The 115,343-nt window shown below is 34.2% G+C and carries 114 protein-coding genes, 1 pseudogene and 1 riboswitch (1 of these 116 running past the window's edge); of the genes and pseudogenes, 81 read left to right on the top strand and 34 right to left on the bottom strand.

Going from position 1 to position 115,343, the window contains the following annotated elements; all coding sequences use genetic code 11:
- Window positions 1-252 precede the first annotated feature (252 nt).
- Window positions 253-2,628 (bottom strand): phosphoketolase family protein, encoded by a 2,376-nt coding sequence (locus tag ACVQ8P_RS04935; RefSeq protein ID WP_462297905.1) that lies wholly within the window; start codon window positions 2,626-2,628, stop codon window positions 253-255.
- Between the two features lie 144 nt (window positions 2,629-2,772).
- Entirely contained in the window at window positions 2,773-3,495 is a 723-nt protein-coding gene (locus ACVQ8P_RS04940; RefSeq protein WP_462297906.1) for a GntR family transcriptional regulator, read from the bottom strand.
- Between the two features lie 172 nt (window positions 3,496-3,667).
- Here ACVQ8P_RS04940 and ACVQ8P_RS04945 point away from each other — a divergent pair, with 172 nt between their 5' ends.
- From ACVQ8P_RS04945 to ACVQ8P_RS04960, 4 genes are all read left to right on the top strand, one after another.
- Complete coding sequence (locus ACVQ8P_RS04945) at window positions 3,668-4,744, top strand: AI-2E family transporter (protein WP_462297908.1); 1,077 nt, start codon at window positions 3,668-3,670, stop codon at window positions 4,742-4,744.
- A complete protein-coding gene (locus tag ACVQ8P_RS04950) occupies window positions 4,728-5,933 on the top strand; it encodes a MalY/PatB family protein (RefSeq protein ID WP_462297910.1) in 1,206 nt (401 codons plus the stop codon). The genes ACVQ8P_RS04945 and ACVQ8P_RS04950 overlap by 17 nt, the downstream gene beginning before the upstream one ends.
- Window positions 5,934-6,004: 71 nt before the next feature.
- Entirely contained in the window at window positions 6,005-6,691 is a 687-nt protein-coding gene (locus ACVQ8P_RS04955; RefSeq protein WP_462297911.1) for a 2,3-diphosphoglycerate-dependent phosphoglycerate mutase, read from the top strand.
- Window positions 6,692-6,909: 218 nt separating this feature from the next.
- Window positions 6,910-8,106, top strand: a complete 1,197-nt coding sequence (locus tag ACVQ8P_RS04960) for a serine hydrolase domain-containing protein (protein ID WP_462297913.1) — start codon at window positions 6,910-6,912, stop codon at window positions 8,104-8,106.
- Between the two features lie 280 nt (window positions 8,107-8,386).
- Here ACVQ8P_RS04960 and ACVQ8P_RS04965 read toward each other — a convergent pair whose 3' ends face one another.
- Both ACVQ8P_RS04965 and ACVQ8P_RS04970 read right to left on the bottom strand, forming a co-directional pair.
- Window positions 8,387-8,905 (bottom strand): GNAT family N-acetyltransferase, encoded by a 519-nt coding sequence (locus ACVQ8P_RS04965; protein WP_462297915.1) that lies wholly within the window; start codon window positions 8,903-8,905, stop codon window positions 8,387-8,389.
- A gap of 16 nt (window positions 8,906-8,921) precedes the next feature.
- A complete protein-coding gene (locus ACVQ8P_RS04970) occupies window positions 8,922-9,374 on the bottom strand; it encodes a MarR family winged helix-turn-helix transcriptional regulator (protein WP_462297917.1) in 453 nt (150 codons plus the stop codon).
- Window positions 9,375-9,651: 277 nt separating this feature from the next.
- On the opposite strand from ACVQ8P_RS04970, the gene ACVQ8P_RS04975 reads away from it, so the two are divergent.
- Together ACVQ8P_RS04975 and ACVQ8P_RS04980 are read left to right on the top strand one after the other, a co-directional pair.
- A complete protein-coding gene (locus ACVQ8P_RS04975; RefSeq protein WP_462297919.1) occupies window positions 9,652-10,653 on the top strand; it encodes an agmatine deiminase family protein in 1,002 nt (333 codons plus the stop codon).
- A 125-nt stretch (window positions 10,654-10,778) separates the two neighbouring features.
- Window positions 10,779-12,014, top strand: coding sequence for an MFS transporter (locus ACVQ8P_RS04980; protein ID WP_462297921.1), 1,236 nt, complete (start codon window positions 10,779-10,781; stop codon window positions 12,012-12,014).
- Between the two features lie 66 nt (window positions 12,015-12,080).
- On the opposite strand, the gene ACVQ8P_RS04985 is transcribed toward ACVQ8P_RS04980, so the two are convergent.
- On the bottom strand, window positions 12,081-12,962 hold the full coding sequence (locus ACVQ8P_RS04985; protein ID WP_462297923.1) for a polysaccharide deacetylase family protein: 882 nt from the start codon (window positions 12,960-12,962) through the stop codon (window positions 12,081-12,083).
- A gap of 286 nt (window positions 12,963-13,248) precedes the next feature.
- Between ACVQ8P_RS04985 and rbsK (ACVQ8P_RS04990) the strand changes: the two genes are divergently transcribed.
- The 3 genes from rbsK (ACVQ8P_RS04990) to ACVQ8P_RS05000 are packed head-to-tail and all read left to right on the top strand — an operon-like array spanning window position 13,249 to window position 15,580.
- Complete coding sequence (rbsK, locus tag ACVQ8P_RS04990) at window positions 13,249-14,184, top strand: ribokinase (RefSeq protein WP_462297924.1); 936 nt, start codon at window positions 13,249-13,251, stop codon at window positions 14,182-14,184.
- Window positions 14,185-14,211: 27 nt separating this feature from the next.
- The gene (rbsD, locus tag ACVQ8P_RS04995) at window positions 14,212-14,634 is read left to right on the top strand and encodes a D-ribose pyranase (RefSeq protein WP_462297926.1); all 423 of its coding nucleotides are present in this window, start codon (window positions 14,212-14,214) and stop codon (window positions 14,632-14,634) included.
- Between the two features lie 31 nt (window positions 14,635-14,665).
- Entirely contained in the window at window positions 14,666-15,580 is a 915-nt protein-coding gene (locus ACVQ8P_RS05000) for a GRP family sugar transporter (RefSeq protein ID WP_462297928.1), read from the top strand.
- A gap of 174 nt (window positions 15,581-15,754) precedes the next feature.
- On the opposite strand, the gene ACVQ8P_RS05005 is transcribed toward ACVQ8P_RS05000, so the two are convergent.
- Complete coding sequence (locus ACVQ8P_RS05005) at window positions 15,755-16,120, bottom strand: DUF805 domain-containing protein (RefSeq protein WP_462297930.1); 366 nt, start codon at window positions 16,118-16,120, stop codon at window positions 15,755-15,757.
- A gap of 308 nt (window positions 16,121-16,428) precedes the next feature.
- Here ACVQ8P_RS05005 and ACVQ8P_RS05010 point away from each other — a divergent pair, with 308 nt between their 5' ends.
- Window positions 16,429-18,243 carry a glycerophosphoryl diester phosphodiesterase membrane domain-containing protein gene (locus ACVQ8P_RS05010; RefSeq protein WP_462297932.1) on the top strand — a complete coding sequence of 605 codons (1,815 nt, stop codon included), beginning with the start codon at window positions 16,429-16,431 and terminating at the stop codon, window positions 18,241-18,243.
- A gap of 296 nt (window positions 18,244-18,539) precedes the next feature.
- Here the strand turns inward: ACVQ8P_RS05010 and ACVQ8P_RS05015 are convergent, their stop codons facing one another.
- Window positions 18,540-18,758 (bottom strand): hypothetical protein, encoded by a 219-nt coding sequence (locus ACVQ8P_RS05015; RefSeq protein WP_462297934.1) that lies wholly within the window; start codon window positions 18,756-18,758, stop codon window positions 18,540-18,542.
- 376 nt (window positions 18,759-19,134) lie between these two features.
- Between ACVQ8P_RS05015 and ACVQ8P_RS05020 the strand changes: the two genes are divergently transcribed.
- From ACVQ8P_RS05020 to ACVQ8P_RS05040, 5 genes are all read left to right on the top strand, one after another.
- Window positions 19,135-20,553 carry a glycoside hydrolase family 1 protein gene (locus ACVQ8P_RS05020; protein ID WP_462297936.1) on the top strand — a complete coding sequence of 473 codons (1,419 nt, stop codon included), beginning with the start codon at window positions 19,135-19,137 and terminating at the stop codon, window positions 20,551-20,553.
- A 16-nt stretch (window positions 20,554-20,569) separates the two neighbouring features.
- Entirely contained in the window at window positions 20,570-21,406 is an 837-nt protein-coding gene (locus tag ACVQ8P_RS05025; RefSeq protein ID WP_462297938.1) for a PRD domain-containing protein, read from the top strand.
- Window positions 21,407-21,409: 3 nt separating this feature from the next.
- A complete protein-coding gene (locus tag ACVQ8P_RS05030; RefSeq protein WP_462297940.1) occupies window positions 21,410-23,239 on the top strand; it encodes a beta-glucoside-specific PTS transporter subunit IIABC in 1,830 nt (609 codons plus the stop codon).
- 288 nt (window positions 23,240-23,527) lie between these two features.
- Window positions 23,528-24,412: a fructokinase ScrK gene (gene scrK / locus ACVQ8P_RS05035; protein ID WP_462297942.1), complete on the top strand. Its 885-nt coding sequence runs from the start codon at window positions 23,528-23,530 to the stop codon at window positions 24,410-24,412.
- 15 nt (window positions 24,413-24,427) lie between these two features.
- Window positions 24,428-25,231, top strand: coding sequence for a Cof-type HAD-IIB family hydrolase (locus ACVQ8P_RS05040; protein WP_462297943.1), 804 nt, complete (start codon window positions 24,428-24,430; stop codon window positions 25,229-25,231).
- Between the two features lie 58 nt (window positions 25,232-25,289).
- Here the strand turns inward: ACVQ8P_RS05040 and ACVQ8P_RS05045 are convergent, their stop codons facing one another.
- Window positions 25,290-25,691 carry a pyridoxamine 5'-phosphate oxidase family protein gene (locus ACVQ8P_RS05045; RefSeq protein ID WP_462297944.1) on the bottom strand — a complete coding sequence of 134 codons (402 nt, stop codon included), beginning with the start codon at window positions 25,689-25,691 and terminating at the stop codon, window positions 25,290-25,292.
- Between the two features lie 197 nt (window positions 25,692-25,888).
- Between ACVQ8P_RS05045 and ACVQ8P_RS05050 the strand changes: the two genes are divergently transcribed.
- The 8 genes from ACVQ8P_RS05050 (at window position 25,889) to ACVQ8P_RS05085 (ending at window position 33,988) form a co-directional block, all read left to right on the top strand.
- Window positions 25,889-26,440 (top strand): PadR family transcriptional regulator, encoded by a 552-nt coding sequence (locus tag ACVQ8P_RS05050; RefSeq protein ID WP_462297945.1) that lies wholly within the window; start codon window positions 25,889-25,891, stop codon window positions 26,438-26,440.
- Complete coding sequence (locus tag ACVQ8P_RS05055) at window positions 26,437-27,996, top strand: MFS transporter (RefSeq protein ID WP_462297946.1); 1,560 nt, start codon at window positions 26,437-26,439, stop codon at window positions 27,994-27,996. The genes ACVQ8P_RS05050 and ACVQ8P_RS05055 overlap by 4 nt, the downstream gene beginning before the upstream one ends.
- 79 nt (window positions 27,997-28,075) lie before the next feature.
- Window positions 28,076-28,819, top strand: a complete 744-nt coding sequence (locus tag ACVQ8P_RS05060; RefSeq protein WP_462297948.1) for an SDR family oxidoreductase — start codon at window positions 28,076-28,078, stop codon at window positions 28,817-28,819.
- A gap of 307 nt (window positions 28,820-29,126) precedes the next feature.
- Window positions 29,127-30,584 (top strand): histidine-histamine antiporter, encoded by a 1,458-nt coding sequence (gene hdcC / locus ACVQ8P_RS05065; RefSeq protein WP_462297950.1) that lies wholly within the window; start codon window positions 29,127-29,129, stop codon window positions 30,582-30,584.
- Between the two features lie 158 nt (window positions 30,585-30,742).
- Entirely contained in the window at window positions 30,743-31,693 is a 951-nt protein-coding gene (gene hdcA, locus ACVQ8P_RS05070; RefSeq protein ID WP_462297952.1) for a histidine decarboxylase, pyruvoyl type, read from the top strand.
- A gap of 93 nt (window positions 31,694-31,786) precedes the next feature.
- The gene (gene hdcB, locus ACVQ8P_RS05075) at window positions 31,787-32,290 is read left to right on the top strand and encodes a histidine decarboxylase maturation protein HdcB (protein WP_462298083.1); all 504 of its coding nucleotides are present in this window, start codon (window positions 31,787-31,789) and stop codon (window positions 32,288-32,290) included.
- 176 nt (window positions 32,291-32,466) lie between these two features.
- A complete protein-coding gene (hisS, locus tag ACVQ8P_RS05080) occupies window positions 32,467-33,777 on the top strand; it encodes a histidine--tRNA ligase (RefSeq protein ID WP_462297953.1) in 1,311 nt (436 codons plus the stop codon).
- A gap of 34 nt (window positions 33,778-33,811) precedes the next feature.
- Window positions 33,812-33,988 (top strand): bifunctional hydroxymethylpyrimidine kinase/phosphomethylpyrimidine kinase, encoded by a 177-nt coding sequence (locus ACVQ8P_RS05085; RefSeq protein ID WP_462297955.1) that lies wholly within the window; start codon window positions 33,812-33,814, stop codon window positions 33,986-33,988.
- A 130-nt stretch (window positions 33,989-34,118) separates the two neighbouring features.
- Here ACVQ8P_RS05085 and ACVQ8P_RS05090 read toward each other — a convergent pair whose 3' ends face one another.
- From ACVQ8P_RS05090 to ACVQ8P_RS05105, 4 genes are all read right to left on the bottom strand, one after another.
- Window positions 34,119-34,487, bottom strand: a complete 369-nt coding sequence (locus tag ACVQ8P_RS05090) for a phosphatase PAP2 family protein (protein WP_462298084.1) — start codon at window positions 34,485-34,487, stop codon at window positions 34,119-34,121.
- A gap of 15 nt (window positions 34,488-34,502) precedes the next feature.
- Entirely contained in the window at window positions 34,503-34,754 is a 252-nt protein-coding gene (locus tag ACVQ8P_RS05095; protein WP_462297957.1) for a hypothetical protein, read from the bottom strand.
- 199 nt (window positions 34,755-34,953) lie between these two features.
- Window positions 34,954-35,364, bottom strand: coding sequence for a peptide deformylase (locus ACVQ8P_RS05100; protein ID WP_462297958.1), 411 nt, complete (start codon window positions 35,362-35,364; stop codon window positions 34,954-34,956).
- Entirely contained in the window at window positions 35,361-36,236 is an 876-nt protein-coding gene (locus tag ACVQ8P_RS05105) for a LysR family transcriptional regulator (protein WP_462297959.1), read from the bottom strand. The genes ACVQ8P_RS05100 and ACVQ8P_RS05105 overlap by 4 nt, the downstream gene beginning before the upstream one ends.
- A 118-nt stretch (window positions 36,237-36,354) precedes the next feature.
- Here ACVQ8P_RS05105 and ACVQ8P_RS05110 point away from each other — a divergent pair, with 118 nt between their 5' ends.
- From ACVQ8P_RS05110 to rbsK (ACVQ8P_RS05120), 3 genes are all read left to right on the top strand, one after another.
- Window positions 36,355-37,089: an SDR family oxidoreductase gene (locus ACVQ8P_RS05110; RefSeq protein ID WP_462297960.1), complete on the top strand. Its 735-nt coding sequence runs from the start codon at window positions 36,355-36,357 to the stop codon at window positions 37,087-37,089.
- 1 nt (window position 37,090) lies between these two features.
- Window positions 37,091-37,654 carry a sugar O-acetyltransferase gene (locus ACVQ8P_RS05115; protein ID WP_462297962.1) on the top strand — a complete coding sequence of 188 codons (564 nt, stop codon included), beginning with the start codon at window positions 37,091-37,093 and terminating at the stop codon, window positions 37,652-37,654.
- A 193-nt stretch (window positions 37,655-37,847) separates the two neighbouring features.
- Window positions 37,848-38,759, top strand: a complete 912-nt coding sequence (rbsK, locus tag ACVQ8P_RS05120) for a ribokinase (RefSeq protein ID WP_462297964.1) — start codon at window positions 37,848-37,850, stop codon at window positions 38,757-38,759.
- Between the two features lie 76 nt (window positions 38,760-38,835).
- Here the strand turns inward: rbsK (ACVQ8P_RS05120) and ACVQ8P_RS05125 are convergent, their stop codons facing one another.
- Window positions 38,836-40,686 carry an FAD/NAD(P)-binding protein gene (locus tag ACVQ8P_RS05125; RefSeq protein WP_462297966.1) on the bottom strand — a complete coding sequence of 617 codons (1,851 nt, stop codon included), beginning with the start codon at window positions 40,684-40,686 and terminating at the stop codon, window positions 38,836-38,838.
- Window positions 40,687-40,854: 168 nt separating this feature from the next.
- Here ACVQ8P_RS05125 and ACVQ8P_RS05130 point away from each other — a divergent pair, with 168 nt between their 5' ends.
- Together ACVQ8P_RS05130 and ACVQ8P_RS05135 are read left to right on the top strand one after the other, a co-directional pair.
- A complete protein-coding gene (locus tag ACVQ8P_RS05130; protein WP_462297968.1) occupies window positions 40,855-41,526 on the top strand; it encodes a YoaK family protein in 672 nt (223 codons plus the stop codon).
- 18 nt (window positions 41,527-41,544) lie between these two features.
- The gene (locus tag ACVQ8P_RS05135; RefSeq protein ID WP_462297970.1) at window positions 41,545-42,138 is read left to right on the top strand and encodes a YdeI/OmpD-associated family protein; all 594 of its coding nucleotides are present in this window, start codon (window positions 41,545-41,547) and stop codon (window positions 42,136-42,138) included.
- 51 nt (window positions 42,139-42,189) lie between these two features.
- Here ACVQ8P_RS05135 and ACVQ8P_RS05140 read toward each other — a convergent pair whose 3' ends face one another.
- Complete coding sequence (locus ACVQ8P_RS05140; protein ID WP_462298085.1) at window positions 42,190-43,596, bottom strand: glycoside-pentoside-hexuronide (GPH):cation symporter; 1,407 nt, start codon at window positions 43,594-43,596, stop codon at window positions 42,190-42,192.
- A 38-nt stretch (window positions 43,597-43,634) separates the two neighbouring features.
- Window positions 43,635-43,874, bottom strand: coding sequence for a hypothetical protein (locus ACVQ8P_RS05145; RefSeq protein ID WP_462297972.1), 240 nt, complete (start codon window positions 43,872-43,874; stop codon window positions 43,635-43,637).
- Window positions 43,875-44,163: 289 nt separating this feature from the next.
- On the opposite strand from ACVQ8P_RS05145, the gene ACVQ8P_RS05150 reads away from it, so the two are divergent.
- From ACVQ8P_RS05150 to ACVQ8P_RS05160, 3 genes are read left to right on the top strand one after another with little or no spacing between them, the layout of a single operon-like run.
- A complete protein-coding gene (locus ACVQ8P_RS05150; RefSeq protein WP_462297973.1) occupies window positions 44,164-46,014 on the top strand; it encodes a BglG family transcription antiterminator in 1,851 nt (616 codons plus the stop codon).
- 1 nt (window position 46,015) lies between these two features.
- A complete protein-coding gene (locus tag ACVQ8P_RS05155; RefSeq protein WP_462297974.1) occupies window positions 46,016-46,888 on the top strand; it encodes a ketose-bisphosphate aldolase in 873 nt (290 codons plus the stop codon).
- A 44-nt stretch (window positions 46,889-46,932) separates the two neighbouring features.
- Window positions 46,933-48,882 carry a PTS fructose transporter subunit IIABC gene (locus ACVQ8P_RS05160; RefSeq protein WP_462297975.1) on the top strand — a complete coding sequence of 650 codons (1,950 nt, stop codon included), beginning with the start codon at window positions 46,933-46,935 and terminating at the stop codon, window positions 48,880-48,882.
- Between the two features lie 80 nt (window positions 48,883-48,962).
- On the opposite strand, the gene ACVQ8P_RS05165 is transcribed toward ACVQ8P_RS05160, so the two are convergent.
- On the bottom strand, window positions 48,963-49,547 hold the full coding sequence (locus ACVQ8P_RS05165) for a TetR/AcrR family transcriptional regulator (RefSeq protein ID WP_462297977.1): 585 nt from the start codon (window positions 49,545-49,547) through the stop codon (window positions 48,963-48,965).
- Window positions 49,548-49,777: 230 nt separating this feature from the next.
- Between ACVQ8P_RS05165 and ACVQ8P_RS05170 the strand changes: the two genes are divergently transcribed.
- On the top strand, window positions 49,778-50,932 hold the full coding sequence (locus ACVQ8P_RS05170; protein WP_462297978.1) for a YhgE/Pip domain-containing protein: 1,155 nt from the start codon (window positions 49,778-49,780) through the stop codon (window positions 50,930-50,932).
- Between the two features lie 74 nt (window positions 50,933-51,006).
- On the opposite strand, the gene ACVQ8P_RS05175 is transcribed toward ACVQ8P_RS05170, so the two are convergent.
- Complete coding sequence (locus tag ACVQ8P_RS05175) at window positions 51,007-51,711, bottom strand: GntR family transcriptional regulator (RefSeq protein WP_462297979.1); 705 nt, start codon at window positions 51,709-51,711, stop codon at window positions 51,007-51,009.
- A 196-nt stretch (window positions 51,712-51,907) separates the two neighbouring features.
- Here ACVQ8P_RS05175 and ACVQ8P_RS05180 point away from each other — a divergent pair, with 196 nt between their 5' ends.
- From ACVQ8P_RS05180 to ACVQ8P_RS05235, 12 genes are all read left to right on the top strand, one after another.
- Entirely contained in the window at window positions 51,908-53,827 is a 1,920-nt protein-coding gene (locus ACVQ8P_RS05180; protein WP_462297981.1) for a beta-glucoside-specific PTS transporter subunit IIABC, read from the top strand.
- Window positions 53,828-53,829: 2 nt separating this feature from the next.
- Window positions 53,830-55,269: a 6-phospho-beta-glucosidase gene (locus ACVQ8P_RS05185; protein WP_462297983.1), complete on the top strand. Its 1,440-nt coding sequence runs from the start codon at window positions 53,830-53,832 to the stop codon at window positions 55,267-55,269.
- A 211-nt stretch (window positions 55,270-55,480) separates the two neighbouring features.
- The gene (locus tag ACVQ8P_RS05190; RefSeq protein ID WP_462297985.1) at window positions 55,481-56,362 is read left to right on the top strand and encodes a sulfite exporter TauE/SafE family protein; all 882 of its coding nucleotides are present in this window, start codon (window positions 55,481-55,483) and stop codon (window positions 56,360-56,362) included.
- 74 nt (window positions 56,363-56,436) lie between these two features.
- The gene (locus ACVQ8P_RS05195) at window positions 56,437-56,763 is read left to right on the top strand and encodes a thioredoxin family protein (RefSeq protein WP_462297986.1); all 327 of its coding nucleotides are present in this window, start codon (window positions 56,437-56,439) and stop codon (window positions 56,761-56,763) included.
- Window positions 56,764-56,971: 208 nt separating this feature from the next.
- Window positions 56,972-57,331, top strand: coding sequence for a hypothetical protein (locus ACVQ8P_RS05200; RefSeq protein WP_462297988.1), 360 nt, complete (start codon window positions 56,972-56,974; stop codon window positions 57,329-57,331).
- A complete protein-coding gene (locus ACVQ8P_RS05205) occupies window positions 57,331-58,116 on the top strand; it encodes an alpha/beta hydrolase (RefSeq protein ID WP_462297990.1) in 786 nt (261 codons plus the stop codon). The genes ACVQ8P_RS05200 and ACVQ8P_RS05205 overlap by 1 nt, the downstream gene beginning before the upstream one ends.
- Window positions 58,117-58,358: 242 nt before the next feature.
- The gene (locus ACVQ8P_RS05210) at window positions 58,359-59,723 is read left to right on the top strand and encodes an MFS transporter (protein ID WP_462297991.1); all 1,365 of its coding nucleotides are present in this window, start codon (window positions 58,359-58,361) and stop codon (window positions 59,721-59,723) included.
- Window positions 59,724-59,831: 108 nt separating this feature from the next.
- Window positions 59,832-60,812 carry a LacI family DNA-binding transcriptional regulator gene (locus tag ACVQ8P_RS05215; protein ID WP_462297993.1) on the top strand — a complete coding sequence of 327 codons (981 nt, stop codon included), beginning with the start codon at window positions 59,832-59,834 and terminating at the stop codon, window positions 60,810-60,812.
- A 63-nt stretch (window positions 60,813-60,875) separates the two neighbouring features.
- Entirely contained in the window at window positions 60,876-62,288 is a 1,413-nt protein-coding gene (locus ACVQ8P_RS05220) for a glycoside hydrolase family 32 protein (protein ID WP_462297994.1), read from the top strand.
- Window positions 62,288-63,160 carry a fructokinase ScrK gene (gene scrK, locus ACVQ8P_RS05225; protein ID WP_462297996.1) on the top strand — a complete coding sequence of 291 codons (873 nt, stop codon included), beginning with the start codon at window positions 62,288-62,290 and terminating at the stop codon, window positions 63,158-63,160. The genes ACVQ8P_RS05220 and scrK (ACVQ8P_RS05225) overlap by 1 nt, the downstream gene beginning before the upstream one ends.
- A 35-nt stretch (window positions 63,161-63,195) precedes the next feature.
- A complete protein-coding gene (locus tag ACVQ8P_RS05230; RefSeq protein ID WP_462297997.1) occupies window positions 63,196-64,542 on the top strand; it encodes a NosD domain-containing protein in 1,347 nt (448 codons plus the stop codon).
- Between the two features lie 244 nt (window positions 64,543-64,786).
- Window positions 64,787-66,097 carry an ammonium transporter gene (locus tag ACVQ8P_RS05235; RefSeq protein WP_462297999.1) on the top strand — a complete coding sequence of 437 codons (1,311 nt, stop codon included), beginning with the start codon at window positions 64,787-64,789 and terminating at the stop codon, window positions 66,095-66,097.
- A gap of 116 nt (window positions 66,098-66,213) precedes the next feature.
- Here ACVQ8P_RS05235 and ACVQ8P_RS05240 read toward each other — a convergent pair whose 3' ends face one another.
- On the bottom strand, window positions 66,214-66,354 hold the full coding sequence (locus tag ACVQ8P_RS05240) for a hypothetical protein (protein WP_462298000.1): 141 nt from the start codon (window positions 66,352-66,354) through the stop codon (window positions 66,214-66,216).
- Between the two features lie 270 nt (window positions 66,355-66,624).
- Here ACVQ8P_RS05240 and ACVQ8P_RS05245 point away from each other — a divergent pair, with 270 nt between their 5' ends.
- The 7 genes from ACVQ8P_RS05245 (at window position 66,625) to ACVQ8P_RS05275 (ending at window position 74,029) form a co-directional block, all read left to right on the top strand.
- Window positions 66,625-67,833 carry a PTS sugar transporter subunit IIC gene (locus ACVQ8P_RS05245; RefSeq protein WP_462298002.1) on the top strand — a complete coding sequence of 403 codons (1,209 nt, stop codon included), beginning with the start codon at window positions 66,625-66,627 and terminating at the stop codon, window positions 67,831-67,833.
- Window positions 67,834-68,023: 190 nt separating this feature from the next.
- Complete coding sequence (gnd, locus tag ACVQ8P_RS05250) at window positions 68,024-68,932, top strand: phosphogluconate dehydrogenase (NAD(+)-dependent, decarboxylating) (protein WP_462298003.1); 909 nt, start codon at window positions 68,024-68,026, stop codon at window positions 68,930-68,932.
- 175 nt (window positions 68,933-69,107) lie between these two features.
- A complete protein-coding gene (locus ACVQ8P_RS05255) occupies window positions 69,108-69,254 on the top strand; it encodes a hypothetical protein (protein ID WP_169787607.1) in 147 nt (48 codons plus the stop codon).
- 133 nt (window positions 69,255-69,387) lie between these two features.
- A complete protein-coding gene (gene codA, locus ACVQ8P_RS05260) occupies window positions 69,388-70,626 on the top strand; it encodes a cytosine deaminase (RefSeq protein ID WP_462298004.1) in 1,239 nt (412 codons plus the stop codon).
- Window positions 70,627-70,689: 63 nt separating this feature from the next.
- Window positions 70,690-71,325: a TetR/AcrR family transcriptional regulator gene (locus ACVQ8P_RS05265; RefSeq protein WP_462298006.1), complete on the top strand. Its 636-nt coding sequence runs from the start codon at window positions 70,690-70,692 to the stop codon at window positions 71,323-71,325.
- Between the two features lie 196 nt (window positions 71,326-71,521).
- A complete protein-coding gene (locus ACVQ8P_RS05270) occupies window positions 71,522-72,943 on the top strand; it encodes an MDR family MFS transporter (protein ID WP_462298007.1) in 1,422 nt (473 codons plus the stop codon).
- A gap of 165 nt (window positions 72,944-73,108) precedes the next feature.
- Window positions 73,109-74,029, top strand: coding sequence for an aldo/keto reductase (locus ACVQ8P_RS05275; protein ID WP_462298008.1), 921 nt, complete (start codon window positions 73,109-73,111; stop codon window positions 74,027-74,029).
- Between the two features lie 59 nt (window positions 74,030-74,088).
- Here ACVQ8P_RS05275 and ACVQ8P_RS05280 read toward each other — a convergent pair whose 3' ends face one another.
- The 6 genes from ACVQ8P_RS05280 to ACVQ8P_RS05305 form a co-directional block, all read right to left on the bottom strand.
- Window positions 74,089-74,343 carry a hypothetical protein gene (locus tag ACVQ8P_RS05280; RefSeq protein WP_462298009.1) on the bottom strand — a complete coding sequence of 85 codons (255 nt, stop codon included), beginning with the start codon at window positions 74,341-74,343 and terminating at the stop codon, window positions 74,089-74,091.
- A 4-nt stretch (window positions 74,344-74,347) separates the two neighbouring features.
- Window positions 74,348-75,613 carry an oligosaccharide MFS transporter gene (locus ACVQ8P_RS05285; RefSeq protein WP_462298011.1) on the bottom strand — a complete coding sequence of 422 codons (1,266 nt, stop codon included), beginning with the start codon at window positions 75,611-75,613 and terminating at the stop codon, window positions 74,348-74,350.
- A 15-nt stretch (window positions 75,614-75,628) separates the two neighbouring features.
- On the bottom strand, window positions 75,629-76,588 hold the full coding sequence (locus ACVQ8P_RS05290) for a glycoside hydrolase family 43 protein (protein ID WP_462298086.1): 960 nt from the start codon (window positions 76,586-76,588) through the stop codon (window positions 75,629-75,631).
- A 374-nt stretch (window positions 76,589-76,962) separates the two neighbouring features.
- Window positions 76,963-77,931, bottom strand: a complete 969-nt coding sequence (locus ACVQ8P_RS05295) for a glycoside hydrolase family 43 protein (protein ID WP_462298012.1) — start codon at window positions 77,929-77,931, stop codon at window positions 76,963-76,965.
- Window positions 77,932-77,951: 20 nt separating this feature from the next.
- Window positions 77,952-79,193, bottom strand: coding sequence for an oligosaccharide MFS transporter (locus ACVQ8P_RS05300; protein WP_462298013.1), 1,242 nt, complete (start codon window positions 79,191-79,193; stop codon window positions 77,952-77,954).
- A 27-nt stretch (window positions 79,194-79,220) separates the two neighbouring features.
- Window positions 79,221-80,672, bottom strand: a complete 1,452-nt coding sequence (locus ACVQ8P_RS05305) for an alpha-N-arabinofuranosidase (RefSeq protein WP_462298015.1) — start codon at window positions 80,670-80,672, stop codon at window positions 79,221-79,223.
- Between the two features lie 207 nt (window positions 80,673-80,879).
- On the opposite strand from ACVQ8P_RS05305, the gene ACVQ8P_RS05310 reads away from it, so the two are divergent.
- The 8 genes from ACVQ8P_RS05310 to purR all read left to right on the top strand — a co-directional run bounded on the left by ACVQ8P_RS05310 (window position 80,880) and on the right by purR (window position 89,740).
- Window positions 80,880-81,965 (top strand): substrate-binding domain-containing protein, encoded by a 1,086-nt coding sequence (locus tag ACVQ8P_RS05310; RefSeq protein WP_462298017.1) that lies wholly within the window; start codon window positions 80,880-80,882, stop codon window positions 81,963-81,965.
- 252 nt (window positions 81,966-82,217) lie between these two features.
- The gene (locus tag ACVQ8P_RS05315; protein ID WP_462298019.1) at window positions 82,218-83,834 is read left to right on the top strand and encodes a xylulokinase; all 1,617 of its coding nucleotides are present in this window, start codon (window positions 82,218-82,220) and stop codon (window positions 83,832-83,834) included.
- A gap of 4 nt (window positions 83,835-83,838) precedes the next feature.
- The gene (locus ACVQ8P_RS05320; RefSeq protein WP_462298021.1) at window positions 83,839-84,540 is read left to right on the top strand and encodes an L-ribulose-5-phosphate 4-epimerase; all 702 of its coding nucleotides are present in this window, start codon (window positions 83,839-83,841) and stop codon (window positions 84,538-84,540) included.
- 43 nt (window positions 84,541-84,583) lie between these two features.
- Window positions 84,584-86,011 carry an L-arabinose isomerase gene (gene araA, locus ACVQ8P_RS05325; protein ID WP_462298022.1) on the top strand — a complete coding sequence of 476 codons (1,428 nt, stop codon included), beginning with the start codon at window positions 84,584-84,586 and terminating at the stop codon, window positions 86,009-86,011.
- 198 nt (window positions 86,012-86,209) lie between these two features.
- Window positions 86,210-87,235, top strand: coding sequence for a metal ABC transporter substrate-binding protein (locus ACVQ8P_RS05330; RefSeq protein WP_462298024.1), 1,026 nt, complete (start codon window positions 86,210-86,212; stop codon window positions 87,233-87,235).
- 9 nt (window positions 87,236-87,244) lie between these two features.
- The gene (locus ACVQ8P_RS05335) at window positions 87,245-87,937 is read left to right on the top strand and encodes a metal ABC transporter ATP-binding protein (protein ID WP_462298025.1); all 693 of its coding nucleotides are present in this window, start codon (window positions 87,245-87,247) and stop codon (window positions 87,935-87,937) included.
- A complete protein-coding gene (locus ACVQ8P_RS05340) occupies window positions 87,898-88,725 on the top strand; it encodes a metal ABC transporter permease (protein WP_462298026.1) in 828 nt (275 codons plus the stop codon). The genes ACVQ8P_RS05335 and ACVQ8P_RS05340 overlap by 40 nt, the downstream gene beginning before the upstream one ends.
- 184 nt (window positions 88,726-88,909) lie before the next feature.
- The gene (gene purR / locus ACVQ8P_RS05345) at window positions 88,910-89,740 is read left to right on the top strand and encodes a pur operon repressor (protein WP_462298029.1); all 831 of its coding nucleotides are present in this window, start codon (window positions 88,910-88,912) and stop codon (window positions 89,738-89,740) included.
- 255 nt (window positions 89,741-89,995) lie between these two features.
- Here purR and ACVQ8P_RS05350 read toward each other — a convergent pair whose 3' ends face one another.
- The 3 genes from ACVQ8P_RS05350 to ACVQ8P_RS05360 all read right to left on the bottom strand — a co-directional run bounded on the left by ACVQ8P_RS05350 (window position 89,996) and on the right by ACVQ8P_RS05360 (window position 91,179).
- Window positions 89,996-90,526 carry a PedC/BrcD family bacteriocin maturation disulfide isomerase gene (locus tag ACVQ8P_RS05350; protein WP_462298030.1) on the bottom strand — a complete coding sequence of 177 codons (531 nt, stop codon included), beginning with the start codon at window positions 90,524-90,526 and terminating at the stop codon, window positions 89,996-89,998.
- Window positions 90,527-90,578: 52 nt separating this feature from the next.
- Entirely contained in the window at window positions 90,579-90,941 is a 363-nt protein-coding gene (locus tag ACVQ8P_RS05355) for a bacteriocin immunity protein (RefSeq protein WP_462298031.1), read from the bottom strand.
- Between the two features lie 70 nt (window positions 90,942-91,011).
- A complete protein-coding gene (locus tag ACVQ8P_RS05360; RefSeq protein WP_462298033.1) occupies window positions 91,012-91,179 on the bottom strand; it encodes a leucocin A/sakacin P family class II bacteriocin in 168 nt (55 codons plus the stop codon).
- A 207-nt stretch (window positions 91,180-91,386) separates the two neighbouring features.
- On the opposite strand from ACVQ8P_RS05360, the gene ACVQ8P_RS05365 reads away from it, so the two are divergent.
- The 8 genes from ACVQ8P_RS05365 (at window position 91,387) to ACVQ8P_RS05400 (ending at window position 100,345) form a co-directional block, all read left to right on the top strand.
- Entirely contained in the window at window positions 91,387-91,527 is a 141-nt protein-coding gene (locus tag ACVQ8P_RS05365) for an EntF family bacteriocin induction factor (RefSeq protein WP_462298035.1), read from the top strand.
- A gap of 56 nt (window positions 91,528-91,583) precedes the next feature.
- Window positions 91,584-92,873 carry a sensor histidine kinase gene (locus ACVQ8P_RS05370; RefSeq protein ID WP_462298037.1) on the top strand — a complete coding sequence of 430 codons (1,290 nt, stop codon included), beginning with the start codon at window positions 91,584-91,586 and terminating at the stop codon, window positions 92,871-92,873.
- A gap of 13 nt (window positions 92,874-92,886) precedes the next feature.
- Window positions 92,887-93,630 (top strand): response regulator transcription factor, encoded by a 744-nt coding sequence (locus ACVQ8P_RS05375; RefSeq protein ID WP_462298039.1) that lies wholly within the window; start codon window positions 92,887-92,889, stop codon window positions 93,628-93,630.
- Between the two features lie 36 nt (window positions 93,631-93,666).
- Window positions 93,667-95,832, top strand: coding sequence for a peptide cleavage/export ABC transporter (locus tag ACVQ8P_RS05380; protein ID WP_462298041.1), 2,166 nt, complete (start codon window positions 93,667-93,669; stop codon window positions 95,830-95,832).
- A 247-nt stretch (window positions 95,833-96,079) separates the two neighbouring features.
- Window positions 96,080-97,471, top strand: coding sequence for a bifunctional UDP-N-acetylglucosamine diphosphorylase/glucosamine-1-phosphate N-acetyltransferase GlmU (gene glmU / locus ACVQ8P_RS05385; protein WP_462298043.1), 1,392 nt, complete (start codon window positions 96,080-96,082; stop codon window positions 97,469-97,471).
- 90 nt (window positions 97,472-97,561) lie between these two features.
- Entirely contained in the window at window positions 97,562-98,539 is a 978-nt protein-coding gene (locus ACVQ8P_RS05390) for a ribose-phosphate diphosphokinase (RefSeq protein ID WP_462298044.1), read from the top strand.
- Between the two features lie 172 nt (window positions 98,540-98,711).
- Window positions 98,712-98,915 carry a hypothetical protein gene (locus ACVQ8P_RS05395; protein ID WP_462298046.1) on the top strand — a complete coding sequence of 68 codons (204 nt, stop codon included), beginning with the start codon at window positions 98,712-98,714 and terminating at the stop codon, window positions 98,913-98,915.
- A gap of 248 nt (window positions 98,916-99,163) precedes the next feature.
- Window positions 99,164-100,345: a class I SAM-dependent methyltransferase gene (locus ACVQ8P_RS05400; protein ID WP_462298088.1), complete on the top strand. Its 1,182-nt coding sequence runs from the start codon at window positions 99,164-99,166 to the stop codon at window positions 100,343-100,345.
- A 129-nt stretch (window positions 100,346-100,474) separates the two neighbouring features.
- Here ACVQ8P_RS05400 and metK read toward each other — a convergent pair whose 3' ends face one another.
- A complete protein-coding gene (gene metK / locus ACVQ8P_RS05405; RefSeq protein WP_462298047.1) occupies window positions 100,475-101,662 on the bottom strand; it encodes a methionine adenosyltransferase in 1,188 nt (395 codons plus the stop codon).
- A riboswitch (SMK box riboswitch) is annotated at window positions 101,660-101,774 on the bottom strand. It overlaps the preceding gene by 3 nt.
- A gap of 324 nt (window positions 101,775-102,098) precedes the next feature.
- On the opposite strand from metK, the gene ACVQ8P_RS05410 reads away from it, so the two are divergent.
- Complete coding sequence (locus tag ACVQ8P_RS05410) at window positions 102,099-102,278, top strand: hypothetical protein (RefSeq protein ID WP_462298048.1); 180 nt, start codon at window positions 102,099-102,101, stop codon at window positions 102,276-102,278.
- Between the two features lies 1 nt (window position 102,279).
- The gene (locus ACVQ8P_RS05415; protein ID WP_462298049.1) at window positions 102,280-102,480 is read left to right on the top strand and encodes a hypothetical protein; all 201 of its coding nucleotides are present in this window, start codon (window positions 102,280-102,282) and stop codon (window positions 102,478-102,480) included.
- Between the two features lie 300 nt (window positions 102,481-102,780).
- On the opposite strand, the gene mscL is transcribed toward ACVQ8P_RS05415, so the two are convergent.
- Window positions 102,781-103,227, bottom strand: a complete 447-nt coding sequence (mscL, locus tag ACVQ8P_RS05420; protein WP_462298051.1) for a large conductance mechanosensitive channel protein MscL — start codon at window positions 103,225-103,227, stop codon at window positions 102,781-102,783.
- 386 nt (window positions 103,228-103,613) lie between these two features.
- Between mscL and ACVQ8P_RS05425 the strand changes: the two genes are divergently transcribed.
- From ACVQ8P_RS05425 to ACVQ8P_RS05445, 5 genes are all read left to right on the top strand, one after another.
- Window positions 103,614-103,970, top strand: coding sequence for a DUF3899 domain-containing protein (locus tag ACVQ8P_RS05425; RefSeq protein WP_462298052.1), 357 nt, complete (start codon window positions 103,614-103,616; stop codon window positions 103,968-103,970).
- Between the two features lie 130 nt (window positions 103,971-104,100).
- Window positions 104,101-104,370 carry a hypothetical protein gene (locus ACVQ8P_RS05430; RefSeq protein WP_462298054.1) on the top strand — a complete coding sequence of 90 codons (270 nt, stop codon included), beginning with the start codon at window positions 104,101-104,103 and terminating at the stop codon, window positions 104,368-104,370.
- Window positions 104,371-104,611: 241 nt separating this feature from the next.
- Complete coding sequence (locus tag ACVQ8P_RS05435) at window positions 104,612-105,043, top strand: hypothetical protein (protein WP_462298056.1); 432 nt, start codon at window positions 104,612-104,614, stop codon at window positions 105,041-105,043.
- A 25-nt stretch (window positions 105,044-105,068) separates the two neighbouring features.
- The gene (locus ACVQ8P_RS05440; protein WP_462298058.1) at window positions 105,069-105,227 is read left to right on the top strand and encodes a hypothetical protein; all 159 of its coding nucleotides are present in this window, start codon (window positions 105,069-105,071) and stop codon (window positions 105,225-105,227) included.
- 297 nt (window positions 105,228-105,524) lie between these two features.
- Entirely contained in the window at window positions 105,525-105,980 is a 456-nt protein-coding gene (locus ACVQ8P_RS05445) for a DUF5626 family protein (protein WP_462298060.1), read from the top strand.
- Here ACVQ8P_RS05445 and ACVQ8P_RS05450 read toward each other — a convergent pair.
- Complete coding sequence (locus tag ACVQ8P_RS05450) at window positions 105,977-106,438, bottom strand: helix-turn-helix domain-containing protein (RefSeq protein WP_462298061.1); 462 nt, start codon at window positions 106,436-106,438, stop codon at window positions 105,977-105,979. The two genes, ACVQ8P_RS05445 and ACVQ8P_RS05450, sit on opposite strands and share 4 nt — an antisense overlap.
- Before the next feature lie 205 nt (window positions 106,439-106,643).
- Here ACVQ8P_RS05450 and ACVQ8P_RS05455 point away from each other — a divergent pair, with 205 nt between their 5' ends.
- The 5 genes from ACVQ8P_RS05455 to ACVQ8P_RS05475 all read left to right on the top strand — a co-directional run bounded on the left by ACVQ8P_RS05455 (window position 106,644) and on the right by ACVQ8P_RS05475 (window position 108,795).
- Complete coding sequence (locus tag ACVQ8P_RS05455; protein ID WP_462298063.1) at window positions 106,644-106,802, top strand: hypothetical protein; 159 nt, start codon at window positions 106,644-106,646, stop codon at window positions 106,800-106,802.
- Window positions 106,803-106,888: 86 nt separating this feature from the next.
- Entirely contained in the window at window positions 106,889-107,194 is a 306-nt protein-coding gene (locus ACVQ8P_RS05460) for a hypothetical protein (protein WP_462298064.1), read from the top strand.
- Window positions 107,195-107,240: 46 nt separating this feature from the next.
- The gene (locus ACVQ8P_RS05465; protein ID WP_462298066.1) at window positions 107,241-107,648 is read left to right on the top strand and encodes a hypothetical protein; all 408 of its coding nucleotides are present in this window, start codon (window positions 107,241-107,243) and stop codon (window positions 107,646-107,648) included.
- A 133-nt stretch (window positions 107,649-107,781) separates the two neighbouring features.
- On the top strand, window positions 107,782-108,510 hold the full coding sequence (locus tag ACVQ8P_RS05470) for a hypothetical protein (RefSeq protein ID WP_462298067.1): 729 nt from the start codon (window positions 107,782-107,784) through the stop codon (window positions 108,508-108,510).
- Window positions 108,511-108,549: 39 nt separating this feature from the next.
- On the top strand, window positions 108,550-108,795 hold the full coding sequence (locus ACVQ8P_RS05475; protein ID WP_462298069.1) for a hypothetical protein: 246 nt from the start codon (window positions 108,550-108,552) through the stop codon (window positions 108,793-108,795).
- 62 nt (window positions 108,796-108,857) lie between these two features.
- Here the strand turns inward: ACVQ8P_RS05475 and ACVQ8P_RS05480 are convergent, their stop codons facing one another.
- Both ACVQ8P_RS05480 and ACVQ8P_RS05485 read right to left on the bottom strand, forming a co-directional pair.
- Window positions 108,858-110,798 (bottom strand): glycoside hydrolase family 127 protein, encoded by a 1,941-nt coding sequence (locus ACVQ8P_RS05480; RefSeq protein WP_462298071.1) that lies wholly within the window; start codon window positions 110,796-110,798, stop codon window positions 108,858-108,860.
- Window positions 110,799-110,821: 23 nt separating this feature from the next.
- The gene (locus ACVQ8P_RS05485; RefSeq protein WP_462298072.1) at window positions 110,822-112,198 is read right to left on the bottom strand and encodes an MFS transporter; all 1,377 of its coding nucleotides are present in this window, start codon (window positions 112,196-112,198) and stop codon (window positions 110,822-110,824) included.
- Window positions 112,199-112,326: 128 nt separating this feature from the next.
- Between ACVQ8P_RS05485 and ACVQ8P_RS05490 the strand changes: the two genes are divergently transcribed.
- Window positions 112,327-113,280, top strand: a complete 954-nt coding sequence (locus ACVQ8P_RS05490) for a helix-turn-helix transcriptional regulator (protein WP_462298074.1) — start codon at window positions 112,327-112,329, stop codon at window positions 113,278-113,280.
- Between the two features lie 34 nt (window positions 113,281-113,314).
- A pseudogene (locus ACVQ8P_RS05495) lies at window positions 113,315-113,618 on the top strand (type II toxin-antitoxin system Phd/YefM family antitoxin).
- A 58-nt stretch (window positions 113,619-113,676) separates the two neighbouring features.
- Here ACVQ8P_RS05495 and yidA read toward each other — a convergent pair.
- Both yidA and ACVQ8P_RS05505 read right to left on the bottom strand, forming a co-directional pair.
- Window positions 113,677-114,492 (bottom strand): sugar-phosphatase, encoded by an 816-nt coding sequence (gene yidA / locus ACVQ8P_RS05500; RefSeq protein WP_462298076.1) that lies wholly within the window; start codon window positions 114,490-114,492, stop codon window positions 113,677-113,679.
- On the bottom strand, window positions 114,482-115,343 hold the 3' portion of the coding sequence (locus ACVQ8P_RS05505; RefSeq protein WP_462298077.1) for an HD domain-containing protein. The gene runs 506 nt beyond the window's last position; only the last 862 of its 1,368 coding nucleotides appear in the window; the start codon falls outside the window, past its right edge — the gene reads right to left on this strand; the stop codon is at window positions 114,482-114,484. The genes yidA and ACVQ8P_RS05505 overlap by 11 nt, the downstream gene beginning before the upstream one ends.

Genomic DNA, 115,343 nt, shown 5'->3' on the forward strand with positions numbered 1-115,343 from the left:
GCGGAGATTCCTTCTTTCTTATTAATTCATCTGTGGTGGTTGAACGATAATGGATTTGGATAAACCGTACCCAAAAGTCTTATGGCTTTTGGGTCTTTTTTTGTCATTATACAAAAAAACTGTTATTAGTAATAGAATTAATTTCTATTACCAACAACAGATATTGTAGACCCTCTTATTTTAGGAAGCATGCTTTTTTAGTTTAAAAAAAGAGAAACGCAATTTGCGTTTCTCTTTTCGTTTAATTTTTTATTATCTTAATGATGTCCATTTCCAGTTGTTAACTTCTGGAAGATCATCACCATGTTCGCGAATGTATGCTTCATGTTCTGCAATCTTAGCATCCATTTCTTTAACAAATGCATCGCCCATTTCGCCTAAATGACCAGCTTGTAAGACAGCATCTTTAGCAAGGTTGAAACGGTCCATTTGGTTTAAGACACGCATATCGAATGGTGTTGTGATATCACCGTTTTCACGGTAACCATGGATTGCGATGTTATGGTTGTGACGATCATAGAAGATGTCACGAACCATAGCTTCAAAGCCATGGAATGCGAATACGACTGGTTTATCAGTTGTAAAGTAACCATCAAATTCTTCATCAGAGAAACCACGAGGGTCAATCTTAGGATGACGTAATTTCAAGATATCAACAACGTTGATGAAACGAATCTTCAATTCTGGGAAGGCTGCGTTTAAAAGATCAACAGCAGCTAAAGATTCCAAGTTAGGTTCTGTACCAGCAGCAGCGATAACAATATCAACATCGTCGCCTTTAGCAGTACTTGCCCAATCGATAACTTTTAACCCATTTTCAACAAGTTCTTGAGCTTCATCAGCTGAGTAGAATTGAGGACGAGGATGTTTACTTGAAACAACCAAGTTAATCATTTCTTCACTTTGAAGTGTTGTATTCATAACAGCTAATAAACTGTTAGCATCAGCAGGTGTATATTCACGGATGAATTCAGGTTTCTTATCAGCTAAATGGCCAAGGATACCTGGATCTTGATGAGTATAACCATTATGATCTTGTTGGAATACAGTTGATGTTGCGATAACATTCAATGATGGGTAATGTTTACGCCATGATTGTTCTTTGGCTTTACGTAACCACTTGAAATGTTGCGTTAACATTGAATCAACAACGCGTAAGAATGATTCGTAACTAGCGAAGAAACCGTGACGTCCAGTTAAGACATAACCTTCCATCCAACCTTCAGCTTGATGTTCTGATAATTGAGAATCAAGAACACGGCCTACAGGACTTTGCCATTCATCGTTACCTTCTTTGATTGGTTCTAACCATTGACGGTTAGTAGCTTCAAAGACAGCATTCAAACGGTTTGATTTTGTTTCATCAGGTCCGAAGATACGGAAGTTTTTAGGATTTTCTTCGATAATATCACGAGCGAAGTCACCGAAAACAATCATATCTTGTGCTGTAACAGCACCTGGAGTTGATGTATCAACAGCATTTTTCTTCCAGTCAGGCATAACTAATTTTTGAGGATTAATCCCACCGTTAGTAATAGGGTTCATTGCCATACGTTGGTTGCCTTTAGGTGCCATTGCTTTTAATTCAGGAATTAATTGACCATCTTTTGTAAATAATTCTTCTGGACGGTATGATTTCATCCATTTAACAAGTGCGTCAATATGTTCCATGTGACGTTGGTCTACAGGAATTGGCACTTGGTGAGCACGGAATGAAGCTTCGATTGGTTCGTTATTCCAAACTTCTGGACCAGTCCAGCCTTTTGGTGTACGAACAATCATAACAGGCCATTTAGGCATTGTTGCTTCTTCAGCTGGGTGTTTGCGAGCTTCAGTTTGGATTGCTTTAATTTTTTCGATAGCAAGATCCATTTTTTTAGCCATTTCAGGATGGATGATCTCAGGATCAGTTCCTTCAACGAAAATTGGATCCCAACCCATACCTTCAAAGTATTTTGTTAAATCTTCATCAGATTTACGTGATAAAATTGTAGGATTTGAGATTTTGAAACCATTCATATCAAGGATTGGTAAGACAGCACCATCATTAACTGGGTTAATGAAGACATTTGAGAACCAACTTGTTGCTAATGGGCCAGTTTCTGATTCACCATCACCAATTACTGTAGCAGCAATGACGTCAGGGTTATCAAGAATAGCACCAGCAGCATGAGATAATGAATAACCTAATTCGCCACCTTCATGGATTGATCCTGGTGTTTCAGGAGCAGCATGAGAAGCGACACCACCTGGGAATGAAAATTGTTTGAACAATCTTTGCATACCAGTTAAGTCTTCAGTAATTGTAGGATAGATTTCTGTATAACTACCATCAAGGTAAGCGTTAGAAACCATAACTTGGCCACCATGACCAGGTCCTTCAATATAGAACATGTTTAAGTTGTATTTGTTAATTGCACGGTTTAAATGAGCGTAAATAAAGTTTTGGCCTGAGATTGTTCCCCAATGACCAATAGGGTTAACTTTGAGGTCTTCAGGTACGACTTCAGTTTGTAATAATGGATTTTGTTTTAAATAAAGTTGGCCAACTGAAAGGTAGTTTGCTGCACGCCACCAAGCGTCAACTTTATCTAAATACGATTTAGATGAAAAATCAGTTTCTGTCATAAATACACTCCCTAAGATTTTATTTGCTAAACTAATAGCGCTTTCTATATGTCCATAATAACAAACCTAAAACAGAAGTCAATCATTTAATTCATTGGAACGTACCAATTTTTTTAAAAAGTAAATAAAAAGCCGTCAAATCAGCTATTTAACGGACATAAAAGTATTGAATTTAGAAAATTTATAATGGAATCTCATGCTTGAATATTCAAATGGCGTACCATCATCTAAGAAAAAAATACCATCCATAATGCTGACAGGTTCGGTTGGTTTTAAATGAAGTAGTTCTTGATCATTTTCTGTAGATGGTTCAGCATAAATTGAAAGGGAGGATTTAGTGACGGCTTGATTCTGAGCGTCTTCTAAATAGTTAAAAATTGAGCCTTTAACTATTGCTCGAGATAAATTAGGCACAATTTTAATTGGAATATAACCTGTTTCAATCATAAAAGGGATTTTTTCGAATAAACGAAGTCGGACAATTTTGTAGACAAAATCATCGGTATCTAAGAAAAGGTTCCGCTGTAAGTCTTCTGATGGCGCAATGACTTCGAAGCTTAACACCTTAACTTTTGGACTTTTACCGTTCATTTCAAAGCCATCTGTGACACCCAAGTTAGACCCTTCATAATTGAAGACCGTTTTATTTTTTAAATAAAGAGGGTTGATAAAGGTGCCAGAACCACGTTTTTTAAAAATAATACCGTCACCGGCCATATGACTTAAAGCACGTTTTACTGAACTGCGACTAATAGCATAAGTTTCACTTAAACTACGTTCATCAGGGAGTTTCATGTCAGGAAATTCATTCGCAGCGATTCTTTTTTTAAGTTTACTAATCAGTTGTTTATAAATTAATTCAGCCATAAAATGTTGTTCCTTTCATAGAGTCAATAACCATAGTTAACCATAAGTTTTCAGATTCAACAAGTCGCTGATTTTAAAAAAAGATTAATATTTTAGAATAAAAAAGTAAGAAATACAGACATTCGATTGAATGTTTTGTACAATGAAGACTGTACTTAAAGGAGTGGGTCTAGTGAAGATTTGGCAAAGTTTTATTGAAAATATTAAATTACGTCGTTTTGTTGTTTTGTGTATCATTATGGGGATTATTTTCCTTGCAAAATCGGTCATTAGTATCGTTTTGTTAACCTTTATTTTTACATATTTAGTTGTTCGTTTGATAAATGTTATTCAAAAACATTTGCCGATTAACAGTCGACTGATTGTCATTGCCGTCTATTTGGCAATTCTTGCATTGCTTTATTTAGCGGTTACGAAATACTTACCGATTTTATTTACGCAAACGGCAGCCATGACGCGTTATGTGTTTGCTTTTTACCATAATCCGGGTAAAGATACCAATGTCATGATGGAATGGATTGTTAACTACCTTGGTAAATCTCAAATTGTGCCACAATTAAAGAGTGGTTTTACGCTTGTATTTAAATACGTTACAAGCGTTGGCTTTATGGCAGCAACTTTCTTATTGTCATTAATTTTAAGTTTCTTTTATACGATTGAAAAAGATCAGATGTCTCATTTCTTAAAAAACTTTTTAACAAGCGATTTTGGCTGGTTTTTTCAAGATGTTTATTATTTTGGAGAAAAATTTGTTAAGTCATTTGGTGTCGTTATTGAGGCACAATTCTTTATCGCGACTGTTAATACAGTTATTACCGTAACTGGTTTGTACTTTATGAAGATACCCCAGTTATTGCCTTTGGGTATTCTCATTTTCTTATTAAGTTTAATTCCGGTTGCCGGTGTACTAGTTTCATGTATTCCGTTGAGTTTAGTTGGTTATTCAGTTGGTGGTATTCGAGATGTTGTGTACATTTTAATTATGTTAATGGTGGTTCATCTATTAGAATCGTACGTTTTGAACCCTAAATTCATGTCGAGTCGGACAGAATTACCTATCTTCTTCACCTTTGTGATTTTGCTAGTTAGTGAAGAGTTATTTGGTACATGGGGCTTGATTGTCGGAATTCCTATTTTTACATTCTTCCTGGACATTTTGGGTGTCAAGGCAATTCCTGGAACTAAAAGACGAGGCATTAAAATTAAAGGAATAAGGAAAGGCAAGCAAACTAATGGCAAAGAAAAATAAATTTTTAGCTGAATTCAGAGTGAATAGAAAAAATACCAATTCTGTTAAATGGGACGATTTAACGGAACAATATGGTGACGATAAATTATTGCCATTGTGGGTCGCAGATATGGATTTTAAAGCGCCTAAAGCTGTTACCGATGCTCTTGTGGCACGCGTACAACATGGTGTCTTTGGGTACTCAACAATTCCAGATTCATACTATGACACCTTTTTTGAATGGCAACAATCTCGTTATGGCATTGAGATGCACAAAGAATGGATGCGTTTTGGAACGGGTGTTGTTAATTCATTGTATCAATTAGTTGATTTGATGACGGAACAAGGTGACAGTGTCTTGGTTCAAACACCCGTTTATTACCCCTTTTATAGTGCGATTGAAGACAATAACCGTCGTGTTGTTAGAACCCCTTTAAAACATGAAAATAACCAATATGAAATGGATTTTGAAGCAATTGAACGGGATATTAAAGCCAATCAAGTTAAGTTACTCATTCAATGTTCACCACATAATCCAGTGGGTCGTGTCTGGACAGAGGCTGAGTTAACACGATTACTTGAAATTTGTTGTGAAAATCATGTAATGGTTATTTCAGATGAAATTCATCAAGATTTGATTGTTGGTAATAAACCTTTCGTATCAGCTTTATCAATTGATGAAGGCCGTTACCGGGATAATATGATCGTTGTTAATGCGCCATCGAAAACGTTCAATCTAGCTGCCTTACAAAATTCACATATCATTATCCCAAATTCTCAATTGCGGGCTAAATATGACAAATTAGTGCACCATTTGAACAAACCAGAAGGTAGTTTAATGGGTCGTGTCGCCGGTGAGGCCGCTTATCGTTCAGGTGCCGTATGGTTAGATGAAATTCTTAGTATTGTGAGAACAAATTATTTAGAAGTTAGTCATCAATTAACGGCTAAATTTCCGGACATTGGAATTAGCGAATTAGAAGGCACATACTTGATGTGGATTGATCTTTCAGCGTATGTAGAACCGACACGGATGAAGGAATTCATCCAGGATAGTTGCGGCTTAGCTGTCGATTATGGTCAGTGGTTTAGCGATGAAACACCCGGGTTTATTCGGATGAATTTGGCGACTGATTTGGGCACGGTACAAATGGCCGTTGATCAGTTGTTAAAAGGCCTTAAAACTGCGAAATTAAATCGCTTAAATTAGACTGTTAATTTAGGTCATTTCAGTGTAAAATATACCAGTAAACTAAAAATAGAAAAAGAGGATTTTATCTTATGGCAAAATTAGTATTTATTCGTCACGGACAAAGTGAATGGAACTTATCTAACCTTTTCACAGGTTGGGTAGATGTTAACTTGAGCGAACAAGGCGTTGCTGAAGCACAAGCAGCTGGTAAAAAGATTAAAGAAGCTGGAATCGAATTTGATCAAGCTTACACATCTGTTTTAACACGTGCTATCAAAACGTTACATTACGCACTTGAAGGTTCAGACCAATTATGGGTTCCTGAAATCAAATCATGGCGCTTAAATGAACGTCATTATGGTGCATTACAAGGCCAAAACAAAGCCGAAGCAGCAGAAAAATTCGGTGAAGATCAAGTGCTTGTATGGCGTCGTTCATACGATACATTACCTCCACTTTTAAGTGCAACTGACGAAGGTTCAGCAGCTAACGATCGTCGTTATGCTGATTTAGATCCTAAAGCTATCCCAGGTGGCGAAAACTTAAAAGTTACTTTGGAACGTGTTATTCCTTTCTGGGAAGACGAAATCGCTCCTAAATTACTTGAAGGCAAAAACGTTATTGTTGCTGCACATGGTAACTCATTACGTGCCCTTACAAAATACATTGAAAACATCTCTGATGAAGACATCATGGGCGTTGAAATGGCAACTGGCGAACCAGTTGTTTACGATCTTGATGACAAATTAAACATCGTAAGTAAAATCAAACTTTAATATTAAAATGGAAGATTGTCCTTCTGGACAATCTTTTTTTTGCAGAAAAAATGTTGATTTATGACAGCTTTTTATAAAGTATATTTGAAAATATAAGGTGTGTATACTGTAAAAAGGTAAAAAATAAGGATTTAATGTGCGTGGCTAATGTCTGTAAAATGTGAATAATTATAGTTATTATCGTTAAAAAGTGCTTAATTTAATTTTTAATAATTGAAATGAATATAAAAAAGGATTTTGTAATTAAAATGAAAAAAAATATAAATATATTTCTCGCTGGTATTATTTTGGGGTTAATAGTAATGGGGGCAGGCCTTTTAGTTATTTATAGACCAATGATGCTCAAAAAAGAAAATCTTTGGAAAGAATCAGTGATTGAAAAAGTAAATAAAAGAGCAGATAAAAAAATTAAAGCAGAAAAAACAAAGACTGGAAATCCTCCAAAATTAAATAAGGATCTTCAAGTGCTTAATAATAATTTTCAAAATAAAATGAAACAAGCTGATTTTGTTGGTTCATTTTATGGTGTTAAAAATAATGAAGTATTTTCTAATACAGGTATAGGGTACGCTAACCTAGGTAAAAAAATGCCAAATGATAAAGATTGTATGTACGGAATTGCTTCTATTCAAAAAGTAATGACGACAATTTTATTGGGAAAAGCGTTACTTCAGACAAAGCATAATTTGGATGAACCGCTGAGTAACTTTTTACCAGATGTACCAAATGGAAAGAATGTAACCTTGAGGTCAATGATTCAAATGATGTCCGGATATGGTATTCAATCAGCTCCAAAAAAGGAAAATTTGAGTGGCAAAAAGTTGTACAATTATGCAATAAAAAATATAAAGCTCAATGGTGTAGGGACATATGAATATGCACCTGTTAATTACTTATTGTTATCTTTTGTTATTGAAAAATTAACTGGTAAATCTTATGAAAATTATTTTGTAGAAGTAATCAAACAGCCATTAGGGTTATTACATACAGATTTTGAGGAAAATATTATTAACAGTAAAGAACGAGCAATTGGATACAAATCAACCACTGAAGGTAAGTATGGAAAAATATGGGAGCTGAATGCAGTTCAATATAATTATGAAAAAGGAACTGGAAATTTGTTTATGTCGAGTGGAGATCTTTTTAAAGTATTGAGTCAGTATTTAAAAGGGAACATATTACCAGAGTCGATGGTTAAAGAATTGAATATACCAGGGTCTCAATCAACGTATTGCGGAGGATTATATCACACAGGGACATATATTAGAGCACACGGATTGGAAAAAGGGTTTGAACCGACCGTTTTAATTTCTTATGATGGTCAAAATGGAATTGTTTCTTTAGGAAATTTACGATTGAGAAAAAATAGTAACATGAAATTACTATTAACGGTTTATCCTGTTTTATTCAAGTGAAATCAGTGTGTATACCACGATAAGGCGTAGATTCATTTAAATTTTGATTAATAATATTAGGTGCAATTTTTTCTATGTTGTGCTCCCTCTAAGGACTATAGCGTCTCGTATGCTTATGATAAATTGTATTTTTAAGATATCTTTTAAAATCAGTTGAATATTTGGACATAAAAATAACTTCACAATCGTTAGATTTATTAGACGTAGGAGTAAAGCGATAAAGATTTGTTAGATATATTAGTGAACAAAGGATAGGGTTGGGTTGTGATTTTTTGTTTAATTAAAGCTTTTTTTGCATAATAATATCTCGTTGTTGATCAGAACCTAGTTGGAAGAAATGTTCACCAATTTCTTTAAAACCAAGCTTTGTATAAAAATGTCTAGCGGCTTGATTATTTTCCCAGACGCCTAACCAAATAGTATCCTTTTGCTGTTGTTGAGCTGTAATAAGTACCTGATTGATTAGTTCGGTCCCTAATCCGAGTCTTTTAAAATTAGAACTAATATAAATACGTTCAACTTCTAAGGTATTTAAGCCGTAATCTTCAGATTGTGTGCCATCCCAGTTCAATTTTAAATAACCAGCAACTTGATTTTCAACATAAATAAAATAAAAAGCAGTTGTTGGTTGTTGTATTTCGTTGGATAGTTGTTTGGTACCATACGCATTTGTTAGATATTTTTCTAAGTCATCGGGTGTATTGTCTTGTCCAAAGGTATCAGAAAAAGTTTCCCGACTAATGGCTTGTAGCTTGGTAAGTTGATCTAGGTTAATTAATTGAATACGATGGTTTGTCATTATAATGAACTCCTTTTTAGTAGATTCTAGAATTACCTTTTTTGACTTGTTCCCAATCCGCGGCAACGTTGTCACTAACACGTATTAACAGCTCAGCAAGTTGTTGTTGTTCTTTTTCAGATAAGCCGCTCAGTGCAACTTGATTTGAATAATTATTTTCGGCAATAATATGTGAGTAGATGGTTAACGCTCTTTCGGTTGGAAATAGATGTTTAATTTTATTATTTTTAGCATCAGATTGACGGGAAATGAAATTATTTTTTTCTAACTTTTGTAAGGCACGGGCAGTAGTAGCGCGATCCACTTTAATTAATTCACTTAAACGTTCTTGAATAATACCGGGTTGTTCGCAAATACGAACTAAATAAAGATATTGGCCACGGGTTAAGTCGAATGCTTTGAATTCAATATTTGCAATTGAATCAAGTGCTCGAGCGATAACACCGATTGGTCTAAGAATATCTGTCATAAGGGACCTCTTTTCTTAATATGATATTAAATATAAAACATTTTTATTGCAAATGCAACAAAAATAGAGAAATAGGACATTTTAATCTAAACTTGAGACCGTCCTTTTTGACGGTCTTTTTTTGTGGTAGTTATTTGATTATATTTATCATAATTATTATAAAAAAGCTGTGTCAATAGGCAACTAAATGAGTTGTAGCAGACTTATATATTTATTATAAATATATAAAGAAAAGGCGTGATACACTGTAAAAAAATATTAAAAGGGGATCTGATTTATGAAGAAAAATGTAATAAGCTGGATTGGAATTGTGGTCACCTGTGTCATTATTTTAGGAGGGTTAATGATGTGGTTCACAACTAAGCAACAAAAAGTGAAAATGAATAAGGGCGGGGTTATTTTTACGGCGTTACCACTAAAATCGAATCACTACTATCGGCCCCTGTATCCAGAATTAGTTCAGTTTAGTAATCAATTTGCAAATCAGGCTAAAGGACAGGACTCTGTTCGAACTTTGACCAAGGACTCTAAGGTTTCCAAAAGGATTAATACGGATTATGACGACATTTGGTTACGTGATGTGGCCCCAGTAGTGACCAATAAAATGGTTAAATTTCGTTATCAACCGTCTTACTTACCAAAGAAAGATGCAAAGTATCTGGATGAAACGTTTAATCGATTTTTGGATAAAAATAAAATAGAAACGCATTCATCTAAATTAATTGTAGATGGGGGTAATGTCGTTTGGAATAAAAAAAATTCTGTTGTGATGACGAATCGTGTTTTTGAAGATAATAATCAATTGACGAAAAAAGAAGTTATTCAAATGTTAAAGATACAATTAGAGGTTAAAAAAGTTATTATTATTCCAGCAGAAGAAGAGGATCCTTTGGCACATTCTGATGGCATGATTAAGTTTATTAGTCCTAAAAAAATGTTTATTAGTGATTTTCAAAAAGATACGGTATTTCAAGCTAAAGTTCGGAAAGCAATTTTGAAAGAAATGCCGGATGCTGAATTCGTTGAGCTGAAATCAGCTTACACAGAGAAAGGACAGTATGATAAAAAAATATATTCTGCTAAAGGATTATATATTAATATGTTGGAAACCGCGAATGGTATTTATGTCCCACAATTTGGATTGAAGCAGGATCATGAGATGCTAAAGTTTATTCGCAAAAATGTAGATAAACCAGTTATTCCTGTTAAAGTTGGTGACATTTCAACGATGGGTGGTGCCTTGAATTGTTTGACATGGTATTACCCGCCAGTAAAATAATAGAATGAAATCTGAACAATCAATGAATATTAGGATTAACTTGTAATGTAAATGTATTAGGGCTAGAATTTAGAAGATATAAAATAAAGAGCGACAGTGAGCGCTCATTTTAGGAGGAATTGAATATGCAACAGACAGTAAAGACGAAACAGCACCAAAATCGATTAACCAGTTATCAAGGAAAGGTTGTTGCTTCAGCAACTGCAGGTTTTGGATTAGAGAATATGGATGTCTTGTTCCTGTCCTTTGCATTATCTTCAATTATTACGGAATTTCATTTAAGTGGGCCACAAGCTGGATTGATTTCATCAATTACGAATGTAGGAATGTTACTAGGTGGCGTGTTTTTCGGTATATTAGCAGATCGATTTGGACGTATTAAAACGTTCACCTATACTATTTTTATATTTGCATTTGCGACGGCAGCTATGTTTTTTGCAAGTAATTTAATGGCTATTTATATTTGTCGGTTCTTTGCGGGTATCGGAGCAGGTGGCGAATATGGTATTGGGATGACCATTTTAGCGGAAAGTTTTAAGAAAAAAGAAATGGGTCGTGTCTCAGCATTTGTTGGGGTTGCCGGACAAATTGGGGCTATTCTAGCAGCGGTTTTAGCAGCTTTTATATTACCACAATTTGGTTGGAGAGCTTTATTCTTATTTGGACTAATACCAGTACTGATTACGTTCTTTGTTCGCCGTCATCTAGAGGAGAGTAAAGTATTTGAAACAAGTAAACATGATAGAAAAGGTCAATTTAAAGCTTTGTTTGCGACACGTCAATTAGCACACCAAACATTGGGATTAATGTTTATGGCAATTGTTCAAATAGCCGGTTATTTTGGACTAATGAATTGGCTACCTGCAATTATGCAGAAACAGCTGGGGTTAACAATAGCGGGTTCATCTACGTGGATGATTTCGACAATTATCGGGATGAGTGCTGGTATGTTAACGTTTGGTTGGGTTTTAGATAAATTAGGGGCTCGTTTGGCTTATGGTATTTTCTTATTGGCCTCAGCAGTAAGTGTCTATATTCTAACAATGCCAACAAATACGGCGATGATGCTTTTAGCAGGCGCATTGGTAGGTTATTTTGCTAATGGCATGTTTGCAGGATACGGTGCGGTAGTGAGTCATTTATATCCGACGGAAGTCCGTGCAACAGCTAATAACGTGATTATTAATGTGGGTCGCGCAGTCGGTGGATTTTCATCGGTTGCAATTGGATTTATCTTGGATCACTATAACGTTATGGCGGTAATGATTTTCCTATCATTACTTTATCTTGTAAGTTTTGTCGTGATGATGAGTATCAAAAATTTAAGAAGAAAAGAATATTTAGCTTTCAATCGTGATTAAAAATGAATATAGAAAAGGGTCCAAATCACTGTTTATCTAGCAGTGATTTGGACCCTTTTTTAATAGTTACATACCATGTTCTAAAAGATATTTGTACGTCATATCAGACAAATCGGGTGAAATACGAACCCGATGTAAGGTGAATAGGCCTTGATTTTCATTGGCTAGTCCAGGCAATGTTGTTAGGCCCAGTTTGTAGCCTGCAGATTTTGCAAGTTTTGGTGTTTGATCGTTAAAGCGGCCAACAGGGTAACAAATGATTGTGGTTTTTTGATGGAATTTGTTATTTAACCATTTTTTTGAATTCACAAATTCAAAAGTTTGCTGCGCATCAGTCATTTGATTGAGTTCTTCGTGATGGACAGTGTGGCTTTCAATCGTGATTAAACCGGATCGGCGCATTTCATTCATTTGTGGCAGTGTTAATTTATTTTTATGACCAAAATGACTCGTAATATAATTAATAGTGGCTTTTTGATGATACTTTTTGAGCGTAGGATAAGCACCTTCGTAGTTATCTTTATAACCATCATCAAAGGTAATCCAAACAATTTTAGCGGCAGGTTTTTTATGCGTTTTAAAAACCTCGATAGCTTCAGCAGGCGTTAAAGTGTAATACCCATTTTTATGTAACCATTGCATTTGATGCGCAAATTGTGCTCTAGGGATGCGCAATGAATTACCAACAGAAATACTGTGATACATTAAAATTGGAAACTCAGTTTGTCCTTTAAAAGATTGCCATTTAGAACTATCCACCTTATTTTTTGAGATGACCTTTTTCTGTTTGTTACTCTTTTTTGGAGTAGCGGATTTTACTTTTTTTGATGACTTATTTTGTCGGTTAGGGCTGGCAGGTGTATGTGACCTCTGTGAGAGAGAAAATAATAGACCAATGCTAATGATGATAAATAATAAAATAACCCAAACTTTTTTTTGCTTTAACATAATGAACTCCTTTATTTTAAACGCTGATCACTTATTTAAAGGTTTAATTTAGATAAGTGTCATACGAGTTGAAAATATTCCCATTAATATTATAAAGCATTTTAAAAAATAAATGTAATGATTTTTATGATAATGATAACGTTTTAATAAAAGTATGGAAAGCGGTTGCGAAATAAAAAGAATGTATTATACTGTATTAATTGAAGACGCTTCATAATTTATCGCGGATGAATAAATCAATGAGAAACGTCGGATAAAAATACTAGAGAATTGAAGGATAAAGATAATGGCAAAAATTATTACTGTTTTAGGATCAACTAATATTGATAAGGTTATTTCTGTACCACGTTTTGCAAAAAGCGGGGAAACTTTGCATACTTCGAATCATCAAATTGAAGCGATGGGTGGAAAAGGATTAAACCAAGGCGTTGCTGCTGCGCGTTCTGGTGCAAAGACGAACATGATTACTAAAGTTGGTAAGGAATTTGATACTTCAAAAAATATGAATGTTGAAAATTTAAGTACTGATCATGTAATGGTTTCAGAAACTGAGGAGACAGGACAAGCTTATATTACTGTTTCAGCTGAAACAGGCGATAACATTATTCATATTTATGGTGGGGCTAATGCTGATATGACAGCTTCTGATGTACGTGCACACGCAGCTGCTATTGCTGAATCAGATTTTTTAATTACACAATTAGAAGTACCAATGGAAGCAGTTATTGAAGGTTTCAAGATTGCTCGTGAAAATGGTGTGAAAACGATTTTGAACCCAGCGCCAATGCCTGAAAATGGTGGCTTACCAGCTGAACTATTACAATTAACGGATATTATTACGCCTAATGAGCACGAAACATTCTTATTAACTGGAATAGAAGTAACTGATGAACATTCAATGTTACATAATGCTGCTTATTATTTTGAACGTGGAATTGATACGGTTATTATTACAATTGGTTCAGAAGGCTCTTTCTTTATGCGTAATAATGGTGAAGAAGGAATTGTTCCTGCATTCAAAGTTAATGCTGTTGATACGACTGCTGCTGGAGACACATTTATCGGTGCCACAGCAACACGTTTACATGCTAACTTGGATAATTTAGCTGAAGCAATGCGTTATGGATCAGCTGCTTCATCTGTGACAGTTTCTCGTCCTGGCGCACAACCAAGTATTCCAGCTGAATCTGAAGTTTTGGCTGTTTTGGCTGCTAACAAATAAATTAAATTTTTGAATAGGAGATAAATAATGCGTAAAACAAATCTTTTGAACACAAAATTATCAAATGCTATTTCTGAAATAGGACACACACAATGGTTAACAATTGGTGACTCAGGATTACCAATTAAAGACGATGGTCGTAAAATTGATCTTTCAGTTGTGCGTGGGTTACCCTTGTTCATTGATGTTTTAGCTGCAACACTTTCTGAAATGAAGATTCAAAAGGCTTTCTTAGCTGAAGAAATTAAAACTGAAAACCCTAAACAATATGCTGCTATCAAAGCTTTATTAGATGACGATGTAGAAGTTGTTTTTATTTCACATGATGAATTGAAGTCTATGAGTCGTGATGATAATAATATTGCGACAGTGAGAACGGGTGAAATTACACCATTTTCAAATATCGTTTTGGAATCAAATGTTGATTTTGAAGGCGAAGCAATTAAATAAATTATTAATTTAAGAATAGGAATGATAAAAAATGAACATGTTAGGATTATTATTTTCACTTTTAGCAATTATTGGTTGGAGTACCTACCCAACTCTAGTATCATATTTTGGTGGTAAACCTGTTCAAGGTATTTTTGGAGCAACATGGGGAACGTTGATTGTTGCAATTGTTCTTTCGTTAGTTACAGGAATGCCCATGTTACATGGTTCTAATTTCTGGTTAGCATTTTTCTCAGGGGCAGCTTGGGCTTTTGGAAATGTTTTGACTATTATGGCTTTCGGAATGAAAGATCAAGAAGGAAATGCTTTGGGTTCTGCTAAAGCAATGCCAATTTCAACGGCTTTTCAAATTACAGCAAATGTCGTTTGGGGAGTTGTCATGCTTGGTAACTGGGGCCCAGTTTCATCAAAAACTTATGGATTTATGGCCGTTATCATTATCTTGATTGGTGCTTATTTAACTACTTATCAAGAAAAGAAATCTGCTGGTAATAAAGAATTATTGACAAAGGCAGTTGGTGTCTTATTAATTGCTCAAGTAGGTTACTCTCTCTATGGAATCCTCCCACAGTATACTAAAGGAACTGATGGGATGCATATGTTCTTAGCGCAAGCAATGGGTATGGCGGCCTTTGGATTGATTCTTGGACTTTATGAAGTAATGAAGAATAAGAATAATATCTTTTCACAAAGTATTACGTACAAACAAATTTTTTCAGGCTTCTTTTTTGCGATGGCAGCTTTGGGTTACTTAGTTTCTGCCCAACCTGCAATGCTTGGATTAGCAACTGGATTTGTTCTTTCTCAAGTATCGATTGTTGGTGCAACAATTTCAGGGATTCTTGTAATGCGGACTAAAAAAACAGGTAAGGAATGGTTAGTTATTGCAATTGGGTTGGTATTGATTGTGATTGCTGCTGCCGTAACGGTTTTCTTGAAGAATTAAATTATCATTTGAGTTGAATGGGAAAATTTTATGTTATTACTATATGTTGGTGAAGATGCAATTGAGAAATCTGTTAGTTAATAATAGATTTCTTTTTTTGTATTATCTTATAAAAAAACTGCTGCTAGCGATAGAATTCCTATCACCAACAACAGTTATTTTGGACCTAATAAATTAGCTCCAGCGATTTCCTTTTCCTGGTAAAACCATCAAAATTAAGAACCAGATGGTCCCAATTAATGGGATAATTTGAATGAAGATCCACCAACCCGAACGATCAGTATCATGTAAACGACGAACAGATACTGATAAATTCGCAAGCCATACTAGGAATACGACAATGTTTCTGCCAGTAGCAAAAGCAAGATCATTAAAATTGTAGATATCCGTTATAGGATGCCCCGCCAAAATTGTATAAATATTAACAATTAAAAAGCCTAGAATAGCATTAATAACAGCTGGCCACCAGAAGTCTGATCTATGTGCTGTATCGGAAAAATTAGTGATATTGTTCCAAAAATTTTTATATGATTCAATCATGATAATAATCCCCCTTTTTTAGTAAAGCTTTTAAAGTCATCATTATGGACTTATTAATAGTTAACTATAAAAAATTAAATATTAGTATTTAAATATAGTTTACTATTTTACGTTTTGTAAGTATATTAATATGCTTTACTAATAGTATCATTGGGCATTTTAGATAAGTATAAGAAGCCAGTTGTTAAACTGATTAACATTAATAACTGATTAATATAATAACTATTATAAGAGCTATTATAAATGTTAAAAAATAAGTTTGTGATATTATATAAGGTATCTATTAAATATCTGATTGGAGGATGGTCATGCGTCGAACATTGCATTTTTTAAATCAAAGTTATCGAGTCTTTTTTCGTCACTGGATGTTATATCTTTTTTTAGTAATAGGAACTAATTTTGTTTTAGCACAAATTATTCAGCCAATATTAACGTTCTTGATGGGTAAAATTCTGAGTAGCAACCACGTTGAATATTTAACTTATACCAATCTTGTCTCTGTACTTACACATCAGCCAATACTGCTGATTGAACTGATTCTAGTAGTGTTAATTATTTTAGGAATTGTTTACGTTCAGATGGCTTTCATGATCAGAAGTATTCGATCGATTCGTTATGATTTAAAAATTGGATATAAAGTTCTATTAAAAGAATCTATTCATGACGTTCTTGCGTTACGTCCCATGACTACACTGCTTGTAACTTGGTACTTTGTCTTGGTTTTACCATTTGGAGAAGTTTTATTTAAATCTTCTTTATTGAGTAAAGTAACGATTCCCGACTTTATAATCCAAGATATGTGGACAAGCCCCAAGATATGGGGTCCGATACTAGTCGTTTATGGATTAGCTTTTTTCTTTTCTATACGTTTAATTAGTTTTTTACCAACCTTACTATTTAGTTCAGAAAAAAGAACGGGTCGGCTCATTAAATTAAGTTGGGATGCGTCTCGTGGAAGATTTGTTGTTACCTTAATTAAGGCCTTAACTATTACGATGTCTGTAGCTATTTTAGCTGCAATTAGTCAAACGGGTTTATATTTAATTCAAAATTATGTGGATAACCATTTTCAAAATCAGGCATTGCCAATAGCTGTATTTAATTTATTATTGTTAGAATTTGTTGGACAAATTATTCTTGCTTTGAGTGTTACTTTATTGTTAGGTATTGCTTTGGATATTTTTGAACGCCACCAGCCACAATTAGAGCCTATTCAAAAAAATGATTCTAAAAAGAAACGATTGACATGGCTTCGGAAAATAGGTGTCGTTGTTGTTATTTTATTAATTGCAGGTGCCGCTTCTGCTTATAATTTTGTTTATTTGAAAGGACTTTTAGATGATTATCCAGCCCTTATTTCGCATAGAGGGGTGGATAATGAAAATGGGGTACAAAATACTATACCAGCTTTAGAAAAAACGTCTGCTGAGAAACCTGACTATGTTGAGATGGATATTCAAGAGACAAAAGATCGACAATTTGTCGTGATGCATGACCCTAACTTGAAAGCCTTGGCAGGTGTTAACCGCAATGTTCATGATCTGACATTGGCTGAATTAACAGCACTAACGGTTAGTGAAAATGGTTATTCGGCTAAAATTCCGAGTTTTGATCACTATTTAAAGGCAGCTGAACGATACCATCAAAAATTATTAGTTGAAATTAAGGTGTCTCCACAAGATAGTCCAAATATGACTAAAAATTTTGTGGAAAAATATCAAAAAAGATTACTGGCTAATAAAGATCGTATTCATTCTTTAAGTTATGATGTCGTTTCACAGATAAAAAAACAGGCACCAAAACTCTACACTAGTTTTATAATACCGTACAATATTTCTTTCCCAGAAACGCCAGCAAATGCGTATACAATGGAAGCAACAACTTTAAATGATTCGTTTGTGAGCCAAGCGCATAAGCAAAATCAAGATGTCTATGCTTGGACTGTGAATGATGAAAACGTTATGCAAAGTATGCTATTTATGGGTGTTGATGGGATTATTACGGATGATTTAAGTACGCTTAAACAAGTTGTTCAATCTAATAATGATCATCCAAGTTTTGCAAGTAAACTTTCGTTATTTTCGAACCAATTATCTGGGTTTAGTACGGCAGATGAAAACTAAAGATTAACTGTTGTTTGTGAAGATGAAATTAAGCTTGGATATGCAAAAAAATCGTAGCATAAATAAAATTTAAGTATAAATTAGAATCGTGAGGGACCTCTTTCTTTTGGGCTAGTTAGTCATAAAAGGAAATGAAGGTCCTTTTTTTGTATGGTTATTTTAGCACCATTATTTTTTAATTTTCTCTACTTAACAAAACCATTATTTCACCATTTTTACGATTAGCCCAAGTTCAGGATTAATATAAGTGAATTTTTTTCACGTATAACAATTTTTGTTTTATAATATAAATCTGATTATTCACTATTTACCTTATATTTCATGGAATCTACACGTATAATTGTTACGCCACCTAATAAATTATTATTAAATTCAAATTTAGGTTTAGTATTTAATTTAAAAGTTTGTGTCCATAATTTAGATCCAGTATCCTCTTGTTCAGTTGCATAAATAATAGGTCTTCTTTGTACTGCAACTTTATAAAAATCTGAGCGAACTTGATTATTTGCTTGCATAAATTTACTGCTCATAGCAAAATTTTAATTTTTTTCAAAACAGTTTAAAACAGTAATTGGGTCATATCCACACAGTAAGAAAAGAACAACATTTGATACATCTGAATAATCCTAATGTTGATCCACAAATACCAGTACCAAAAAGTATTATAGATATTTTATAGCAAATTTTTGGTAACGGTTGTTGGTTAATATATAACAAAACTTATAAAAAATATATCACATAAGTTGACAGCGCTTACATTGGATGCTAAAGTATAAATATAATAAAAATAAAAAACGGCTTGTAACTGATTCGATCAGGCAATACCATTCACTTTATAAGTGGAAGGTATTGCCTTTTTTTGTTGGTATTAAGTCCATAGGAGGTTCCAATATGTCAATTTTTCCAAAAGATTTTTTGTGGGGTGGGGCAATTGCTGCTAATCAAACTGAAGGAGCATGGAATGTTTTAGGTAAAGGTGTAGCCATTACAGATACTACTCAACATGGTATTGCTAAAAATATACATGATGAAGAAGTAAAAGAAAATGTTTTTTATGCAAGTCATGATGCAATTGATTTTTATCATCGGTATGAAGAAGACTTGGAGTACATGTCAGAATTAGGATTGAAATGTTTTAGGACGTCTATTGCATGGACAAGAATCTTTCCAACAGGCGAAGAAGCGGAACCTAATGAAGATGGACTAGCATTTTATGATCGTCTTTTTGATAAAATGATTGATTTGGGAATGGAACCAGTAGTTACTATTTCCCATTATGAGACACCACTAGAATTGCATACTAAATATAATGGGTGGGAAAGTAGAAAGCTAATTCCATTATTTGAAAAATATTGTAAGGTATTATTTGAAAGATTTGGATCAAAGGTTAAGTACTGGATGACATTTAATGAAATGAATAATGTTCAAACAATTCCATATGCAGCAGCTGCAATGGATTTATCAGGAAATTATTCGCATCAACTTACTCAAATTTATCAAGCTGCACATAATATGTATGTAGCAAATGCACTAGTAAATAAATTAGCTAAAAAAATAATGCCAAAAGCACATATGGGTATAATGTTATCTCTTAGTCAGGCAGCGGTTTATCCATCTACTCCTAAACCGGAAGATGTCTGGGGTACGTTGCAATTACAACGTAGAACATTTGTGAATGCAGATGTACAGTTAAAGGGTGAATATCCAGGATACGTCAAACGAATTTGGAAAGATTACAATATTAAATTAGATATTACAGATATGGATTTAAAATTAATTAAAGAACATACATCTGAATATTTAGCTTTTAGTTATTATCGTTCTAGTACTTATGAAGATGGCATGAAGATTTATGGAGATACTGGTGGAGTTGTGGGTAAACCTAATCCTTATTTAAAGTCTTCGAGTTGGGGCTGGCCAATTGATCCATTAGGACTACGCTGGATGTGTAATTTAATGCAAGATAGATACGATTGTCCGTTATTTATTGTAGAAAATGGATTAGGTGCCGCAGATGAGATTAGTGCAGATGGGCACATTCATGATAAAGATCGTTCTCAATACTTAATTGATCATTTAAATGCTATCAGTGAAGCAATACAAGATGGATGTAATGTAATAGGTTACACATGGTGGGGGCCTATGGATATAGTTTCTGCTGGAACTGGTGAAATGAATAAACGCTATGGATTTGTTTACGTAGATAAAGATAATGAAGGAAAAGGGACTTATAAAAGAATGAAGAAGGATAGTTTTAAAATTTATCAAAAAATTATTTTAACTAATGGTGAAAGTTTGTTAAATAAGTAGATAGTTGGATAATAATATGAAAATTGTAAAAATATTGAATAATAATGCTGTTGAAGTTATTAACGATGAACAGAATCATGCGATATTAATTGGTCGAGGAATTGGATTTGCTAATAAAAAAAAGAATATAGATTTACAAAATGCTGAGCAAATTTTTGTTTTAACTAATAAAAAATTATTTTCTACTGTAGAAAATCTAATATCAACAGTTTCAACGGATGTATTAGACACTAGTAATATAATTGTTAATTACGGGAAAAATATTTTAAAAAAGGATCTTAATGAAAATATTATTATTACATTAACAGATCATTTGGATTATGCAATAGCTCGAGCAAGAGATGGTTATCATACGCCTAATCCATTAAATATAGATATTAAAAGATTTTATCCTAAGGAATATAAAATAGGTCTTTACGCTTTAAAAATTGTTGAACGGAAGCAATTTACACATTTAAATGAATCAGAGGCCGGATTTATTGCAATGCATTTTGTAGATGCCTCCATGGGGGAGGATAGTCCTACAAACGTTGAAAAATTAACAGAAATAATTAAAGAGGCTCTTAATATAGTTGAAAAAAATATGGAAAAGGTTGTAGATAAAGATTCAATTTCTTATAGTAGATTTGTCCGCCATATTCAGTATATGGCGATTAGAGTATTTGATAATTCTAATTATTCAAATATTGAAAATGATTCAGATCTTCGTGAACTGGTACTAAAAAAGTATGATAAACAGTACGAAATTTCAAAATGTATTCAAAAACGATTAAAAGAAAAATTTAAAATAAATTTAGATGATTCGGAATTGATGTATCTTACTCTGCATATAGTTAGATTATATAATACTTAGGGAGTGGTTATTATTAAACATGAAAAAGAATTAAAACAAATATTACATGGTATCGGTGGAGAAGAAAACATAAAGAGTATGACACACTGTATGACTAGATTGAGGTTTAATTTATATGATAATGATAAGGCAAATTTAGAATTTTTAAGTGACATTGATGATGTTTTAAATACTCAGATTAAAAATGGACAATTACAAGTTGTAATTGGACCAGCAGTTGCTAATTGGTATGATGAACTTATTGCGATGGTTGATTTATCTAAATCAGCTTCAACAAATATGCAAGATGATCCTAGTGAAAAAGGAGGGATTTTTAGTAAAGTATTAGAAATACTTTCAAATATATTTTTACCAATTATACCTGCTATAGCTGCTGCAGGTATGTTAAAGGCTTTATTAGGGATACTTTCAGCCTTTGCTTTTATTTCGACAAAATCTGACACGTATATTATTTTTAATTTAATGGCAGATACTACTTTCTATTTTTTACCATTTTTATTGGCTAATTCAGCTGCAAAATTATTTAAAACGGATACAATTTTGGCCACTGTTTTAGCAGGAGCATTATTGTATCCAACAATGATAAATACGGTTGGTAAAGTAGCTACTTATCATTTTATGGGAATGCCAATACCGATTGTATCGTATGCGTCTTCGGTTATACCAATTATATTATCAGTGTGGTTAATGAGTTATGTTTACCGGTTTATAGATAGATATATGCCAGATATGCTAAAAGTTATATTTGTTCCGACAGTAGTATTACTTATTATGATTCCAATCGAACTAATTTTACTTGGACCTTTAGGTAATTATTTTGGTGAAGCTCTTTCAAGTGTAACTATGCAATTATTTTCATTTTCCGGTTTATTTGCAGGTGCTATCTTGGGTGGATTAAGGCCATTAATGGTTATTACTGGGATGCACCAAGCAATAACACCAGTAATTTTTCAAAATTTTGCGGCAAAAGGATATGATGTATTGATGCCAACAATGTTAATGTCAACATTTGCTCAGGCATCCGGAGTTTTAACTATGATTTTTAAAGTTAAATCAAAAAAAGAGAAGTCTGTTATTTATTCCTCAGGCATATCATCAGTTTTAGGTATTACTGAGCCGGCACTTTATGGTGTAATTATAAAATATAAAAGAGTATTATTCTCTGTTTGTATTGGTGGTGGATTAGGATCGGCTTATGTTTCAGCAATGGGATATCACCTGTTGAGTTTTACACCATCTAATATTTTTAGCTTAGCAGTTTATGCTATGGCGCCAGGTTTTATCAATGTTATTATTGGAGCAGTAATATCAATAGTTTCTACTGCTCTTTTAGTGATGTTCTTACAGCCCGTAACGGCTAACGAGTTAAAAAAGAAAGTTTCAAAAAATGTTGAAATATTTTCACCTCTTAAAGGTAGGTTAGTGTCAATTGAAGAAGTTCCTGATACAACGTTTTCATCCGGTGCAATGGGTGATGGATTTGCAGTAATTCCAGAAGAAGGGATAGTTAGAGCACCATTTGATGGAACTATAATTGTAATTGCGAATACATCACATGCAATTGGAATTAGAAGTACAAATGGTCTTGAAGTTTTAATACATGTAGGTATTGATACGGTAGAGTTAAATGGTAAATATTTTAAGAATTGTGTGACGCAAGGCGAGAAAGTTAAAAAAGGACAGGAGTTAATCAGCTTTAATTTAGAAAAAGTAAAACAGAAGTATGACGTTATTAGCCCAGTAATTATTACTAACGGTCATATTACCGAAAAACAAATGGAGTATAACGTAGATGTTTCTAATGATGTAGGGCTGAGATTAGCTTGTATGTAAATTAGATGTTTTATCAAGAAAATTTAAAATAGTAATTAGTCACTCAAAAGTAATATTTTAGTGATTATATTTATGGAAAGAAGGCTGCTTATTAGGAGAGTCTTTTTTTGTTATTTTAAGGTATGTTTTTTTAACAGAAAAATGCAATCGTTTACACTAATGTGTTTGAATGCTATTCTATTAAAGTATAATAGAATAGCATTCAAGTTTGTCATTTTCAAGATGAAGCTAATTTAGTCGGGGCTGTTTATCAATATCAGTTAAATAATAGATAGGGGAGCGTACATAATGACAAAAGATTTATTTGGGAGTATTGAGGCTGGCGGGACTAAGTTTGTTTGTGCCGTGGGTGATGAAATTAATGGTGTTCAAGAACAAGTGACCTTTCCAACAACGACACCAGTAGAAACCCTTGATCAGACGGTCGCATTTTTTGAAAAATTTCCTGAACTAAAGGCACTGGCAATTGGTTCTTTTGGTCCAATTGAATTGCGTCAAGAATCTGCTAAATATGGTTATGTCACAACAACACCAAAAAAAGGGTGGACGGATACTGATTTTTTAGGTTACTTAAAAAATCGTTTTTCATTTCCAATTGCTTTTACGACGGATGTTAATTCATCAGCCTATGGTGAATATGTGTCAGCAAAGAAAGCAAAACAAAAAGTTGATTCATTGGTTTATTATACGTTTGGAACGGGTGTTGGCGCGGGAGCCATCGTAAATGGTAAAATGTTGGGGACAATTGGTCATCCAGAAATGGGACACGTATTTGTTAAACGCCATCCAGATGATGTTGATTTTGAAGGCGTTTGTCCTTATCATAAAGATTGTTTAGAAGGATTAGCAGCTGGACCAACGTTTGAAGCACGGACAGGGAAAAAGGGCCAATTTATTCCGCTGACTGAACCAGTTTGGGATATCGTTGCGTACTATGTTGCGCAGGCTGCAGTACAACAAACTTTAATTTTGCGTCCAAATAAGATAGTCTTTGGAGGTGGTATTATGAGTGAGGCCTTTTTAATGAAAGTTCGTGAACAATTCAAAGGGTTATTGAACGGATATGTTGATGTTCCTAATTTGGAAGAATACATCACAATGCCTATGAGTGAGGGGAATGGCTCAGCTACGTTAGGTAACTTTGCTTTAGCATTGAAAGAATATAATAAATAGGAGTGTACAGCCACTATGATTAAAATTATCGCATCAGATATGGACGGCACATTATTAAATAATGAAAATAGTATTTCTGAGGGCAATGCAGCAGCTATTAAAAAGGCTCAAGCGTTAGGAGTCACTTTTGTTGTTGCAACCGGACGGAGTTACGATGAAGTCAAACCATTGATTGATGCAGCTGGTATCAGCGCGCCAATGATTAATTTTAATGGGGGTGCGACAACCACTGAGGCAGGGGAACAAATTCATGGTTTTCCAATTGCAAAAGAAGAGGCACAAAGTCTTATTAAGTTCTTGAAAGAAGAACAAGCCTTTTTTAAAGTGATGACATCAAATGGTGTTTATTCAGATGATCCACTTAGATATGATGAAGCGGTTGTAAAGTTACAATTAAGTCCCATTCATTATGTAGATGATTATAGTGAAATTATTACGGATTCAGAGTTAGATTTATTTAAATTTCTTATTCGAAAAACTGACGAATCGGATGATTTATCAGTGATTAAAAGAAAAATTGAAGAAACGACTTCACTTGTTGTAACGTCTTCAGGAGATAATAATCTTGAAGTTAATCATAGCAACGCACAAAAAGGAATTGCGCTGAAACGTTTTGCAGATGATCTGGGTGTGCCAATGTCAGAAGTAATGGCAATTGGGGATAATCTGAATGATATCTCAATGTTGAAGGCTGTAGGTGTCAGTTATGCAATGGAGAATGGCCATCAAGAAAATAAAGATGTTGCCAACCATCGTGCAAAAACGAATGCAGAAGATGGTGTTGGATTAGCTATTTTAGAACAATTAGCTCAGGATTAAAAAAATAAAAGGACTAAATCCCATGTTTTACGGGATTTAGTCCTTTTTCGTATAAAAGTTAATCAGCGATTAAGTCGCCAGCAGTTGGACCAGCATCTAATTTGTAAATGCGTTCAATATCAATCACTACTGCATAATGTGTTTCTGGTAAATGACGTTCTTGTCCGAATGCAACAGCATCATCAAAAATGTCACCAGAATTAATTAAGTGTGCTGTGCCTTCAAAACGAAATCCTTTTAGATTAGGACGATCAACAACGGCAACAGCGGCATGACCATTATCTTGAAGGTTATGTAAGGCTTGTTTTGCCGTTTCTTCATTGTAAATTAAATGAGTATCATCAAAAACACGCATTGATCCTTTAGGACCAACTTGTGGAAGTCCATTTTCGTCTGCGGTTGAGAGAAAATTGAGTTGTTCCGAAATCATTTTCTTCATATCTTCTGTTAATTTTACCATTGTAAGATCTCCTTATTTATTAAATTATTGTACCTTAAACTTAGCATAATAAAAAAATATTGGCAAAGAATCAGTCTTGTAAGCGGATAAATGAATTAAGAGATAAAAAAACTTGCAAATAGGTCTAAAAGTACTATACTTATATAAGTCTAATAGACAGGTCTAAAAGAACGATTGGAGAAAGGATTTAAATTATTATGTATGAATTATTAATTCTATCAGCATTGATGAGTCGAAATATGTCGGGATACAAAATCCGTTTGATATTGGAGAATGCAATGTCGCCAAGAAGAAAAATATCAAATGGTATTTTATATCCTGTTTTGGATAAATTAGAAGTTAAAGGGTATATTGGGTTTGACGAAGATAAAGATTCGCGTGGCACTAAAATCGCACATATTACTGAACTAGGACGCGGCTATTTCCAAGAATTAATGGAAAAACCGGTTGTTCATGATTCGAAATGGGATGATACCTATCGATTTAAAATGCGCGGGATGAATTATATTAGTGCGGTAGATCAAATGACCATTTTACAGGATTATTTTAATGAACTAGATGATGATTTACATGTTTATATTGTTGTTAAACAACATTTAACGGATCTGAGGGAAGCCAATCCAACTGTTGAGGATTATTATCAATGGCAGATACGGTCAACTGATTTTGTAATGGCAGTTCTTGAAACAAAGATGAATTGGATTCAAACACAAATAAATGAGATACAGAAAATGGAGAATAAAAGATGAAAAAAGAAACAAATCGTTGGGTAGCTTTATTCGCTATGAGTTTAGGTATTTTTATGGGACTTCTAGATGTCACAGTAGTGAACGTTGCATTGCCAAGTATGGCCATTGATTTTAAAACCACCTTTAGTAATTTACAATGGATTTTAAATGCTTATACGTTAATGTTCGCAGTCAGTTTATTAATTGTCTCAAAATTAGGGGATATGTTTGGTCGGAAAAAAATATTTATTGTAAGTATGATCATATTTACAATCGCATCAGTTGTGAATGGGCTAGCACAAAATTTGCTTGTTCTAGATATTGGTCGAGCCGTTCAAGCAATAGGTGGCTCAGGCATGATGAGTTTATCAATGGCATTGGTGGCCTCTAACTTTTCAGGACGTGAACGTGGGACCGCACTGGGTATTTTAGGCTCAGTTATTGGTTTTTCAACAGCAATCGGACCTTTAGTTGGTGGATTTTTGGTTGAAAACTTTGGTTGGCCTTCAATTTTCTTTGTTAATTTACCAGTTGGGATTATTGCGGTTTACTTGGTTTTCAGAAATGTAAAAGAAACACCTGCATATGGCGCTGGAGAATCAATTGATTTTATGGGTATGATTCTTTCAGCAACTGGATTGTTCTCTGGTATATATGGGTTAATTCAAAAAGAACAACACATGCATTGGGCATGGACAGATATGCGCGTTATGGGATGGTTAATCGCTTCAATTTTAATTTTAGCAGTCTTCGTTTTTGTGGAATTAAAAGTTAAATCACCGATGATGAATTTAAAATTATTAACGAATCGTCATTTTGTAGGGGTCATTATTCTAGCCTTTACACTCGGTGCGGGTATTTTTGCATTAGCTGCTTACCAAACGAGTTTGATGCAAAATTATATGGGTTACTCGGCTTTCTCTACTGGATTGCATCAATTACCAATGAGTTTATGGTCGCTTGTTATCGGGCCTTTTACGGGTGCTTTGGGATACAAGTTCGGTAAAAAATGGATGATTGCATTTGGATTTATCATTGCCTCACTAGGTTTATTTACGTTTAGCCAAGTGACAACAACTGATTTTACCTATATGCAATTATTGCCTCTTCTTGTTTTAACAGGATTAGGGAATGCAATCATTAATCCAATGATTAATACGGCCGCTATGGATAATATTAATCCTAAAGAAATTGGGATGGCATCTGGTTTACTAAATGTTTTCCGTCAAATCGGTATTACAGTAGGGGTTGTTATCCTTGGGTTAGCACAAACTAAAGCCTATGAATCAAGCCTAGCAACAGGATTCAGTGCCAGCCAGCTACCTAATGCAGCATCGAATGGTATTCATCAAGCCTTAGTCAATGCAGGTGCTTTTTCTGGGCACATGGTTGCATGGAGCCAAAAGATGATTGCGACGCCTTATGCTGATAAGGTTCAAAGTATTGTACTAACGGCATTTGATAAGGGTATGATTCAGGTTGTCTTAACCGCATTAGTTATTATGATTATTGGAATTTTAGCAGCCGTTTTCTTATTAAGAGAGACAAAAAGTGTTGATCAGAAATTGGATAAATAGTTAAAAGGTCCTTTTGATTGACTTAGAGTGCACTTTAACGTGTAAACTGAGTTCATAAATCGAAATGGAGGACAAAAATATGTCATTAGAAAATAAAGTAGTTGTGATTACAGGTGCATCAAGCGGAATCGGTGAAGCAACAGCTAGAATGTTAGCTGAAGGTGGAGCTAAAGTTGTTTTAGGTGCTCGTCGTGAAGAAAAATTAGCTAAAATTGTTAAAGAAATCAAAAGTAACGGTGGTCAGGCGACTTATGCCGTAACTGATGTTACTAAAGCAGAGGATGTTAAAGCGTTAGTGGCTTTAGCTCAATCAGAATTTGGGGCCATTGATGTCATCTTTAATAATGCTGGTATCATGCCTAGTTCACCTTTATCAGCTTTAAAAACGGATGAATGGAATGACATGATTGATATCAATATTAAAGGTGTGTTGAACGGGATTGCTGCCGTCTTGCCCACATTTATTGAACAAAAGCACGGGCATGTGATTACAACATCTTCTGTTGCCGGAATTAAATCATTCCCAGGTTCTGGGGTTTATGGCGCAACTAAATTTGCTGTTCGTAACGTAATGGAAGTTTTACGGACAGAAAGTGCTATGGAAAAAACGAATATCAGAACTTCAACTTTATATCCAGCTGCAATTAATACAGAGTTGTTAAGTACGATTACTGATGAACAAACACTTTCTGGCATGACGTCATTCTACAAACAAGTGGGTATCGATCCAGTCGCAATTGCACGTGTTGTTAAATTTGCAATTGACCAACCTGAGGAAGTTAATGTTAATGAGTTTACTATTTATCCAACTGCACAAGCTTAATTTTAAGTAATTAAAAAAGTACAGAAACATTTAGATGAACCCGTACCCAAAAGTCTTATGGCTTTTGGGTCTTTTTTTGTCATTATACAAAATATCTGTTATTAGTAATAAAATTAAATAGCTGTTACTAATTATTTATATCGATAGAGAACTAAATAATACAAAATATTATCATTTGAAATTATCATTTTATTATAGTTGCATAATAAATCACATTGATTTTTTTTAAAAAAAGGAGTAAAATAAATTTTAAGAAAGCGTTTTCTGTTTGCGTAACTACGTTTAATTTTGAAGGGAAGTCTATTAAATGGATGATAGTCAAAAAAAATCAAAAGCTGGAAAAATGGGTTTTGTAGGTCTTGTAGCATTGTGCGTAAGTGCAATGGTAGGATCAGGCGTATTTGATTTACCAAAAAATATGTCACAAGTTGCGGGAGTAAATGCTCAAGCAATTGCATGGGTCACAACGGCAATTGGTATTTGGTTTATTACTGAAACATTTGTCATTTTAAGTGATGTTAAACCCAACTTAAAGGCCGGACTTTACAAGTACGGCGAGGTTGGATTTGGACCATTTACAGGATTTTTTACGGCATGGGGATATTTTGTTTGTGAGTGTGCTGCAAATGCCGCGTACGCTGTTTTAACAATGAGTACGCTGGACTATTTTTTCCCCGGAACATTTACGGGTGGAAATAATTGGCCTTCGGTCATTGGGGCGTCTATATTAACTTGGGCTTTAACCGCCTTAGTACTACGAGGTGTTGAAGTTTCAAGCTCAATTCAAAAGTTTGCAACAGCTATCATGTTGGCTGTAATTGTTGTATTTTTGGCAACTGTTATTGCTCATTTTAATTTAAACACGTTCACTACGAATGCTAGTGCCACACGCGCCGTTGCTTCTGTGGGAGATAAGCCAATGGGCAGCCTAATGCATCAAGTAATGGCCACAATGATGGTTACTCTATGGTTATTTGGTGGTGTAGAGGGTGCTGTTGTAATGTCCGGGAAAGCACTCAAACCTAAACAGGTTCCGAAGGCTACAATCACGGGATTCGTAATTTGTATTGTTATGTATTCGTTGGTAGGAATGTTGTCATTGGGTGTTTATTCTTATGGTCAGTTATCAAAAATGACCTCACCATCGACTGCGTATATGTTGACCAATCTTTGGCACAATACAATTGGTCGTGATGTAATTACGATTGCGTTATTATTTGCTGTATTTGCAAGTTGGATTTCATGGATTCAAATGTTAGCCGAATTACCGCAACATGCAGCCGCCGAAGAAGGATCATTTCCGAAAGCGTTTGCTCATATTTCAAAACACAATGTTCCTGATTTTTCAATACTAGTAGCGACATGTATTATTCAAATTGTCATTATTATTGCTCATTTTGATTTGAATGCTTACCAGATGTTATTGACCGTTGTCGGAGCAATGACAGTCCCACCATATTTAATTTCAGAAATGTATCTTATGAAGATTAGTCGTAAAACGGGAGAGTTTGATAAAAATGCCAAACATTCTCCAAGAAAAGCACTAATAATCGCGGTATTAGCATTCATGTATACTTTAATTATGGGTATTTCAGCCGGACCAAGATATATTGCTATTGCTTTTATTATTTATGCCATCGGTATTCCGGTATATATGATTGCTCGTAAGCAGCATAAAAAAGTTTTATTTACTAAGGGAGAATTAATTTTTGCCTTAATTATCTTAGTTGTAGGAGTCTACGGAATATACGCGTTGATTGCTTAAATATTCGAAAAAAATAATAGTTCAATTAATAAATTATGAAAAGTTCTTGTAAAATTAAAACAAGGTGTTATGATTAAGTAGCAAACAAAAGTAAACGCTTTCTTTTTAAAAATAAACATTTAATTTTATATCAAATAAATTGTGGAGGTAATATTATTATGACAGAATTAGATACTAAACTTAATTTACTTGGAGTTGACCGAACAGCAATTAGCCCATACAAAAAATGGACACGGGGCTATATGGAACCTGGAAATATTGGAGCTGGATATATATCGGGTTTGAAAGTTGATGCGGGGGTAGTTGATAAAACGGACGATGACGTGTTAGATGGAATCGTGTCTTATGATCGTGCTGAAACAAAAAATGCTTACATCGGACAAATTAATATGACAACGGCGTCAAGTTTTTCTGGAGTTCAGGGGTCATTACTAGGATATGATATCTTACGAAACCCAGAGGTTGATTCGGCAAAACCATTATTTGTTGAAAAACAATGGGATGGAAGTAACTTACCAATATATGATGCCAAACCTTTGCAGGATTCATTAGTCGAATATTTTGGTACTAAAGATGATATGCGACATTATCCAGCACCTGGTTCATTTATGGTTTGTGCAAATAAAGGTGTAACGGCTGAACGTCCAAAAGTTGATGCAGAAATGAAACCCGGCCAAGGATATGGCGTGTGGTCTGCTATTGCAATTTCATTCGCAAAAGATCCAACTAAGTATTCAAGTATGTATGTTGAAGATGCGGGCGTTTGGGAAACACCTAACGAGGATGAACTGATTGAATATCTTAAAGGTCGTCGTAACGCAATCGCTAAATCAATTGCAGCTTGTGGCGAAAATACTTCGGGTGAAAACGGTGGTGCCGTGTTTGAAAGCTCATGGATTGGATTTGCTCACGCAATGATGGAACCGGGACAAGTAGGAAATGCCATTACTGTGGCACCATACTTTGCAATGCCAATTGATTCAATCCCTGGGGGCAGCACATTAACGCCTGATAAAGATATGGATATCATGGAAAATTTAACTATGCCAGAATGGTTACAAAAACAAGGGCACGAATCATTAACAGAAAATAATAAGATTAGTTATTAATTATTTGTCCGTTGGTTCATGCTTATTGTAAAAGAATGCAGGTGATGTATTATCAATAAACTAATTAATTTAATTGATTGGAATATCAGACACATCGATAATTTAATACCAGATAAAGCGTACTCTTTATTTTTATTAGATTACTTAGGAGATATTCACGAAAAAATATCTCAAATTGTTGAAAATAGGGCCGGCAACGTTGACAATAATGGTGCAACAATATTTTTAACCTCAAAAGATTCAATATATATTATTTCTACCACGGACGTGGAAATATATAAAAAATCGAGTGTGAAAGTTTCAAAGTTTATGAAAGGTACTCCGCATGGATCTTTCTTACTGTCATTTGATGATGGAAAGATCTTTAAACCTAATAATATAATTTGTGGGCGAGTATTTGATTTCGTACAAGATGTACAGGCTAGCGTGATTAATGTTGCTAATTATGATTCCACAATACGTGGTGATAGTCCGCAGTTACTTGATCCAGATCATGCTCAAGAAGTTGATAAATTGCGAAAGTGGATGCAGGATGGAAATATTAGTCACTATCAATACGATGACGCTAATCCCGCATACCCTAAGGCCGGAAAATGAAAAGCCTATCGGCTAAAAAGTCCCAGACGTCAGCTTTATTAAAATTGTTATCGCTGGAGGGCATTGAGACTATGACATTAATGCCAATAGGGGCAGAATAGCGTTGTTCTTCCTCAGGGTATTTAAGCGTACCTTGAGGATTTTTTATTTAATTATTTTAATGGAGGGTAATAATTATGAAAATAAATACCAACTATCAAAAAATGAAGGGAACCGTCGATATATTACCGGACCAGGTGGAAACCTGGCAAAAAATTGAAGATATGGCCAGAAAAACATTTAATATATATGGATATAAAGAAATGCGCACGCCATTATTTGAAGCGTATGATGTTTTTGCTCGAAATGTTGGGGATACGTCAGATATTGTTTCAAAGCAGATGTATGATTTTGAAGATAAGGGTGGCAGGCGTTTAGCGCTTCGACCAGAAGGCACGGCGGGAATTGTTAGATCATATGTTGAAAATAAATTGTACGGTCCGGAATTCCCCAAGCCATTTAAAACATATTACATGGGACCAATGTTTAGGTATGAACGTCCGCAATCGGGTCGACAGCGACAATTTACACAAATTGGTTGTGAAGCTTTGAATAGTGAGTCTCCACAAATTGATGTAGAGGTCATATCGGAAGCATTACATTTCTTTCAACAGCTAGGTCTCACTAATTTGAAATTGGTCATTAACACGCTTGGTGATAAAGAGACTAGAAAAAAATATAAAGAAGCACTAGTTGATTACTTAGTGCCATTTTATGATCAATTAAGCGCTGATTCTAGAGAAAGGTTGTACAAGAATCCGCTAAGAGTTCTTGATAGTAAGGATGTTTCTGATCAAAAAATAGTGGAGAATGCACCATCAATTTTAGATAACCTGAGTGAGTATTCATTGGATTATTTTAAAAAAGTTAGAAAACTATTAAAACAATTAGATATTGAATATGAAATTGATGCAAGTATGGTTCGAGGGCTGGACTATTACAACCAGACTATTTTTGAAATTATGTCTAATTCCGCTGTTTTCAATACTGAAGTTAAAGGGAATAGTTATAAGTATGTAACTGTTTGCGGTGGGGGAAGATATAACGGATTAATTTCACAGTTAGGAGGTCCAGATCAAGGCGGCATTGGGTATGGAATTGGTGTGGAACGATTAATTTTATTAGTAAACGAAGAGAATCCCAATTTTGAAACAGTTTCCGGGCCCGATTTATTTTTTGTATCCGCTGATCAACAAGGCGATGACTTGGCGTTTACGATATTGGATTCAATTCGTAAAAAAGGAGTCATTTCTGATAAAAATTTTCAAGACATAAAAGTGGGTTCTCAAATAAAAGAAGCTAACCGCGTAAGTGCAAAATATTATACCGTTTTGGGAAAAAATGAAGTAGAAAACAATAGAATTAAACTAGTAAATATCAAAAATAAAACAGAGGCGATGTTGGATATTTACGCTTTTGAAAAGGAACCAATGAAATATCTGAAATAAGTTTGTAAACATAAGTTGTATTAAAAAATATGATGTGAGTCATTGTTGTACATTTGCTGTTGTAGTAACTGTGGGTCTGGCAAATGGATTGTCGGTAAAAGAATCTGTTTATAAAGCGAAAGAATTTGTAACCGCCGGAATTAAATCTGGATTCGCTTTTAATGAATACGTAGGTCCTTTGTGCCATGCAGCTTATCGTTTAAGTAATTAAATTAAAGTTATTTACAATAGCTAAAAGCACCTCACCTTGGGCGAATTACGTCTAAGGTGAGGTGCTTTTTTCGGATTCAAGCGTTTAATGGAGAAGTAATTATTTATTATTAGAGTGAGTAAATAATTTTTTACTTAGTGGTAAGGTACCATCGTTTAATATAGATGAATTGAAGCAGACTAACCCATGAAATGCCTAAGATTACGGCACCTAAGATATCAGATGGAAAATTCGCTCTTAGATATACTCTTGAAAAAATAATGATAATAAGCCAAACAATGGCTAGTGATTGAGTTATTAGTTTTAAACCTTGGCTCTTAATTTTAGGAATAATAATTATAAAAATCATGATAACTAAAATTGTTGAGCAAATCGCGTGGCCACTGGGGAAGCTAAATCCAGATTCTGCCACCAATCTTTGTGTTGGTCGAGGGCGTTGAATAACTTCTTTGCAATAAATGCAAGTGCGTCCCCGCCAATTAAGACTAATCCCATGAATGAAACATTATAAATGTCATGTTGATAGGTAAAAAATAACATCAAACATACCACTATGCCAATCACAAAAAACGGGACTACCAGTGATTGAAATTAATGAAAAAAATCTAGTTAAACTTGGATTAACGATGCTACTTATTAACGTTTGTAATTTAAAGTCAATGGATATTAACCAGTTAGATTGAATGCTAACTGAAATTGTCAGTCCGATAAATAATAACAAGCCCATAATGCTAGTTACTAACCACTTGCTCTGTCTATTTTCCATACTTACAGTTCATTCCCTTGTCTAAATTATTAAGCATAAATAATTAAACAGTCGATTTATCATTTCTTTATGATCTTAAATTAAACTATATATGAATAAATATCATACTAGCACTGATAAGTTAATGAGTTTTCAATAACGGGCGTTTCTTTAACGATTATTAATATTTTTAAAGGTAATATATGTGGTAAAAATTAACTTAGATGATAATACCGTCACAATGGTCAACTTCATGTTGAATAATTTGTGCCATCCAGCCAGAAAATTTTTGTGTCTGAGGTTGGAATGATTTATCTAAGTAAGAAACGGTGATTGAGTCATAGCGTTGTGCTGGACGTTCGCCGATTAATGATAGACAACCTTCATTAATGGTATAATGGCCTGATTTTTTTGTGATTTTTGGATTGATAAAGGGGACATTTAGAGCACCAAATTGGCAGACGATGATTCGTTTATTGACGCCAATCATGTTGGCAGCCATGCCAACGCAAACCTCTTTGTTAGCTTCCAGCGTGTCTAATAAATCAGTAACAATTGAGCTATCAGCTTTCGTTGCAATTTCGGCTTTTTGTGCGAGAAATGTTTCATCATGCATAATAGATTTTATCATTTTTTCTCCTGTTGAATTAATTTTTCTAAAAACTTCTGTGCCGCATTTGAAAGAATAGTATTCTTTTTCCAAATTAAACTTAAACTCGATTCCAGCTTTGGTTCTAATGGAATAAAGGTTAAATTCGTGCCATTAGTATTGATTATATCAGAGATAGCGAGTGCAGAACCAGTTCCGGATTTTACAAATAGGGATGCGTTAAATAATAAATTATATGTTGCGATAACTTGGTAATTCAAAATGCTGTCACCAAGCCATTCAGATATTTGATGACTGACTAGTGATTGTTGTGATACAAGTAAAGGTTCTCTCTTTATATCGGCAGGTGTGATGGTTTTTTGGTTGGCTAAGGGATTGGCACGGTTAACCAATAGTCCCCAAGTATCTGTTGCAGATATTTTGATAGTGTCATATTTTTGTTTATCGGTCGGGTTAATAACAAATCCAAAATCTAAAGTCCCTGCATCTAATTTTTGCATGATTTCGTCAGCATTTCCGCTGTAAAGGCTCATCTTAATTTCTGGATAAATTTTGTGTAACTCAAATAGAGTATCTGATACTGAGCGCATGGCTTGTGATTCGCCACTACCAATGAATACTTCGCCACTCATCACATCTGGGGTCATTAAATTGGCTGCCGTTTTATCAACTAATTTGATGATTTCCTTTGCATGATTATATAAGTAATCGCCTTTTTCAGTCAGGATGACTTCGCGGTTACCTCGAATAAATAATTGATCACCAATTTCTTCTTCTAAATCTTTGATTTGTCGAGAAAGAGTGGGTTGAGATAAGTGTAATTTTTCAGCTGCCTTTGTAATATTTTTTTCTTGGACAATAGCGATAAAGTAGTTTAAGACACGTAATTCCATATTAGTTTCCTCTATAGGTTAAAAGTATAGTTGGCGATTCATGATAGGTATTAGACATTCTTAGTATAACGGTTATGCTGAAGTCAGTAAATAAAAACGAATTAATGGAGGAAATAACATGTCAGTTAAAGATAAAGTTATTGTGATTATGGGTGCTTCAAGTGGAATTGGTGAAGCAACAGCTAATTTATTAGCTCAGAAAGGGGCTAAATTAGTTTTAGCAGCACGTCGTGAAGATAGATTAAAAGCGATTCAAGAAGCTAACAAAGCAACAGAAATTGTCTATCAAGTAGCAGATGTTACAAATTTTGATGATGTTCAAAAAGTGATTGATTTAGCCCTATCAACGTTTGGTAAAATCGATGTCTTATATAATAATGCTGGGATTATGCCAACAGCACCATTAAGTGAAGGTCGTCGTGATGAATGGAAAAAGATGCTCGATATTAATGTCATGGGTGTTTTAAATGGAATCTCAGCGGTATTACCAATTATGATTGAACAAAAATCAGGTCATATTATTGCGACAGACTCTGTTGCAGGTCATGTTGTTTACCCTGATTCAGCCGTTTACTGTGGTACTAAATTTGCTGTCCGGGCCATTATGGAAGGATTGAGACAGGAACAACGTGTAAATAATATTAAATCAACGATTGTTTCACCAGGTGCGGTTCAAACGGAACTTTACAATACAATTAGTGATAAAAAAGTGGCTAAGGGCTTACATGAAGCGCAACTCGAATGGGGTCTAACGACTGATGATATTGCTCAAGGTGTTGTTTATGCAATTGACACACCAGACCGTGTTTCAGTAAGTGAATTAGTGATTCGTCCAACACAACAAGAGGTTTAAAATGGCTAAAAATATATTTAAACAAGAGTTATCTCAAAAAACGATTCTACCTGAAGATGAAGTCTATGCTGACATTCATAAAGTTTTACATGACAACGAAAAAAATGTTGCCGAATTAAATACTGGCTATCATGAAGAGTCAGAAATAAAGGCTATTTTTAGTCAAATAATTGGCGAAAAGGTTGATGATTCTTTTACGGTATTACCCCCATTTTATACCGATTTTGGTAAGCATATTTCTGTTGGTAAAGATGTTTTTATCAATCGAGAGACAATGTTTACGGATTTGGGCGGTATCACGTTGGAAGATCACGTTTTAATTGGACCCAAAGCTAGTTTAATAACGGTTAATCATCCGATTGATCCATTAAAAAGACGCGGCTTAGAAGTTAGCCCAATTCTCATTAAAGAAAATGCATGGGTTGGTGCTGGCGCAACTATTTTACCCGGGGTGACCATTGGTAAAAATGCGATTGTTGCAGCAAGTGCCATGGTAACAAAAGATGTACCAGATAATGTGATTGTTGCGGGAATCCCTGCGAAAATTATTAAAAAAATTGATTAAATAGCGAGAATTAAAGAATGTTTCCTGGTTAACGGGGAACATTTTTTGTTTGAAAAAATTGTTGCAAGTATTTTGGTAAAAGAAATGATTGACCCAAATCTAGAACAATTGGATAATGTAAAGGGATAGATAATTGAAGGAAAATTTGAATGTCACCTTATTCAAACATTATTTTAGAAATGGAGAGTGCAAAATGAAAAAAGTGGTTGTTTTAGGTTCAACGAATGTAGATACTATTTTAAATGTCCAACGGTTTCCACAACCAGGTGAAACCTTAGCTATGGATTCAATGGCTGTTGCTGGCGGTGGTAAAGGGGCTAATCAGGCAATTGCTTCTGTTCGATCAGGTGCAGACACAACTTTTATTAGTAAAGTTGGCAATGAAGGTGCTGCTGATTTTATGATGGATACCTTTAAAAAAGATGATATGAATATTGACCATGTGACAACATCAAAAACGGCTGGAACTGGTCAAGCCTATATTATGGTAGATGAATCTGGTCAAAATAGTATTTTAATTTATGGTGGCGCAAACCAAGATGTGACGGTTGAAGACATTCAAGCCGCTGAAGCTAGTATTAAAGCATCTGATAGAATTGTTGCGCAATTCGAAGTGCCGATTCCTTCTGTCATTGAAGCGTTCAAAATTGCTCGTGCAAATGGGGTTCAAACGATTTTAAATCCAGCACCAGCAATCAAAAATATTCCAGATGAATTATTAGCTGTTACAGATATGATTGTACCTAATGAAACAGAATCTGAAATTATTACAGGAATTAAAGTCACTGATGAAGCGTCGATGGAAGCCAACGCCAAGGTGCTATTTGAAATGGGTGTTAAAGCAGTTATTATTACAGTTGGTGATAAAGGGTCATTTTACGCAACGTCAGAACAGTCTGGTTTCGTTAAGGCTTTTAAAGTAAGCGCAGTGGATACAACGGCTGCGGGCGATACTTTTATTGGCGCACTAAGTTCGAAACTTGAACTGGATTATAGTAATCTTGAAGAAGCAATGACCTATGCTAACAAAGCATCGTCGTTAGCCGTTCAAATCAAAGGGGCTCAAAATTCAATTCCCTATGCAAAAGATATTTTAGCTGATTAGCTAGATAAAACGGACTGAGTACCTGAAAAAAGAGTCACATATTCTGTTTTGAAACAGAATATGTGACTCTTTTTGATTAGTTTTTAACAGATTCTTTTTCAAAAATATCTTTAACAATGTCATTAGCTGTACGTAAACTAACATCATTCACAAAAGGTCTTGGACTTGCGGCAGTTAACCAGTGGACACCATCCGTTGGAACGCCCCAGAAGTACAATCCGAGTTGTGGTGTCTGATTGTCATCTAACAATAAATTGCTGATGGGGTCAACATTAACGGCACCATCTATTACTGGTGCACCTTTAGTAGGATTTAAAATTAATGGATTGGCAATTTTAGTTTCAAGCAATTGTTTCATTAATGGACTTGTTGCCGTTGTGGCATGAACAGCAGGTACTCGTGCCTCAATTAAAGTGGTTGCTAAGTAATGTTGGTCTGGCGTATTGGCACTATATGTGTCAAATTGGTCATCTTTAGTATCGACGACCATACCAGGTTCCAATAGTGTGACAACGTCGGCTTCAACAAGTGCACGTAATTGTTCAATTCGAATAGCAGGTGGTCCAATTGTTAAAAAGTTATTGAGTGAGTTAAACCAGCCTAAAAAGTCTGTTAAATACTCATCGTCCGTTAAAAGACGGTTATCAATTAGCTGTCTAACGGGAAGACGTAAGTCACGTAAGACTTCAAGTGCACTGGTCAATGGACCGGTTTTCGTTCCAAGTCTTGCGTCTGTGGCATCTTTTTGTAAGTGCTCTAACATGATTGTTTTGAAATCTGTGTTAGGCTTTTTGGTCATTGGATTGCCTAGATGAGCCCAATTGAATTTATCAGCTTCCATAATGATTGAACGTTCAATAGTCATTTCAGGATTTCTTAAGAAATCTAATTGAAAGGTTGTTAAATCAATTGTTGGATAACTTTCGGCGACAAGTAATGAGTAGTAATGGTATTCAACATCATGACTTAATAATTGCCAAAATTCAGCAAAGGGAACTGAACCATTTTCCAAAAAGACGGCCATTTTAGCAGCTGTTATAAAATGAGCTTTGGATTCTTCACCAGGTGCTTTTTGATTATCACCTTTTGCATGATAAGGCCATCCACGGCGTGATCCGGCCACAATATGCGGTTCGCTACCATTTGCATGATATTGTAATTGTCCGTTCTCTAAACGCTCAAATTTGCCACCGCGTTCAACTGTTAAGCGTGTGATTAAGTCAAAGAAACTTAAACCTAAGCCACGTAAGATGACGGTGTCTTCATGTGTGATGTGGTCGAGTTCTGTTTCGTTTGGAAATCCTGGTAAGACATAAGTTAACTTGTTTTTTGTTGCGAAATCAGCTAATTTTTGTTGTCCGGCAGATAATTCATTTTCAAGATTTCCTAGGGACATGATGACATAATCAACAATGTCAGTTGAAGGCAAGGCAGTTGTGATTTCAAATTGGTTCGATAGTTTAGAAACCTGCGTAACCGTAACTTTATTTAAATTAATTTTTATATTTTTAGGTGCACGGTTAAGTAACTCAGCGTAATACCATTGAATATAAACGCCGAAAAGGGCTCTTGTAGCATAATCATTCGGTTTTAAATGGGTAATTTCATTTAAAAAATCGACTGAATAATCATTTTTTTCGATAAAATGATGCGCAGCGGATTGTGCCCATTCAAAAATATTAGGGCCGGTAACCATTGGTCCAACAGATTGGACACTTGTCCCGTAGAATAAGCTAATTTGTTGGGCCGCTGTGTTCATGATTAATTCATGAGGTTGTTTTGGGGTCCATACACGGCCGCCAACACCGTGTGGATCATATAAATCAATTGTAAGTGGTTTGTTTAAATGGTTTGTCTGTTGCCAAGCAATAAGTCGTTCAAGTGTTATCATGCCTCGTGGTCCAGCACCAATAATGGCTAAATGCATAAAAATAATCCCCCTTGATATATGTAAAAACTAGCTTTATTATAAGCCTTAAAGTGAAAAAAATCGCTTGATAACCTTTTTGAATGGATAATTCTTGTTAACTTCTGATAATTTAGTATACTTAAAATTGAAAGAACAATTTTAAGTATAGACTGAAAGAAGGATTTGATGAAAAAACCAATGTCACTGCTGGATAGGCTGCTGTTTGCTGGATTGATATTTGCCGGTGGTGGTTTTGACGCGTACACGTATCTTGTACACGATGGTGTTTTCGCGGGCATGCAAACGGGGAATCTAATTATATTAGGGACGAATTTAGGCCAAATGAAGTGGGATGCCATAGTTAATCATCTGATTCCAATTTTTGCCTTTATGATTGGTATTATTGTGACTCGGAATTTACAACATCGGTTTAAGGAAGAAGATTCCATTAATAAGCGACAACGATTTGTGATTGGCATTGAAACCATTCTTTTAATTATTGTTGCAGTTATTCCAAAAAGTTGGCCAACACAGTTATCTACGGGGATTGTGTCAATGGTCGCAGCTGCACAACTTCAAGAATTTAGACAAATTAATGGAGGGCCATTTACGTCATTTATGATGACCGGTAATTTGAGAACGATGGCTGAAAGTTTTTATGATGGAATCGTTAAAAACAATGTGATTGCGATGGCTAAAGGTTGGCGCATGTTGGGTGTTGTTCTAGCTTTTCTTTTTGGGGCAGTTTCAATGGGCGCTATGGTACCAATAATGGGGACCAAAACGATTTTATTAGCGGCGTTCTTCCTATTATGCTCATTAATCGGGCTACAATTGAATCCAGATAAAAGACTATAAAATAAAGGGGTTAGTATAATGACAGAAATTAAAAAGAATCCAAAAGTTGATTTATATTTAGAAAAAGCAACACAATGGAAAGAAGAAATGAGTCAATTAAGAGAATTTGCGCTTGAAACAGGTCTAGTTGAAGCATTTAAATGGGGAAAGCCTTGTTATACATTGAATGGTAAAAATATCGTCTTAATTCAAGGATTTAAAGAATATATGGCGTTACTTTTCTTAAAAGGGACTCTGATTGACGACGGTAAAGGTATTTTAATTCGAACGGGTGAAAATACTGAAGTTGGTCGTCAAATCAGATTTCATAGTTTAAAAGAAGTGACAGATTTGAAGACAGAAATCGGTGATTATATTCAAAAAGCAATTAACGCTGAAAAAGCGGGTTTGAAAGTTCCTAAGGGCAAGCCAACTGAACTTGTTTTACCTGTTGAATTTCAGAAAAAAATGAATGAAATGCCCGAACTAGAAGAATTTTTTGAAACGTTAACGCCAGGTCGTCAAAAAACATATGCCCGTTACTTCGCAGATGCTAAACGAACAGAAACGCGTGAAGCTCGAATTATCAAATATATTCCTAAGATTCTTGAAGGCAAAGGACTGAACGATTAGATAGCAAAACGGCGACCAGATAAAAATCTGATCGCCGTTTTTTTGTTTATTTTAATCTAAATTCTTTTTTAATTCAGAAACAATTTCAGCATGTTTAGCTTCAGTCAATTTAATTTTTGACATGAAGATAAATGCAGCAACAAGTAATAATGCCATTGGAACAAAGAACATGTACGTTCTGAATTGTAGTAAATCACCATGTGTAATATCGCTTGCTGTAGCGCTACCAGTCATTCCTGCATGAATTGCAGCAAAACCAACAACACCATTAGCAAAAGCACCAGCTAATTTATCCAATAAAGGACGAACTGCTAAAGTGACGGATTCATGACGCGTGCCACCCTTTAATTGACCGTATTCAACACTATCAGTAATTGTCATTAAGGCTGCTAAGAAAACAAGTGGGTATGGGAAGAAGAATAACCCAACGGCAATTAAGACGACAATAAGATTACTACCGGCAAATAAGAAGAGAATGTAACCCAATAACATGACCACAATTCCGCCAAGATAGATGGCGCGACGATGAATCAATGAAACTAAAGTTGGGAACAAAGCAACTGAGATAATACCTAAAATAACTGTCAAAATTCCGACAATTGAGAAGGCTGCTGAACGACCTAAAACATATTTGAAGTAGTAAATCAAAAGTGAGTTAGTAATAACATAACTAAATGCGAATAAGAAATATGATAGTGATAACCACATTAATTGATCGTTTTTACCAATAACTTTGAAAACATCACGGAAACGAATTTTTTCAGTATTTTCACGAATTGCATTCTTTTCTTCTTTAGTTCCTAAAATAGTTGCTAAAGCACCGAAGAATGAAACTAAACCAATTACAACGGCGAAGCCGAACCAACCGGCTTTAGTTTGTGTATTACCATGTGTCCCTGAGAATAATTTTGAGAAGAAGACAACCATTGGAACGATAATGATAATAACACCTTGTGCACCTAAAGTTGATCCAAAACGAGCAACTGCCCCGAATTTAGTTCTTTTTTCAGAATCAAAAGTTAAAGCAGGTAGCATTGACCAAAATGAAATATCTTTAAATGAATAGAAAATATCTAAAATAACAAATGCGACTGCAAAAAGAGCTAAGTATAGATAAGGACTGCTTGTTGCTAAACCACCAAAGTCGGTGAAAATAATAACTAAACCAATTGAACTGACAATTGCACCAACTAATAACCAAGGTTTGAATTTACCCCAACGAGAACGGGTATTATCGACAACACCACCGATTAATGGATCGAAAGCGATTTCGACAATTCGAATGATAACCATTAAAGAGGTTACATAACCAATCATTTTGGCATTAAAGCCTGCATTGTTTGTATCGAATAATTGACTTGTTACAAAAATCATAAAATAAGTGCTAAGTGTTGCGTAAAATGCATCATGTCCAAATGCCCCGAAAGCATAAGAACTATATTGTTTGAGATCTTTCATATTTTTCATTAGTTAAGCCCTTTCAAATTTATTTAAAACTAATTGTATCTATGCTCAATAATCTTATTTAAAATGTCTTGTCGTTGTTTTTCTTTAGCAGAACCTAATTGGTTCTCTTCTAATGAATTAAAATCATTGGCTAACAAAACTGATTCAAGGTACAACGTTAATTGACGTTTGATGTAAACCTTGTTATCTTCGTTTGTTTGCTTAGGATTTCCGGCAATAATGGCAGCTGCAAATTGCTCAGCACTAATCGTTAATTTATTTGCATTCATTTTGATGACCTCTTTCTATGTAGCAGATTTTTTGATGAAAGAAACGATTATTCAATGTAATCGTATTCTTTTAGTTAACAAGTACAGTTTACTAAACTTTTACTAAAATGTAAACGCTTTAAATGAAATTATTTCATTTAGTAGTTTTTGATAATTAATATGGGCGGAAAAAAATAGTTGTAAGAACCGGAAAAATAATTGCTTATGCAAGCGTTTTCTTTAATGTATATACTAACGTTGTTAGGTAAGCTGAAAGAAATAATTATATTGTTTTTGAGGGGGATTTTAAATGAATAAAAATATTGAGAGACTACTCGATGTTCTTTTACAACAAAATAATTATCTAACTTCTTACCAACTAGCTGAAATTATAGGTGTTACGGAAAGGAGTATTAGAAATTATGTGAGGACACTGAACCGTAATGAAAGTTATGAACCACTGGTTATTTCGTCTAATAAGGGATATAAGATTCAAAAAAACATTTATAATTTAAGTACTAAAAATCAATTTTTTAATAATGAAGCTAATTTATTATTAGATATTGCAAGAGTATTGGTTGATCAAAAAGGTTATACCTCATTTGATGAAATTGCAAGAGAGCTTAATTATTCGGTTGAAAATATTAGAATTAAGGTACAACAGCTTTTTGAAAAAATAAAGGAAATAAATATTAAAGTTAAGCTAGATTCTAAAATATTCATTGGAATTCAGATTGTTGGTACTGAAAATCAAAAACGTCTTTTGTTAGAAGAACTATTAAGGATTGAATTGATTACCAAAGAAAATTTAGTTGAGTCTACTTATCAAGTATTGAACGGTTTTCTAAGTAGAAATTTAATACAGGAACAAATCAATATAATTGATACTGTATTTTCGGCGCATCATGTCACTATGGATTTTAGGGTACACGCAAAAATAATATGTCATATGATAATTTTTAAATATCGATATGATAAAAATCAAAAAATTAAATATGATAATGAAGATAATAAAACTAGTAATCTTCCAGAGTATAAAATAGCCAGAGATATTCTTATAGGGGAACCTATTAGTATTGAGAATAATTCAGAAAGAATAGCACTTGAAAATTACTTGATTTCATTACCGATAAATATTCCAGGAAATTATATTTCAAAAATAAATATGACTCAAAGAAAATTAATTGAACATTCATTGAATAATGCTGAAAAATATTATTCAATTCCGATTTATTCAAAGAAGCAGTATAGATTTCAAATTACAAATCATATTATGAGATTATTTACTCCGTTAGAGGATAGTATTCCTATTTATAATCCCTATTCTACTGAAACTAAACATGAATATTTATTTGCATATTCTATTGCATGTTTTTTATATGATGAATTGCAGCGAACCATGACATTGTATATTCCTGAATCTGAAATTGCATATTTAGCCATTCATATTCAGCTGATTTTAGCTCAGGAGTCAAAAAGCACTATTAACGCAGTGCTGGTATTTCAAGGGAAAAGTACAGAAGCAGAGGTTTTTCGTTATAAATTACAAACCTATTTTCCAACGATACAAATTAATCATATTTCTCTTGAATTAGATTTAAATAAGGTAAAGAAATATCAATTAGTTATTTTATGTGATCAAACGGATGCAGAATTAAACGATTCTCGAATTTTGACGGTAACACGTAAATTAATTACTAATGATATTTTAAAATTACAGTCCTATATTGATTCGGTTGGGACATTCTCGTTAATTGATAATCTTGATTTTTATCAAATGGATGAAAAAAATAGTATTGATGCAATTAAGTATTTAATTAATAAGTCAGGGTATGGAAATTTGCTTCCTTACTTTATTAAACGTGAAAAAATGTCATCAACAGACATTGGTAATTTAGTTTCACTCCCACATCCATTTTTAAAGGGATCAGAAACGTCTGCAAAAATTATTATTGGAATAAATAAATCAGAGATTAGTTGGGGAAATCAAAAAGTACGACTCGTTATTATCTATGTGCCTAGTGCAGATTTAAAAGCAAATGAAAATTTTTTTAATGATATATATCAACGTACCGGTAATATTGTTACTATTCAAAAGTTACTTACGGCAAATTCAAAAGAAGAATTTATTAAACTATGGAATCAGAAAAGGAGATTATAAAATGTTATATAATATGGTGGATTTATTGGGTGTCGCTTACGAGAATAATTTTGCGGTTGGATCTTACAACGTTGCGAATAGTGAATTTGTTGAAGTAGTTATTGGGGCAGCAGAAAAAAAGAATGCACCAGCAATTATTCAAATTCATCCTAATGAACTAGGTTTAGTTGGCGAAAATTTCATAGCGTATGTTCGTCAAGCTATTGATAGAACTAAAATTCCGATGGCAATACATGTTGATCACGGTGCTACTCTAGCAGATTGTGTTCGTGGTATTCACAATGGTTATTCTTCTGTAATGATTGATGCTTCATCAAAGCCTTGGGACGAAAATGTTGCATTAACAAAGAAAGTTGTTGAAGTAGCTCATGCAGCTGGCGTTTCAGTGGAAGCTGAACTTGGAACAATTGGTTCAAATGAATTAAGTACGGAAAATAATGGTGTTAATAAAATTATGTATACTGATCCAGATGATGCAAAAAAATTTGTTGAGTTAACAGGGGTAGATACGTTAGCTGTTGCAATTGGCACACGTCATGGTCAATATAGTCACGTTGAAAAACCAGAACTTCGAATGGACTTGTTAGAGAAAATTAATGAAGCAGTTGATATTCCATTAGTTTTACATGGTGGTTCAGATAATAAAGATTCAGAAATTAGTAAAGCATATCAACACGGTGTAGCTAAAATTAATTTATCAACTGATATGAAAATGGCTTTTATGGAACAATTACGTCAGAATTTTAAAGATAATCCAGATGCCTATGAACCAGATCAATTAATGCCTTCTGCTCGTCAAGCAGCTCAAAATCTCGTTGAACATAAAATGGATTTATTTAATTCAACTGATAAAGCATCATTTTATAAAATTTAGATTATATAAGTAGAAAATGATAACTTATTTTGGAGGTAAATATCATGCAATTTGACGAATTAATTGATGTTCGAAATATTGAAACGTCTATTTCGAAGATGACTAAAGAACAAGCAATCGATTCACTTATTAATTTACTCTATAGTAATGATTATATTGGTAGTTCTGAAGATTACAAAAAAGCAATCTATGAACGTGAAAATGAAATTTCTACTGCGGTTGGATATGGTGTTGCAATTCCCCATGCTAAAACAGGAACAGTTGCGAAAGCAACAATTGCTATTTTAAGAAACCTCTCTGGAATTCAGTGGGGAAATGAAAAAGTTAATATGGTATTTATGATTGCAGCTGAGAAGAATGCAACAGATGAACATCTAAAAATGCTTTCTAGAGTATCTGCAAGCTTAATGGATGAAACGTTTAGAGCAAAACTGATTACTGCTGAAACATCAAAAGATATTTATGAGGTATTATTAAAAGAAGATAGTAATAAAAGAAATGAAGAAAATATAGCAGAATCGCGTGATTTATCGGGGAAATATTTAATTGGCATTAGTGCATGTATGACTGGAATCGCACATACATTTATGGCGGCACAAGCATTAACTGATGAAGCAAAAAAACGTGGTATGCGTGTTAAAATTCAGACGAATGGTTCAACGGGGATAGAAAATAAATTAAATAATGATGATATTGCTGAGGCAGATGCCATTATTATTGCACATGATGTTAAAGTAGATGAAAGTATTTTTGGTGATAAAGAATTTATAGATGTACCTGTTAAAAGAGCAATTAATAGTGCCTCCACTATTTTAGATCAAGCTTTAGCACTAGATACTAAATCAGGTGGTTCTCCAGTAGAATTGGAGAAAAACTTGAGTTTGGAATCATCTATGAAAAAAGAAGATACTGATGAAAAAATTACGGTAGGTAGTAAAGTTGCTCATGAATTTTATACTCATATTATGAGTGGTGTTTCATATATGATTCCTTTTGTAGTTGTAGGTGGAATTTTTATTGCGATTTCATTCATGTTTGGTATTTATGCTTCAGATCCTAAAAGTGATACTTATAACATTTGGGCTGCATTCTTTAATGAAGTTGGTGGGAAGGCTGCATTTCAACTTTATGTTCCTGTATTAGCTGGTTTTATTTCTTGGAGTATTGCAGATAAAGCGGGATTAGCAACCGGGATGATTGGTGGTATGATGGCTGTTAATGGTGGATCTGGATTCTTAGGAGGAATGGTAGCTGGGTTTCTAGCGGGTTATGTTACAAAATTCTTAGTTAATAAGACACGAAAAATTCCACACTCTTATCAAGGTCTTGTATCTGTATTATTTATTCCGTTGTTAGCAACGCTGATTGTTGGGTTAGTTATGTTTTTTGCTCTAAATACGCCAATGGCTAATTTAATTACCTTTTTAACTAATTGGTTGAAGTCTATGAATGGTGCTAATGCAGCAGTAATGGGTGCTATTCTGGCAGGAATGATGGCTTCAGATATGGGAGGTCCAATCAATAAAACTGCTGGTGCATTTGGTTTAGCGATGTTTGCATCTGGAATATACGGCCCATCAGCAGCTCTAATGGTGGGAGGAATGGTACCACCATTAGGCATCGCACTGGCAACATTGTTATTTAAAAGTAAATTCACGATTTCAGAACGTGAAGCAGGTAAGGCTAATTGGGTACTTGGAGCTAGTTTTATTACTGAAGGAGCTATTCCATTTGCTGCGGGGGATCCATTACGAGTGATTCCTGCAAATATTATTGGTGGTGCTGTTGGTGGCGCACTTTGCATGGCGCTAGGGTTAACCTTACAAGCACCTCATGGTGGAATATTTGTTATTCCTATTGCAAGTAACAAACCACTTCTCTACATTGGCTGTATCTTAATCGGGATGGTTATTACAGCGTTAATTCTTGGATTTACAAAAAAAGCACTTAATAAAGATGAAATGAATCGTGAAATGACTGGCGGAATTATCTAAGGTAATGCTACCAGTAGAAAATTAAATAAAGCACATAAAATCAGTATATACACTGATCTTATGTGCCTTATTTTTTCACTTTAAACGCTAAGAGCCTTAATTAAAGCGTCGGTTGAATGAGTAATACTTTCTTCTGTTAATGGTTGATCAAATAAGAGATACCCTAAAACAATACCACCAATAATTGACCAGATAACCTTAAGAATTTCGAGATTATCCCAATCGACAATTAAATTTTTTTCTTTTAATACGTCAATAGTTGAGTTGATTGATGTCCAGTAAGGAGCGGGCGCATTTTCCAATAATTGGGTAACAACAGCTTTATCGTAGAGTAACTCTGAAATGAAAATTTTGAGAACTTTAGCATTTTCTTGCAAAAAGGTAACTCTGTTTTTTAGTAAGGGGCGAATTAATGAATCTAAAGTCATCTTTGAATGGTCTGTGGATTCATTTAGTAAATCATGCATTGCAGTTGGCAAAATAGATTTAATAACTGGTGTAATAATAGCGTTCAATAACCCTTGTTTACTAGTGTATTTGCTGAAAATATTACCTTCAGCGACACCAGCTTTTTTAGCAATTTCTTTGGTACTTGTATTTGCGTAACCTTTTTCTGAAAATAATTCAATTGAAGCAATTAAAATTTGTATTTGCTTATCTGTCATATCTTTAAATAAATCCGAGTCGGCATACAGCTTTAATTCAGACTTTTTGATAATAATCACCATCCTATCGCTGTCCTTATTATGCCACAATTGGTAGCGATAACAAAAGGAAAAATAATTATTTCTGGACTGCTCATTTAAAAGTTAGGGTTGACTAAACTTTTAAATGAGCTATAATCGAACTTGTAATTGATTGAGTGCTCACTCAAAAAGAAAGAAGGAATAAAATTATGTTTAAAAATAAATTTTTTGGCTTTGCTATTTTAGTTTCAGTTTTACTTACATTCATTATGGTTGTGATGCAAATTCCGTCTGTTAAATCAGAACTCAAGGATGTTCCTGTCGCCATTGTTAACGAAGATAATGGTAACCAAGGTAATAAAATTGTACAAAATTTAACTAGTAGTAAAAATAAAACATTGGATTGGCATGTTGTTAAGAGTGAAAAAAAGCTTAACAAAGCAATGGACAAGCAACATTACTATGCTGCTATTGTCATTCCAAAAGATTTCTCGTTGGCGATTGGAAAATTAGCTGATCCAACTTCAAAAAAAGCTGCAAGTATCACCGTCATGACAAATGAAGCAAAAAATGCAACATTATCAACAACAGTAGGGTCAACGTTATCAACAATTATCACAAAAATGGGTGGGGGTATTTCAGCTGGAATTTTAACCAATATGGTAAAAAATAATAGTAGTGTTCCTGCCGCAACTGCCTTGAAATTGAATCACCCCATTACGGTAAAAACAATTGTTAGACATTCAACTGCTGGTTTATCGGCAGCAAATAGTTCTTTCTTTCAGCCCATCTGGATTGCCAGCATGGTTATCAGTTTGTTGTTATTCTACGCTGGAGATGCACTAGAATTTAAATCGATGAAGTATAAATTTTTATATAAATCATCTTTTATTATTTCAGCAATTACGCTTGCAGTCTTAACTGGATTCGCAACTGCTACTTATGCCACTTGGATTCTAGGCTTTAATTTTACGCATTTTATAACAATTGCGTCATTTTTATCGTTTACGAGTTTTGCTTTTATCATGTTATTTTCAGGAGTACTTACGTGGATTGGTTTTCCAGGGGTTATTGTATTCGTGCTCTTACTATTCTTCTCAATTCCTTTATTGGCGATGGCACAACCGTTAGTCCCTCAGTTTTATCAAGATTGGGTTCTTCCTTGGTTGCCAATGCGCTTCTTATATGATGGTGCTCGCAGCATTCTCTACTACGGTGCCTCATTCTGGAATAGTGAAACAGTTGGATTAACTTATGTATTAGCTATTGGCAGTGTCTTGTTCTTTGCTGAAGGAGTCTCATCGAAACATCGCAAAGTTGAACAAAAAATCAATGAAAATATTAAAGTTATAGAAGCAAAATAAAATAAAACTTAGAGTAATCACAAAAATAAGTGATTATTCTAAGTTTTATTTTTAGTATGAGTTATGTTAAAAATCTATTTTTGTCCACTTTGAATGAAAAAATTAGCATGTTTATAATTATAAATAGTTTGAGAAAGGTCAAATGGTTCACCATTTACTGTGTAAAAGAGTTCATCGATATAGAACCCTGGCGAATTTTTTGGTAGCTCAAGAAGTTGTGCTTCTGTTTCTTTAAGTGTATCTGTTTGCAGGTACTTATCGGAGAAGCCTATTTTTAACTTTAGAACTTCTGTTAGATAATTAAAAATAGAATCACTAATAATTTCTCGATTGAGGTAAGAAACTATTTTTTTTCGGTAGTATGATTGTTCAATACAGAGAACATGATTATCAATGTAACGAATTCTTTTTATAAAGTAGATTTTTTCATCCGGAGCACAATTTAATTCCCTAGCTACTTTAGCATTGGGGGTTTCAATTTTTAAATCAATTACTTTTGTAGATAATTTACTATTTTTTAAATCTTTCGTGAAACCCATGTTTGTCATTAGGGCAATGTAGCCTTCTCTTTTCTGACGACGAACGAAAGTGCCACTACCTTGAACTTGATAAATGATTCCTTTATCTTCTAAAGTTGTGAGAGCTTTTATAAGAGTAGTCTTACTGACTGCATATTGAGCTATTAATTCATTTAGACTAGGTAGTCGCGTTCCTTGATTTAATTTTTTATGTTTAATTGCTAATTCGATTTGGTCAGCAACTTCTTGATACTTTAACATGCGATTCCTCCATTAAAATTCTATAGGCCTTATTGTATAACAATGCCACGTTCTTGTACATCCGTGTGAAAAGGGTTACAAAAACTTGTTGACAAAGTGTACACGTACAATTAATATGTACATATACAAATATTTGTAAGGGGATACATAATTTTTTATTTAGCAGTAGTGTGCTTTTATCTGAGGAGGAAAAAATATGGCAAGTAAGGTTAGAGATTATACGAAATTAGCGACAGATATTTTAGAAGCAGTTGGTGGTGAAACAAATTTAGCTGGAGCAACACATTGTGCAACCCGGTTGCGATTGGTATTACATGAAGTTCCAGCAGACGCTAAAGAAAAAATATCAGCAATGGCGGGTGTTATTACTGTTGTTGAAAGTGGTGGACAATTCCAAGTGGTTATTGGACCACATGTGGGGGAAGTTTATGACGCTTTTTCAGCAATGATTGACTCTTCTGGAGTGGAAGAAGTAGAAGCTCCCAAAATGAGTATAATGAATCGAATTATTGCAACGATGTCTGCTGTTTTTGCACCCTTTGTTTATATATTAGCAGCAGCAGGTATTATTCAAGGAATCTTAATTTTAATTACTTTAGCAATGCCAAGTTTTCCTAAAAGTGGTACATACCAAGTTCTGAGTTTTATTTCATGGGCTCCATTTACATTTTTACCAATATTTATTGCTATAACGGCGTCTAAACATTTTAAAACAAACAGTCTAATTGCTGTTGCATGTTGTGCAGCATTAGTCAGTCCCACGTGGGCAGAGATGGCTGGAACTATTGCAAGTGGTACAAGTATTAATTTTATGGGGATTCCATTATCTCAAACAGTTTATACGTCATCTGTATTGCCACCACTATTTTTAGTTTGGATTCTTTCTTATCTTGAACGATTTTTAAATAAAAAAGTCCCTGAAATTGTTAAAGAGCTTGTTGTTCCATTATTATGTTTATTAATTATGGTTCCGTTAACAATTCTAATTATTGGACCACTTTCTTCTCTTGGAGCTGAAGGTATTGCAAAAGGTTATAACTATTTAGTTGCAGTTGCACCACCTTTAGCAGGTGTTATCATTGGTGGTTTCTGGGAAGTTCTTGTTATCTTTGGTATCCATTGGGGAGTTACACCGATGGTCATGGCTAACTTTAAAATGTATGGCATGGATTCATTTCAAGCATTTCAAACAATTGCTGTTGTTGCGCAAGTTGGTGCCGTTTTAGGTGTATTTATTAAATCTAAAAATAAAGAATTAAAAAATATTTCGCTTTCAGCATTTATTACAGGATTATTTGGGATTACAGAACCAGCAATTTATGGTGTTACCTTAAGATTTAAAAAGCCATTTATTTTTGGTTGTATTTCAGGGGCTGTCGGTGCATTAATTACAAGTTTCTTTAATTCGAATTACTTTGCTTATGCTGGACTACCAAGTTTACTAACAATTGTGAATGCAATTAGTCCTAAAATTCCAAGTTCATTTATCGGGATGGTTATTGGATGTAGTGTTGCTATTATAGGTTCAGTAATGCTAGTTCAAATATTTGGAACAGGTGAAACAGTTAGTGAAGTAGCAACTATGGAAGCACAATTAGATGATGCACCAGCTAAGGTAGCACCAGTTATGAGTGCCCCAGTAATTAATGCACCAGGTGTTGTTAATAGCCCTACAACTGGGACAGTAATGGCGTTATCGGAGGTAAAAGATCAAGTTTTTGCTTCTGGCGCAATGGGTAAAGGCGTTGCTATCGACCCAACTGACAATAAAATCTATGCACCATTTGACGGTCAGGTTGTTATGACAACAGAAACCCAACATGCTATTGGGTTGAAGTCTGTTGATGGTGTGGAAGTTTTAATTCATATTGGAATGGATACAGTTGAATTAAAAGGGAAATATTTTTCAACGCAAGTTCAAAATCAGGATCATGTGAAAATGGGTGATCTACTTGTTGAATTTGATCAAGATAAAATAAAAGAAGCAGGTTATTCAGTTGTGACACCTGTGATTGTGACTAATTCAGATGACTATGAAGACGTTATCGCATATACGCAAAATGAAATTCATCATGGAGAACCAATTATGGAATTAATTCCAAAAGGAGAAAAATAACTATGGCGAAATTACCGAAAGATTTTTTATGGGGTGGTGCGTTAGCTGCTCATCAATTTGAAGGCGGCTGGGATGCTGATGGAAAAGGACCAAGTGTAATTGATGTAATGACGGCGGGAGCAAACGGTGTTCCACGTGAAATTACAGAAACTGTAGAAGCAGATAAATTTTATCCGAACCATGAAGCAATTGATTTTTATCATCATTACAAGGAAGATATTCAATTATTTTCTGAAATGGGATTGAAGTGCTTACGGACATCTATTGCGTGGTCACGCATTTTCCCAATGGGCGATGAGAGTGAACCAAATGAAGCTGGATTACAATTTTATGATGACGTTTTTGATGAGTTATTAAAAAAGGGGATTCAGCCTGTCATTACTTTGTCACACTTTGAAATGCCACTTCATTTAGCTAAAGAATATGGTGGATTTAGAAATCGTAAATTAATTGATTTTTTTGAAAAGTTTGCATCAGTCTGCTTTAAACGTTATCAATCTAAAGTGAAATATTGGATGACATTTAATGAAATAAATAATCAAATGGATACAAATAATCCCATATTTTTGTGGACGAATTCCGGAGTTATTGTGAATGACGGTGAAAATCCAAAAGAAATTATGTATCGTGTTGCACATAATGAACTTTTAGCCAGCGCTAAGGCTGTTATCGTTGGTAAAAAAATTAACCCTAATTTTGAAATTGGATGTATGGTCTCGCACGTGCCAATTTATCCTTATTCATGTGACCCAGAAGATATTATGGCTGCTGAAGAGGCAATGCATCAGCGTTTCTTTTTTCCAGATGTTCATGTTCGGGGAGAGTATCCACGTTATGCACTAAAAGAGTTCGAACGTCATCATTATGATGTTGGAATTCAAGAAGGTGATATGGAGATATTGAAAAAAGGAACGGTTGATTATCTAGGTTTTAGTTACTATATGTCAACAGTTGTTAAAGCAGATGCTGAGGCAGATCACTTGGGAGATGTTGTAAATGGTGGTTTACCAAATGGAGTTCCTAATCCTTATATTAAATCTAGCGATTGGGGCTGGGCAATTGATCCAGACGGATTACGCTATACATTGAATAGATTGTATGATCGTTATCAACTACCATTATTTATTGTTGAAAATGGGTTTGGCGCAATTGATAAGCTTGAAGAGAATCATAAAATTCATGATCCTGAACGTGTAAATTATATAAAAGAACATATTCAGGCTATTGAAAAAGCAGTCGATTATGATGGTGTAGAAGTTTTGGGCTATACGCCGTGGGGAGTGATTGATTTAGTATCATTTACAACTGGAGAGATGAAAAAACGTTATGGCATGATTTATGTTGATCGTGATAACGAAGGTAATGGGTCAATGAAACGTTATAAAAAAGATTCATTTGTTTGGTATAAAAATGTAATTGAAACAAATGGAGGAAATCTCTAAAAACTGTACTTGAAGTGTCTAACTAATCCTTATAAATGAAAAGACTAATCTCTATTTTTTATTAGAGGTTAGTCTTTTCATTTGTTTTGGTTATTTAATAACATTTTCTCATATTTGGTTTAATCTTTAAAATACTAATTATATAGTATAAAATGAAGTATTCGATATAATGAATGTTTTTTATGAGTAAATTGAACAAGGAGATTTAAGCATGCAAAAAATATTGATTGCAGCAATTATTAGTGTTAATTTTACGTTTATTTATTTTTTTGTACGAGATTTAATCAAACATAAATCAGATGTTATGAAAGAACCAGCAAGTTCAATCTGGACGCCGATAACACAAATTGTCATTTTTTTCTTTTCAACGTTTGGCATATCTGATTTTGCGATATCAACGGCCATATTTCCAAAAGCTAATTGGGTTTCTATGAAAAAGCTGCCGGGAACCTTAAATGCGCAGGATGTTATTCCTATCTTTGTCATGTCGTTGGCGTATATTACAAGTATTAGCGTTGGTATTAAAACGTTGCTTGTTTGTATCATTTGCCAGGTAATGGGCGCTTATATTGGGCCTAGATTTGTTGTTAAGTTACCTGAAAGGACCATTAGATCATTTGTGATTGTTGGATTACTTGTGGCAACAATGCTGATTATTGCAGGTAAAGTTGGGTTAATTACTGCGAATGGGACTGCCACGGAACTATTTGGGTGGAAACTAGTGGTGACTGGATTTTTATTATTTGTTTATGGCGCCTTAAATAATATTGGCATTGGGTCATTTTCCTTAACGATGGCAACTGTTTATGCGATGGGCATGGATCCAATTGCTGCATTTCCAATTATGATGGGTGGATGCGCATTTTCTTTGCCAATTGGAAGTATGCAATTTATTAAATTAGATCAATATTCAAGAAAAATAACGTTATTTTCTGTTTTCGGAATTATCGGTGTTTTAATTGCCGTATTTTTGGTAAAAAGCATTAATACCAGTGTTATTCAATGGATTGTCATCGTTGTGTTGTTATATTCTGCGTTTAGTTTATATCTTGGGAATAAAAAAACTAAATTAATCGGAGATAACGATTATTAATGAGCATATTATGATTGTAAATGGGTTAATTTGATGTATACTTACTTAAAGTAAGTTAGCAGGGGGTAATAAAAATGAAAAGTATCGAAAAAGTAACGAATGAAAAAGAATTGATGGATCAACTTAAAGATGGTAAATATATGCTCTTCTTTTCTGCGACATGGTGTCCAGATTGTGCGTTTATTAAACCTGAAATGGCTAATATTGAAGCGGCATATCCAGAATATACATTCTTAGGTGTAGATCGAGATGAGAATATAGATTTAGCTATGGATTTAGGCATTTTCGGTATTCCAAGTTTTATTGCTTATGAAAATGGGAAAGAAACAGGACGATTAGTCAATAAAGAACGCAAAACAAGAGTAGAAGTAGAAAGCTTTATTGACGGTATTCTTGCGTAATAAGAGTGGATTTTCTATTTTAAAATAAAATACCGATTAAGTAGACAGGGTTTGGATTAACCTGGTTACTTGGTCGGTATTTTTTGAATTAATAAATAAATGAAGGGTTATTTTTTTACTAAATAAAGTCAAATTATTGGTCATAAAATCAATTTTTAGTTACACTGTACATGTGTTAAAAATGATAGGTTAATAGGGGGATTCTAATATGATAGATGTCAAAGATTCGTTAGATAAATTACAGTGGACGGCAGAGCATCATTATTTACATATTATTGCTAAACACGATTTTATGCGGGCTTGGGCGGTTCAATTTGAACTAGCTTATACTGATTTTCGCGCTATTCAAATGGCATTACAGTTGTCGGGAAAACAACATCCAACATTAGTTAAGTTTACGGATGCCTATGACCGTCTTTATGGATTCGAGTATGAATTTGCGGCAAACGGCTTAGATGCGTTTTATTCAAAATTCACGACTCAAAAAGATTTAGATAATTATGAAAAGGCAAAGAATGATTTATTGGCTCAAATTTTAATCATTCAAAAATTAGGAGCTGATGACTAATGATTAAAGTTAAAAATGATATTAAATATGGCGATAAAGCCGAATTGACGCTTGATATGTATGAACCTGATGATAGACCTATCGTTGGGACGGTTATTGATATTCATGGCGGCGGTTGGTTCCGTGGGGATAAAAAGACAGAGACTGACCTTGGCCATTTTCTTGGCGAAGAAGGGTACTTAGTGGTCGCGCCTAATTATCGAATCGGACCAGACAATACTTATCCAGCACCTTTAGAAGATATGGATCAGTTGATGAACTGGCTAACTAAACAAGATTTGTCTGATAATGTGGCCGTTTTAGGGTCTTCAGCTGGTGGTAATATGTCAGTTGAAATGGGTATCAAATATGGATTTCCAGCTATTTCATTATCTGGTATTTTAGATTTTGATGAATGGTTACAATTACACCAAAGTGTTGTTGCTGCTCAAAATCAAACGCAAGATTTGGATGAACTACAAAAAACAGCTGGTATTAATCAAAATGGTGCCAATGATCCTTTTTACAAATGGTTTAGTTTAAATTATTTGAATGGTGATTTATCGTTAGCAAGTATTGCGACACCTTACCACAAAATTACTGAAAAAACAGGGCCTATGTTTTTAGCTAATTCGTTAAATGAATTTGTTCCAAACAGTGGCGTGCTAAAATTTGCGGAACGTTTAACGCAATTGAATGTGCCTGTAACAACTAGATTCATGGTAGGATCTGAACACGCTAAGGGCTATTTAGAAGCTGTGAAACCAGATATTGTAAACTTTTTGGCAGATAATCTTAAAAAATAGAAAAAAGCAAATTTGAAGTGAACGCTACGCTAGTAGTGGTACTTTTCGAATTTGCTTTTTTTGTGCAATTATAGAAATTAAAATAAAGATGACAACCGGTTGACATAAAAATAAAAACAAGTTATACTTTCATTATTCATTAGGAAAGCGCTTTCCTTGTGGTGGATTTATTTGATCCAAGCAATTGCTATTTTTTAATCGGAGTATGACGTTTATTAAACAAATAGAATGGGGTAAATAAAATGGAAAATAAAGTAGATACAAGTTCAAACCAAGCTGAAGAAATACCTCTTTTTCGAAAATTGAGTTACTCACTTACAGATTTTGGTGGCAACATCTTATTTGTAAGTATTAGTACGTATTTGCTCTATTTTTATACCGATGTTTTTGGAATTGGGATTGGCGTTGCAGGAACTATTTTATTAGTGACACGTTGTGTAGATATGTTTGATGCACCAATCTGGGGCTTCCTAATTGATCATACGCATACAAAATGGGGCCAGAGTCGGCCATACTTTTTATGGTTATGTGTGCCATTTGCGTTTTTTACGTGGCTAACATTTACGACGCCCAATTTATCAGGCTCATCTAAAGTGATTTATGCAGCAGTTGTCTATGTTATTGCAGGTATTTTATATACTGGAATTAGTACACCAATGACGTCAATTTTACCTAACTTAACGAATGATTCAGACCAAAGAACGGTTTTGAATTCATATCGAATGGTAGGGGGGAATGTTGGGCTATTAGTTGCTAACGGTGTCGTTTTACCATTAGTTCAAATGATAGGTCAGGGCAATGATCGTAAAGGATTTTCATATGCGATGATTATTTTAGGAATTATATCTATAATTGCATTCTTAATCGCATTTTTAAATTTACGAGAAATTAATACAACAATTACGAAATCAATTTCATTAAGACAGAGTGTTAAAGCAACGAAAAGTAATTGGCCTTGGATTTTGTTAGTTATTTCTAACTTACTTTATTGGATTGGAACAACGGTTAGAAGTTCTGGCATGATTTATTATTTCCAATACAATATTCATGCAAAATCATTGGTTGCAGTTGCTGGCTCTTTATCAGTTGTAGCTGTTATTGGGATGGTATCAATTCCCTTACTAGTTAAACGGACCAATAAAAGAACCGTTTTAATTGGGGCCCTTTTGATGGGAGCAATCTGTAATATGTTACTTCAAGTAGTTGATAGCAATCAGGTTGGTGTTGTTATTTTATATTGTTTAGGATCAATCGGAACAGGTGTTGCAGCTGCAATGCCATTCCTAATGTTGGCTGATGCAGTTGATTTTGGTCAATGGAAAAATGGCATTAGAGCTAGTGGCTTTTTAACGGCGATTGGAAGTGCATTTTGTGTCAAAGCGGGTAGTGGAATCGGTGGGTTTATTCCTTCACAAGTGATGCAATTCTTTGGATATATACCTAATCATGCACAAACGAGCCAATCATTGTTAGGAATTAATTTAAGTTTTATCTGGATTCCAGCAATTTTATTCATTCTTGCTTCAATTCCAATGTTTTTCTATGGTAAGTTTGAAAAGAACGAAAACAAAGTTAGAGCTGAATTAGCTGCAAAAGAAGCCGTATAGAAAGTTAGTACTGGACATAAGGATTTTGGTTATTTTATGTTAAACTAAGAGTACGTAAAGTTAAGCGGTAACAACTTAACTAAAATCAGACTACTTAGGAGCAAAAAAATGCAAAATCCAAAACTTGATGATGTCGCTGAATTGGCAGGTGTTTCTAAAACGACTGTGTCTAGAGTGCTAAATAACAGAGGTTATCTCAGTGAAAAAACAGTTAAAAAGGTTCGTGATGCTGTGCAAGAATTACATTATCAACCCAATGATGTTGCTAGACAATTATTTAATAAAGAAACGAAATTAATTGGGCTCATTTTTCCAACAATTGCGAATCCTTTTTTTGGACAACTAGCCTATCAATTAGAAACACAACTTTTTAATAAAGGTTACAAGGTTCTTATTGGTAATTCAAAAAATGATCCAGAAAAAGAAGCTGTTTATTTACGTAAACTGATGGCGAATCAGGTAGATGGTCTGATTGTTGGGGCACATAACGAAGGAATTGAAGAATATCGCAATACTAATTTACCAATTGTTGCAATAGATAGAATTATGAATGGTGATATTCCAGTTGTTTCTTCCGATAATTATAATGGTGGTAGAATGGCGACAGAACGACTGTTAGAACATGGTGCAACATCAATTGTACATACTAATGGACCTTATGATCTGGAAACGCCTGCTCGAGACAGACGTAGAGCGTACGAGGAAATAATGAGTGAACATGGTTTGCCAGCTGTGACGTATACCGTTGATTTTAATTGGACGGAAGAAGAAAAAACGAAAGTCTTTAAAGGTATTTTTGAAGATCTTAAACGAGTAGACGGCATTTTTGCTTCGAATGATACCGATGCTAGTTTAATTATAAAAATAGCTAGAGAATATGGCAAAAGAGTACCAGAAGATTTATTGGTTATTGGTTACGATGGAACAGATGTTGTGAGATTATTTAAACCTGAATTAACAACAATTATTCAACCGATTGAACAGATGGCGAATGCAGCTATTGATATTTTGATGAAAAAAATTGAAGGTAAAGAAACGCCCATGCAAGTGGTGCTACCCGTTCAATTGTATAAAGGGGAAACGGCCTAATGTGCACGTTTTTTATTTTCGGTTAATGACAACCGGTTGACACAAAAGAGAGGAGAACTAATTTTGAAAAATAAAACTGTTAATTATTCAGAAGTAACAAATGAAAGATATCGCTTGAACTATCATATTACGGCACCAGCAGGTTGGATGAACGATCCAAATGGCTTTTGTTTCTTTAAAGGTTATTATCATATTTTTTACCAACATCATCCAGAATCACCAAAATGGGGTCCCATGCATTGGGGTCATTCGAGAAGTAAGGATTTAGTCAATTGGGAACGTTTGCCAATTGCTTTGTTCCCTGGTGATTCAGAAGATCAAGATGGTTGTTTTTCTGGAAGTGCTATCGTGAAAGATGATCGACTCTATTTAATTTATACAGGACATAATTTGAAAGATAAAAATGATCCAGATAGTTATTGGCAAAATCAAAACTTAGCAGTTAGTGATGATGGGATTAACTTTGAAAAATTTGCAGGTAATCCAGTTATTTCAGTGCCACCTGAAGATAATGCTGTTGATTTTAGAGATCCTAAGATTTGGTATGAAGAGGGTTACTATTACATTGTAATCGGAAGTAAGAACCAAGCTGGATTAGGTCGCGTAATCATGTATCGCTCAGAAGATCTGGAACATTGGGATTATTTAGGGCCTATTGCAACTGCTAAATCGATTGATTCTGAAGGTTTTGTATGGGAATGTCCTGATCTTTTTGAAATTGCTGGGCAAGATGTCTTGATTATGTCACCACAAGGAATAAAAGCTGATCACTTTAAATATAGAAATTTCTTCCAAACGGGCTATTTAATGGGGAAATTTGACAAAACAACACATACTTTAGGTCATGGCGAATTTACTGAATTAGATTTTGGACATGATTTTTATGCAACTCAATCAATGCTTGCACCTGATGGTAGAAGAATTATATTTGCGTGGATGGATATGTGGGAAAGTGCGATGCCAGAACAACAAGATGGTTGGGCAGGCGCACTGACATTTCCAAGAGAATTAAATCTAAAAGATGGTAAGTTATTGATGACCCCAGTTAGAGAAATTGAAAAATTACGTGAAAAAGTGTTATTGGATGTTGTTAAACCTATCAATAATACAACTATTTTTGAAGCACCTACAAAGAGTTTTGAATATTTAGCGAACTTTGAGGGGCAAGATGATGTCGTGGTTAAGGTTCAAGATAGCGACAAAAAAATGTTGCTAGAACTTAACTATCAAGCTGAAACCGGTAAAGTGACCTTACAAAAGTATAACGATGACTTGCCTCGAGAAACAAAAGTGACCGTTTCTGGTAAATTAGATGTTCATTTATTAATGGATAATAGTTCAGCGGAATTATTTATAAATGATGGTGAGGCCTGTTTCTCTGAAAGAATTTACGATGAAAGAGAGCTTACACTTGAAACTAGTAGTGATTCAATCAATTATGATATCAAAATTTATGAACTTGGGGGAAATAGGTAATGTTATTAGGAAGCATTGAAGCGGGTGGAACGAAATTTGTTTGTGCAGTGGGTAATGAAGACTATCGAGTAGAAAATCAAATTCAAATTCCAACAACTACACCGGTTGAAACGTTGACGGCAGTTGTTGATTATTTTAAACAGTTTGAGATTACTGCACTTAGTGTGGCTTCATTTGGACCTATTGAAATTAGAAAAAATTCACCCAAATATGGGTTTATTACGAAGACGCCAAAACCAGGTTGGAGTGATACTGATTTCTTGGGTTTTCTTAAGGGAGAATTGGATGTTCCAACATTTTGGACAACGGATGTTAATGGTTCAGCCTATGGGGAATATACGATGGCGACGTTATTTAATGAAAAAATTAATTCGCTAGTGTATTACACGATTGGTACTGGTGTTGGTGCTGGGGCAGTGATTGACGGGCATTTAGTTGGCGGTATTGGTCATCCTGAAATGGGTCATGTCTTAGTGAAAAGACATCCTAATGATCTTAATTTTAAAGGAATTTGTCCATTTCATGGCGACTGTCTCGAAGGTTTAGTCGCTGGTCCAACATTTGAAGCAAGGACTGGTAAAAAAGGTAAAGATGTTCCTTTGACAGATGAAACATGGGATATTATGGCTTACTATATTGCTCAAGCTGCTGTTCAAACAACATTGAGTTTGCGTCCTAACAAAATTGTTTTTGGTGGCGGAGTTGCTAATGAGGTCTTATTAGCAAAAGTACGTCAAGAATTTAAAAATATTTTAAATGATTATGTTGATGTGCCACCGTTAGATCAATATATTACAGCACCACAAGTGGCTAATAATGGGTCAGCAAATGTCGGTAATTTTGCTTTAGCTGAAAGATTATTATCTGAATAAATCGTGTGATTTAACAAAATTGGAGGATTAAAATAATGACAAATAAAAATTATTATGACGTAACAGAATGGCCTGTAGGGAATCCATATGAAGATATTGGTGAAGTTATTAATAGCATTATTGCTGATATTAAAAGTCGACAATCTGATAGTGACGTCAATGATGGCGGCAAACCTGGGGCAGTTATTTATCTACCACCAGCTGATTATCATTTACGGACACAAGTCTTGATAGATATCAGTTTTCTTAAAATTCAAGGATCTGGGCATGGCTTTACGTCTTCAAGTATTCGATTTAATGTACCGGAAAATGAATGGTCAAATTTACATGAATTATGGCCTGGTGGTAGTCGTATTCTTGTTGATCTAGATCCTAAAACGACTGATGAAGAATCTGATGGGGCAGCTTTTTATGTTGCTAGAGACGGCGATCCTCGTATTAGTTCAGTTGAATTTTCTAATTTTAATATTGATGGTCTACATTTTGTGGATGATGGTTCAGGCGAAGAAAACCCAGAAAATACGTATGTGAATGGCAAAACAGGTATTTATGTTGCGAGTGCGCAAGATTCATTCCGGATTACGGAAATGGGCTTTGTTTACTTAGAGCATGGAATCACTATTTATAATGCTGATGCATTAACCATTCATGATAATTTTATTGCCGAATGTGGGAACTGCATTGAGCTACGTGGATGGGGTCAAGCTTCAAAAGTGACTGAGAATTTAATGGGAGCTGGATTTAAAGGGTACAGTATTTTTGCTGAAAACTTCGGTGGTCTTTTAATCACAACAAATAATATTTTCCCTCGAGGTGCAAGTAGTATTTCATTGGCTGGGGTAACCAAATCAGCTGTTACAAATAATCGTCTTCACGCCTTTTATCCAGGAATGGTTATTTTAGATGAAAATTGTTCAGAAATCTTAGTTTCTTCAAATCATTTGTTGCATGACCAAGAACCATGGGCACCTATGCAACATCGCGACAATGGATTGGATGATTTGTACGGTCTTTTATCAATTAGTGGGAATGATAATTCTGTGATTGGGAATCATTTTTCAGAAACAATTGATCAGGAGACACTTAAACCGGCTGGAGCAACGCCAGTTATTATTCGACTTGCTGCTGGACATGGTAATTACATTGCAAATAATAATGTTGTTGCTACGGAAATCCAATCGGGGAGTGGCGATTCTGCATTTTCTGCACAAGTAGATGCGTTATTAGCAACTGAAGAATTAAAGAAAATTGCGGTTACTACTGTGCTAGTTGAAAAGAAATCAACTCAAAATACCGTTCTTGATTCAGGAAATAATGAACAAATTTTGATGGATAAAACTGTAAATACTTTTAGAGCAACACCAACTATTCCAACAAAATAATAAATTTTTAAAATAAATAAGGCCTTAGATAACGTTAATTCTAGTTATCTGAGACCTTTTTTCTATTTATATTGATTAAATGTTAAAAAATATGACACCCTTGAGTAGGGAATTTGGATTTAAGTGACGAATAACCAAATTTTAAGACCATTTCATCTGAACTACTTGACGATACGAGTTCTTGATGTTATGTTTTATGACATAAGAAGTAGTTGTTACTTTAAAGGTAGGGGAGAGGACGCATTTGAACGAAGCAAATACATCATTTTTAGTTTTAGCAAGTATCTTGGTATTGTTTATGACGCCTGGGTTGGCGTTTTTCTATGGTGGACTCGTATCAAAGCGTAATGTTGTCAATACAATGCTTTCAGTTTTTTTTATTACTGGTTTAGCTATTTTACTTTGGATTTTCTGTGGGTATAGCCTCGCTTTCCATGGTGATCATTTTGGAATGTTTGGTGATTTGCACCAATTCTTTCTCCGAAATTTTAGCATGACAAAGATGTCTATGACGACAACGAAGATTCCGGATGGGTTATTTGCCGTTTTTGAGATGATGTTTGCTGTGATTACACCTGCTCTATTTGTTGGAGCCGTTGTTGGACGGATAAAATTTAAATTTTTATTTCTATTCATTATCTTTTGGTCAATTTTAGTTTATTATCCTATGGTTCATATGGTTTGGAGTGCAAATGGCATTCTTGCCAAAATGGGTACGCTTGATTTTGCGGGTGGAACTGTTGTACATATAAATGCGGGGATTACAGCTCTTATTCTCTCAATTTTTCTGGGTAAACGTGCCGAATATAAAGAACCAGAACATTATAATTTACCTTGGGTTTTATTAGGAACAACTATTCTCTGGATTGGTTGGTATGGATTCAATGCTGGAAGTGCGTTTGGTATTTCCAATGTTGCGATTCAAGCGACAATGACCACTACGGTTGCTGCGGCCTCAGGGATGATTTCGTACATGATGATTGATGTTTTTAGAACGGGTAAACCGACGTTGGTTGGTGTCTGTACTGGAACTTTGTGTGGATTGGTTGCGATAACACCAGCTTGTGGGTATGTTACTGTGGCAGGTGCATTTTCTATTGGGATTATTGGAACGTGTGCCAGTTACTTCTTTATTAATTATCTTAAAATAAAATTAGGTGTTGATGATACGTTAGACGCTTTTGGTGCTCACGGGTTAAGTGGCATTATTGGTAGCATTGCAACTGGACTTTTTGCGACTAAATCAGTTAATTCGGCCGTGACTAACAACGGATTATTTTATGGTGGTGGCTTTAAGTTATTTGGGACGCAGTTAATTGCGACTGTACTGACAATTGGTTTCGTTTCAATTATGGTGATTGTGATTGCAGTGATTCTAAAAGCCATTGTGCCAATGCGTGTTTCTGAAAAAGAGGAAAAACAAGGATTGGACTTTGGCGAACATGGCGAGCGGGCTGATTATACGGTTGTTACGGAAGTTGATTCAAATATTGGAACATTCCGCGATGAATTCAAAGGGCAACTTGCACAATTGAAGGGTAGAAAAAATAAGTAGGAAGCGGTTATTCGGGTCTTATTGAATACGATTTTCAGTAAATTTAATAACGTAGAAAATATGTTGTTGACAGGTTTCTCTACCAATAACATATTTTTTTACGTTTATTTTAATTTCTACTTCATATCCATTCCTTTTAATGTCACAAGTGTAATAAAAGTTGTGATGCAAATAAGCGCAGTCATAATAACCAAAGCGATAGGCATTGTCATGAAATCATCCTTTCTAATATAACGATAAGTTATAATTAGCGGCATCGGACAATATTTTTGACAGCGTTTTCAATAGATGTTATTGTTTATTTGTTATAGCATGTAAGGAATATGCTATAACAAATAAACAATAACGATAGATAAAATAATAGAATTAATATTGCCCGTGTGTTAATGGACGGACAAAAATATCGTTAAAAATTTAACTTACTTTTGATTTGGAAACATATTTAATAAATTTTTTTAATTATTTTGAACAAGTGTAGAAAGGTTATGGGGATATCAGGGTTTAAAATTTGGAAGAGGTAAAACAGTATGTCCAATAAAATTGAAGAGAAAAAAGATACAGAATATGTACGTATGGCAAAAGAAAGTGCACCAGTTGCTTTTAATGGCCAAACCGATTTACATTTGAAAGATTTCTTTTTTAAAGTTTTATCTGGTTCTGCGCAGGGAATCTTGATTGGTGTTTTGCCATCGGCTGTTATGAAATACATTATTCAGTACTCAGGGTTGGGTACAACTGCATTTGGAACAGATTTAAGTGCTATTTTAACGCTATTTACATCGTTAATTCCCTTTTTAATTGGTATGGCTGTTGCCTTACAATTTAAAATGAAAATTTTAGATGTTGGGGTTGTTGCGATTGCTACAATGGTGTCATCAGGCTCAATTAAATGGGCAATTGCACCTGTCGGATGGGGGAATCCGGTGACGGGAGTAAACTCTGTGGTGCCCATGAATGCTTATATTGCTTCTGGATCAGGCGATGTCATTAATGCGATGATTGTTGCATCTATTGCTGTTGTAACTGTTTGGTTAGTTGCCCATTATTTAAAAGGATTTGGATCAGTCGCAATTATTCTAAGTCCAATTTTTGTGGGTGGTGGCGTTGGTCTACTTGGTAAAGCAATTGCGCCTTATGTTGGTGACGTTACGGCGTGGATTGGTCAATTGGTTGAGGTGTTTACAAAGTTTGCGCCTGTTCCAATGTCAATATTAATTGCTATGGCATTTTCAATTATTATTATTACACCAGTTTCAACGGTTGGAATTGCTTTGGCAATTAGTTTATCGGGTATTGGTTCTGGGGCCGCTGCCATGGGTGTTGTCGCAACAACAATCGTTTTATTAATTAATTCGTGGAAAGTTAATAAACCGGGAGTTACTGTTGCAATTGCTTTGGGGGCGATGAAGGGAATGATGCCTTCAGTATTTGCGAAGCCAGTTACGATGTTACCATTTTTATTAACGGCTGCGATATCAAGTATTCCTGTTGCGTTATTTAACATTCAGGGGACACCAACTACGGCTGGGTTTGGGTTTATCGGATTAGTTTCGCCTATTCAATCAATAGTTAAAGATTCTACAGTTCCTTCATCGGTTATGAACCATTTTATTAGTCCATTAATTGGAATTTTTGCGTGGCTAATTATTCCGATTGTTGCTGGATTTATTGCACAATTCATATTTAGCAAGTTATTAAAACTATATACACCAATGGATTTTCAACAAGACTTATAAAGTAGTGATTAGCTAAAATTTAAATAATGGCAGATTATTTTTGGGTTAGACTATAGACTTCAGCAGACACATCTAAATTCCTCAATCAAACGTGAGGAAAGTGTGTTTATGATGTGAATAATAATATTATTTGTAAGTTAATAAAAAATTTAATTTAAAATAGAAAATAACTGAAAGAAGGATTATTAATATGCGTGTTGGAATGATTGGACTTGGTAAGATGGGGTTAAGCTTAACAAAGAATATGCTTGATAATGGAATAGAGGTTGTTGGATTCGACTTAGCAACTGAAAACGTAAAGGCTGCGGAAGATGCGGGTGCAATTTCAGCTTCAAGCCTTGAAGATTTTGTTTCTAAATTAGGTTCTACTAAGATTACATGGTTGTTGTTGCCAGCTGGTGCACCAACAGATGCGACTATCGTCAAATTGACGGGACTGCTTAGCAAGGATGATTTAATTGTTGATGGCGGTAATTCAAATTTTAAAGATTCACTTAGACACAATAAAATCGTGACGGAAGCCGGAATGAAATTTTTTGATTGCGGGACATCAGGAGGTCAATCAGGCGCTCGTAATGGCGGAAACTTTATGATTGGTGGGGATGATGCGGATGCATTTAATCAATATCTTGATTCAATTTTTAAATTGATTTCTGAAAAAGATGGTTATCTTTATACTGGGGCAGCAGGTTCTGGTCATTACTTGAAAATGGTGCATAATGGGATTGAATATGGAATGATGCAAGCAATTGGCGAAGGATTTGACGTTCTTGAGAGTGGCCAATATGATTATGATAATGAAGCCGTAGCTAAATTATGGAATCATGGGTCAGTTATTCGCAGTTGGTTAATGGAACTTGTGGAAGATGCATTTTCTGACGATGCACATCTAGACGAACTGCTTGGACGCATGCATTCATCAGGTGAAGGGCAGTGGACGTTACAAGAAGCACTTGATAGCAAAGTTCCAACGCCAGTTATTGCATTGTCAGTGATGATGCGCTACGAATCGATGAGAAACGTTGATGCGAATTTTACAGGTAAAGTTGTTGCTGCAATGCGTCATGGTTTTGGAGGACATGTTGTAGATAAATCGTAGGCTATTATTTTTAACATGACGAGTGTACCCTGTTAGAGTTGAAGTTGTGTTTAAAAATGTGATATCAATTTGTTAATAAAATTTATTTAATTTGTGCCACTTTGCTGAAAGAGGACTATAATTAAGGGTGAAGTTAAAAGACATTTAACTGTCCAAATCAAAAGAGGCGATAGCAATGGCAAAGTTGAGTAAAGAACAACGCAAAGCAATGGCTCAAAAAGCAATGGACGAACGTGCTAAACATCCACAAGCTGAAAAAAAACAATCAGGTTTTAAGTTTATCGAAGAAGAATCAGCTAAATTAGAATCAGAAAAAAACTAATAACAAAATTTAAAGGATTAATTCTAAGTGGCTCTTAGGATTAATTCTTTTTTTATTTGACTAAATAAATATTAAAATAGGTGTGAGTCATGTACAATTTGGATGATAAAGAATTTAATGAGGAGTGATAGCGATGTTAATTAAGCAAGTACATATTGAAAATGAAGCAAAATTACAGGATGTTCGCGTAGAAGGTGGAATATTCACTGAAATTGGATTGAATTTACAACCTAATTCTGACGAACAAGTTATTGATGCAACCAATCAATTGATGTTACCACCGTTTGTTGATCCGCATGTTCATTTGGATTCAACTTTGACGGTCGGAGATCCAGAATGGAATGAGTCTGGCACTTTATTCGATGGGATTCGAATTTGGTCTGAGCGTAAAAAGACGTTAACCCGTGAAGATGTTAAGGGACGCGCTATCAAAGCATTGAAAATGCAAGCCGCTCATGGCGTTCAATTTGTTCGTTCGCATGTTGATGTAACTGATCCGCAATTAGTGGCCTTGAAAGCCTTAATTGAAGTCCGTGAAGAAGTGAAACCCTGGATGGAGCTACAGTTAGTTGCATTTCCACAAGAAGGTATTTTATCTTTTCCAAATGGTAAAGAATTAATGACGGAAGCTGCTGAGTTAGGGGTGGATGCAATTGGGGCGATTCCGCATTTTGAATTTAATCGTGAATATGCAGTAGAATCCCTTCATTTTGCCTTTGAATTAGCACAAAAATATAACTTATTGTTTGATGCACATACAGATGAAATTGATGATCCCAGTTCTCGTAGCCTAGAAACAGTTGCGACATTGGCATTAGAAACAGGGATGAAAGACAAAGTGACCGCTTCGCATACCACGGCAATGGGGTCATATAATGATGCTTATTTATACAAATTAATGCGCTTATTAAAAATGTCAGAAATGAACTTTATTGCGAATCCACTTGTGAATATGTTTTTGGGCGGCCGTTTTGACACTTATCCAAAACGCCGTGGGTTAACACGGGTTAAAGAGTTGGATGAAAATGGTTTAAATGTGGCTTTTGGTGAGGATGATATTAAAGATCCTTGGTATCCAATGGGAGACGGAAATATGTTGGACGCCTTACATATGGGGTTACATGCCACGCAAATTATGGGTTATAGTCAAATTATGAATTCGTATAGATTCGTGACAACTAATGGTGCTAAAGCGATGCATATTATGGATCATTATGGTATTGAAGTTGGTAAACCAGCTAGTTTTGTGATTATGGCTAGTGATAATTTTTATGATGCGTTGAATACGCGTGCTGCTGTTATGTTGTCAGTACATAACGGTGACGTGATTAGTGAGACTAAGCCAGCGGAAATTAAGTTATATATTAGCTAAAAAATACATAATGTAGGTGATTACTAAACTGATAGTATTTATATAATATAGAGGTGAATGATTATGGCAGATTCAGTAAATCAAGAACAAATTGTGCAAGCATCCTGGGAATTGTTGGCAGAAGATGGGATTAACACTTTTTCTATGCGCAAGTTGGCTAAAAAGGTGGATTTATCGGTATCAACATTATATTGGCATTTTGAAAATAAAAATGCTATTTTTAATGAATTGATAAATGAGGTAGCAGGTTCTGCTGGAAAAAGATTTAAAAAGAATGGAACTTGGCAAGAACGATTACTTCAAGATGGTATTATCTTAGCGCAAGAATTGAGAAAAAGGCCTTATTCGGCAGAATTAATGCTTAGTTTACCGCCAGATACCGATAACTATTGGTTGGTAACTGAACAACTTCTTGTCGTAATTGATGACCTTAAATTGAGTGATGGTGAAAAATTTAATGCTATTTCAATTTTATTGAATTATATTTTAGCATTTGAACGTGATTTTTTAGTTCAAAAAATAAATGTAACACAAATGCCAATTGGAAAATTGGCAATAAATAAACAAATAGGCTCACAGATTACAATCTTAAAAAGACTCTATCAAAAGGGATTGTTCCAACAAATGGGGACAGAAGCAGCCTTAACTTGGAGTTTACAAACAATCATAGTGGGGTTAGATCAACAACAAAATAATTAAATCGAAATCATCTGTTAGTTTAGCTAACGGATGATTTTTTTATTTAATTACTAGATAAAAAGGCAGTATTTTAAAGTGATTTAAGCATATTTATGATAATTAATCGAATTATTTTTATGAAGAAAGGTTTACTTCTTTCTAGAACGGTGTTAGAGTGATTGCTATAGAACGTTGTTCTAGAAAGGAGTTTTAAATTTTGAAAGTAAAAGTAGAAACAAAAGAATTTTCTTTAAAGGCAGTTTTACCAGCAATATTAACAGTTGCTCTGGCGATGTTGTTAGTAATGATGGATACAACAATTATGAATGTGGCAATCCCATCATTACAACACGTTTTTTCAACTCAACTTAGTACAGTACAGTGGTCTGTAACAGGTTATACACTTGCTTTAGCAGCTATTACACCAATAGCTGGATGGTTATCTGATCGATTTGGTGCAAGGCGCGTTATCTTTCTTGCAATCCTTTGGTTCACTATCTTCTCCGTTCTTTGTTCGATGTCAAATTCAATTGAAATGTTGATTGTATTTCGTTGTTTACAAGGTATGGCAGGTGGTTTAGTTGGACCAATTGGTATGGCAGAATCTTGGAAATTAGTACCAGCCGATAAACGTGGTTCGTTAATGGCATTATTGGGCTTACCAATGGTAATTGCACCAATTGCAGGACCAGTTTTAGCTGGATGGTTATTGAGCTACGCCAGCTGGCATGCAATTTTCTATATTAATTTACCAATTGGTATTGTTGCAGCAATTTGTGTTCTGAGATACTTACCTAAGCGAGCATTGATTAAAGATGAGCGGTTAGATATTTTAGGAGCAATATTATCACCATTAGCCTTTGTGACGTTAATCTACGGCGTTCATCGTTTAGGAGACTATGCTTTAACAGATTGGACAACATCATCGATATTATTAATTGGGATCATTTTATTAATATCGTTTGTCTATGTTGAACTAAAACAGGAACATCCTTTAATGGCGTTAAGTGCATTTAAGGCAGATCGTTTTAGAAGGGGAATTTTAGTTAGTTGGTTAAATCAAATCGTATTATTTGGGGCAACTTTATTAATTCCACTTTTCCTACAAACAGCTAAAGGATTTTCTCCTTTACATGCCGGTGAAATGATTGCACCACAGGCGTTGGCTTCTTTTGTAGGGATGTTTATAGGTGGGCAATTATTTGATCGTTGGGGAGTTAGGGCTGCCGCTTTACCTGGTATTAGTTTAATGTTTGTCGGGATTATTCGTTTAGCACAACTAACATTACAAACGAATACAACAACATTGTTAATCACGATTGTTATATTAGGGTTAGGACAGGGAATGACAATGATGCAGATTAGTACTTATAATCTTAGTTCTGCACCAAAGGCTGTTGTTTCGAGACTAACACCTTTAATTAATTCAGCAATGCAAATTATTAATTCCCTAGCAGTTGTTTGGTTAACTAATGTATTGAGTCAAAATTTAGTTAGTGAGACTAAAATAGCGACGGCGGATACAATAAAAAATCATGTAGTATTAGCATACGGACAAACATTTACGATGCTTTTAGGAATATTGGTCCTCAGTTTAATTGTGACGACAACGTTGAATAAAGTTAAAATAATAATATAATATAATATTAAAAACACAATACTAATCATTATATTTAATAATTAGTATTGTGTTTTGCTTTATGTAAAATATACTGTAGACGTAATATATTTTACAATGGTTATTGATAGCGCTTTATAAGTGTAACTGATAAAATTGAAGCAACATTTGAAAAGGGGCAATAAAATGAAAATGATTAATTTGGGTGGTAGTGATCTTCAAGTTTCATCTGTCGGATTAGGCTGTATGCGCATGCCAGAATTATCGATCAGACAAGCGGCAGAAATGATTCAAACATCAGTTGACCATGGAATTAATTTCTTTGATCACGCCGATATTTATGGTGCAGGGAAAGCTGAAGAAGTTTTTTCAGCAGGATTTGCTGAAACTGGGCTTTCTCGTGAAGAGGTTATTTTTCAATCAAAATGTGGAATTGTGCCAGGTGTGGAATATAATTTTACAGCTGAACATATTGAAAAAAGTGTAGATGGCATTTTAAAACGCTTAAATACAGAATACATTGATAGTTTATTGTTACATAGACCTGATACATTGATGGAACCTGAAGAAATTGCGCGCGTATTTGAAAAATTACAAGTCTCTGGTAAGGTTCGCCACTTTGGGGTTAGTAATTTTTATCCAGGACAAGTTGAATTATTACAACAAGCTTTAGATATGAAATTGTTGGTAAACCAACTTCAATTTGGCGTTATGCATACTGGGATGATTGATTTGGGAACCAATGTGAATATGGTTAATGATGCTGGAATTAACCGTGATGGTGGTATTTTAGAGTACTCACGTCTCAAAAAAATGACGATTCAAGCATGGTCGCCATTCCAATACGGTTTTTTTGAGGGGACATTCTTGGACAATCCTAAGTTTGCCGAATTGAATGAAGTCTTAAACCGTTTGGCTAAAGAAAAAGGGACAACTAATACTGGAATTGCGACGGCATTTATCTTACGTCACCCAGCTAAAATGCAGGTGATTGCGGGGACAATGAATGCAAGTCGAATCGTTGAAATTGCTGATGCTTCAGAAATTGAATTAACACATCAAGAATGGTATGAGATTTATCGTGCTGCTGGGAATAAATTACCTTAATATGGTAATAAAAAAATAATGGATTAACTATGAGATATCTCGTAGTTAATCCATTATTTTTATTTATGGCTACTGAATGATGAAAGTGCCATTGTTTGTAGTCGTGCAATTGTCATATCGTAATCTGCTAAAACGTCAGGTTTGAAGGCTTCTTCTTCAATATCGTTGAAACGTTCTGCTAAGACTTTTGCAGTTAAGAATAAGGTTAAATTTGCTTTTGCAGTCGCTTCTGGTGTATCACGCAAGCATGATTCTGATTGCATAACTAATTTAGCAAATTCCTCTGGATCAATTTTTAATTTATCAGATTTCATTAGTTTACTCCTTTTGTTTTTTATAGGCAGCTGCTTCTCGTTGAACTGAGATATGATCATTCTTCAGTGAGAATACTGAGAATAATGTGATTGTTAAGACAATTGCGGCAATAATAAAGTAAGAATCTTTGTAGCCTAGTGATGTATACATTGTACCAGCAACAGTAGAAAAAATCATGATTGATAACTGTTTAGCAAAATTAAATGCGAGTAAGTAAATCGTTGCTGATAGACGCATATCGAATGCGCCAGTGATATATTTCATAATTGATACAAGTAATAATGGCATTTCAAATGCTGCAATCAATCTAACTAAAGATAAAATAAGGGCATTTGGTGCAATTGCACTCCCTGAAATTCTAACGAATGTCAAAAGACCAAATAAAAGTAAGCCTTTTTTTGCGCCAATCTTGTTGATTAATGCTGGCATGAAAATCATAACGATAGCTTCAAGACCAGTTTGTAAGGATACTAACCGACTGAACATTGTTGTGCCGTATGAAGCTGAATCGAAAAACGTTTTGTAATAGTTAGGGAATTGTTGATCGAAAACATCATACATACATGCAGAACCAATAATGAAAAGTGATAACATCCAAAAGTTTTTAATTTTGAAGATATTTAAAATGGTTTCTTTTGTTAATGGAACTGAATTTTCTCCGACAACACGGTCTAAATGATTTGTGTTAATTTTGAAAGTAAACATTAAAATAAATAAAATGATAGCTGAAACTGTTCCTAACCAAAAAATACTGTAAGGGTTCATAACGAAGATGATACCACCCACTAATGAAGCTGTAGCACCGGCAATTGAGCCGAATAAACGAGCTCGTCCATATTCAAATCCGTTAGCACGACTTGCGCGTTCAATATAAGATTCAATAACACCGACTCCAGCGTAAAAGACAAAACTCAAATAAAAACTGGCTACAATTGCACCGAAAATAACATTAATGTCTAATAAGGGAATGAAGACCCATTGGAAGAAAGGTCCCATGAACATTGCAGCAACAACGATAGTGCCAAATAGATTCTTTTTAAAGACTAATTTATCGGATAAGATACCGAAAAATGGTTGGTAAATTAATGCAACGAATGCCATTGCTGAGAAAACGAAACCTGATTCACTAGTGTTTAAACCAGCTTGTTCTTCTAACCAAATAGGTAAGAAGGTAAGGACGATGGCCCAAACGAAGAAGTAGAAGAAGAATCCTCCTCCAAAGGTCCAGAAATGTTTATTTTCTTTTGGTGATGTTGATGTATTATTCATATTATAATCCTCCGTCTATAAGTAGTTGTATGGGACTGGTTTTCCAAAGAAAGGTTTACCATCTTTAGTCCAAGAAAATTCTTGAACTTTGGTATGACGATTTGGATCGTAAAGTGGGTCGCCTTTAATTTCTGTATAATCGCGACAATGGTAAACCAGGATATCTGTTTTGCCATCTTCTGAAACTGTAAATGAATTATGTCCAGGACCAAATTGATTAGTTGATAAGTCACTTTGGAAAATAGGGTCTTTTGATTTTTCCCAATTAGCCATATCAAGGACATCAGCGTCTGAGTCGCATGAAATCATACCCATTGCATAGTTTTCATCTGTTGCACTTGCAGAATAAGTAATGAAGATTTTACCATTTCGTTCAATGACAGCAGGACCTTCATTGACCCAAAAACCAACTGTTTCCCAATCGTATTCAGGTTTTGTTAACATTAATGGCTTTGTTTTTAAAGTCCAAGGATTTTCCATTTCGGAAATATAGAGGTTTGAATTACCTCGAATAGCATTATCTTTTTGAGCCCAAATATAATATAATTTTCCGTTATGTTCGAATGTTGTTGCATCTAAGCAGAAAGTATCTTTGTCAGTGACGACTTGACCTTTTTCTACCCAATCTTCATCGTTCATTGGGCTTTCTGCATCACATTCAATACAGTACATTCTGTGCGTGAATAGGTTATCAACGATATCTTCTGTAGCTGCAGCTGCAAAGTAGATATACCATTTATTGTTAATGAAATGGATTTCCGGTGCCCAAATTAATTTACTCATTTCGCCTTCATCATGTTTAAACCAAATTGTTCTTGGAGCAGCATGGGCCAAACCGGCAATTGTTTTTGCACGGCGAATTTCAATTAAATTGTAAGCTGGTACTGATGCAGTAAAGTAGTAGTAACCATCCGTATGTTTGTAAATGAATGGATCGGCTCTTTGAATAATAAGTGGATTTGTAAATGCTTCCATCGTCATGATAGAGACCTCCTAATTTTTTGGAAACGTTTTCTTAATAAAAGAATAAAACTTATACGGATAAATGTCAATATATTTATTTGTTCGCATAAATTAATGAGCAGGTAGTATTTCGCAAAGATTAATTTTTTTAGATTGTGAAAACGTTAGGATGATACTAAATCATCATGGTAGGTTAATGATGAATAGATATTGAAAGATACATAAAAAAGAGTATATTTATTGAGATTTAAAGGTTTAATTATTGTTAAATGGTTATTTTTAACCTCTTAAGTTCTGTTTGACTAATTATAGAATATGTTTCATAACAAAAATACGTTATTGATGGATAGAAGATTCTATCATCAACAACGTATTTTTTAGAGTATTTAATTTTGAACAAATTTAGTGGGTTTTCCAAATACAGGATACCCTCGATTATCAAAACTTATTTTTTGAACCATTGTATGTCTATTTGGATCATATAACGGATCACCTTTAATATCAGTATAGTTTCTAATGTGATAGACCATTAAATCATGTTTATTATCTTCTGAAATGGTAAATGAATTATGACCTGGTCCAAATAAACCATTAGCAATGTCTGATTCAAATACTGGTTCTTTTTGCTTAACCCAAGAATCTGCATTCAAAATATCGTCAGAATCATTCGCAACGAGCAGACCCATACAGTAGTTTTCATCTGTAGCACTTCCAGAGTAAGTCATAAATAATTTACCATTTTTGTGCAATACTGCTGGTCCTTCATTAACTGAAAATACACGTGTTTCCCAGTCATATTCTGGTTTTGATAGCATAATTGGCGTACCTTTAATAGTCCAGGGATTTAACATTTCAGCAATATACAAATTAGAATTTCCCTTAATATCAAAATCTTTTTGAGCCCAAACATAATATAATTTATTTTGAAGTTCAAAAACTGTGGCGTCTAAGGAAAAAGAGTCCAGAGGTGTTTCAATTTGACCTTTTTCGGTCCAGTCATCTTCAGAAATCATGGGGTCCGATGCGTCACATTCAATACAAAACATTCTGTGTTGAAACATACCGTTTTTATCGAATTCCGTAGTATGAGAGGCTGCATAGTAGATGTACCATTTATTATTTATAAAGTGAATTTCGGGCGCCCAAATAAGTTCACTTTGTTTTCCAGATCCAGTAGGGTGTTTTCGCCATACTGTTCGTGGCATTGCATTTTGTAAACCTTCAATTGTTTTAGAACGACGTAATTCAATTAAATCATAAGCTGGTACAGAGGCACTAAAATAGTAATAGCCATCTGTATGTTTATATATATATGGATCGGCTCTTTGCAATATTAATGGGGTACTATAAGTCATTGTATTTTCTCCTTTAGAATTTAAAGTTTTTTAATTTCATATCCTGGTTTTCTAGTATTTTCTAATATAAAGAAAGTAAGTATAGTTATAATCAGCACTAAAGCTGCGAACCAAATATAAGTGTGCTTGAATCCAATAGTATCGTATGAACTTCCAGCTATCATAGAAAAAATAGCTAAAGATGCTTGTTTAGCAAAGTTAAATGCTAAAGCATAAACTGTTGCATAAACTTTACCGTCAAATGCTTCATTGATATATTCCATGACACTAATCAAAAGTAAAGGCATTTCTAATCCAGATAGCAAGATTAATCCAGCTAATTCATACCAATTTGTTGCCATTGATGATCCGAAAATTCGGATGATAGTAATTGCAGCAAATAAAATTAATCCGTTTTTTGGACCTATTTTTTTAATAATGAAAGGCATTGGGATCATTAAAACTAGTTCAATTCCGGTAGCAATAGAACTCATATTTGCTAACATAACGATTGCATCGGCATTTGATTTGAAAAATGTTTCAAAATAAAAAATGAATTGTTGATTAAATACATCATAAATTGCAGCAGCCCCAACAAAGAAAATTGAGAGCATCCAGAAATTTACAGATTTCAAAATAGCAAAAACATCTGCCTTACTAATTTTGTCTTTTGGTGTGGTAGCAGCATCTGAATTGTCGGTATCTATATTAACTTTAGTTGAAAAAATATATAACAGCGTTAAAATAAGCGCAATTACAGATTCTGCCCAGAAAACTGAATATGGATTCCAAACAAACATTCTTGATCCAACAAGTGCTGCAACAACTCCAGCTAGAGAGCCTCCTAGACGAGAGTGACCATATTCAAAATGATTAGCAATTGATGCACGTTCGATATATTGTTCAATAACAGCTACACCTGCAGATAAAACAAAAGCAAAAAGCGTTGCAGCGATTATAGTTCCCAATAAAACTGATTGATGTAATAGTGGTAAAAATAGCCATTGTATAAATGGACCAATAAATATACCAACAGAAGAAATAGCTATTAATAGTGTCTTTTTGAATTGTAATTTATCGGAAATTATTCCAAATACTGGTTGAAATGCTAATGAAATAGCTGACATCCAAGTAAATACTAATCCTATTTCAACACCATTCAGATGGGCAACTTGCCCTAACCACATAGTTAAATTACCATTTAATGCCCATATTAAGAAAAATGAAAAATGAGCTCCCGCAAATCCCCAAAAATGTTTTGATTCTTTTTTTACTGTATTCATAATTAATATTCTCCTTAATTTATTAGCTTATTTAAAAGGAACTTTAATAGTCACAATAGACATTTTTGGTAAGGGAATAGATAATGTATTATTTTTTAAAGAATAATCTTTATATTCTGATAATTGGATTGAATCTGGATTATCAAATGTATTATGAGCATTCATTTTATTAGAATGTAACCAATTTGAGAAACTAATGTCACCTAGTACGCCTGCCAACTCTATATCTACTTCATGATCTTCGCCAGCACTCATGTTAGTAGCAGAGATAATATATTCATTATCCTTTTGTGAGATAGTGTAAGTAATATCATCACCAAGATCATGGTATGATTCGATTAATTCAGCATCTTGATGGTGCTTGTATAAATCGAATGCATAGTAAGTAGGTGTGAGAATCATTTGATCATTTTTTGTCAAAACCATTGCTTGTAAAACATTAACCATTTGAGCGATATTTGCCATTTTTACTCTATCTGCATGTTTATAAAAAATATTCATTGTTAATGCAACAACAATAGCATCTAACATGGTATTTTGTTGATAGAGATGTCCAGGAACGGATCCTTCTTCTGCTTCAAACCAATTTCCCCATTCATCAACAACCAATTCAACACGTTTATTTGGATCATATCTATCCATGATTCTTGAATGTTGTGTAATAAGATAATCCATCCGTCGTGCATTGTATAATAATGAATTCCATTCTTTTTCTTCGAAATTAACAGCATCACCCTTATCTTCCCAAACAATACCTGTTGTAGCATAAAAGTGAAGACTTAGAGCATCCATAAATGGAGCTGATTCTTTCATAACAACATCTGTCCAATGGAAATCATCTACATTGGGTCCACATGCAACTTTCTTAAATGGTTCTTTTTGATTGTCTCGAACAAACGTTTGAAATTGTTTGTATAAATCAGAGTAATATTCAGGACGCATATTACCACCACAACCCCAATTTTCATTACCAATACCCAGATATTTCAATGACCAAGGTTCTGGGTGACCATTTTTAGCTCTTAAGTTTGAGAATGATGAGCCCTCATTTGCTGTCATATATTCAATCCAATCGGCCATATTTTTAATCGTACCAGAGCCAACGTTAGCATTAATATATGGATCACAACCAATTTGTTCGCATAATTCCATAAATTCATGCGTTCCAAATGAATTATCTTCAGTAGTACCACCCCACCAGTTATTAACAATTAATCGACGTTTTTTAGAATCCCCAACACCGTCTTTCCAATCATATTCGTCAGCGAATAATCCACCTGGCCAACGTAAAATGGGAACTTGAATATTTTTTAATGCATCAACAACATCTTTTCTAATACCATTTCTGTTAGGAATGGAACTATCTTTTCCAACCCATAATCCTTCGTAAATCCCTCGGCCTAAATGTTCGGAAAACTGGCCTTGAACATTTTTGTTTAATATAATCCCTGTAGATGTGTTAGAAACTTTTAAATGCATAATAATATCTCCTCCTGATATTTATTTGTAAACGTTTTCACAAATAAAATATAAAACTTATACGGACGAATGTCAACAACTTTATTTATTCGTATAAATAAATGTTTTTAAGACTTAATTTTTATTAAATCATGAAAAAGAGTTAGTATATTGTCGGTGTTGCGCTAATTGATATGGTAAAATAATGATAAACAGGTGGTGGAAGATATGGAAAACAAGTACGAGCATGTTTATCGTGAAATTAAAGATAAAATCATAGCGGGTGAATATGATATTAATGATAAACTGATGACGGAATCAGAATTGATGTCTGTGTATTCAGTTAGTCGATATACAGTGAGAAAAGCAATTGGAGACTTAGAAAATGCGGGATACGTCTATCGAATTCAAGGTGGCGGTATCTTTGTTAATGATTGGCATACGGGGAAAAAAGCGACACAAAATAATAAAATGATTGGGGTTGTGACAACCCATATTGCAGACTATATTTTTCCAAGTATTATCACAGGCATTGATCGTGTTATTTCTGAAGAGGGGTACACAATTATTTTGAGTAACACTTTAGATACTCCGGATAAAGAGAGAACAAGTCTCTTGAAAATGTTAGAAATGGACTTGTCGGGGTTGATTATTGAGCCAACTCAGAGTGCGCTTATTAATAAAAATAAAGATTTATATGAAAAAATATTAGAACTTAAAATACCAACCTTATTTATTAATGCACATTATGATGATATTGATATTCCGTATCTGGAATTAAATGATTTTAAGGGTAGTCAAATGGGAACTGAATATTTAATAGAGAATGGGCATGAAAAGATACTAGGCGTTTTTAAAGTCGATGATAAACAAGGATTATTACGAATGAACGGATTTGTTCAGGCTTACATGGGGCATGCTGCAATCTCATATCAAAGTGAGATATTGATGTATCAATCGACAGACCCTTTACAAAATATTTATCAAAAAATCGAAAAAATACTACACCGTTCCGATAGGCCAACGGCAATTATTTGTTACAATGATCAGTTGGCTATTAAATTGATGGATATTGTGAAATCAATGAATATGAAAATTCCAGAGGATGTTTCTATTATTGGATTTGATGATTATCAATTATCAAAATACATGTCACCAAAATTGACAACAATTAGGCACCCAAAAGAAAAGATGGGCCGTCAAGTGGCTACGATGCTGCTGAAAATGATTAAAAATAAAAATACAAAAGTTGAGTCGGTTGTCTACGACGCTAAGCTGATTAGCCGAGAAAGTGTTCAAAAACGAAATCAATAAGTTGCCTGATAATTAGGTGACTTATTTTTTATATTTTATTTATTCATCCGAATGAATAAATAAAAAGTTGATTTATTCGGATGAATATGAGAAAATAGTTTTGTTGATAATGTAAGCGGTTTAAGAAATGTTTTTTCTTAAACGAATCTAACCTACATTAGTACGCTATTAAAATACCGAATTACAAGGTATTCATTAAAGAAAAAAGACATATAAAATATAAGTAACATATAAGTTAGGAGAGTAATTGACATGGATTTAGTAAAAACAATTCAAGCAATTAAAAAAGGTCAAGTATCACTTGGAATTGAATTAGGATCAACACGGATAAAAGCGGTTTTAGTGACGGATGACTTCAAGACAATTGCGACAGGGAGTTTTAACTGGGAAAACCAATTGGAGGATGGTCTTTGGACTTATTCGCTTGAACAAGTTTGGCTTGGTATTCAAACAAGTTACAGACAAATGGCAGCAAATGTTCAAAGTAAATATCATGAACCATTAACAAAAATTGATTCAATTGGCGTTAGTGCCATGATGCATGGATACCTTGTTTTTTCAGAAAAGGATGATTTATTAGTGCCATTCAGAACATGGCGCAATAATAATACAGAACAATCAGCTGATGAACTAACAGAATTGTTGAATTTTAATATTCCTCAACGCTGGAGTATTGCGCATTTATATCAAGCTATTTTAAATGATGAAGCACACGTAAATGATATTTCTCATTTAGAAACGTTATCAAGTTATGTTCATTACAAGTTATCTGGTAAAAAAGTCATTGGAATTGGGGATGCCTCAGGTATTTTCCCAATTGATGAAAAAACAGGGACTTATGATGCTGATATGCTAAATAAATTCAGTGAAATTAAAAAAGTTGCTGGGTATGATTGGAATGTTAAAGACATCTTACCAACTGTTTTAAGAGCTGGCGAGAATGCCGGATCATTAACAGACGAAGGGGCTAAATTACTTGATGCTAGCGGTAAACTTGAAAGTGGTAGCTTGATGGCACCACCTGAAGGAGACGCTGGTACAGGAATGGTTGGGACAAACAGTGTTCGTAAAAGAACAGGTAATATTTCAGTAGGGACATCTGCCTTTTCTATGACTGTTTTAGATCAACCAATGAAAAAAGTTTACAAGGACATCGATATTGTGACAACACCAAGTGGTGCACCAGTTGCGATGGTTCATGTGAATAATAGCTCGTCAGATATTAACGCTTGGGCTTCTATCTTTGGCGAATTTGCAGCGAAGTTAGGTGTTCAGTTAACGCCTGATCAGTTGTATGAACGCTTATTCTTGGAATCAACTCATGCTGATGCTGATGCGGGTGGCTTGATTAATTACAGTTATTTATCAGGTGAAAACATCACGCACATGTCTGAAGGTCGTCCATTGTTTGTAAGAACACCTAATAGTAACTTTACGTTACCTAACTTTATTCAAACACAATTATATGCGGCATTTGCGCCACTAAAAATTGGAATGGATATTTTAAGCCAAGAAGAACATATCCAAACCGACGTTATGATTGCTCAAGGTGGTATTTTGAAAACAGCTGTTATTGGTCAACAAGTACTAGCCAATACGCTGAACATTCCAATTACTGTTATGAGTACAGCCGGTGAAGGTGGCCCTTGGGGAATGGCAGTCTTAGCAATTTTTGCTAAGAGAAATAATAATGGTCAAAGCTTAGAAGACTTTTTAGATCAAGAAGTTTTCGTAGATCCAGAAAGCATGACATTAAGCCCAGAACCCAAAGGTGTTGAAGGCTACAACAAATTTATATCTAGGTATGAAGCTGGCTTGTCAGTTGAGTCAGAAGCAATAAAAACAATTAAGGAAGAAAAGAGGAACTAGTATTATGTTAGAAAAGTTAAAACAAGAAGTGTACGATGCTAACATGCTGTTACCTAAGTACAACTTAATTACCTTTACATGGGGTAACGTGAGTGGAATTGATCGTGAAAAAGGGTTATTCGTTATTAAACCGTCTGGTGTTGATTATGATGATTTAAAACCAGAAGACATGGTCGTTGTTGATTTAGAAGGTAAAAAAATTGAAGGAGATATGAATCCTTCAAGCGATACGGAAACACATCGTATTCTATACAACAATTTCCCTAATATTAAAGGTGTTGTTCATACACATTCACCTTGGGCTGTTTCATTTGCACAAGCAGGGTTGGATATTCCAGCTGCTGGCACAACGCATGCTGATACATTCTACGGCTCAGTTCCAGCAAGTCGTATTATGAACGAAGCTGAAGTTGTTACAGAATATGAAAAACAAACGGGTGATGTGATTGTTGAAACATTTAAAAAACGTCATCTTGATCCTGACCAAATTCCAGCTGTCTTAGTTAATGATCATGGCCCATTTACATGGGGATCATCAGCTTTAGACGCTGTTCATAATGCAGTTGTTTTGGAAGAAGTTGCAAAAATGACTTATCATACATTGCAATTAAATCCACATGCAATTGACATGCCTCAATACTTATTGGATAAACATTTCTTAAGAAAACATGGTAAAAATGCTTATTACGGTCAAATTAAACACTAGAACGTGGTCTTTAAAATAGAAAACTATTAGGAGAAATTATATTATGTTAAAAGTTAGCGAAAAAGAATTCTGGTTCGTTGTTGGTAGTCAAGGTTTATACGGTCAAGATGTTTTAGATGTTGTCCAAAGTGATGCAGAAAAAATTATCGAGAACTTAAATGCTAATGGATCACTTCCATACAAAATTGTTTTTAAAGAAGTCGCTACAACTGCTGAAGTCATTACTCAAATTATGAAAGAAGCTAACTTTGAAGATAAAGTTGCTGGTGTGATTACTTGGATGCATACGTTCTCTCCAGCTAAAAACTGGATTCGCGGAACAAAATTATTACAAAAACCATTACTACATTTAGCAACACAATTTGGTGAAAATATTCCTTGGTCAACAATTGATATGAATTACATGAATACAAACCAAAGTGCTCATGGAGACCGTGAATACGGCTTTATCAATGCACGTCTTCAAAAACACAATAAAGTGGTTGTTGGATACTGGAAAGATGCAGAAGTTCAATCACAAATTGCTGACTGGATGGACGTTGCTGTTGCTTATGGCGAAAGCTTTAACATTAAAGTTGCTCGTTTTGGTGATAACATGCGTAATGTTGCCGTTACAGATGGTGATAAAGTTGAAGCACAAATCAAATTTGGCTGGACTGTTGATTACTTTGGTATTGGTGATTTAGTTGCCGAAATGAAAGAAGTAACAGACGCTGAGATTAACGCAACATACAAAGAATGTGAAGGCATGTACGATATGGTTGTTGGCGACAATGATCCTGCTTTCTACGAAGAACATGTTAAAGAACAAATTAAAATTGAAATTGCCTTACGTCGTTTCTTAGAACGTGGCGGCTACACAGCATTCACATCTAACTTCGAAGATCTTTGGGGTATGAAACAATTACCAGGTATGGCTGTTCAACGTTTGAACGCTGAAGGTTATGGTTTTGCTGGTGAAGGTGACTGGAAGACGGCTGCAATTGATCGTTTGATGAAAGTTCTTTCACATAATAAAGTAACTGGATTTATGGAAGATTACACATATGATTTACGTGCAGGCCATGAAGTTACTCTTGGTTCACATATGTTAGAAGTTGATCCTACATTAGCTTCAACAAAACCACGTGTGGAAGTACATCCATTAGATATTGGTGACCGCGAAGATCCAGCTCGTTTGATCTTTGATGGTTCAAATGGTAAAGGTGTTGTTGTTTCAATGTCTGATTTTGGTACTGAATACAAGCTATTAATTAATGCTGTTGAAGGTCAAAAACCAGAAGTTGAAGCACCTAACTTGCCAGTAGCTCGTCAACTATGGATTCCAGAACCAACCTTTAAAGAAGGCGTTCACTCATGGATTGAAAATGGTGGTGGTCATCATACTGTTATTTCAATGAACGTGAAGGAACAACAAGTTGTTGATCTTGCTAAAATGTTTGACGTAGCATACGTTGAAATTAAAAAATAATTAGTTTTTAAAAGGGTATCGCTGATAAAGTGGTACCCTTTTTTGTTTTGTTAATTAACAGACGTTGTAAACGGTTACTATTCTATTGTTTCAGTATTCACAAAAATTTAACGAACGAACTTAACCTGTCAAACCTTAGTTAACCGATAGTTAAGGCAGATTAAAAGTTGACGTAACCTCGTCTAAAATGATATTCTAATGCTTGTTGGTAATGGTATTGATTACTATTTAGATTACGATTTGAAAAATGAGGGAGAAATCATGAATAAAAAATCGGTTTTAGCGGGCTTATTGCTCATGCTATTAGTCGTTGTATTGGCCGGGTGTGGGCAAACAGCAACTAAAAAAGAGTCTAGTAAGCTACAGGTTATTACGACATTTTACCCCATATATGAATTTACTAAAGCAGTTGCTGGTGATAAAGCAGACGTTACAATGTTGATGCCTGCTGGCACAGAGCCACATGATTATGAACCTAGCGCGAAGGATATCGGCAAAATTTCAAAGTCAGATGTTTTTATCTATAGCAGTAATAACATGGAAACGTGGGTCAAGAGTTTGAAATCAAGTATTGATGAAAAACAGACTAACGTTTTAAATGCCAGTCATTCAATTAAGATGATTGATGAGAATACCGAACTAAAAAGTGAAGATGCTGAATTAGCTAATAAAGAAGAGGCTAGCTCATTTGAATCAACTAGTAACTATGATCCCCATATTTGGCTGGATCCTGTGAACGCCAAAGAAATGGTTAGAAATATTTCAAAAGAGTTGATTGAACAAGACCCTAAGCATAAAAGCTACTATACAAAACGAACAAATAGTTATTTGAAAAAATTAACAGTGTTGAATCATGAATATGAAACAACTTTAAAAAAGGCTAAGAATAAAACGTTTGTTACCCAACATGCGGCATTTGCTTATTTAGCAAAACAATATGGGCTGACGCAGGTCGCAATTGCCGGGATTTCGTCTGATGAAGAACCTAGCCCAAGTCGTTTAGCGGAATTACAAACGTATATTAAAAAGTATAAGGTTGATACAATCTTTACTGAAGCCAATGACTCAAGTAAAATTGCGAATATGTTGGCGAAAGAGACTGATATTAAGGTCAAAGGGTTAAATCCAATTGAGGGGCTATCAAAAGCTCAAATTGCAAGTGGAGAAACTTACCTTTCAGTCATGCAAGACAATTTAAAATCGTTAAAAACGGTTGTTAAATAAGGAGAACAGATGAAATATATTGAAGTCAAAGACCTTACTTTCTATTATGATGAAGAACCCGTGTTACAAGATATCAACTTCCACATTGATTCAGGTGAATTTGTTATTTTAACTGGTGAAAATGGTGCAGCAAAATCAACCTTAATCAGAAATGTCCTTGGGTTATTACATCCTGCAAAAGGAACTGCTGAAATTTCTAAAACTAATTTAGAAGATAAAAAAATGCGCGTTGGTTATATTCCACAGGAAATATCATCTTTTAATGCGGGCTTTCCATCAACCGTCTATGAATTGGTCTCATCGGGTCGTTATCAACAGAATCGCTGGTTAAAACGGCTAACTAAAAATGATCGTAAGCATATCAAAAAAGCACTTGAAACGGTCAATATGTGGAACTTCAGAAACCATAAAATTGGTGAATTATCTGGTGGTCAAAAACAACGTGTTTGTTTAGCTCGTATCTTTGCGGCAGATCCTGATTTATTCATTTTAGATGAGCCGACGACAGGGATGGATGAACAATCTCGTCATGATTTCTATGAATTATTACAACACGAAGCACATACGCATCATAAAGGTATTTTGATGATTACGCATGATCATGAAGATGTTTCAGACTATATTGATCGCCACATTAAGTTGGTTAGAAAGGAGGACTCACAATGGAGATGTTTCTCTATGGATTCATGCAGCGAGCTTTAATTGCTTCATTATTGATGGCAGTTATCACGCCGTTACTCGGTTTATTCTTAGTTTTAAGAAGACAGTCGCTTTTAGCAGATACGCTGTCACATGTTTCATTGGCTGGGGTTGCATTGGGATTGTTTGTTAATATTAATCCGACAGTGACGACCTTAGTTGTTGTACTGATTGCGTCGGTCTTAATTGAATTTTTGAGTAACCTATATCGGACCTATTCAGAAGTTTCAATCGCCATTATGATGTCCGCTGGATTATCAATTGCGTTAGTTTTGATGAGCTTAAATCAAGGTGCAAGTTCAATGAGCGTGCAACAATATTTATTCGGGTCCATTGTCACAATTAGTTCGGCACAAGTCATTATTTTAGCTGTTTTAACGGTTTTAATTTTAGTTCTTTTCTTACTATTCAAAAAACCAATGTACGTGCTAACATTTGATGAAGAAACAGCTTTTGCTGAAGGGTTACCCGTTAGATTGATGTCAATCATTTTTAACGCGGTTACAGGGGTCACAATTGCGATTATGATGCCAATTGCGGGGGCATTACTGGTTTCCGCAATCATGATTTTACCAGCCGCAATTGCGATGCGTTTGGGTCGTAGTTTTAACCTAGTTATTTTAATTGGTGTGATCGTCGGTATTATTGGGATGGTGGGCGGCTTGATGTCCTCATACCAATTCAATACACCGCCTGGAGCAACAATTACGCTATTGTTTATTGCCATTTTTATTATTTGTAGTTTTGTTAAATTAATCTCGGTTAAATTACGAGTTGATAAACAAAAATAAAACCGAATATTAACAATCAACAAGCTAGTTTAAAAAATAGCTTGTTTTTTTATTAAAAAATCATTAAAAGACGAACTTTGATAAACTTTTTTTGGCTTTTTACTGTTAATCTTCGGTAAAACAGGTTATAATTGAAAACACGCTCGAATACTAGAGATGTTTAAAAAAGAAAGGCCTGATATAAATGAAAACAAGAAGAAGCGATCGATTAATTGATATGACCCGTTATTTACTAGAAAGACCACATACGTTGGTTTCTTTGACATATTTCTCAAAACGTTATGAATCAGCTAAATCATCAATTAGTGAAGATCTCGCAATTGTAAAACGTACTGTTAAAGAACGAGGAACAGGAATTTTGGAAACAATTCCTGGTGCTGCTGGTGGTGCCCGTTTTATTCCATCTATTGATGAAGCAGAAGCACGTGAATTTATCGAATCAATGACGGAAGCATTGTCAGAAAAAGACCGCTTATTACCAGGTGGCTATGTCTATTTATCTGATTTACTTGGTCGTCCTGATGTCTTACGTCAAGTGGGTCGTTTAATCGCAACGGAGTATTTAGACCAAAAAATTGATGCTGTTATGACGGTTGCAACTAAAGGGGTACCGATTGCACAAAGTGTTTCAACATTCTTGAATGTCCCATTTGTCATTGTGCGTCGTGATTCAAAAATCACTGAAGGCTCAACTGTTAGTGTGAACTATGTGTCTGGGTCAAGTGAACGAATCGAAAAAATGGAACTCTCAAAACGTAGCTTAAAACGTGGTGCTAATGTGTTAATCGTTGATGATTTCATGAAGGGTGGCGGCACGGTTAACGGAATGAAGAGTTTGATTGAAGAATTCGAAGCTAACTTAGTCGGCATTTCTGTCTTCGCTGAAGGTTCCTTTAATGGTGATCGAATCGTTGATGATTACAGTTCATTATTGAAAGTTGATAAAATTAATCATACAGATAAAACGATTCATGTTAGTGAAGGCAATTATTTATCAAAAACGTTTAAGAAGTAAAGTTATTAGTAAGTACTACCAGTGCCTTGTCATGATTGGACAATAAAGTCTAATCATGACAAGGTATTTTTATAGCCCAAATTAAAAAGCATGAATCCGATAGAACATCGAAAACATGCTTTAGTTGATTACCTGAAAATAGCTTCGATATTAAAGTTTGGTCTAATATTTATATTCATGGATTTTCAACTTAAAAGATAAAGGTATTCTTTTAAAAATAGACTAATTATAATTTTAAGCATAGATAGATTAAGTTTAATTATTTGAATTAGAATCATTTAGTAACAAGGTTAAATCATTTAATGTAGTGTCATCGCCAACTGTCATCGAAATTAGTTTACCTTTGTTGTAAAGAGCGACAGTAGGCGTACCAGCAAATTCAAAAGGTTGATTAAAACTATTATAAAAATTATTTATCATAGTTTTTGTTGCAGTTGTAAATGTTCCAGTTTGTCCATAGTCAAGATAGTATATTGGTTGATTAGCTTTTTGGATGAATTCTTTAAGAATGGGTGACAATCGTCGGCAGTGTGGACAAGATTTGAAACCAATATAAGATATAAATTTATCTCCATTTGAAACTTTTTGAAGATATTGGTTTAAAGAAATTGGTGTAACTCCAGTAATATTTTTTTCATATTGTTCTTCAGTTACCCCGTCATTTATTGGAGATATTTGAGTAGAAACTGTTTTCCGTGGAATTATTTGAGCATTTACGGATGTGTATACTGTAAACAAAGTTAGTAGGCTAGCTACGCCAAGTAAAAAAGCTAAATATTTTTTCATGAAAGCATCTCTTCTTTGATTTATTTATATAATTGCTAGATGGTTGATAAATTTAATTTCGATTAGGCATTTTTTCGAGATAACTATAAAACTGTGATTTATCAGAAAAATCAGCCATATATAAACCATTTAAGCCAGCTTTTTGACCAATAACACCTAATTCTATGATTAAACTTTCTTCATTTGATGGGAAATGAATTTTACCTTTAATGCTGATACTGCGTATATAGTTAACAAGTCTATTAATTAGTGCGGGTGGATTTTTGGCCGAATCTAATTTTTTATAAACTTGTGACAAGACATCAATGATATCTAGAAGTTCTGGTGATTGATTTTGGCGTAATTTTAAAGTAGAAATTAAGTCATAAATATATTTTTTTGCTACTTTTTGTTCATTCTTAGAATCAGTTGACATAAATAAATTACCTCCAATTTTATAAATTACTTAGAAAAAAAAGCAAACATTTCTGCTTGCCTTTTTTGTATTAACATTTTCCATGGCCACCATTAGCCAAGTGAGTAATACCGCAAGTTCCGGCTTGTCCCCAGTTTACGCTACAAGAATGTTTTGTACAGCTGACACCGTTACCATAATATTTTCCTCCCTTAATTTCTTTTAGTTCAATAATACTTAATTCTTTTACATTCTTCATACCTAAATCTCTCCTTTGTTACTACTTTATTTTTGGTACAAATGAAATTTAACATAAATGATTTGATTATGGATAAAGTCTTCTTAAACGGTAGTGAAAAGATTCTTGAACCTTATAATATATTAAAATTACCATTGAGGAATGATTTTTAAATAAGAATAAAAATATGACATACTAAATACAATAAAAGAAAGAAGGAACTCAATAATGGAATTAAAAGATATTCAAAAAAAACAATTAACAAAAAATGAGTTGAAGTTGATTAAAGGGGGAAAAAAGTCCGCAGATTTTGGTGAATCAGCTAAGAACATTGGACGATGTGTTATATCGTTATTTAAAAAATGCTAAAATTTTCTGAAATAACTCTCTAATTTGGTATACTTTTTAAAAAGGAGGTGTTGCTGTTGCTAACAATAGATACAAAAGCATACATATTAAGATTTTTCATAGATATTGTTTTATTTTATGTGCTATTTTTTATGCTGAATAAGCAGGGAACAAAAAAGAACCGGATATTATTTACGCTTATTTTTTTACCAATCACTTTTTTTGTAGGATTGTACAGTAGTTTCTCAGATATTATTCTAATTGTATTCGGCTATATTTTTTTAAAGCGAAAACATGAAAAGGATTATTACCTTTTAAGTAGCTTAATAGTGTGTATGCTAGTTCTATATATTGTTGATATCGTCAGCTCAACTGTAATGGTTTCAGTAATTTCTAATGATCACATAGTCGGTTTTTTTGAAATTTTTATACAAATCGGTATAAAAATAGCCTTAATCGGGCTTTTTTACTTTTTTTATCAAAAAATGCATATGTATCAATTTATAAAAAAATTTAGTTCTGAATCATCAGTATTTTTGTTAATATATTTGTTTCTCGTCACGTTATTAATAACTTATGCGGCTCATTACTATGCGGCTTATGACCATTTTGTCATTGGCATTATAATTTTTTTAATTATCCAAACTGGGTTTGTATTTTTTTTGTTTTTACGAATCCTCAATAAGCAAAAAGAAAAATATGAAGCTCAAATAGAAAGACAAGAATTAGATAATTTAAAAACATATACAGAAGAATTAGAAAAAAAGCAACAAAAGATAGCTAAATTTAGACACGATTACAAGAATTTATTGCTTAGCTTTAGAGAGTCAGTTAGCTCCGGACAGGACTTTAAAATAGTCGAACAAATTGAAGAACTTGAACATTATTCAGACACGTATCTCTCTAAGGATGAGTTTGATTATAAAGCGTTTTATAATATTCACAATAGTTTTATAAAAAGTCTCTTAATTGCAAAATTTCATCAAGCAAGAGAATTAAAGATACAATGTCATTTCGAATGTTCGACCCCGGTAGATAACGTACCTATTCCAACATTTGATTGTGTTCGAATATTAGGAATTTTACTAGACAATGCGATAGAAGCAGCAACAGAAAGTACCGATAAGGTAATTAATTTAATGGTTTATCAGGACGATTCGCAAATAGAATTTTTAATTAAGAATACTTACAAAAATTCAAATATCTCAATAGATAAGTTACAAAATAAAGGCTTATCTACAAAAGAAGGGCATTTAGGCCTCGGCTTAAACACGATTCAAGACTTTAATCAAAAATATCCCAATATATTTGTGCAATATCAACGGGAAAATTTATTATTTTCTACTCAAGTCATTCTAATAAAATAGTGGAGGTATAGTGTTGGCTTATCCAATTGTTCTTTGTGAGGATCAAATTGTACAATTGAATCAACTAGAGATAATTGTACAAAATTATATTCTTTTTCATAATGATTTATTTAAAATCCAATTAAAAACGCAGGGGCCTACTGAAGTAATTGAATATCTAGAAAAATTTAATCCAAAACAAGGCATTTATTTTTTAGATATTGATTTAGAAAATTCAATAGATGGGATTGATTTAGCTGAGAAAATTCGCGAAAGTGATGTACAGGCTAAAATTATTTTTGTGACAACACACGATGAAATGATTCCTTTGACGGTTCAACGTCGTGTTGAAACATTAGGGTTTATTTTGAAAGACCAACCATTAGATGATTATCGTGCAGAAGTTGTTGAATTATTGACGCTTGCACGACAAAGAATTGATGCCACAAGAGATAGTCAACAACGAGCATTTACTTTTTCAATTGGCTCACAAACCTTTTCGATTGATAGGCAAGACATCTATTTTATCGAACCGTCAAATTTACCACATCGTGTTTTTTTAAATACAAAAAATGGAAGATATGAATTTTACGGTAACTTAAACGATTTAGAAGAAAAACAGCCAATGTTATTTCGTATCAATCGCAATTGTTTAGTGAATTTAAAAAATATGACCGAAATTAACTTTAAATCACGTGAAATTTATTTTGGAGCTGATTTATTCAGGCAATTTTCTAGAGGAAAGGCAAATAAGATAAAAAGCCTATTAAAAGCGTAATAATCTTAAAAAAAATATAAAAACAACTTAAAGAGGATGTTAATGTTATCTTATAAAAATACTTATGTTGCACAAGTTGATGAAATGGATTGTGGAGTAGCGGCTCTGTCGATGATTCTTAAATATTATGCTTCTTCTTATTCGCTAGCTTATTTGCGTCAAAAAGCTAAAACGGATCTAGAGGGTACTTCAGCTCTAGGTCTAATGAAAACTGCTGAAGACTTAGGCTTTGAAACTAAAGCAGTTCAAGCTGACATGAGTCTATTTGATGTGAAAAATGTACCGTTTCCTTTTATTGCTCATGTTTTAAAAAATGGAGAATTACTTCACTATTATGTTGTATTAAGTGTAGAACGCGATAAATTGTTAATTGCTGACCCCAATCCAACGGTTGGGGTTACAAAACTTAGTAAAGAAGAGTTTGCATCTGAATGGACAGGAGTTGTACTATTTATTTCGCCAAAGACAACGTATAAACCTGTTAAAGAAACTAAAAAGATTTCATTATTGTCATTTATTCCTGTTTTGTTAAAGCAGAAAAAATTAGTGATTAATATTTCTATAGCTGCTTTATTAATTATGGTTATTAGTATTTTGGGTTCTTATTTTCTTCAAACTGTAATTGATACTTATATCCCCAACAATATGCAAAGCACCTTAGCGATTGTTTCGCTAGGACTACTTGTTTTTTACGGCTTTCAATCAATGTTTACATATATCCAAAACTTTTTATTAGCGATTCTTAGACAACGGCTATCGATTGAAATTATTTTAAGTTACTTAAGGCATGTCTTTGAATTACCTATGTCTTTTTTCGCGACACGTAAAATTGGTGAAATTATTTCACGATTTAATGATGCAAATAAGATTATTGATGCACTTGCAAGTTCTATTATTTCAATCTGTTTAGATGTTACTATTGTTATGATTATGGGAATTATTTTGGTGGTTCAAAATAGTACCCTATTTTGGATTACTTTAATGGTTATTCCTGTTTATATTGCTGTAATTACTATTTTTGTTAAGCCATTTGAAAAGTTAAATCAAAAAGAAATGCAAAGTAATGCGTTGTTGAACTCATTAATCATTGAAGACCTTCATGGGATTGAAACGATTAAAGCGCTCAGCAGCGAAAATGAACGATACCAAAAAATTGATAATGCGTTTATTGATTATCTCAAAAAAAATTTTAACTACGTTAAAATAGACATTTTACAGCAAACTATTAAATTTTTTATTCAACTTAGTTTAGACTTAATTATTCTTTGGGTTGGGGCAATTATGGTTATCCATAGTCGACTATCTATTGGTCAGCTGATGACTTATAATGCTTTATTAGCTTATTTTGTGAATCCTTTACAAAATATTATTAATCTACAACCTAAGGTGCAAAGTGCTAAAGTAGCCAACAATCGACTGAATGAAGTTTATTTAGTTAATTCAGAGTTTACTGAAAATCGGCTAATTAAGAAGTCTGAACAACTAATGGGATTAATTGAGATTAAAAATGTCAGTTATTGTTATGGGTATGGCGAAAACGTCCTCGAACAAATCAATTTAGCAATTCAACCTGGCGAAAAGTTAACAATTGTTGGTATGAGTGGATCAGGAAAATCAACGCTTGTTAAATTATTGGTGGATTTTTTTCAGCCTGTAGAAGGGGAAATTACAATAAATCAACATAATATTAAGACTATTGATAAGAAAATTCTTCGTAAATTTATTAATTATATTCCTCAAAATCCTTATCTTTTTTCAGGAACTATTCTAGATAATTTAAGGCTTGGAAATCGGGCTAATATCGTTCTAGAAGACATCGTTAAAGCCTGTGAAATTGCTGAAATTAAGTATGATATTGAAAAAATGCCTTTACAATTTGAAACGTTACTGGATGAAGAGGGAAATACTTTATCCGGTGGTCAAAAACAACGATTAACGATAGCCAGAGCCATATTATCACCCGCAGAAGTGCTAATTTTTGATGAATCAACAAGTGGCTTAGATGCGATTACTGAAAGTCGGTTAGTTGAACATTTAATAGCATTAACCGATAAGACTATTATTTTTATTGCCCATCGGTTATCGATTGCGAGAAAGACAAATAATGTCATCGTTATGGAAAATGGTCGTATTATCGAAGCGGGATCACATGAAGCATTAATCGCAAAAAAAGGTACATATTATCAATTTATTAATGGTTAAGTTGGATAAACGTAAAATAGTGATTGAATATTTTTACATCTGAATAATGAATTTAAAAATAGTGGATCAGTCAATTTTTGAACTTCCACCTAATATAACAACTATCTTTAATAATTAACTACCATTTTTTCATAAATAGTGAACAAATGTATCTTAATTTAAGCTATTTGGCATGCCAGCTAATCTTGCAACACATGCGTGACTAAGCTATTATTAGAGAAGAATATAAATTGGAGGAGACTATCTAATGACAGTTGCTAAATATGCAATTATTCTTGCTGCCGGTAAGGGTACAAGAATGAAATCTAAACTATATAAAGTGTTACATCCGATTGCTGGACGGCCAATGGTTGACCACGTTTTATCGGAAATTGAAGCAAATAATATGGATGAAGTTGTCACAATTGTGGGACATGGTGCTGAACAAGTTGAAGAAACTTTAGGTGATCGCTCAGAATATGCACTTCAAGCAGAACAATTAGGAACGGGTCATGCGGTCCTTCAAGCAGAGAAAATTTTAAAAGATAAAGAAGGGATGACCATTATTGCTAATGGTGATACCCCATTATTGACTGCCAAAACATTTGGCGAATTGTTTGAATATCATAAAGAAAAAGGTGCTGCTGCTACTGTTCTAACAGCACAAGCAGAAGATCCAACGGGTTATGGTCGAATTATCCGTAATGACATTGGGATTGTCGAAAAAATTGTTGAACAAAAGGATGCTACTATCCAAGAAGCAAACGTTCAAGAAATCAATACGGGTGTTTACTGTTTTGATAACAAGACGTTATTTGCTGCTTTACACGAAGTGACAAATGATAACGCTCAAGGCGAATATTATTTAACTGATGTGATGGAAATCCTCAAAAAACAAGGTAAAATTGTCGCAGCTTACCGGATGAAAGATTTCTCTGAATCAATGGGTGTTAATGATCGAGTGGCTTTATCTGCTGCTACTAAGGTCATGCAACGTCGTATTAATGAAAAACATATGCGTAATGGGGTAACCTTGGTTGATCCTGAGAATACATACATTGAATATAATGTTAAAATTGGGTCAGATACAGTGATTGAACCAGGCGTTTACTTAAAAGGCAACACAGTGATTGGCGAAGATTGTTTCATTGGGGCCCATTCTGAAATTATCAATAGTATCATTCATGATAATGTAACTGTTACGGATTCATACCTTGAAGATTCTGAAATGGACACACAAAGTAACATTGGACCATACAGTCATTTACGTCCTGATGCACACATTGGTGAAGCTGTTCATATTGGTAATTTTGTGGAAATTAAAAACGCTTCTATTGGTAAGAGTACAAAGGTTGGTCATTTAACTTACGTTGGGGATGCAACTTTGGGCAAAGATATTAATGTTGGTTGTGGCGTTGTCTTCGTTAACTATGATGGTGTTAACAAGCACCATACCAATATAGGTGATCATTCATTTATCGGTAGTGGCTCTAACTTGGTTGCCCCACTTGAAGTAGGAAATCACGCATTTATTGCGGCTGGTTCAACTATTACAGATGATGTTGAGTCACATGATTTAGGTATTGCTCGTGGTCGCCAAGTGAATAAAAAAGGTTATTTTGATAAATTACCAGTTGCTCAAGCACCAGAAATTGATTAGTAAGCGAATTCTTATCGGATTTTAACTTGCAATTTACTTGATTAATATTTAAAATTTTAAGTAGGGAAAATTAAATAACTGGAGGCACATATGTCAGAACATTATTTTGATCCAAAGTTGAAAATTTTTGCTTTGAACTCGAATAAACCATTGGCTGAAAAAATTGCTGATGCTGTTGGTGTTAAATTAGGTAAAACCTCTGTAGATCGCTTTAGTGATGGTGAAATCAGAATTAATATTGAAGAAAGTATTCGTGGAGACCATGTTTACATTGTTCAATCAACGTCTGATCCGGTTAATGACAATATTATGGAATTATTAATCATGATTGATGCTTTGCGTCGTGCAAGTGCTAAGTCAATTAATGTCGTGATTCCTTATTACGGTTATGCTCGCCAAGATCGTAAAGCACGCTCACGTGAACCAATTACAGCAAAATTAGTTGCTGACATGTTAGAAAAAGCTGGCGCAACAAGAATTTTAGCCCTTGATTTACATGCTGCTCAAATTCAAGGATTCTTCGATATTCCAGTTGATCATTTGATGGGTGCACCTTTATTGGCTGATTACTTCTTAACTGAAGGATTAGATAAAGATGCTGTTGTTGTGTCACCTGATCATGGTGGTGTAACACGTGCTCGTAAATTAGCAGAATTCTTGAAGGCACCAATCGCAATCATCGATAAACGTCGCCCTAAAGCCAATGTTGCTGAAGTCATGAACATCATTGGAACTGTTGAAGGTAAACGTTGTATCTTGATCGATGATATGGTTGATACAGCCGGAACAATCACGCTTGCTGCGCAAGCTTTGATGGATGCAGGTGCAACTGAAGTGTACGCAAGTGCAACTCACCCTGTTTTATCAGGTCCAGCTGTTGAAAGAATTGCCAAATCACCAATTAAACAATTCATCGTAACCGATTCAATTCGATTACCTGAAGATAAAAAGATTGATAAGTTAGTTCAAATTTCAGTGGGTCAATTAATTGGGGATGCAATCACGAGAATTCATGAAAACAAACCAGTTAGTCCATTATTTAAAAATCGTTTCCACAACGAAAAATAGATTTTAGGAAGTTAGATGACGTCAGTTGTCTAACTTTTTTTGTATGGATTTTTAGACATTTGAAGTAGCTATATTTTAACAACACTAAATTATTGACGGGTAAAATAATCAAGGTTACAATAAAAATGTTTTAAGAGGGGTATTAGATTATATCTGAGAAGGGGATAATATGATGAAAAAAAGAATCTCTGTTTTCTTGGAAACAATAAAAGATAAACCAATTAAATGGTTTATGATAAAAATAGCTATGACACTTTGTATCTTGTGTGGATATGGTGGTGTCTTAGTAGAAAATGTTCCTTATCTACTAAGATATTATGTGGCCACAGGTTTTTTAATATTTTTAATAAGGTATGAAAAAAATATGAATTTATAGTCATTTAATTTTAAAAAATTGTACTAAAATTGATATAATAACGATGAAAAATTAAAGTTGGTATTTAATAAAAGTTTTTACTGGCCCTTCGTTAAATAGTATTAGTGGATATAGCTTAAACCCGATTATAGTAGGTTAGATGACGAAAGTTGTCTAACCTTTTTTATGTGAACTTAACATATGCATCAAAATTAAAAATGGCGTATAATAATCAAGATAATTCGGAAATTTGGAAAGGACCTAATGACATGCTAACAAAAACATTTTATAAAACATTTTTAAGCAAAACCTTTAATATTCCAGTTAAAGTGGTTTATTGGGATGGAACCAGTGACGTATATGGTGAAGGCGAACCACAAGTAACGATTACACTTCATGAGGCTATCCCTGTAAAAGAGATTACGCGTAATGCTTCGATTGCATTGGGTGAAGCTTACATGGATGGAAAAATAGAAATAGATGGTAGTATTCAACTGTTAATCAAGTCGGCTTATGAGAATGCGGGAAGCTTTTTCCATAATTCAAAATTCATTAAGTTCTTACCAAAACAAGGTCATTCAGAAAAAGATAGTAAAGATGATGTTCAAAGTCATTATGATGTCGGAAACGATTTTTACAAATTATGGCTTGATGACACCTTAACTTATTCTTGTGCTTACTTCACTAACGGTAACTATGATAATCTAGAACAAGCACAAATTGACAAGGTCGATCATATAATTACTAAACTTAACCCACAACCTGGTAAACGGTTATTAGATATTGGCTGTGGTTGGGGAACACTGATGTTACGAGGCGCTCAAAAATATGGGCTTAAGGTGACTGGTGTAACGCTAAGTCAGGAACAATATGATTTAGTTAATCAACGAATCAAAGATGAAGGCTTACAGAACGTGGCTGATGTACGATTAGTTGATTACCGTGAACTTGGTAATGAACAGTGGGATTATATTACTTCAGTTGGTATGTTTGAACATGTTGGCGCAGAAAACCTTGGGGAATATTTCAAAGATATTAACCGTTATTTAACTGATGATGGGGTTGCCTTAATTCATGGAATTACACGTCAACAAGGTGGCGCAAACAATGGTTGGATTAATAAATATATATTCCCAGGTGGCTATGTACCTGGATTAAATGAAATGGTTACAAATATTATTAGTAATGATATGCAACTGTTTGATGTTGAAACGCTACGTCGTCATTATCAACGTACTTTGGAACTTTGGAGTCAAAACTTTTTGGCACAACGAGATAAAGTTGAAGAACTAGAAGGTGTTCGATTTACACGCATGTGGGACCTATATCTACAAGCTTGTGCAGCGTCATTTGAATCTGGAAATATTGATGTTATGCAGTTCTTAATGACTAAAGGAACTTCAGGACAGACATTACCAATGACTCGTGATTACATGTATGAAACTAAATAGTTAAGATAAAAGGGCAGTACAATTAAATTTGTACTGTTTTTTTGTGGATTTAAATGGTATAAAAAAGCTCAGTTATTTGTAGGATTTCAAATAACTGAGCTTTAAATTTATTAAGTTAGTGGCTTGAGTTTAGCCTAATTCTGCTTTTAATGCATCAATTTTGTCTAAATGTTCCCAAGGTAAATCAATATCTGTTCGACCAAAATGACCGTATGCAGCAGTTTGTTTGTAGATAGGTCGTTTTAAATCTAACATTTGGATAATACCAGCAGGTCGTAAATCAAATACCTTGCGGATTGCAGCGGTTAAATCTGATTCTTTAACGTTGCCAGTTCCAAATGTATCAACTGAAATTGAGACAGGTTTGGCCACACCAATTGCGTAGGCTAACTGAACTTCGACTTTAGAAGCGTAGCCAGCTGCAACAATATTTTTGGCAATATATCTAGCGGCGTAACTAGCAGAACGATCAACTTTCGTTGCATCCTTACCTGAGAAAGCCCCACCACCATGATGAGCAGCCCCACCATAAGTATCCACAATTATTTTACGTCCCGTTAAGCCAGCATCTCCTTGTGGCCCACCAATAACAAAGCGGCCAGTTGGGTTAATGAAATACTTTGTTTGATCATCTAGGTACTTCGCAGGAATAACGTCGTTAATAACGTGTTCGATAACGTCTTTTCGAATTTGTTCTAATGAAACATCTGGATCATGTTGTGTACTAATAACAACAGTATCAATACGATCAGGAATGTTGTTTTCATTATATTCAATAGTAATTTCAGCTTTGGCATCTGGACGGAGATAAGCTAATTCCCCAGATTTGCGTAAATGAGCCATACGTTGCATTAATTTATGGCTTAATGAACTGGCTAATGGCATCAATTCAGGTGTTTCATCAACGGCGTAACCAAACATTAAACCTTGGTCACCGGCGCCAATTTGGTCAAGTGGATCAACACCACCTTCGCGGCGTTCAATAGCATCGTCAACACCTTGAGCAATATCAGGTGATTGTTCATCTAATGCGACTAATACGGCACAAGTATCACCATCGAAGCCATATTTGGCATTCGTATAGCCAATTTCTTTAATGGTTTCACGAACGACATGTTGAATATCAACATAGGCGGTCGTAGAAATTTCACCGAAGACCAGTACTAAACCGGTCGTTACTGAAGTTTCACAAGCGACACGTGCTTCTGGATCTTGTGTTAAAATGGCATCCAAAATGGCATCACTAATTTGATCTGCAATTTTATCTGGATGGCCTTCTGAAACTGATTCTGATGTAAATAAGTGTCTTTCTGACATCTTTAATTCCCCCATTAATTTTAGAACAATTTTCATGTTCTTATTTTGCGGTTACGAGGTATCTTCACGTCACATGACAGTGAATCCTATCGGGAACTAACCTATAACAGTAATCATCCTAGCATAAAATGGCTAAATTAATCAAGTACGATAGGTAATAATAGTCTTTTAATATGGAATTTGATGACAAAAAAACCGCCAGTCCGGGGAGACTGACGGAAAAAGGAGTAGAATAAGTAATTCCAGGGGAGAAATGACTTATTTATTAACTTAATTTGTTCGGGGAAACAAATTAAAATTTAAAAGTTGTTATTTAAGGTATGAATATATAATAACAATCAGTTGTGAAGAAATTGTGACGTAAAAAAGAAAAAACAAAAGTAATTTATTAATTACTTGTTGTGATAAAATAATTATTATTTGAAAGGAGAACATCATGATTCTAGAAAACCTATTTTGGGTAGTATTTATTTTATTTATTATTAGCTGTTTAGTATTTAGTGTTCAAATAAGGAAAGAAACACAAAAAATGGTTAAATTAAATAAAGAAATGAAAAATAAAAAGCACAAAATTATTGAGTTATTAGATGATTTGGATAGAGAGGCTGGTAACTAATATGAGTTACGATGACATTTTATTTTCATATAGCGCATTATTGATAGGAAACATGCTATTAATCTTTGTTTTCATTTTTGCACTGATTAAATTATATCTTTCAATAAATAAGTCAGTCAACAAAGCTCGTGAAGATGCGCAAAAAAATATCGCAACATATGATCGTATACAGAAACGATTAGAAGAATTAAAAGATAAATAGTTAACGCCTAATTGAAAGGCGTTGACTATTTTTTCACAAAAAAACCGCCAGTCCGGGGAGACTGACGGAAAAAGGGTAGGATAAGTTATTTCCGGGGAGAAATGACTTATTTGTTAACTTAATCTATTCGGGGAAACAAATTAAGTTTTAAAAGTTATTATTTAAGGTATGAATATATAATAACAATCAGTTGTGAAGAAATTGTGATGTAAAAGAGAAAAATGTGTATCATTCGTCATATAATAAAAAGCTTAATTTCGATTAAACACCGAAATTAAGCCATTGTTAGCAATTATTTATTTAATCTTCTTTGGCGATTTTTTCTTCAATCTTTTTAGATGCTTCTCGAGGCAAGTCACTATTTCTTTCAGCTAATAAGTTCCGAATATCTTTTAAATATTCTTCTGTAGGTGTTAATGAGACCTCTAAATTTTCATCTTCTTGGCTAGATTTGCTGGTTGCATTTCTGAGCGCTGTGATTCCTTTGAGTAGCATGAAAATAACAAATGCAATGATTACAAAGTTGATGACATCGTCTAAAAATTGTCCGATTTTGAAAGTTGTATCACCGATTGTGAGTACAATTCCTGACAAATCAACCTTACCGACAACAAGTGCAATGATAGGGCTGATGATGTTAGTTGTGAAAGATTTAACGATTGTTGTAAATGCGCCACCAATAATAACAGCGACTGCTAAATCCATCACATTCCCACGAGTGATAAAATCTCTAAATTCCTTTAACATGTTTGATGAGTCTCCTTTAATTTGTTTAACTTGCCTTTTAAATTATAACGGATTTGAAGGCATAAGTGAACTAGAAATTGTGAGTTGGCAGGGATGAATGCGCTGATGTTCATAATTTTAATAAAAAGTCATTAAAGCGTTAGCGATGTGCTAAAATATAAATTATAAAGATGAGCTTGATGCTCAAAATGTAGATTTAGAATCTTTTGATAGTGAAAACATAAATTTCAGATTAAAAAAATTAATACGCGTTTATCGAGATGTATATGAATATGATTTGGGTCCTACACTAGCATCACAAAAATTATTAGATCATGATTATTAAAAATAAAATCAGTGTAGTATAATCTAAGTTAAAATTAAAAGTGAGCAAGGAGCTAACTGATATGAATCAGATCAAAAGAAATGTGTCACTTTTAATAAGTGGACTTGTTGCAATTATCGCGATTGTTTGGATTCGTGCTGGCGGGAATAGCTTGTTTATATCGAATGCTTATTTCTACATAGGAATTATTTTAATTCTATTAGGAGTTATTCTCATTTTAAGTCAGGCACAATTGTTTGCTGGCTGGTTTAAACGTCGAGACAAAGGTGAATCTAAAGAAGATTATGCTGAACGTAAAATAGATGTTCGAAGTGTGGGTAGTAAAAAGAATCGACCTCTTAAAATATCACCATTTATGCGGGGATGTTTTATTGTTGGGACTGTGATGATTGTGGTTGCTGTATTTGTGACAATTTAAAACAGCTATAAAATGGCCATTTAGAAGTCGATGTAAAGCAATAGATGCGGAATGCAAGCAATGGTTGCCCCTCCTATTATGACTAGACGTGTATACTGAAAAGGAGAAATGAAGGTTAGGAGGTTTAACTATGATGAGAGATGATATTGTAGGGTGGTTATTACCCATTGTATTGATTATTAACAGTTTTATACCTAAATCATATCAAAACTGGGTTTTTATTAAATTTGGGATGTATCGATATCTTATTATTGTACCGATGTTTGGCATTGTTTTAGCGATGCTTTGGAGTGATGCTCGACCACTCGTTCCGATAATGACACTTATCTCAATAGTTGCTATTTATTGGGATTGGCGAACGATGCAGAAGATAAAAAAAAGATGCGAAGTAAATTTTTAAATTGATGATAAATAGATTTTATAAAAGCACTGCCTTTTGTGGCAGTGCTTTTTTGATGACCTTTTAAATGGCTTTAAATCAATAATTTGACGTCGATGTAAAGTAATCTTTACATATTTGCAAGCAATAATTGCTCTCTATCGGGATGACTAGATATGTATACTGAAAAAGTAGAAATAAAAAATTTGGAGGTTTTACAATGAAAAAAGTTTTCAATTTAATAATGCTAGCTATCGTTACTATGATAATAGGAGGAATTATTGCACCAACTATTGCCAATGCTAGTATTACACAAAGTAATCAAGAAGAGAATCAAGCGGTTAAAAAACTTGATAGTTCGGTAGAACGTAAAAAGGCATATCTAATTGAGAATTATAATCTCACTGAATCAGATTTAAATAATGAAAATGTTATTGAGTTGTATAATATTGTTAATCCTCGTACTCGTATTGGTGCAACAACGGTAGCTAAAGCTTTTCTTAAAGTATGGCATAAATTACCAAAAAAAATAAGGAGAACAATTCTTAAAGTAACAACTATGGGTGGTTTTTTGAAGGCTATTGATCATTTTACTGGGACTGAATACCATATAATATATTCAGCATTGAGATATGTTGGTATGTCCAAGAATGTTTCTAATTGGGGAACTAAAATTATAACATTCTTTATGTGAAAGTTGATAATTAGGAGGGGAAATTTTGAAACGAAAATTAATGATTTTTTTCTTTGTTGGTATAGGAATTATGCAGTGTGCCTTTGCAATTTTTGATAATTATGACCTTTTTCATAAAATTGGGGAATTGTTTATGGGCTTATTAGCACTTTTTATTGGTTATGTAACCTACGATGAGAGATGATATAGGACCATTACTCGTGGGATTGGCGAACGATGCAGAAGATAAAAAAAGATGTGCAGTAACGGTTTAGATTGATGATAGATATATTTTATAAAAGCACTGCCTCTTGTGGCAGTGCTTTTTTGATGTACTTTAAAATGGATTTAAATCAATGATTTGACGTCAATGTAAAGTAATCTTTACATATTGCAAGCAATAATTGCTCCTATATTGAGGGGGAATTGTTGTATTCTGAATATGCATCAGATGGAATGGATATTCCATTAAAAAAATATGAAAGAGAGGGATAGTTATATTATGAAGAGAATAGTAGTTAGTATTTTAGGAATTCTTTTTTTAGTTATGGTAACAAGTCAGACAGTTAGCGCAAGTGACACTAATAATGCAATGGGGTCATATGATTTATCTGTTGGAGGAACAAAAACGTATAGCGACGTTGATAGCAATGGAGAACAAGTTGAGCTGAGTATCCAAGAAGACTTAGATTTTACGCAATTAGCAAATAAGACCTACACAATAACTAAAAAAGGTTATGGATGGCGTGTTTCGTATAAAATAAAAGTTAGTGGTAATAAAATTATGAGTGCTACAAATTTAAAAGCTGTTGCAACATTAGGAAGTTTTAAGTCGGAATCTTTAAGGCAATTAAGTAGTAAAAAAGTACAGTGGAAGGCTACTCATAGTTGGGGAATTTTTACTCGAAACATTTCATGTTCCTCAATAATTAAGGGTGGTAAATTGACCATCAGTTAATAATAACTAGTAGTACCCCAATTAAATGAATCAGATATAAAGCTGTAACCAACGCACAAGTTATAAATAATCGCAATAATACAAAAAAAGTAAATAGCTTTATAAAAAGCGTTAGTAGATTTATTAGTCCAAATGATCAGTGGCGCAATGATGAGGCCTACAGGCGCAATTAAGAATGAAAGACAAGTTAATAATAATAGTAGTAATCCTTCGTCTTTTGGCTTTTCAGTAACTTGGTTAGTCGTGTTTTTTGATGAAGGCACTCCGTCATTAATAAGTTCATCTAAAGAACGATTATAGATAGTACTTAATAATTTAAGTGTGTCAATATCAGGCGTACTTTTCCCGTTTTCCCATTGTGAGATGGTTTGTCTTGAAGTATGTAGTTGTTTAGAGACGTCGGTTTGAGATAATCCCGATTCATGACGTGCCTGTTTGAGTTGTTGATAGAGTGCCATTTTATTTCCTCCAATTGTTATATCTAATAGTAGCATAACCCGGGAAAAGTACAATAGTATGGAAAGTTTACATATTGTATGCTAAATATTAGTGCTTAGAGTATTAATTGTTGTGCCATTTTTACAAGGTATGGCGTATATTTAAATTGAAGGTCACCATAAGTAGCCTTTCTGCGTGATAGTAATAAATTGAGGAGATAATAGTATGAAAATTTTTGTCATTATTATAGTTGTTTTGGGGTTTGCTGTAGGAGCCTATTTTGAAGGTGGCGGTTTTGCGACCAATAGTGGTTCATTATATAAAAAATATAAAGAATCAAATTTATCTTTAAAGGATTTTATACGAGTGCTATTTAAAAGGTGATTGAGATGAATTTTGCATTAAGTGCTAATAATAAAGTGTTTGTTATGGTGCTATATGATTATCAGTTTTAAAGGAGGGTTCTAGCAATGAAAAAAATAACTATAGAATTATTAGCAACGCTAGGGATCCAAATAGTTCCCTTTATATTTATTATCAATGGAGCCATCAATAGAAACGGATTGGGAATAAATAACGGCGATGGGTTACTCCTTTTAGGTGTTATACTACTGGCTTTAATCGGTATTATATATGTGTTCACGTATGGACTAAATATCATTATTATAGGATATGAGCAGCGACCAATTCCAAAGTATAAATACTTTTTATTAGCCTATTGGGTGTTGGTTATTATTAGTATTTATCTTTATTTGAAATCTAGAAATTTCTTTTAAACGGATTGATTGGTACATTATACTAAGAGAAAAGAGGAATTTTAAAATGAATTTAAGTAAAAAAGTAGGTGAATGGATACTGCGTTTTGCACTTCTTTTCATGGGATGTGCTTATGGTTATCTAATTTATACAAGTATGGTGATAAATGGACATTTAGTCACACTTTCAACTTATTTTGGTGGAACACTGTCTGATAGATTTCAAGTAATTATGGTAGTTTTACAAGGTATTTTATTCGTTATATTAGGAGTAATGCCTACACGATATTTACAAAAATTTTGGAAACATTATTTTATTAGTGCAGTTGTGATATTGTTACTTGCACTATCAGGGATGTTAGGCTTATTGTCGATACTTTATATAGGGCAATTAATGATTGTTGTAGGAGTGGAATGGCTAATTACGTTAGGTTTTTTGTTTGTTGTAAAAGGTGACATAGAAGCAGAAGGGTAATCGAACATTTGATGTAAATGATTTAATTCTTAATAGTATCGGATATTTATTCGGATACCTGCTTTTAAAGTTAGTGCAATTAAAAAGAGCGTCATATAAGCAGTCCAAGCGATGAAGAGGAGAAATAACAAGCATGCGACAATTATTTGTAAATGCGCTATTTAAAAGTTTGTTTTTTTGTGGAGGTATCTATCTAGTAGCAGCCGGTGTTAGTTCAAATGAAATGGGCAGTATTTTAAGACATTATGGAATTGTGGGCAATGTCTTTTTGGTAGCTAATATCTTAGTCCTTCTATTTTTGGCGATAACTAAAAAAACGATGATTATGAAATGTTGGAAATCTCTTATGATAGTCACTTTAATTGTAACGATTCCAGTAATGTTCATGTTGTTAGGTAATTCGATATATAGGATTTTTTTTAGTGCAGAAATGTTTCTGATGATATTCTATTTAGCATTACATGAGAGGGATGCACCAAGTGTTCACTTTAAGCTTTGGGAGTTATGTCAAATCATCGGGAGCTATATTTATCGATTGCTCCTGCTTGGGTTGTCACTATGGATTATTGTTAATTATTTAGGATCTCTCAATGAATTTTCGAATGAAAATTTATATAATCAATTGTTGATTACACTTATGTTAGTAAATGGACTGGTTCTTTTGTTTTTAACAGTAGTACCTGTGCGGTATGTTGCGAAATATTGGAAGTCGTTTTCGATAGGCAGTATACTATTAATTGTAATCTCGATAGGGACATCTAGCGATGATAGCTTTATGATGGAAATGTATATAGGAGAATTAGTGCTAGTGGCTATATTCTTGTGCAGCGCGTATATTGAAAAAAATAAAAATCTTAGATAGGAATTATTATGAAAAAAATTTATATCGGATAATTACTGGATGAAATGGTTTGGTGCGGTTAGTATCGTATTAATTTTGGTTGCGCCATGGTTAGTAGCCGAATATCCAGCTCTTGATTTTTGGTTATCTGGTGCTGGCATCATGGAAATATGCACTTATATTGGAGTTTTACCATTTTTTCAAAAAAATTTTGGCTACACTTTATTAGGTGTTTTACTGATGTGCTTATTATCAATATTCGCTATAATTTATACTATAGCCGTATTTATGCTTTTAAAAGTTTAATTAGAAAAGCCACAAAAAAAGCTTTCCATTATCATAAATGGAAAGCTTTTTTTGTGGCTTTATTAGTGATTTAACCAAACTGACATTTGACCATCATCACGATTTGCCCAAGCATAGTAAGGAATCAAAGTCAGGCTTGTTTCAATATCGTTTGGTTTTTGATATTCAGCATACAAAGCTTGATCAGTCTTGATTTCGCTTCGTTTTGCTTTAGCCTTGACTTGAACGACACCATTGAGCAACGTTTCTTGAAAACTTGATTCAAGAGGACTCTCCACAGCAACGCGATATTTCCATAGAGGGGCCTCATTATCGACTTCTTCTGCACAATAGACAATTGGACCACGTTGGACGCTAACTTTACCAAAATCATAACGAACTAATTCATTAGCTTGCATAAATTTAGCACTCATATCGAGCGTCAATTGGATATCTAACTCAGTTCCGTCAATAGTAAAGTAAATAAATCCATCTTGTAGGTCGCTTTTAATAGGGCTACCGTTCACAGTAACTTGGTAGTTGGCTTGTGACCAACCTGGAATACGAATTCCAAATTTAAATGTCTGACTGTTAGGGTTTGCCAGATGATATTGAATGTCGCCATCCCATGGGAAATTATTAGTTTGTTCAATTGTAATGCCGTTATCAAATTCCGCTTTATTAGCGATGAATTGATCAGATAAAATAACGTTATCTGTTTCATGATAGATATAGGTATCCACTGAAGCAATTAATCTGGCTACGTTGCTTGGACAACAAGCACAACCAAACCAATCCGCACGTTGCGTTAGAACATGATTTCTTGAAGGATTATTTTTTGAAATCACTGGATCGGCTTCGAGTGGGTTAACATAAAAGAAATGTTTCCCATCCAATGACATGCCACTTAAAGTGCCATTAAAGAGTTCTTTTTCTAGAACGTCACCGTATTCACCTTTAGCTTCAATACCTAGCATTTGTTTAGCGAAGAAGGCCATGCCGACAGAAGCACACGTTTCACCATACATGGTATCGTTTGGAAGATCATAATCATAGGTAAATGCTTCGCCTATGTTAGTTGAACCGATGCCACCAGTAATATACATCCGTTTTTGGACGATATCATTCCAGAAGCGATGGCAGGCAGCTAATAATTCTTTGTCGCCAGTTTCTCGTGCTAAGTGTGCCATTCCGGTACATAGATAGACGACTCTAACGGCATGACCTTCAGCGGTTTCTTGATCAATGATAGGCTCTCCTGCTTGATAATAAGCATCTGGAAAGCTTTTCATCCCATCAATTAAGTCATTATCAAGGCCATCCAGTTTAATTTGATCATCAAAAAATTCTGGGTCTTGACCTCGTTGATTAATAAAAAATTGTGTTAAGGCTAGGTATTTTGACTCCTGTGTTTCATCATATAAACGCATTAAAGCGAGTTCGATTTCTGGATGACCATCCCCGCCATGGATTTTGCCAGCTGATAATCCAAAATGATTATCAATGCAATCTGCCATTTTAATGGCTATATCAAGGGCTTTTTTATTCCCAGTTGCTTGATAATAGGCAATTCCAGCTTCGATATAGTGACCCATTGTGTACAATTCATGAGACTGTTTTAAGCGTTTGAACTTTCTTTCAGGGGCATCGATTTGGAAAAAGGTTGATAGATACCCATCTTCATCTTGTGCTTCAGCAATTAAATCAATTAAATTATCAGTGATTTCACGTAAATTAGCATCTGGATGATAATTAAAACTGTATGCGGCAGCTTCTAACCATTTATAGACATCTGTATCTTGAAAAGGATAACCAAAGTGATGACCAGTTTCTTGACCTGCAGCAATCTTTAAGTTAGCAATTGCATGACTATTTTTTGAATCAGCTTCATTGCCACCTGGTTCATGGGCAATATCAATATCGGCTTCATCATTCATAACTGCCCATTGATAGGGTAAGACTTCTTTAACAATTAATTCTCGATAGCGACGCCAAAATGAAGAGGTGATTTCAATTTTTTTCATAGTAAATTCTCCTAAAAAATTATTTAAATGGATGTTGCTCGTTTTGCTAAATCGGCTTTAACGACTGATTCATGTTTTTCGTATTTACGGTATAGTAACATTGGAATAATGCCCAGTGCAAAGATAATCATAGGTAACCAAATGAATGAGAAGCTAATGGCACCTAATGAGGCAGTCGTTTGCGTTTGGTCAGCACGGTAGCCAAATGCATTCATAATCATTGATGGAATGAAGCCACCGATACCAGCCCCCATTTTAATACAGAACGAACTCCCAATAGCAGTTAGGAATCCACTTGCTCGAATGCCATTTTTCCATTCACCGTAATCAACTGTATCGCCAACCATTTGGAAAAATAATGAACAAGCAATACCACTACCAATATTAGCAATACACCAGAAAATAATCATCATTGTCATGCTAGAGTGAGAAAAGGCTAAGCCAATCTGACCCACTGAAGCAATGGCAAATCCTAAAATCGTACTCCCGTACTTATTGAATATTTTAACCAAGTAGGGAATCATAGCCATACCCAATACTTGGATAATTGAGATGCCATTAAAGACTGAAATGAGGTTTTTATCGCCAACATTATATTGGAAGTAATAAGCAAGTGTTGAAGTCCGACTTGTTAACCCCATCCAGAATAGAATATTAGCTATGACAACTAAAACCCAAGGCCAATTTTTCTTAGCAGCCTTGAAACTTTCCTTGATTGGAATTGATTTAATACGTTCGATATTTTTTTCACGCATATCCCAAAAGGCAATGACCAGTAAGATAACGGCAACAATGGCATAGATACCGACGGCCATTGACCAACCTTTACTAGAATTACTACTCCCGCCTAATAAAGTGGCTAGGGGTAAAATGAACGTGATAGCTAAGAAGTTCCCAACATTGCCACCAATCATACGGAACGTATTGGCAATTGTTCTTTCGTTGGTGTTAGAAGTTAAATTGGGTAAAACAGCGGTAATAGGCGTTGACATCCCTGTATAAGCAATTCCTGCTAAAATATAAACGATCCCAGCATACCAAAACCTGGCGTTACCTGTGAATCCAAAATTAGTGAATAATAGCCATACAAAGATAGCGAAGGGGGCTGCCATCCATAAGAACCAAGGACGACTTTGACCATATTTACTCTTGGTATGATCAATAATGATCCCCCAAATAGGTGCATCAAAAGCATCAAAGAAACGTGCAACTAATAGAATAATACCCGCTGCGGCAACAGAAAGTCCTAATACTTCTGTGAAATAATATAATGCAAAACTACTAATGATACAATAGAGCAAGTTACCAGACATGTCTGTAAAGGCATAGGTAATTTTTCTATGAAAGGGTAACTCTGCTTTTGGTTCTAAATGATTGCTAGCTACTTTATTATTATCCATTGTTTCCTCCACCTTTTATGTTATTTATTGAATAACTAAATTGTAACCGTTTGCAAACGCGTTAAAAATACCTTAAGATGGAGAATAAGTGGATAAATCCGACTTGTTGAAAAAGGGATGGTGTTAATATGTATGCAATTAATTTAAACAAGCCAATTTTATTTTATAAATCAGGGGAATTTACTTCAAAACCCGGATGGACGCATAAAAAAATGCATCATGACCGTGATTTTGAATTGATTCTATGTATTCAGGGGACATTAGAATTGAAAATTGATGGTCAGCAGTTAATGGTGCATGAAAATGAATGTTTATTATTGCCACCCAATGTGACAATTCAGGGTAGTCAACCCGCAACTGACAAAATAGATTTTTACTGGGTCCATTTTTTTGCTAGTTGGAAAGACTTACCTTTACAGGCATCATCTATTCAATTAGCACTTCCAAAAATAAGACATCATCAATTTACGCAGGAATTAAATGATTTAGTTTTATTGCCGAAATTATTTAAGCTGGATAATGCAAATGGGATTGTTATCTTGATTAACCAATTATTAAATACAAATAATTCCTATCATTATAGTCAGCATTCATGTGATTGTTTAATTCAAACGATTCTTATTGAGTTAAGTAATATTTATTTAACGTCATTATCTAACAAGACTGATAAATCAACGTTACTCACAAACAAAATAATTGAATGGATTAGAGCTAATATGAGTAGTACAATTTCAGTGCAATCAATTGCTGACCATTTTGAGCTTAATCCGGATTATTTAACGCGAATTTTTAAACGTGAACAACATGGCAATCTCCGCAGTTACTTAATTAATTTAAAACTAGAAGTAGCTAAAATCTTATTAATTAAGACAACCTTATCAGTGAACCAAATTTCAGACTTAGCTTATTTTAATGACCCTAAAAATTTTATGCGGATGTTTAAACAGCAGACGTTAATGACTGCTTCTGAGTACCGCAAAATTCATAGTAATACGCATCTGAATAATCCAAATGTTGATCCATCTATTCCGATTCCTCAAGAAATTGAAGTTAAATTGGACCTTTTGAGGAATGATTTTTAATTCGTTATTATAAGCACATATATAAGTCGATAAAATGGGGAAAATTATTAATCCAATTAAAGCTAGAACAAATTTATTTTCACTTATAAAAAATGCCAATAGAGACGCTATGCCCGTCATTATTTCAGGTGCTGATGGATACCCGTAGTGCTGTTTTAATGGGTAAGAGAGATTATGATACAATGCAAGAAACAATGAACTTGGTTATAAATGGTCAACATCGTGTTGTTTATACGATTGATAAAGAAACGAAAACGGTTGAGATTTATTCTTGTTGGGCACATTGTGAAGGTGGAACACTTAATCTGAATGGTAAGTCTAATTCACAACGAAACTAGAAATAAAAAAAGCTCCAGAAAAGTTAGACAAATCTAACTTTTCTGGAGCTTTTAATTTTTAATCTTTCAATGCATATTTTTGAATAGCTTTAGCAACACCTAACTCAACGTTAGTAGCAGTAACTGCTTGAGCGCTATCTTTAACTTCTTGAATGGCGTTACCCATGGCAACACCAAAGCCAACAGCTTGAATCATTGATAAATCGTTACCTTGATCACCAAGTGCCATGACCTCTTCTTTTTTGAAACCTAATTTGTCAGCTAAGCCCATAACGGCACTACCTTTGCTAGCATTTTTGTTTAGGATTTCTAAGAAATAAGGTTCACTTTGAACATAGTAATAATGATCAGTAATTTTTGTAGGTAAGTCGTTAACAACACGAGAAATAACTTCAGGATAATCGACATACATCATTTTTGAAATCACAATGTCTTTAGCCATTTCTTCAGGTTTACGGAATCGAAGTGGCATTTGTACCAAGAAAGATTCAGCAACGGTGTATTCACTAATATCAGCATTAGCCGTATACATTAATTTTTGATCTTCAGCATGGGCGTGAACGTTTAACTCACGACTTGTTTCTTCAAGTAGATAATAATCATTAATATCTAAAGTATGATGAATTAAACTTTCACCGGAACCAGATACTTGAACTAAAGCACCATTAAAGGTGATAACGAAATCATCATCTGTCGTTAAATCAAGTTTTTCTAAGTATTTTGTGACCCCAGTTAAAGGACGTCCAGTACAAAGAACGACTTTGATACCGGCAGCTTTAGCGGCTTTAATGGTGGCGATAGTTTCTGGGGCGATTTCTTTTTGGTCATCAACGAGTGTACCATCGATATCGATGGCTATTAATTTAATTGTCATGTTGTGTGATCTCCTTTGGATGAATTAAGTGGTCATTATTAATGTAGCTTCTGAACTGGGTATAAATGTCAGCAAATAAATCATTTTCTGATTTTAATAATTCTCTTGGGAAAAAGAAACGGCGATCGCCTGAAACTTTTCCGGTAATTGAAGCCACCAAGGCACTCACGCTAGATAATTCAACGAGTGAGCCATCGGCTTGAGCTAATTCAATTTGGGTACGGGGTTTATCTTGGGTTGGATCATACGCATCGTAAGGTAAATCATAACTATCATTTTCTGCCATATAATACGTAGGTTGGAAGCCGGCTGATTCAATTAAATTCGCTAATGTAGGCAATAAATCAGCTGTCTCTTCGTCAAATTTGATTGATTTAAATGGTTTGCGGTCCAGGAAACGAACGGCTAAATCACTTAGAATCGTATCAGAATTTTGACGCCATTCCGTGAAATAAGTTGTTAAAACACCGTCATCTAATTGTAAGTAATCGTTCAATGAAAAGTCATTTTCAAAAAGTGGAATCAATAATTTAGGTGAATCTTCAGCGCTTAACCGGTTATTTTCATATAGGTATTTAGCGCGATTCAATAAATGACTTAAAATAACTTCCATCGATCGAGAAATGGGATGAAAATAGACTTGAACGTACATCTGGAAACGACTCACAATATAATCCTCAACGGCGTGCATCCCGTTAATATCAAAGGCAATGCCACCTTTATAAGGACGCATGACACGTAAAATACGCGTCAGGTCAAACGTGCCATAATTCGTACCTGTATAGTAAGAATCACGTAATAAGTAATCCATTCGATCCGCATCAATTTGACTTGAGATTAATTGGACAACT

This window comes from Dellaglioa sp. BT-FLS60 (assembly GCF_054941065.1).

What these genes read in the sequence shown, in the direction of transcription:
- ACVQ8P_RS05360 (WP_462298033.1), bottom strand. Translation starts at nt 91,179, where the DNA reads ATGAAGAATGTAAAAGAATTAAGTATTATTGAACTAAAAGAAATTAAG.
- ACVQ8P_RS05200 (WP_462297988.1), top strand. Translation starts at nt 56,972, where the DNA reads ATGATAGATGTCAAAGATTCGTTAGATAAATTACAGTGGACGGCAGAG.
- ACVQ8P_RS05435 (WP_462298056.1), top strand. Translation starts at nt 104,612, where the DNA reads ATGATAATAGGAGGAATTATTGCACCAACTATTGCCAATGCTAGTATT.
- ACVQ8P_RS05050 (WP_462297945.1), top strand. Translation starts at nt 25,889, where the DNA reads ATGTATGAATTATTAATTCTATCAGCATTGATGAGTCGAAATATGTCG.
- purR (WP_462298029.1), top strand. Translation starts at nt 88,910, where the DNA reads ATGAAAACAAGAAGAAGCGATCGATTAATTGATATGACCCGTTATTTA.
- metK (WP_462298047.1), bottom strand. Translation starts at nt 101,662, where the DNA reads ATGTCAGAAAGACACTTATTTACATCAGAATCAGTTTCAGAAGGCCAT.
- ACVQ8P_RS05190 (WP_462297985.1), top strand. Translation starts at nt 55,481, where the DNA reads ATGCAAAAAATATTGATTGCAGCAATTATTAGTGTTAATTTTACGTTT.
- ACVQ8P_RS05140 (WP_462298085.1), bottom strand. Translation starts at nt 43,596, where the DNA reads ATGAAAGATCTCAAACAATATAGTTCTTATGCTTTCGGGGCATTTGGA.
- ACVQ8P_RS04955 (WP_462297911.1), top strand. Translation starts at nt 6,005, where the DNA reads ATGGCAAAATTAGTATTTATTCGTCACGGACAAAGTGAATGGAACTTA.
- ACVQ8P_RS05290 (WP_462298086.1), bottom strand. Translation starts at nt 76,588, where the DNA reads ATGGAAGCATTTACAAATCCACTTATTATTCAAAGAGCCGATCCATTC.
- codA (WP_462298004.1), top strand. Translation starts at nt 69,388, where the DNA reads ATGTTAATTAAGCAAGTACATATTGAAAATGAAGCAAAATTACAGGAT.
- ACVQ8P_RS05115 (WP_462297962.1), top strand. Translation starts at nt 37,091, where the DNA reads ATGGCTAAAAATATATTTAAACAAGAGTTATCTCAAAAAACGATTCTA.
- ACVQ8P_RS05275 (WP_462298008.1), top strand. Translation starts at nt 73,109, where the DNA reads ATGAAAATGATTAATTTGGGTGGTAGTGATCTTCAAGTTTCATCTGTC.
- ACVQ8P_RS05485 (WP_462298072.1), bottom strand. Translation starts at nt 112,198, where the DNA reads ATGGATAATAATAAAGTAGCTAGCAATCATTTAGAACCAAAAGCAGAG.
- ACVQ8P_RS05380 (WP_462298041.1), top strand. Translation starts at nt 93,667, where the DNA reads ATGTTAATGTTATCTTATAAAAATACTTATGTTGCACAAGTTGATGAA.
- ACVQ8P_RS05125 (WP_462297966.1), bottom strand. Translation starts at nt 40,686, where the DNA reads ATGCATTTAGCCATTATTGGTGCTGGACCACGAGGCATGATAACACTT.
- ACVQ8P_RS05265 (WP_462298006.1), top strand. Translation starts at nt 70,690, where the DNA reads ATGGCAGATTCAGTAAATCAAGAACAAATTGTGCAAGCATCCTGGGAA.
- ACVQ8P_RS05410 (WP_462298048.1), top strand. Translation starts at nt 102,099, where the DNA reads ATGATTCTAGAAAACCTATTTTGGGTAGTATTTATTTTATTTATTATT.
- rbsD (WP_462297926.1), top strand. Translation starts at nt 14,212, where the DNA reads ATGCGTAAAACAAATCTTTTGAACACAAAATTATCAAATGCTATTTCT.
- ACVQ8P_RS05205 (WP_462297990.1), top strand. Translation starts at nt 57,331, where the DNA reads ATGATTAAAGTTAAAAATGATATTAAATATGGCGATAAAGCCGAATTG.
- ACVQ8P_RS05165 (WP_462297977.1), bottom strand. Translation starts at nt 49,547, where the DNA reads ATGACAGATAAGCAAATACAAATTTTAATTGCTTCAATTGAATTATTT.
- ACVQ8P_RS05425 (WP_462298052.1), top strand. Translation starts at nt 103,614, where the DNA reads ATGAATCAGATCAAAAGAAATGTGTCACTTTTAATAAGTGGACTTGTT.
- ACVQ8P_RS05445 (WP_462298060.1), top strand. Translation starts at nt 105,525, where the DNA reads ATGAAGAGAATAGTAGTTAGTATTTTAGGAATTCTTTTTTTAGTTATG.
- ACVQ8P_RS05130 (WP_462297968.1), top strand. Translation starts at nt 40,855, where the DNA reads ATGAAAAAACCAATGTCACTGCTGGATAGGCTGCTGTTTGCTGGATTG.
- ACVQ8P_RS05210 (WP_462297991.1), top strand. Translation starts at nt 58,359, where the DNA reads ATGGAAAATAAAGTAGATACAAGTTCAAACCAAGCTGAAGAAATACCT.
- ACVQ8P_RS05230 (WP_462297997.1), top strand. Translation starts at nt 63,196, where the DNA reads ATGACAAATAAAAATTATTATGACGTAACAGAATGGCCTGTAGGGAAT.
- ACVQ8P_RS05175 (WP_462297979.1), bottom strand. Translation starts at nt 51,711, where the DNA reads ATGTTAAAGTATCAAGAAGTTGCTGACCAAATCGAATTAGCAATTAAA.
- ACVQ8P_RS05365 (WP_462298035.1), top strand. Translation starts at nt 91,387, where the DNA reads ATGGAATTAAAAGATATTCAAAAAAAACAATTAACAAAAAATGAGTTG.
- ACVQ8P_RS05105 (WP_462297959.1), bottom strand. Translation starts at nt 36,236, where the DNA reads ATGGAATTACGTGTCTTAAACTACTTTATCGCTATTGTCCAAGAAAAA.
- ACVQ8P_RS05145 (WP_462297972.1), bottom strand. Translation starts at nt 43,874, where the DNA reads ATGAATGCAAATAAATTAACGATTAGTGCTGAGCAATTTGCAGCTGCC.
- scrK (WP_462297942.1), top strand. Translation starts at nt 23,528, where the DNA reads ATGACAAAAGATTTATTTGGGAGTATTGAGGCTGGCGGGACTAAGTTT.
- ACVQ8P_RS05305 (WP_462298015.1), bottom strand. Translation starts at nt 80,672, where the DNA reads ATGCATTTAAAAGTTTCTAACACATCTACAGGGATTATATTAAACAAA.
- ACVQ8P_RS05110 (WP_462297960.1), top strand. Translation starts at nt 36,355, where the DNA reads ATGTCAGTTAAAGATAAAGTTATTGTGATTATGGGTGCTTCAAGTGGA.
- ACVQ8P_RS05465 (WP_462298066.1), top strand. Translation starts at nt 107,241, where the DNA reads ATGAATTTAAGTAAAAAAGTAGGTGAATGGATACTGCGTTTTGCACTT.
- ACVQ8P_RS05170 (WP_462297978.1), top strand. Translation starts at nt 49,778, where the DNA reads ATGTTTAAAAATAAATTTTTTGGCTTTGCTATTTTAGTTTCAGTTTTA.
- hisS (WP_462297953.1), top strand. Translation starts at nt 32,467, where the DNA reads ATGAAAATAAATACCAACTATCAAAAAATGAAGGGAACCGTCGATATA.
- ACVQ8P_RS05480 (WP_462298071.1), bottom strand. Translation starts at nt 110,798, where the DNA reads ATGAAAAAAATTGAAATCACCTCTTCATTTTGGCGTCGCTATCGAGAA.
- ACVQ8P_RS04940 (WP_462297906.1), bottom strand. Translation starts at nt 3,495, where the DNA reads ATGGCTGAATTAATTTATAAACAACTGATTAGTAAACTTAAAAAAAGA.
- ACVQ8P_RS05185 (WP_462297983.1), top strand. Translation starts at nt 53,830, where the DNA reads ATGGCGAAATTACCGAAAGATTTTTTATGGGGTGGTGCGTTAGCTGCT.
- ACVQ8P_RS05155 (WP_462297974.1), top strand. Translation starts at nt 46,016, where the DNA reads ATGTTATATAATATGGTGGATTTATTGGGTGTCGCTTACGAGAATAAT.
- ACVQ8P_RS05150 (WP_462297973.1), top strand. Translation starts at nt 44,164, where the DNA reads ATGAATAAAAATATTGAGAGACTACTCGATGTTCTTTTACAACAAAAT.
- ACVQ8P_RS05450 (WP_462298061.1), bottom strand. Translation starts at nt 106,438, where the DNA reads ATGGCACTCTATCAACAACTCAAACAGGCACGTCATGAATCGGGATTA.
- ACVQ8P_RS05060 (WP_462297948.1), top strand. Translation starts at nt 28,076, where the DNA reads ATGTCATTAGAAAATAAAGTAGTTGTGATTACAGGTGCATCAAGCGGA.
- ACVQ8P_RS04970 (WP_462297917.1), bottom strand. Translation starts at nt 9,374, where the DNA reads ATGACAGATATTCTTAGACCAATCGGTGTTATCGCTCGAGCACTTGAT.
- rbsK (WP_462297924.1), top strand. Translation starts at nt 13,249, where the DNA reads ATGGCAAAAATTATTACTGTTTTAGGATCAACTAATATTGATAAGGTT.
- ACVQ8P_RS05095 (WP_462297957.1), bottom strand. Translation starts at nt 34,754, where the DNA reads ATGGAAAATAGACAGAGCAAGTGGTTAGTAACTAGCATTATGGGCTTG.
- gnd (WP_462298003.1), top strand. Translation starts at nt 68,024, where the DNA reads ATGCGTGTTGGAATGATTGGACTTGGTAAGATGGGGTTAAGCTTAACA.
- hdcA (WP_462297952.1), top strand. Translation starts at nt 30,743, where the DNA reads ATGACAGAATTAGATACTAAACTTAATTTACTTGGAGTTGACCGAACA.
- ACVQ8P_RS05320 (WP_462298021.1), top strand. Translation starts at nt 83,839, where the DNA reads ATGTTAGAAAAGTTAAAACAAGAAGTGTACGATGCTAACATGCTGTTA.
- ACVQ8P_RS05015 (WP_462297934.1), bottom strand. Translation starts at nt 18,758, where the DNA reads ATGCAAGCAAATAATCAAGTTCGCTCAGATTTTTATAAAGTTGCAGTA.
- ACVQ8P_RS05315 (WP_462298019.1), top strand. Translation starts at nt 82,218, where the DNA reads ATGGATTTAGTAAAAACAATTCAAGCAATTAAAAAAGGTCAAGTATCA.
- ACVQ8P_RS05005 (WP_462297930.1), bottom strand. Translation starts at nt 16,120, where the DNA reads ATGATTGAATCATATAAAAATTTTTGGAACAATATCACTAATTTTTCC.
- ACVQ8P_RS04985 (WP_462297923.1), bottom strand. Translation starts at nt 12,962, where the DNA reads ATGTTAAAGCAAAAAAAAGTTTGGGTTATTTTATTATTTATCATCATT.
- ACVQ8P_RS04935 (WP_462297905.1), bottom strand. Translation starts at nt 2,628, where the DNA reads ATGACAGAAACTGATTTTTCATCTAAATCGTATTTAGATAAAGTTGAC.
- ACVQ8P_RS05455 (WP_462298063.1), top strand. Translation starts at nt 106,644, where the DNA reads ATGAAAATTTTTGTCATTATTATAGTTGTTTTGGGGTTTGCTGTAGGA.
- ACVQ8P_RS05020 (WP_462297936.1), top strand. Translation starts at nt 19,135, where the DNA reads ATGTCAATTTTTCCAAAAGATTTTTTGTGGGGTGGGGCAATTGCTGCT.
- ACVQ8P_RS05010 (WP_462297932.1), top strand. Translation starts at nt 16,429, where the DNA reads ATGCGTCGAACATTGCATTTTTTAAATCAAAGTTATCGAGTCTTTTTT.
- ACVQ8P_RS05430 (WP_462298054.1), top strand. Translation starts at nt 104,101, where the DNA reads ATGATGAGAGATGATATTGTAGGGTGGTTATTACCCATTGTATTGATT.
- rbsK (WP_462297964.1), top strand. Translation starts at nt 37,848, where the DNA reads ATGAAAAAAGTGGTTGTTTTAGGTTCAACGAATGTAGATACTATTTTA.
- ACVQ8P_RS05280 (WP_462298009.1), bottom strand. Translation starts at nt 74,343, where the DNA reads ATGAAATCTGATAAATTAAAAATTGATCCAGAGGAATTTGCTAAATTA.
- ACVQ8P_RS05460 (WP_462298064.1), top strand. Translation starts at nt 106,889, where the DNA reads ATGAAAAAAATAACTATAGAATTATTAGCAACGCTAGGGATCCAAATA.
- ACVQ8P_RS05340 (WP_462298026.1), top strand. Translation starts at nt 87,898, where the DNA reads ATGGAGATGTTTCTCTATGGATTCATGCAGCGAGCTTTAATTGCTTCA.
- ACVQ8P_RS05390 (WP_462298044.1), top strand. Translation starts at nt 97,562, where the DNA reads ATGTCAGAACATTATTTTGATCCAAAGTTGAAAATTTTTGCTTTGAAC.
- ACVQ8P_RS04975 (WP_462297919.1), top strand. Translation starts at nt 9,652, where the DNA reads ATGAAGAAAAATGTAATAAGCTGGATTGGAATTGTGGTCACCTGTGTC.
- ACVQ8P_RS05100 (WP_462297958.1), bottom strand. Translation starts at nt 35,364, where the DNA reads ATGATAAAATCTATTATGCATGATGAAACATTTCTCGCACAAAAAGCC.
- ACVQ8P_RS04980 (WP_462297921.1), top strand. Translation starts at nt 10,779, where the DNA reads ATGCAACAGACAGTAAAGACGAAACAGCACCAAAATCGATTAACCAGT.
- hdcC (WP_462297950.1), top strand. Translation starts at nt 29,127, where the DNA reads ATGGATGATAGTCAAAAAAAATCAAAAGCTGGAAAAATGGGTTTTGTA.
- scrK (WP_462297996.1), top strand. Translation starts at nt 62,288, where the DNA reads ATGTTATTAGGAAGCATTGAAGCGGGTGGAACGAAATTTGTTTGTGCA.
- ACVQ8P_RS05295 (WP_462298012.1), bottom strand. Translation starts at nt 77,931, where the DNA reads ATGACTTATAGTACCCCATTAATATTGCAAAGAGCCGATCCATATATA.
- ACVQ8P_RS05470 (WP_462298067.1), top strand. Translation starts at nt 107,782, where the DNA reads ATGCGACAATTATTTGTAAATGCGCTATTTAAAAGTTTGTTTTTTTGT.
- ACVQ8P_RS05330 (WP_462298024.1), top strand. Translation starts at nt 86,210, where the DNA reads ATGCTTGTTGGTAATGGTATTGATTACTATTTAGATTACGATTTGAAA.
- ACVQ8P_RS05245 (WP_462298002.1), top strand. Translation starts at nt 66,625, where the DNA reads ATGTCCAATAAAATTGAAGAGAAAAAAGATACAGAATATGTACGTATG.
- ACVQ8P_RS05285 (WP_462298011.1), bottom strand. Translation starts at nt 75,613, where the DNA reads ATGAATAATACATCAACATCACCAAAAGAAAATAAACATTTCTGGACC.
- ACVQ8P_RS05400 (WP_462298088.1), top strand. Translation starts at nt 99,164, where the DNA reads ATGCTAACAAAAACATTTTATAAAACATTTTTAAGCAAAACCTTTAAT.
- ACVQ8P_RS05045 (WP_462297944.1), bottom strand. Translation starts at nt 25,691, where the DNA reads ATGGTAAAATTAACAGAAGATATGAAGAAAATGATTTCGGAACAACTC.
- ACVQ8P_RS05310 (WP_462298017.1), top strand. Translation starts at nt 80,880, where the DNA reads ATGGAAAACAAGTACGAGCATGTTTATCGTGAAATTAAAGATAAAATC.
- ACVQ8P_RS05135 (WP_462297970.1), top strand. Translation starts at nt 41,545, where the DNA reads ATGACAGAAATTAAAAAGAATCCAAAAGTTGATTTATATTTAGAAAAA.
- ACVQ8P_RS05350 (WP_462298030.1), bottom strand. Translation starts at nt 90,526, where the DNA reads ATGAAAAAATATTTAGCTTTTTTACTTGGCGTAGCTAGCCTACTAACT.
- ACVQ8P_RS05255 (WP_169787607.1), top strand. Translation starts at nt 69,108, where the DNA reads ATGGCAAAGTTGAGTAAAGAACAACGCAAAGCAATGGCTCAAAAAGCA.
- ACVQ8P_RS05355 (WP_462298031.1), bottom strand. Translation starts at nt 90,941, where the DNA reads ATGTCAACTGATTCTAAGAATGAACAAAAAGTAGCAAAAAAATATATT.
- ACVQ8P_RS05180 (WP_462297981.1), top strand. Translation starts at nt 51,908, where the DNA reads ATGGCAAGTAAGGTTAGAGATTATACGAAATTAGCGACAGATATTTTA.
- ACVQ8P_RS05240 (WP_462298000.1), bottom strand. Translation starts at nt 66,354, where the DNA reads ATGCCGCTAATTATAACTTATCGTTATATTAGAAAGGATGATTTCATG.
- ACVQ8P_RS05475 (WP_462298069.1), top strand. Translation starts at nt 108,550, where the DNA reads ATGAAATGGTTTGGTGCGGTTAGTATCGTATTAATTTTGGTTGCGCCA.
- ACVQ8P_RS05335 (WP_462298025.1), top strand. Translation starts at nt 87,245, where the DNA reads ATGAAATATATTGAAGTCAAAGACCTTACTTTCTATTATGATGAAGAA.
- ACVQ8P_RS04965 (WP_462297915.1), bottom strand. Translation starts at nt 8,905, where the DNA reads ATGACAAACCATCGTATTCAATTAATTAACCTAGATCAACTTACCAAG.
- ACVQ8P_RS04960 (WP_462297913.1), top strand. Translation starts at nt 6,910, where the DNA reads ATGAATATAAAAAAGGATTTTGTAATTAAAATGAAAAAAAATATAAAT.
- ACVQ8P_RS04950 (WP_462297910.1), top strand. Translation starts at nt 4,728, where the DNA reads ATGGCAAAGAAAAATAAATTTTTAGCTGAATTCAGAGTGAATAGAAAA.
- glmU (WP_462298043.1), top strand. Translation starts at nt 96,080, where the DNA reads ATGACAGTTGCTAAATATGCAATTATTCTTGCTGCCGGTAAGGGTACA.
- ACVQ8P_RS05000 (WP_462297928.1), top strand. Translation starts at nt 14,666, where the DNA reads ATGAACATGTTAGGATTATTATTTTCACTTTTAGCAATTATTGGTTGG.
- ACVQ8P_RS05160 (WP_462297975.1), top strand. Translation starts at nt 46,933, where the DNA reads ATGCAATTTGACGAATTAATTGATGTTCGAAATATTGAAACGTCTATT.
- ACVQ8P_RS05415 (WP_462298049.1), top strand. Translation starts at nt 102,280, where the DNA reads ATGAGTTACGATGACATTTTATTTTCATATAGCGCATTATTGATAGGA.
- ACVQ8P_RS05490 (WP_462298074.1), top strand. Translation starts at nt 112,327, where the DNA reads ATGTATGCAATTAATTTAAACAAGCCAATTTTATTTTATAAATCAGGG.
- mscL (WP_462298051.1), bottom strand. Translation starts at nt 103,227, where the DNA reads ATGTTAAAGGAATTTAGAGATTTTATCACTCGTGGGAATGTGATGGAT.
- ACVQ8P_RS05215 (WP_462297993.1), top strand. Translation starts at nt 59,832, where the DNA reads ATGCAAAATCCAAAACTTGATGATGTCGCTGAATTGGCAGGTGTTTCT.
- ACVQ8P_RS05040 (WP_462297943.1), top strand. Translation starts at nt 24,428, where the DNA reads ATGATTAAAATTATCGCATCAGATATGGACGGCACATTATTAAATAAT.
- araA (WP_462298022.1), top strand. Translation starts at nt 84,584, where the DNA reads ATGTTAAAAGTTAGCGAAAAAGAATTCTGGTTCGTTGTTGGTAGTCAA.
- ACVQ8P_RS05395 (WP_462298046.1), top strand. Translation starts at nt 98,712, where the DNA reads ATGAAAAAAAGAATCTCTGTTTTCTTGGAAACAATAAAAGATAAACCA.
- ACVQ8P_RS05195 (WP_462297986.1), top strand. Translation starts at nt 56,437, where the DNA reads ATGAAAAGTATCGAAAAAGTAACGAATGAAAAAGAATTGATGGATCAA.
- ACVQ8P_RS05055 (WP_462297946.1), top strand. Translation starts at nt 26,437, where the DNA reads ATGAAAAAAGAAACAAATCGTTGGGTAGCTTTATTCGCTATGAGTTTA.
- yidA (WP_462298076.1), bottom strand. Translation starts at nt 114,492, where the DNA reads ATGACAATTAAATTAATAGCCATCGATATCGATGGTACACTCGTTGAT.
- ACVQ8P_RS05300 (WP_462298013.1), bottom strand. Translation starts at nt 79,193, where the DNA reads ATGAATACAGTAAAAAAAGAATCAAAACATTTTTGGGGATTTGCGGGA.
- ACVQ8P_RS05025 (WP_462297938.1), top strand. Translation starts at nt 20,570, where the DNA reads ATGAAAATTGTAAAAATATTGAATAATAATGCTGTTGAAGTTATTAAC.